This window comes from Comamonas testosteroni, assembly GCF_000761245.1.
Taxonomy (GTDB): Bacteria; Pseudomonadota; Gammaproteobacteria; order Burkholderiales; family Burkholderiaceae_C; genus Comamonas; species Comamonas testosteroni_C.
In genome coordinates, this window is record NZ_AWOR01000049.1 from 1 (window position 1) to 90,394 (window position 90,394).

Annotated in this window: 80 protein-coding genes and 10 pseudogenes; 37 read left to right on the forward strand and 53 right to left on the reverse strand. The window is 58.6% G+C overall.

Annotated elements, in window-relative coordinates:
- The first annotated feature begins 588 nt into the window (after positions 1–588).
- Positions 589–1,739 (forward strand): annotated as a pseudogene (locus P353_RS14415) (IS3 family transposase).
- Between the two features lie 44 nt (positions 1,740–1,783).
- Here P353_RS14415 and P353_RS14420 read toward each other — a convergent pair.
- Together P353_RS14420 and P353_RS14425 are read right to left on the reverse strand one after the other, a co-directional pair.
- Entirely contained in the window at positions 1,784–2,566 is a 783-nt protein-coding gene (locus P353_RS14420) for an SDR family oxidoreductase (protein ID WP_034370621.1), read from the reverse strand.
- Positions 2,563–2,892, reverse strand: a complete 330-nt coding sequence (locus P353_RS14425) for a nuclear transport factor 2 family protein (protein WP_034370624.1) — start codon at positions 2,890–2,892, stop codon at positions 2,563–2,565. Before P353_RS14425 ends, P353_RS14420 begins: the two co-directional genes overlap by 4 nt.
- A 100-nt stretch (positions 2,893–2,992) precedes the next feature.
- Here P353_RS14425 and P353_RS14430 point away from each other — a divergent pair, with 100 nt between their 5' ends.
- A complete protein-coding gene (locus P353_RS14430) occupies positions 2,993–3,922 on the forward strand; it encodes a LysR family transcriptional regulator (RefSeq protein ID WP_034370626.1) in 930 nt (309 codons plus the stop codon).
- Positions 3,923–4,167: 245 nt separating this feature from the next.
- Here P353_RS14430 and P353_RS14435 read toward each other — a convergent pair whose 3' ends face one another.
- From P353_RS14435 to P353_RS14470, 8 genes are all read right to left on the reverse strand, one after another.
- A complete protein-coding gene (locus P353_RS14435; RefSeq protein ID WP_034370630.1) occupies positions 4,168–5,223 on the reverse strand; it encodes an aldo/keto reductase in 1,056 nt (351 codons plus the stop codon).
- A 62-nt stretch (positions 5,224–5,285) separates the two neighbouring features.
- Positions 5,286–5,546, reverse strand: a complete 261-nt coding sequence (locus tag P353_RS14440; protein ID WP_034370632.1) for a DUF6506 family protein — start codon at positions 5,544–5,546, stop codon at positions 5,286–5,288.
- 99 nt (positions 5,547–5,645) lie between these two features.
- Positions 5,646–6,386, reverse strand: coding sequence for an SDR family oxidoreductase (locus P353_RS14445; protein ID WP_034370635.1), 741 nt, complete (start codon positions 6,384–6,386; stop codon positions 5,646–5,648).
- A gap of 217 nt (positions 6,387–6,603) precedes the next feature.
- On the reverse strand, positions 6,604–7,599 hold the full coding sequence (locus tag P353_RS14450; protein WP_034370810.1) for an aldo/keto reductase: 996 nt from the start codon (positions 7,597–7,599) through the stop codon (positions 6,604–6,606).
- Positions 7,600–7,619: 20 nt separating this feature from the next.
- Complete coding sequence (locus P353_RS14455) at positions 7,620–8,750, reverse strand: NADH:flavin oxidoreductase/NADH oxidase (RefSeq protein ID WP_034370638.1); 1,131 nt, start codon at positions 8,748–8,750, stop codon at positions 7,620–7,622.
- A gap of 125 nt (positions 8,751–8,875) precedes the next feature.
- A complete protein-coding gene (locus P353_RS14460) occupies positions 8,876–9,229 on the reverse strand; it encodes a putative quinol monooxygenase (RefSeq protein ID WP_198529073.1) in 354 nt (117 codons plus the stop codon).
- Positions 9,230–9,238: 9 nt separating this feature from the next.
- Complete coding sequence (locus P353_RS14465; RefSeq protein ID WP_034370640.1) at positions 9,239–9,700, reverse strand: putative quinol monooxygenase; 462 nt, start codon at positions 9,698–9,700, stop codon at positions 9,239–9,241.
- A gap of 107 nt (positions 9,701–9,807) precedes the next feature.
- A complete protein-coding gene (locus tag P353_RS14470; protein WP_034370642.1) occupies positions 9,808–10,581 on the reverse strand; it encodes an SDR family NAD(P)-dependent oxidoreductase in 774 nt (257 codons plus the stop codon).
- 143 nt (positions 10,582–10,724) lie between these two features.
- Here P353_RS14470 and P353_RS14475 point away from each other — a divergent pair, with 143 nt between their 5' ends.
- Positions 10,725–11,609, forward strand: coding sequence for a LysR family transcriptional regulator (locus P353_RS14475; RefSeq protein WP_034370645.1), 885 nt, complete (start codon positions 10,725–10,727; stop codon positions 11,607–11,609).
- Between the two features lie 61 nt (positions 11,610–11,670).
- On the opposite strand, the pseudogene P353_RS14480 reads toward P353_RS14475, so the two are convergent.
- Positions 11,671–12,194: pseudogene (locus P353_RS14480) on the reverse strand (DDE-type integrase/transposase/recombinase); the annotation flags it as partial.
- Between the two features lie 83 nt (positions 12,195–12,277).
- Complete coding sequence (locus P353_RS14485) at positions 12,278–13,183, reverse strand: LysR family transcriptional regulator (protein ID WP_034370815.1); 906 nt, start codon at positions 13,181–13,183, stop codon at positions 12,278–12,280.
- Between the two features lie 182 nt (positions 13,184–13,365).
- Here P353_RS14485 and P353_RS14490 point away from each other — a divergent pair, with 182 nt between their 5' ends.
- Both P353_RS14490 and P353_RS14495 read left to right on the forward strand, forming a co-directional pair.
- Positions 13,366–14,529: an iron-containing alcohol dehydrogenase gene (locus P353_RS14490; protein ID WP_232776523.1), complete on the forward strand. Its 1,164-nt coding sequence runs from the start codon at positions 13,366–13,368 to the stop codon at positions 14,527–14,529.
- A 25-nt stretch (positions 14,530–14,554) separates the two neighbouring features.
- Positions 14,555–15,403, forward strand: a complete 849-nt coding sequence (locus P353_RS14495) for an oxidoreductase (RefSeq protein ID WP_034370648.1) — start codon at positions 14,555–14,557, stop codon at positions 15,401–15,403.
- A 92-nt stretch (positions 15,404–15,495) separates the two neighbouring features.
- Here the strand turns inward: P353_RS14495 and P353_RS14500 are convergent.
- Positions 15,496–15,726, reverse strand: a pseudogene (locus tag P353_RS14500) (fumarylacetoacetate hydrolase family protein); the annotation flags it as partial.
- Positions 15,727–15,729: 3 nt separating this feature from the next.
- On the opposite strand from P353_RS14500, the pseudogene P353_RS29555 reads away from it, so the two are divergent.
- Positions 15,730–16,088, forward strand: a pseudogene (locus P353_RS29555) (IS3 family transposase); the annotation flags it as partial.
- Here P353_RS29555 and dmpG read toward each other — a convergent pair.
- From dmpG to P353_RS14540, 8 genes are all read right to left on the reverse strand, one after another.
- Positions 16,051–17,076 carry a 4-hydroxy-2-oxovalerate aldolase gene (dmpG, locus tag P353_RS14505; RefSeq protein ID WP_034370654.1) on the reverse strand — a complete coding sequence of 342 codons (1,026 nt, stop codon included), beginning with the start codon at positions 17,074–17,076 and terminating at the stop codon, positions 16,051–16,053. The pseudogene P353_RS29555 and the gene dmpG sit on opposite strands and share 38 nt — an antisense overlap.
- 14 nt (positions 17,077–17,090) lie before the next feature.
- Positions 17,091–18,035: an acetaldehyde dehydrogenase (acetylating) gene (locus P353_RS14510; protein ID WP_034370657.1), complete on the reverse strand. Its 945-nt coding sequence runs from the start codon at positions 18,033–18,035 to the stop codon at positions 17,091–17,093.
- Between the two features lie 72 nt (positions 18,036–18,107).
- On the reverse strand, positions 18,108–18,872 hold the full coding sequence (locus P353_RS14515) for a 2-keto-4-pentenoate hydratase (protein ID WP_034370661.1): 765 nt from the start codon (positions 18,870–18,872) through the stop codon (positions 18,108–18,110).
- Positions 18,869–19,687 carry a 2-keto-4-pentenoate hydratase gene (gene mhpD, locus P353_RS14520; RefSeq protein ID WP_034370663.1) on the reverse strand — a complete coding sequence of 273 codons (819 nt, stop codon included), beginning with the start codon at positions 19,685–19,687 and terminating at the stop codon, positions 18,869–18,871. Before mhpD ends, P353_RS14515 begins: the two co-directional genes overlap by 4 nt.
- Positions 19,684–19,911, reverse strand: coding sequence for a tautomerase family protein (locus P353_RS14525; protein ID WP_034370665.1), 228 nt, complete (start codon positions 19,909–19,911; stop codon positions 19,684–19,686). Before P353_RS14525 ends, mhpD begins: the two co-directional genes overlap by 4 nt.
- 39 nt (positions 19,912–19,950) lie before the next feature.
- Positions 19,951–20,922, reverse strand: coding sequence for a Bug family tripartite tricarboxylate transporter substrate binding protein (locus P353_RS14530; protein ID WP_034370667.1), 972 nt, complete (start codon positions 20,920–20,922; stop codon positions 19,951–19,953).
- Positions 20,923–20,992: 70 nt separating this feature from the next.
- Positions 20,993–21,898 carry an amidohydrolase family protein gene (locus tag P353_RS14535; RefSeq protein ID WP_052084867.1) on the reverse strand — a complete coding sequence of 302 codons (906 nt, stop codon included), beginning with the start codon at positions 21,896–21,898 and terminating at the stop codon, positions 20,993–20,995.
- Complete coding sequence (locus tag P353_RS14540; protein WP_080750544.1) at positions 21,895–22,356, reverse strand: carboxymuconolactone decarboxylase family protein; 462 nt, start codon at positions 22,354–22,356, stop codon at positions 21,895–21,897. Before P353_RS14540 ends, P353_RS14535 begins: the two co-directional genes overlap by 4 nt.
- Positions 22,357–22,538: 182 nt before the next feature.
- On the opposite strand from P353_RS14540, the gene P353_RS14545 reads away from it, so the two are divergent.
- From P353_RS14545 to P353_RS14560, 4 genes are all read left to right on the forward strand, one after another.
- The gene (locus P353_RS14545; RefSeq protein ID WP_034370670.1) at positions 22,539–23,423 is read left to right on the forward strand and encodes a LysR family transcriptional regulator; all 885 of its coding nucleotides are present in this window, start codon (positions 22,539–22,541) and stop codon (positions 23,421–23,423) included.
- A 492-nt stretch (positions 23,424–23,915) separates the two neighbouring features.
- Positions 23,916–24,443, forward strand: coding sequence for a sigma-70 family RNA polymerase sigma factor (locus P353_RS14550; protein ID WP_034370673.1), 528 nt, complete (start codon positions 23,916–23,918; stop codon positions 24,441–24,443).
- Positions 24,440–25,420: a FecR domain-containing protein gene (locus tag P353_RS14555; protein WP_052084868.1), complete on the forward strand. Its 981-nt coding sequence runs from the start codon at positions 24,440–24,442 to the stop codon at positions 25,418–25,420. Before P353_RS14550 ends, P353_RS14555 begins: the two co-directional genes overlap by 4 nt.
- 105 nt (positions 25,421–25,525) lie before the next feature.
- Positions 25,526–28,024: a TonB-dependent siderophore receptor gene (locus P353_RS14560; RefSeq protein WP_080750545.1), complete on the forward strand. Its 2,499-nt coding sequence runs from the start codon at positions 25,526–25,528 to the stop codon at positions 28,022–28,024.
- A 132-nt stretch (positions 28,025–28,156) separates the two neighbouring features.
- On the opposite strand, the pseudogene P353_RS29560 reads toward P353_RS14560, so the two are convergent.
- Positions 28,157–28,273: pseudogene (locus P353_RS29560) on the reverse strand (IS5/IS1182 family transposase); the annotation flags it as partial.
- A gap of 135 nt (positions 28,274–28,408) precedes the next feature.
- Between P353_RS29560 and P353_RS28145 the strand changes: the two are divergent.
- A pseudogene (locus P353_RS28145) lies at positions 28,409–28,726 on the forward strand (DUF3363 domain-containing protein); the annotation flags it as partial.
- A gap of 10 nt (positions 28,727–28,736) precedes the next feature.
- On the opposite strand, the gene P353_RS14570 reads toward P353_RS28145, so the two are convergent.
- Complete coding sequence (locus P353_RS14570) at positions 28,737–29,633, reverse strand: AraC family transcriptional regulator (RefSeq protein WP_034370685.1); 897 nt, start codon at positions 29,631–29,633, stop codon at positions 28,737–28,739.
- Positions 29,634–29,730: 97 nt separating this feature from the next.
- Here P353_RS14570 and P353_RS14575 point away from each other — a divergent pair, with 97 nt between their 5' ends.
- From P353_RS14575 to P353_RS14625, 10 genes are all read left to right on the forward strand, one after another.
- The gene (locus P353_RS14575; protein ID WP_034370687.1) at positions 29,731–30,474 is read left to right on the forward strand and encodes an SDR family oxidoreductase; all 744 of its coding nucleotides are present in this window, start codon (positions 29,731–29,733) and stop codon (positions 30,472–30,474) included.
- A 549-nt stretch (positions 30,475–31,023) separates the two neighbouring features.
- Positions 31,024–32,727 (forward strand): methyl-accepting chemotaxis protein, encoded by a 1,704-nt coding sequence (locus P353_RS14580; RefSeq protein ID WP_034370690.1) that lies wholly within the window; start codon positions 31,024–31,026, stop codon positions 32,725–32,727.
- A 146-nt stretch (positions 32,728–32,873) separates the two neighbouring features.
- Positions 32,874–34,382, forward strand: a complete 1,509-nt coding sequence (locus P353_RS14585) for a hypothetical protein (protein WP_157839596.1) — start codon at positions 32,874–32,876, stop codon at positions 34,380–34,382.
- Positions 34,383–35,099: 717 nt separating this feature from the next.
- Positions 35,100–36,551: an FAD-dependent oxidoreductase gene (locus P353_RS14595; RefSeq protein ID WP_034370698.1), complete on the forward strand. Its 1,452-nt coding sequence runs from the start codon at positions 35,100–35,102 to the stop codon at positions 36,549–36,551.
- A gap of 125 nt (positions 36,552–36,676) precedes the next feature.
- Positions 36,677–37,537: an IclR family transcriptional regulator gene (locus P353_RS14600; protein WP_034370701.1), complete on the forward strand. Its 861-nt coding sequence runs from the start codon at positions 36,677–36,679 to the stop codon at positions 37,535–37,537.
- The gene (locus P353_RS14605; RefSeq protein ID WP_034370705.1) at positions 37,534–38,817 is read left to right on the forward strand and encodes an aconitase X; all 1,284 of its coding nucleotides are present in this window, start codon (positions 37,534–37,536) and stop codon (positions 38,815–38,817) included. Before P353_RS14600 ends, P353_RS14605 begins: the two co-directional genes overlap by 4 nt.
- A gap of 14 nt (positions 38,818–38,831) precedes the next feature.
- Positions 38,832–39,269, forward strand: a complete 438-nt coding sequence (locus P353_RS14610; protein WP_232776525.1) for an aconitase X swivel domain-containing protein — start codon at positions 38,832–38,834, stop codon at positions 39,267–39,269.
- A 186-nt stretch (positions 39,270–39,455) separates the two neighbouring features.
- Positions 39,456–40,442: a Bug family tripartite tricarboxylate transporter substrate binding protein gene (locus tag P353_RS14615; protein ID WP_034370711.1), complete on the forward strand. Its 987-nt coding sequence runs from the start codon at positions 39,456–39,458 to the stop codon at positions 40,440–40,442.
- A 245-nt stretch (positions 40,443–40,687) separates the two neighbouring features.
- A complete protein-coding gene (locus tag P353_RS14620) occupies positions 40,688–41,827 on the forward strand; it encodes a porin (RefSeq protein ID WP_034370714.1) in 1,140 nt (379 codons plus the stop codon).
- Between the two features lie 97 nt (positions 41,828–41,924).
- Positions 41,925–42,905, forward strand: coding sequence for a tripartite tricarboxylate transporter substrate binding protein (locus P353_RS14625; protein ID WP_034370717.1), 981 nt, complete (start codon positions 41,925–41,927; stop codon positions 42,903–42,905).
- A gap of 59 nt (positions 42,906–42,964) precedes the next feature.
- Here the strand turns inward: P353_RS14625 and P353_RS14630 are convergent, their stop codons facing one another.
- The 3 genes and pseudogenes from P353_RS14630 to P353_RS14640 form a co-directional block, all read right to left on the reverse strand.
- Positions 42,965–43,984 (reverse strand): Bug family tripartite tricarboxylate transporter substrate binding protein, encoded by a 1,020-nt coding sequence (locus P353_RS14630; protein ID WP_080750546.1) that lies wholly within the window; start codon positions 43,982–43,984, stop codon positions 42,965–42,967.
- A gap of 125 nt (positions 43,985–44,109) precedes the next feature.
- Positions 44,110–45,807 carry a dihydroxy-acid dehydratase gene (locus tag P353_RS14635; protein WP_034370720.1) on the reverse strand — a complete coding sequence of 566 codons (1,698 nt, stop codon included), beginning with the start codon at positions 45,805–45,807 and terminating at the stop codon, positions 44,110–44,112.
- A gap of 119 nt (positions 45,808–45,926) precedes the next feature.
- Positions 45,927–46,319: pseudogene (locus P353_RS14640) on the reverse strand (IS481 family transposase); the annotation flags it as partial.
- Between P353_RS14640 and P353_RS28150 the strand changes: the two are divergent.
- Positions 46,315–46,628: pseudogene (locus P353_RS28150) on the forward strand (IS3 family transposase); the annotation flags it as partial. The pseudogenes P353_RS14640 and P353_RS28150 sit on opposite strands and share 5 nt — an antisense overlap.
- Positions 46,629–46,671: 43 nt before the next feature.
- Here the strand turns inward: P353_RS28150 and P353_RS14645 are convergent.
- On the reverse strand, positions 46,672–47,439 hold the full coding sequence (locus P353_RS14645; RefSeq protein ID WP_034370723.1) for an IclR family transcriptional regulator domain-containing protein: 768 nt from the start codon (positions 47,437–47,439) through the stop codon (positions 46,672–46,674).
- 109 nt (positions 47,440–47,548) lie between these two features.
- Between P353_RS14645 and P353_RS14650 the strand changes: the two genes are divergently transcribed.
- Genes P353_RS14650 through P353_RS14670 form a run of 5 tightly spaced genes read left to right on the forward strand, consistent with a single transcriptional unit; the run spans position 47,549 to position 52,199 of the window.
- Positions 47,549–48,517, forward strand: coding sequence for a Bug family tripartite tricarboxylate transporter substrate binding protein (locus P353_RS14650; protein WP_034370726.1), 969 nt, complete (start codon positions 47,549–47,551; stop codon positions 48,515–48,517).
- A 15-nt stretch (positions 48,518–48,532) separates the two neighbouring features.
- Positions 48,533–49,774, forward strand: coding sequence for an aromatic ring-hydroxylating dioxygenase subunit alpha (locus P353_RS14655; protein ID WP_034370732.1), 1,242 nt, complete (start codon positions 48,533–48,535; stop codon positions 49,772–49,774).
- A complete protein-coding gene (locus P353_RS14660) occupies positions 49,771–50,235 on the forward strand; it encodes an aromatic-ring-hydroxylating dioxygenase subunit beta (RefSeq protein ID WP_034369201.1) in 465 nt (154 codons plus the stop codon). Before P353_RS14655 ends, P353_RS14660 begins: the two co-directional genes overlap by 4 nt.
- The gene (locus tag P353_RS14665) at positions 50,232–51,179 is read left to right on the forward strand and encodes a PdxA family dehydrogenase (RefSeq protein ID WP_034370737.1); all 948 of its coding nucleotides are present in this window, start codon (positions 50,232–50,234) and stop codon (positions 51,177–51,179) included. The genes P353_RS14660 and P353_RS14665 overlap by 4 nt, the downstream gene beginning before the upstream one ends.
- Positions 51,180–51,188: 9 nt before the next feature.
- Entirely contained in the window at positions 51,189–52,199 is a 1,011-nt protein-coding gene (locus P353_RS14670; protein ID WP_034370740.1) for an FAD-binding oxidoreductase, read from the forward strand.
- 295 nt (positions 52,200–52,494) lie between these two features.
- Here P353_RS14670 and P353_RS29565 read toward each other — a convergent pair.
- Positions 52,495–52,632: pseudogene (locus tag P353_RS29565) on the reverse strand (phage capsid protein); the annotation flags it as partial.
- Between the two features lie 325 nt (positions 52,633–52,957).
- Positions 52,958–53,299 (reverse strand): hypothetical protein, encoded by a 342-nt coding sequence (locus tag P353_RS14675; protein ID WP_157839598.1) that lies wholly within the window; start codon positions 53,297–53,299, stop codon positions 52,958–52,960.
- Between the two features lie 231 nt (positions 53,300–53,530).
- On the opposite strand from P353_RS14675, the gene P353_RS14680 reads away from it, so the two are divergent.
- Positions 53,531–54,115, forward strand: a complete 585-nt coding sequence (locus tag P353_RS14680; protein WP_034370745.1) for a TetR/AcrR family transcriptional regulator — start codon at positions 53,531–53,533, stop codon at positions 54,113–54,115.
- Between the two features lie 80 nt (positions 54,116–54,195).
- Positions 54,196–54,696, forward strand: a complete 501-nt coding sequence (locus tag P353_RS14685) for a hypothetical protein (RefSeq protein WP_034370748.1) — start codon at positions 54,196–54,198, stop codon at positions 54,694–54,696.
- Positions 54,697–54,716: 20 nt separating this feature from the next.
- On the opposite strand, the gene P353_RS14690 is transcribed toward P353_RS14685, so the two are convergent.
- Positions 54,717–55,451, reverse strand: coding sequence for an SDR family oxidoreductase (locus P353_RS14690; RefSeq protein ID WP_198529074.1), 735 nt, complete (start codon positions 55,449–55,451; stop codon positions 54,717–54,719).
- Positions 55,452–55,575: 124 nt separating this feature from the next.
- Between P353_RS14690 and P353_RS14695 the strand changes: the two genes are divergently transcribed.
- From P353_RS14695 to P353_RS14705, 3 genes are all read left to right on the forward strand, one after another.
- Complete coding sequence (locus tag P353_RS14695) at positions 55,576–56,400, forward strand: LysR family transcriptional regulator (RefSeq protein ID WP_034370751.1); 825 nt, start codon at positions 55,576–55,578, stop codon at positions 56,398–56,400.
- Positions 56,401–56,834: 434 nt separating this feature from the next.
- The gene (locus tag P353_RS14700) at positions 56,835–56,981 is read left to right on the forward strand and encodes a transposase (RefSeq protein ID WP_157839599.1); all 147 of its coding nucleotides are present in this window, start codon (positions 56,835–56,837) and stop codon (positions 56,979–56,981) included.
- 260 nt (positions 56,982–57,241) lie between these two features.
- Positions 57,242–59,839, forward strand: a complete 2,598-nt coding sequence (locus tag P353_RS14705; protein WP_052084870.1) for an EAL domain-containing protein — start codon at positions 57,242–57,244, stop codon at positions 59,837–59,839.
- Positions 59,840–60,554: 715 nt separating this feature from the next.
- On the opposite strand, the gene P353_RS14715 is transcribed toward P353_RS14705, so the two are convergent.
- The 15 genes from P353_RS14715 to P353_RS14785 all read right to left on the reverse strand — a co-directional run bounded on the left by P353_RS14715 (position 60,555) and on the right by P353_RS14785 (position 78,054).
- On the reverse strand, positions 60,555–61,478 hold the full coding sequence (locus P353_RS14715) for a tripartite tricarboxylate transporter substrate-binding protein (protein WP_232776530.1): 924 nt from the start codon (positions 61,476–61,478) through the stop codon (positions 60,555–60,557).
- A gap of 63 nt (positions 61,479–61,541) precedes the next feature.
- Complete coding sequence (locus P353_RS14720) at positions 61,542–62,741, reverse strand: M20 aminoacylase family protein (RefSeq protein WP_034370757.1); 1,200 nt, start codon at positions 62,739–62,741, stop codon at positions 61,542–61,544.
- A gap of 419 nt (positions 62,742–63,160) precedes the next feature.
- Positions 63,161–64,369 (reverse strand): cystathionine beta-lyase, encoded by a 1,209-nt coding sequence (gene metC, locus P353_RS14725; protein WP_034370760.1) that lies wholly within the window; start codon positions 64,367–64,369, stop codon positions 63,161–63,163.
- On the reverse strand, positions 64,366–64,995 hold the full coding sequence (locus tag P353_RS14730; RefSeq protein WP_034370763.1) for a cysteine dioxygenase family protein: 630 nt from the start codon (positions 64,993–64,995) through the stop codon (positions 64,366–64,368). Before P353_RS14730 ends, metC begins: the two co-directional genes overlap by 4 nt.
- A gap of 34 nt (positions 64,996–65,029) precedes the next feature.
- Entirely contained in the window at positions 65,030–65,902 is an 873-nt protein-coding gene (locus tag P353_RS14735; protein ID WP_034370765.1) for an amino acid ABC transporter ATP-binding protein, read from the reverse strand.
- Positions 65,889–66,701, reverse strand: coding sequence for an amino acid ABC transporter permease (locus tag P353_RS14740; protein WP_034370769.1), 813 nt, complete (start codon positions 66,699–66,701; stop codon positions 65,889–65,891). The genes P353_RS14735 and P353_RS14740 overlap by 14 nt, the downstream gene beginning before the upstream one ends.
- Entirely contained in the window at positions 66,691–67,440 is a 750-nt protein-coding gene (locus P353_RS14745; RefSeq protein WP_034370773.1) for an amino acid ABC transporter permease, read from the reverse strand. Before P353_RS14745 ends, P353_RS14740 begins: the two co-directional genes overlap by 11 nt.
- Positions 67,437–68,702, reverse strand: a complete 1,266-nt coding sequence (locus P353_RS14750; protein WP_034370775.1) for an aminotransferase class I/II-fold pyridoxal phosphate-dependent enzyme — start codon at positions 68,700–68,702, stop codon at positions 67,437–67,439. The genes P353_RS14745 and P353_RS14750 overlap by 4 nt, the downstream gene beginning before the upstream one ends.
- Positions 68,699–70,186 (reverse strand): FAD-binding oxidoreductase, encoded by a 1,488-nt coding sequence (locus tag P353_RS14755; protein WP_052084871.1) that lies wholly within the window; start codon positions 70,184–70,186, stop codon positions 68,699–68,701. The genes P353_RS14750 and P353_RS14755 overlap by 4 nt, the downstream gene beginning before the upstream one ends.
- Positions 70,187–70,190: 4 nt before the next feature.
- The gene (locus P353_RS14760; protein ID WP_034370778.1) at positions 70,191–71,318 is read right to left on the reverse strand and encodes an Ldh family oxidoreductase; all 1,128 of its coding nucleotides are present in this window, start codon (positions 71,316–71,318) and stop codon (positions 70,191–70,193) included.
- Between the two features lie 8 nt (positions 71,319–71,326).
- Positions 71,327–72,160 (reverse strand): transporter substrate-binding domain-containing protein, encoded by an 834-nt coding sequence (locus P353_RS14765; protein ID WP_198529075.1) that lies wholly within the window; start codon positions 72,158–72,160, stop codon positions 71,327–71,329.
- The gene (locus tag P353_RS14770; RefSeq protein ID WP_034370781.1) at positions 72,157–73,059 is read right to left on the reverse strand and encodes a transporter substrate-binding domain-containing protein; all 903 of its coding nucleotides are present in this window, start codon (positions 73,057–73,059) and stop codon (positions 72,157–72,159) included. Before P353_RS14770 ends, P353_RS14765 begins: the two co-directional genes overlap by 4 nt.
- Before the next feature lie 96 nt (positions 73,060–73,155).
- Complete coding sequence (locus tag P353_RS14775; RefSeq protein WP_034370784.1) at positions 73,156–74,007, reverse strand: transporter substrate-binding domain-containing protein; 852 nt, start codon at positions 74,005–74,007, stop codon at positions 73,156–73,158.
- A gap of 75 nt (positions 74,008–74,082) precedes the next feature.
- On the reverse strand, positions 74,083–75,660 hold the full coding sequence (locus tag P353_RS14780) for a rhodanese-like domain-containing protein (protein WP_034370787.1): 1,578 nt from the start codon (positions 75,658–75,660) through the stop codon (positions 74,083–74,085).
- Positions 75,661–75,828: 168 nt separating this feature from the next.
- Positions 75,829–78,054: a rhodanese-like domain-containing protein gene (locus P353_RS14785; protein ID WP_080750548.1), complete on the reverse strand. Its 2,226-nt coding sequence runs from the start codon at positions 78,052–78,054 to the stop codon at positions 75,829–75,831.
- A 175-nt stretch (positions 78,055–78,229) separates the two neighbouring features.
- On the opposite strand from P353_RS14785, the gene P353_RS14790 reads away from it, so the two are divergent.
- A complete protein-coding gene (locus P353_RS14790; RefSeq protein WP_034370791.1) occupies positions 78,230–79,234 on the forward strand; it encodes a Bug family tripartite tricarboxylate transporter substrate binding protein in 1,005 nt (334 codons plus the stop codon).
- A 36-nt stretch (positions 79,235–79,270) separates the two neighbouring features.
- Positions 79,271–79,726: pseudogene (locus P353_RS14795) on the forward strand (restriction endonuclease subunit R); the annotation flags it as partial.
- Between the two features lie 319 nt (positions 79,727–80,045).
- On the opposite strand, the gene P353_RS14800 reads toward P353_RS14795, so the two are convergent.
- The 6 genes from P353_RS14800 to P353_RS28155 all read right to left on the reverse strand — a co-directional run bounded on the left by P353_RS14800 (position 80,046) and on the right by P353_RS28155 (position 85,498).
- Complete coding sequence (locus tag P353_RS14800; RefSeq protein ID WP_034370798.1) at positions 80,046–80,867, reverse strand: hypothetical protein; 822 nt, start codon at positions 80,865–80,867, stop codon at positions 80,046–80,048.
- 181 nt (positions 80,868–81,048) lie between these two features.
- The gene (locus tag P353_RS14805) at positions 81,049–81,399 is read right to left on the reverse strand and encodes a helix-turn-helix domain-containing protein (protein WP_080750549.1); all 351 of its coding nucleotides are present in this window, start codon (positions 81,397–81,399) and stop codon (positions 81,049–81,051) included.
- An 87-nt stretch (positions 81,400–81,486) separates the two neighbouring features.
- Positions 81,487–82,641, reverse strand: a complete 1,155-nt coding sequence (locus P353_RS29945; RefSeq protein WP_232776528.1) for a phage capsid protein — start codon at positions 82,639–82,641, stop codon at positions 81,487–81,489.
- Positions 82,642–82,945: 304 nt separating this feature from the next.
- Positions 82,946–84,001, reverse strand: coding sequence for a YqaJ viral recombinase family protein (locus P353_RS14815; RefSeq protein ID WP_034370801.1), 1,056 nt, complete (start codon positions 83,999–84,001; stop codon positions 82,946–82,948).
- A gap of 144 nt (positions 84,002–84,145) precedes the next feature.
- Positions 84,146–85,129, reverse strand: coding sequence for a DUF932 domain-containing protein (locus P353_RS14820; RefSeq protein WP_034370804.1), 984 nt, complete (start codon positions 85,127–85,129; stop codon positions 84,146–84,148).
- Between the two features lie 30 nt (positions 85,130–85,159).
- Positions 85,160–85,498 (reverse strand): hypothetical protein, encoded by a 339-nt coding sequence (locus P353_RS28155; RefSeq protein WP_080750550.1) that lies wholly within the window; start codon positions 85,496–85,498, stop codon positions 85,160–85,162.
- A 492-nt stretch (positions 85,499–85,990) separates the two neighbouring features.
- Between P353_RS28155 and P353_RS14825 the strand changes: the two genes are divergently transcribed.
- The 3 genes from P353_RS14825 to P353_RS28160 all read left to right on the forward strand — a co-directional run bounded on the left by P353_RS14825 (position 85,991) and on the right by P353_RS28160 (position 88,923).
- Complete coding sequence (locus P353_RS14825) at positions 85,991–86,263, forward strand: helix-turn-helix transcriptional regulator (protein WP_052084872.1); 273 nt, start codon at positions 85,991–85,993, stop codon at positions 86,261–86,263.
- A 153-nt stretch (positions 86,264–86,416) separates the two neighbouring features.
- Positions 86,417–87,580 (forward strand): YagK/YfjJ domain-containing protein, encoded by a 1,164-nt coding sequence (locus P353_RS27555; RefSeq protein ID WP_052084873.1) that lies wholly within the window; start codon positions 86,417–86,419, stop codon positions 87,578–87,580.
- 2 nt (positions 87,581–87,582) lie between these two features.
- Positions 87,583–88,923 carry a DUF3987 domain-containing protein gene (locus P353_RS28160; protein WP_080750551.1) on the forward strand — a complete coding sequence of 447 codons (1,341 nt, stop codon included), beginning with the start codon at positions 87,583–87,585 and terminating at the stop codon, positions 88,921–88,923.
- Between the two features lie 45 nt (positions 88,924–88,968).
- Here the strand turns inward: P353_RS28160 and P353_RS29235 are convergent, their stop codons facing one another.
- Entirely contained in the window at positions 88,969–89,613 is a 645-nt protein-coding gene (locus tag P353_RS29235) for a hypothetical protein (RefSeq protein WP_157839600.1), read from the reverse strand.
- Between the two features lie 210 nt (positions 89,614–89,823).
- Positions 89,824–90,336 (reverse strand): transposase, encoded by a 513-nt coding sequence (locus P353_RS28165; protein WP_420093389.1) that lies wholly within the window; start codon positions 90,334–90,336, stop codon positions 89,824–89,826.
- Between the last annotated feature and the right edge of the window lie 58 nt (positions 90,337–90,394).

A 90,394-nucleotide genomic window follows, 5' to 3' on the forward strand; every position in this document is an offset into this window, starting at 1 on the left:
GATTTCTCGGCTGGCGTCGTAGCGGGGGTCTCGTGTAGGAGCTTGGAAAAGGGGCGTTTGAGCATTCATTGTGAATTTGTCCTTTTCATAAATGGATCCGTATCTGGATCTACTTCATTTCTGTACATTCAACTTTCGTTTTTTAAGTTGAAGTTGTATGTACCAATGCTAAATTTGAAGTATCTGGCGCGTCAATTGTCTATACAGCTATTTCCCTTGGAGCAAACCCTATGAGTGATTCTCCGCACGAGATCACAGCTGCTCCATACGTTCCTGCTTTCCAGGACGTTGATGCATTACAGGGACTTCCCGTCAATGCAAGCGCTGATCAGTAACTTTTGAGTGACCTGTCTGCTAAGACGATCCAGGTGCTTGAAACGACGTACAGACTGCACATCTACAGACGGGGTTAGGTACGAGGTGTGCGCCCCCCAGAAACAAACTGCGCAGCAGGGCTCCATTCAAATCTCGTGACGTCTTGCGACTCACAATGCAACAACCGAGCTTGCCTGCTGCCGGTCTGACTGAATCGCCCCGGCTGTACTAGACGCCTTCGAGCCTCAAATCTGAGGCCCAATAGGAGGTGCCATGACAAAGCAGCCATATCCCGAAGAATTCAAGATCGAAGCGGTCAAGCAGATCACGGAGCGAGGCCATCGGGTGGCCGATGTATCTGCCCGGATCGGCGTGAGCCAGCACAGCCTATACAAGTGGATCAAGACCTATGCGGTGCCTGCGCCAGAGCAGCAGATGCGGACGTCCCAGGCCGAGGAGCTGCGGCGCCTGAAGGCTGAACTCAAGCGCGTAACCGAGGAGCGTGACATCCTAAAAAAAGCCGCCGCGTACTTTGCCAGGCAGTCCGGGTGAGGTACGAATTCATCAGGCAGCATGAGCAGGAACACTGCGTGCGGCGCATGTGCAAGGTGATGCAGCTGCACCCCAGCTGCTACTACGCGTGGAAGGCTGCGCCGCAGAGTCCGTGAGCCAAGGACGACCAAAGGCTGCTGGGCTTGCTCAAGCAGGCATGGCTCGAGAGCGGTGGTGTATATGGCTACCGCAAGCTGACGCTGGATATACGCGACCTTGGAGAGCGCTGCGGCAAGCATCGCGTGGCACGGTTGCTCAAGCTGGAAGGCTTGCGTTCGCAGACGGGCTATGGCCGAAGACCAGGAGTGCGTGGTGGAAAGCCAGCCTTGGTTGCCCCCAACCACTTGCAGCGCCAATTTAAGGTGGCTCAACCCAATCATTCCTGGGTCACAGACATAACCTACATCCGAACCCACGAAGGCTGGCTGTACCTGGCGGTTGTGGTCGATCTGTTCTCGCGCCAAGTAGTGGGCTGGTCCATGGGCAGCCGCATTGACACGAGCTTGGTCCTCGATGCACTGCTGATGGCGCTATGGCGCCGCCAGCCGCAAGCACCTGTCATGGTTCATTCCGATCAAGGCTGTCAGTTCACCGGCCACGAGTGGCAGTCCTTCCTGCGCGACCATAACCTAGTCAGCAGCATGAGCCGACGCGGCAACTGTCATGACAATGCTGTGGCGGAGAGCTTCTTCCAACTACTCAAACGCGAACGCATCCGACGCCGTATCTATACGACCCGCAGCGACGCGCGAGCGGATATCTTTAACTACATCGAAATGTTCTACAACTCGCAGCGCCGTCATTCGTCGGCAGCGGGGCTATCGCCCATCGAGTTTGAACAGCGCTATTCCCAACGGCTCAAGAGTGTCTAGCCAAGCCGGGGCGATTCACTTTGAGCACGAGTTCATAACGCGCTCTAGACAGTCGGCACCGTGCCCCCATCTATCAGGTGCTCTGAACCCGAAATCGAGCCCGCACGCGGTGATACGAGGAACGTAATCAGGTCGGCTACTTCCTGTGGCCTGGCTGGCCGCCCGAGTGGAATCCCCCCCAGCGATTGCATGATGATCCGCTTGCCACCCTCGTAGTCAGTGCCAGCCTGGGCTGCCAAGCGTTCGGCCAACGCCACGGCGGCCTCAGTCTCGATCCAACCCGGTGAGACGCTCAACACGCGAACGCCTTTTGGTGTCACTTCCTTTGACAAGGCTTTGCTGTAGGTGGACAAGGCCGCTTTCGCTGCCGCATAGGCAGTCGTCGATTCCGGCAGCGGCATCAAGCGTTGAATTGAGCTGACGTGAACGATAACGCCTGCGCCTTGGGCCAACATGGCCGGTAGCAGCGCTCGGTCAAGACGCACGGCGGGCATCAGGTTGAGGTTCAGCTCATTGAGCCATTGCGCATCGTCCAATGCGGCAAAGCCGCCGCCAGGTGCGCTGGAGCCACCAAGCACATTGACCAAAATGTCGAGGCCACCCCACTGCTGGAGTACAGCCTGCGCCACCGCGGTCGCACCATCGGCGGTCGAGAGGTCGGCCGCGATGTAGTGAATACCTTCGGTTGGATGCTCTGGCACGGAACGCGCTGTGGTTGCGACTTGCACACCTGCATCGCGCAGACCCTTCACGACCGCTGCGCCCACACCCTTGGTGCCGCCAGTGACCAGGGCCCGCTGGCCCGCCAGTTGAAGGTCAAAGCTCATGCGGTGACCTCCAAGGATACGATCAGGCCGCCCTCGAGCCGGAAGTCGTACCGGAGATCGACCGGACTGCCGGGGAAGTCGCCGGCGACTCGGCTGGTGACAAGATAACGTCCGTCCTTCTGCTCAAGCGCAAACGGCTCACTCGTGTATGTGTACTTGCTTGATGCCCCCATCTTCCACGCCCTGATGGCGTCAACACCAACGTAGGAGTGCCCTTCATCTTTCACGATGGCTTGTGCCGTGAAGCACCGAACGACTGCCTCAGGGTTTTGTTTGTCGGCAGCGAAGTAGGCTGCAATGGGTTGAGGAAGGATCAGGCCGGTCATGGTGACGAACTCCGTAGTAATGAAGTCGTTAGGATGCGATCGATGGATAATTTAGTAAATAACCTAAAATCCGAATAACCTATGTAGAAATTAATACAGAATGCGCGGGTCCGATTTTGCCGAACTGAAGGCTTTTGCTGCCGTGGTCGAGCGGGCAAGCTTTGCGCGCGCGGCGGAGCATTTGGGCCTTTCACCATCGGCGTTGAGTCAGACCATCCGCCAGCTCGAAGCCCGGCTTGACGTTAGGTTGCTGAACCGCAGCACCCGCAGCGTGGCACCAACGGCCGCTGGCGATCAGTTATATAGCCGCATCGCACCGTTGTTCCGCGAGATGGCCGATGCGGTAGCCGAGGTCAGCGCAGCTGCCGGCCAGACTAGCGGAACGCTGCGCATCAATACGCTGGGAATGGCTGCGCTGCAGATCATCTCGCCTCGGCTTGGCCGATTCCATCATGCGCATCCCGATGTGGCACTGGACATCGTGGTCGATGATGGACTGAGCGATATCGTTGCGGGTCGCTTTGACGCCGGTATCCGCGTGGGCGGGCGGCTGGAGAAGGACATGATCGCCGTGCGCCTAACGCCGGACGTGAAAATGATCGCGGTAGCTTCGCCGCAATACTTGGCGCATCGCGGCATTCCGCGCTTACCAGCCGACCTGCACAGCCACGCCTGTATCAACTGGCGCCTTCAGGTTGACGGTAGAGCCTACCGCTGGGAGTTCGAGAGGAAGGGCAAACGGCTCGAGATTGCAGTTGAAGGCCCGCTGGTGACCAACAGCTCGGATGTTGGCGTCGAAGCGGCGCTGCAAGGACTGGGCATCGCCTACGCCTTCGACCGTGAGCGCGTCGATGAGTATCTTGCCCAAGGACAGCTGGTACAGGTCTTGGCTGATTGGTCAGTCGTGCGCCCGGGGCTGTTCATTTACTACTCCAATCGGCGTCATTTGCAGCCTGCGCTGAGCGCCTTTATCGACTGCCTGTTGGACCGTGATTTGATAGCCTCTGAGTCAGGTTGCGCTGAGAGATAGCTCCATCTTCCGGCTGTAGAGCAAAGCCAGGCGTGCTTCGCAGATAGCCGGCCAGATACCGTGGGCCATTTGCAATGCGACCCAAATCGGAAGTCTGCCAGTTTTACATGATGGTCAGAAATATCTGCAGTTATTGTCGGTGAGGGACGAGACTGCCTTTCGTAACAGCTAGCGGCCGATGCGCTGTTGAGGAAGGGCGGCAATCCCGTCGCTCTGCACATTTGCTCGCGGCGAGGGCGGTGGAGTTATGACCCGGAAGCCTTAGACCACAGATCGACGGGGCCGAGGCGATCCGCACCCTGGGTTGCAAGCATCCAGCCCGGGTATTCGGGCGGCAGCGCACTGACTTCGTCGAGTTTGCGAATCTCCTCATCTGTCAACTGCAGATCCACGGCGGCAAGGTTGTCTTCGAGCTGGTCGATGCGCTTGGCACCCATGATCACCGAGGTGACGACCGGCTTGGAAAGCAGCCAAGCCAGCGCAATACGCGCCGGACTGCAGCCATGCGCTTCGGCGATCGGAGCCAGGACATCGATAATGTCCCAGGCACGTTCCATATCCACAATGGGGAAATTGAACTCGGAACGGCGCGAGTCTTCAGGCTTCTGATTATGCCGATTGAACTTGCCGGACATCAGGCCACCGGCCAGCGGACTCCAGACGAGCAGCCCCATCTTCTCCGCCTCAAGCAATGGGGCCAGTTCGCGTTCGAGATCGCGGCCTGCGATCGAATAGTAGGCTTGTAGGGTCTCGAAGCGCGCCAGGTCCTTGCGCTCGGAGATGCCTAGGGAGCGCGCAATCTTCCAGGCTTGCCAGTTGGAGACGCCGATGTAGCGAACCTTGCCTTGGGTGACCAGATCATCGAGCGCGCGCAGCGTCTCTTCAACCGGCGTGATCGCATCGTTGGCGTGGATCTGGTACAGGTCGATATGGTCAGTCTGAAGGCGCTTCAGGCTGGCTTCGACTGCATCCATGATATGGCCGCGCGATGCGCCCACATCATTGCGCCCATCGCCCATGCGGCTGTAAACCTTGGTCGCAAGCACGAAGTCGTTGCGCGCAATGCCGAGATTCTTGAAGGACTGTCCGAGCACCTCCTCGCTGACGCCGCCAGAGTAGACGTCGGCGGTGTCGAAGAAATTAACGCCCGCATCCAGCGCTGCCTTGACCAGTTCATCGGCATCCTTTTGGCCGGAGCTTCCAATATGCTTATAGATGCCGCTGCCGTCGCCGAATGTCATGGTGCCCAGGCACAGGCGAGAAACGAGGAGGCCGGTGTTGCCCAAAGTTTTGTATTTCATTATCTATATCCAAATTCGATTGAGGTTGAAGGAAAAATGCGATCCAGCAAGGCTGATTGCCCTTAGGGATAAGTCACGCGCCCAATGTCGCAGTCCGCAAATCGGCGTCGCAATTTCGTTGCCTCCTGCGCTGAGAAGGCCCCGCACAACTCAATGATCTGAGTGCCCGCGGCGACGAGTACTTCTGCTGCGGCCAGCGCTTCGTCAAAGTCCTCCACACCGATAAAATCAGCGTTGAAGGCGGAGGACTCCATGTGCGCCGCGTGCGTGGCACGGCGATAGCCTGGCGCCTTGATGATGAATGCGTATCTGGTCTGGTTCATGTCCAATCTCCAAGGGCGATCACTTCAGCGCACGTGACAAAAATGATCTTGCGCATGACACTTCTCCTGTGGTTTTTGCTGTGGGCCGGCCCGTAGGGCTCAGACCATGCCGCCGTTGGCGCGCAGTACTTGGCCGTTGACCCAGCCTCCATCGGTGCCGACGAGGAAGGCCACAGCTGCGGCGATGTCTTCCGGCGTTCCCAGTCGTTCGAGCGGGTTCATCTTCGACATGCGCTCGATCAGCTCGGGTGACTTGCCGTTGAGGAACAACGCCGTGGCAGTGGGGCCGGGGGCGATGGCGTTGACGGTGATTGAACGGCCGCGCAGCTCCTTGGCCAAGATCGCGGTCAGCGTCTCGACCGCCGCCTTGGTTGCGGCGTAGACGCCGTAGGTCTCGAGGCGCAGCCCGACCACGCTGGTCGAGCAGTTGACGATGCGGCCACCGTCGCGCAGGCGGCGGGAAGCCTGACGCAGGGTGTTGAAAGTCCCCTTTAGATTGATCGCGACCTGGCTGTCAAATAGTGCGTCGTCGCTCTCTGCGATGCTTGCGAGCTTCATGATGCCGGCGTTGTTGACTAGAACGTCGATGCCACCGTAGGCGGCCTCCGCTGCGTCGAACATCTGCGCAACGGCACCTGCGTCGCTGATGTCCGCCTTTGCGGTGACCGCGCGGCCACCAGCCTTTTCGATCTCCGTGACGAGAGCTTCGGCTTCGGCCGTGCTGCCCGCGTAATTGACGACTAAGTTGAAGCCGTCTGCGGCCAAGCGACGGGCGATGGCTGCACCGATGCCACGCGAGGCGCCCGTAACCAGGGCGACTTTTCTGTCGATATTGCTCATGTGCTTCTCCGGTGGATGACTGCCAAATGCAGCGGGTGGATGAACCATGCGCAATGGCAAAGAATAGATAGTCCCCCTAAGTTGGCTATCGCTGTTCCGTGATAGCTAACAAGGGGAACGACGGTGAGTCGATTGGATGTCATGCAACGCTTCATAGGAAACCCCGCCTTTAGACTCTTGACAGTTATCGATTGAGGCAGGGAGCCGCTGCAGGCGTTCAAAGATTAGTCATCGTCAGGTCGCTGTCGCTGTACCGCTTGCCTTCGATGGCGTTCTCTGGCACGGCACTTTCGATCGCCAAGATGTCGGCGGGCGTCAGTGATATCTCGGCAGAGGCGATGTTCTCCTCCAGTCGCGTGCGTCTGCGAGTGCCTGGAATCGGAACAATCCAAGGCTTCTTCGCCAAGAGCCACGCGAGTGCCAGTTGCCCAGGCGTCGCGTTTTTGCTTGCAGCGATCTCTTTGAGTGCGTCCAGCAGAGAAAGATTTTTCTCCAAGGCCATTGCCTGAAAGCGCGGGTTGCTGCTGCGGAAGTCACCATCAGTGAACGTACTGTCAGCTGTAAAAGCACCGGCGAGAAAACCACGGCCGAGCGGACTGTAAGGAACAAATCCGATTCCCAGTTCCTCCAGAACGGGCAGGACTTCCACTTCTGGGTCACGGGACCATAGCGAGTATTCGCTTTGAACGGCCTCAACCGGGTGTACGGCATGTGCCTTGCGGATAGTGGAAGCGCTAGCCTCGGACAGGCCGAAATGCTTGACTTTGCCAGCCTTGACGAGATCGGCAACGGCGCCTGCAACGTCTTCGATCGGAACCGAAGGATCGACGCGGTGCTGGTAGAACAGGTCGATGTGATCGGTCCGCAGCCGCTTGAGGGATGCATCGGCAACCGCCTTGATGTGATCGGGACGGCTATTCACACCGATGGGCCACGTGCCGCCGTTCGGGTCGAGCTCAAAACCGAACTTGGTCGCGATCACCACCTTGTCGCGCAACGGCGCCAGCGCCTCGCCCACGAGTTCTTCATTGACCCAAGGGCCATAGACTTCGGCGGTGTCGAAGAAGGTGACACCAAGCTCCACAGCATCACGAAGGAGCCGAATCATTTCGGTGCGATCACCCGCTGCGCCATAGGCCCAGCTCATCCCCATGCAGCCAAGTCCGAGGCTTGAAACTTCGAGTCCGCCGTTTCCAAGTTTGCGTGTTTTCATGTCATTTTCTCCTAGGTAGTTCAAATGGTTTCCATCTGTTTGATCTGCGTAGCGCGGCCTTGTAGCCACCAGCCCACCTGCAGCGGCCACGATGCGAAGAGATTTTTCGGATCAGCTGCGCCCAGTTGCGCTTCAGCGTGCAGGGGGAAGTTGGGATCGACAAGCGCTTCGCGGCCGATTGCCACAAGGTCTGCTTGGCCGTTCACGACGATCGCTTCGGCCTGTTGGCCGTTAACAATCAGGCCAACCGCTGCGGTGCCGACACCCGCTTCGCTGCGCACCTTTTGGGCGTACGGAACCTGATAGCCATAGCTCGATGGATACTCGTAGCGAGGCGCGATGCCACCTGACGAGCAATCAACGATATCCACCCCGAGCGCCTTGAGATGGCGAGCAAAGACGACTGTGTCATCGATCGACATGCCTTCGCGAAGGCCATCGACCGCAGAGACACGCACGAACAGCGGCTTGTCTTCGGGCCACACCGCTCTCACGGCTTTCACGACCTCCAGAGGAAAACGCATCCGTCCCTCAAGGTCGCCGCCAAACTCGTCGGTCCGATCATTCGTTACCGGCGACAGGAAGCTGTTCAGTAGGAAGCCATGCGCACAGTGCACTTCGACTACGTCAAAGCCAGCCACGTCCGCGCGCCGCGCTGCGTTGACGAAGGCATCCTTGACTTCTGCCATGGCCTCGCGCGTCAGCGCTGTAGGGTGGAGCCATCCGTCGGCATAGGGCTTGTCCGAGGCGGATACCACAGGCCAAGGCTTATCGCCACGTAGAAAGTCGGCGTCAACCAGCGCTCCATTGCCTTCCCAAGGCCGCTGCATGGAAGCTCTGGACCCAGCATGGCCAATCTGAATGCCCGCGGCGGCGCCGTACATCTTGAGAGCGCTGGCGACCCGCGCGAGTCCGGGAATTTGGTCATCCGACCAGATCCCTAGGTCTCCGTGGGTGATACGGCCCTCGGGCACCACGCCAGACGCCTCGACGATGACAAGGCCAAAGCCCCCCATTGCGAATCGGCCAAGGTGGATCAGGTGATGATCGTTGACATACCCATCCCGCGCCGAATATTGGCACATGGGCGCAACGACCAGCCGGTTGCGCAGCGTGACGCCACGTAACGCAACAGGTTCAAAAAGCTTCATTTCTTATCCTTTCAGTTGATAAGGCCTACGCGGAGGCTCCCACTCATGGCAGCCCGCATCGAATTACCTAGTTCTTGCAGGCGGCCCGCAGTTCGCGCCGCCAGTAACGTCACCGGTGGAGTTTTCTAGGGCTTGGTAGAGACCGTCGAAACCATGGCGCAACGGCGCAGGTCCATTTCGCCTTCAAGCACTTCGGGAAGCGCAGCGACGAATGCTTTCATGTAGGGCAGCTCAAAATGGGCCGCGAGATCGGCCGGGCCCTTCCAGTTTTCGTAGAGGACCCAGACATCTGCATCGTCGTTCGAGCGGTGCAGGTCGTAGTTGATGTTGCCCGGTTCAGCGCGGGCGGGCTCGACAAGATTGCCGAGACGACGCCCCAATTCGTCGCCAAGACCAGGCTTGGCGCGGATGAAGGCAAGGAGGGTTAGTTGCATGCCGTTCACAGGACGCGGCGTGGAGGAAGAAGTTTGTGTGCTCATGTTGTTTGCTCAACGGCACTCTGCGACCGAAGTGGGATCGGTGTTCGCCGGGGCCATGCGGGCCTGCGGCAGAAGGTCGCGCACGAAGCGCAGGCCGCCTTCGGACAGAGGACGGGCCAGGTTGCGGTCGAACATCGAGAAGAGAGCGACGGTGTACGGGCGGGCAAAGTGACTGTTCACAGCCGCCTCGTTGCGCCAGACCTCGTAGAGGACGTAGTTCCGCTCGGTGCCGAGGATCTTATGGACGTTGAAGGTGATGTTGCCGGGTTCGAGGCGCGAGCAGGTCACCGAACGGTGGAAGACCTTCTCGAATTCGGCTTCAGCGCCGGGCTTCACTTCGAAATTGACGACGAGCGCAACTTCACCGTTCGGGCTCGGCTGAAGTGCGATTTGCGCCATCGCCGCTTGCGAGGAGATGAAGGCGGTAACGGCAATCAGCGTACCGAATGCATATTTTTTGAGACTACTCATGATGCTTCTCCAAAACAAATTGAATGGACGGGCGTAAGTGAGCCCATCGCAGTGGACAGAGGTCCACCGCAACGAAAGTTCTGATAGTTGGGATGCGCTCGGCGCGGTCAGGCGATCGAATAGCCGCCGTCGATGAGCAGGCCGTGGCCCGAGACGAATGAAGCGTCATCGGAGGCAAGAAAGGCGACGACATTGGCGATCTCTGAGGGCGAGCCCGCCCGGCCGGGAACAGTCGACGCGGCAAAGGCGTCCTTCGCCTCGGTACTTGGCCAGATGCGGTCCTGGAACGGCGTGTCGATGATGCCGGGGTTGACGGCGTTGACGCGCACGCCTTGCTTGAACAGTTCAATGGAGGCCGTCTTGGTCAGACCGAGAACGGCGTGCTTGCTGGCGATGTAGAGGCCTGCATTCGCGAAGCCAATCAAGCCACCCATCGATGCGTTATTGATGATCGTGCCGCCGCCTTGCGCCAGCATGGCCTTGGCCTCGTGCTTCATCGACCAGAAAACGCCGCGCACGTTCGCATTGAAGATCGTGTCGTAGGTCTCGTTGGTTTGCTCAACGAAGGGCGAGAACGCACCCTCGGTGCCGGCATTGTTGAACGCAATGTCGATGCGGCCATAGGTCGAGATCGTCTTTGCAACCAGATCGATCACATCCTGTTCGACGTTGATGTCGGCAACGGCGGCGGTTGCTTCGAATCCGTCTTTCACGATCTCGGCGACAAGCGCCTCGATTTCAGGCCGGCGGCGTGCGCTTGCGACCACTTTGGCTCCGCGACGGGCGAGTTCGAGTGCCGCCGCACGGCCAATTCCAGAGCTTGCGCCGGTCACCAGTGCGACCTTGCCGGTGAGCGTTTGGGGAGGTACGAAAGTGCTCATTCTATTTCTCCAGATCAAAGAGTTGGACCTTGTGAAAAGGGGGAGAGAAGGCGTCCCTCTCATTCCTTGGTCGCTATTCTGGAGTTCATCATTGATATGATAAAGTGGTCAATATTGCATGCTGTACTGAATGAGGCTCATTAATGGAGAGTGCTGAACTGGCTGAACTGGCTGCATTTGCTGCGGTGGCAAGGCACCTGAGCTTCCGGCATGCAGCTACCGAACGAGGCACTTCTTCCTCTGCGATGAGCCATTCGATACGCAGCCTCGAAACCCGGGTGGGTGTTCGGCTCTTTCATCGCACCACGCGCAGCGTTTCGCTCACTGAAGCCGGTGAAATGTTGTTTGCACGGCTGGGCCCGGCACTCACGGATATGCGGGCTGCGGTAGATGAGCTGAACTCATTTCGCGCCACACCGTTCGGTACTGTCAGGATCAATATTCCCAACTCGATTGCTCCCTACGTACTGGGCGACCCAATGGAAAGGCTGCTCAAGAGTAATCCTGGATTGAAGCTGGACGTGGTTGCTACCGACACGCTGGTCGACATCGTGGAAGAGGGTTTTGATGCGGGAATTCGCTTCGGTGAACGTCTTTCGCAAGACATGATTGCGGTTCGAATCAAGTCGAAGCTTCGCTTTACCGTCGTCGGTTCACCGGCCTATTTCGCAGACAAGCAGGTTCCCAAAGTGCCGCATGACCTGCAAGATCACACGTGCATCCGATACGCTTTCCCCAGCGGAAATCTCTTCAATTGGGAGTTCTCCAAGAAAGGAAAAAGCGTTCAAGTCGAAGTCAACGGCCCATTGACTGTGGACAGCCAAGAATTGATGGCGGATGCCGCAGCACGGGGCCTAGGCTTGGCGTATGTCTGGGAGGATCGAGCCGCGCCTTACTTACAGGATGGTCGACTCAAATCCTGCCTCGAAGACTGGTGTTCCGTCGAAGAGGGCCTCTTTCTCTATTTCCCCAGTCGCCGGCATCAGTCAGCTGGACTTAGAGCTCTGATTGAGGCGATGAAGGCATAAGCATCGAATCGCCAGACGGAGTGAATCGCCCCAGGGTTTTGAGGAGGCTGTTTGGTTTAAGTCAGACCACAATCGCTGTGGCTTGACTGGCTGGTTTCCAGCAGTAGTTAGCCGCAGCCTCTACAGGCGGGATGTACCCGATGGGTTCGAGTAGGCGTTGGTGATTGAACCAGGACACCCATTCGAGCGTCGCGAACTCCACCGATTCCTTTGTCTTCCAAGGCACCCAACGCAATTGGAACCGAGTGTCGTAGCTGTCAACCTTGCTTCCCAAGACGGCTCGATGCCGGCTTCAGCCCGTCGCTCGGAATACCGGATGCTGATGTATTGAGCGTCTCTGTCGCTGTGGCAGATAAGGCTTCCATCGCACTAGGGCTGCCAGGCATGCAGGGCCCGCTCCAGCGCATCGAGTACGAAGTCCGTCCGCATGGAACTACTCACGCGCCAGCCCACGATGCGACGCGCGAACACGTCGATGATGAAGGCCACGTACAGCCAGCCCTGCTAGGTCGAGACGTACTTGAAGTCAGAGACCCACAACTGATGCAGTCGCTCGGCTCGGAATTGCCGATTGACTTGGTCTACCACGTAGCATCACGTCAGCATGAATGCATGTACAAAATGCGGCTCTTGTGGACATGGCAGGTAACTGCCTCGAAAATGTTGCGTCACTTCGGATTTGAGGCCACTGCAATATTCAAATAGTCGATGAGTGCGCGTAGCTTTGCCGGCACACGTCTGCTCGGGTAATACAGGTGCAGATGGGGAAGTGCTGGGCTCCAGTCTTCAAGGATGCGAACCAGACGTCCTCGCGCCAGCAGTGGCTCGATATAGCCGTTGATCATGTTGGCGATGCCCAGGCCATCAAGCGCAGAGCGGACGAGCACGCTGGCATCATTCACGATGAGCCGACCTTTGACTAGCAACTGAAATGATTCGTCGCCCCGAGCAAACTCCCAGCGCTCGATCTGGCCGGTGGTGGGGAAGCGGAAGTTGATGCACTCGTGGTCCATCAAATCATGAGGGTGTCTGGGCACACCGCGGTGCTCCAGATATTTGGGCGATGCAATGATGTGCGTGCTCAGCGGCGGCCCCACGCGGAGGGCCACCATGTCCTTCTCCACTAGATGACCAAACCGGATGCCAGCGTCATAGCCTTGCGCCACGATATCCACCAGATGGCTTTCGACCTGCATCTCTACCGTGATGTCCGGATAGGCTTCCATGAAGCGACGAAGGATGGGGCGAAGCACGATGAGGTATGCCGCTCGGGGGACGTTGATGCGCAGCAGTCCGCCTGGCTGGCCTGAATCGCGCACCAGCGCTTGCGATGCATCCGTCAGTAGTTCGAGGGCCGGTTGCACACGCTCGTAATACCGCTGCCCCGCTTCGGTGAGATTGACACTTCGCGTAGTTCGGTTGAATAGCACAGCGCCCAATCGCTGTTCCAGCGTTCGCACCGTTTGACTCACCGCAGAGGCGGACACGCCCAGTCGCACCGCGGCTGCAGAAAAGCCTTTTTCTTCCGCCACGGTCACAAAGGCCACCAATCCGTCCAACTGATCCTGTTGCATAGCGTCTTTCAGCAGACCGTAGGCGCCCAACTGTTTGCTGGCAAGACGTCTGCGGTGAGAGGTGATTATGAAGTTTTACTTCAAAGGTCATGCTGACTCAATGGAATTATCAAATGAATCATGCCCTCCTAGACTTGCGGCCATGGGTAGGGTGCCCTCGCAGCACCGACTTCTTGGAAGGAATGATCTTGGATAACTTTGTTTTGTACCGTCCCACGCGGATTCTTTTCGGCGAGGGGCAGATTGCTGCCATCGGGCAGCAGATACCTGCGAATGCACGGCTGATGATCACCTATGGCGGTGGCAGCATCATGCGCAACGGCGTCTTCGAACAGGTGCGCAAGGCTTTGGCCGGGCGCATCTGGGTGGAATTTGGCGGCATTCAGCCCAATCCCGCATTCGGCACTTTGATGCAGGCGGTTGAAGTGGCTCGCCGTGAGCGCATTGACTTCATCCTGGCCATCGGGGGAGGGTCTGTCATTGATGGCACCAAGTTCATTGCTGCAGCCATTCCCTATGGCGGAGATCCCTGGGAAATTCTGGCTGCTCGCCGGTCAGTGGTGAATGAGGCCGTGCCCTTTGGCTGCATTCTCACGCTGCCAGCCACTGGCTCGGAATACAACGCGGGAGCGGTGATCAGCCGGCCGGAAACCGGCGACAAGCTGGACTTCCACTCCGAGCATGTGCTGCCACGCTTTTCAGTGCTGGATCCGACCACTACTTTCACTTTGCCGGATCGCCAGATTGCCAATGGCGTCGTTGACGCTTTTGTGCATACCACCGAGCAGTACCTGACCTACTCGGTGGACGCCAAAGTGCAGGACCGTATCGCCGAAGGTCTGCTGCTCACGTTGGTGGAAGAAGGCCGACGTGTATGGAGCGAGCCAGATAACCCCGCTGTGCGCGCCAACATCATGTGGGCAGCCACGGTGGCATTGAGCGGGCAGGTCGGCGCAGGCGTGCCGCAGGACTGGGCCACGCATATGTTGGGCCATGAACTGACCGCCATGTACGGCATGGACCATGCACAAAGCCTGGCCATTGTCTTGCCAGCCCTGCTGGATCACCAGCGCGAAGGTAAACGCTCCAAGTTGCTGCAGTACGCAGAACGTGTTTGGGGCATAAGCCAGGGCAATGAAGAGCAGCGTATTGATGCTGCCATTGCGGCCACTCGCGCATTTTTCGAAGAAATGGGCATGCCCACGCATCTATCGGGTTATGGCATCGACGACTCGGGCCTGGATGACGTCACCGCCAAGCTTGATGAACATGGCATGCAGCTATTGGGTGAGCGCAGAAACATCACCTTGCACGACAGCCGCCAGATTTTGCAGGCGGCACTCTGAACTCTTCACACTTTGAAAGCTTGATATGAAAAACTGGTTAATCACTGGCGTAAGCAGCGGCTTTGGCCGCGCTTTGGCCGAAAAATTGATTCAGCGCGGCGATACCGTGGTGGGGACTGTGCGCAACGAAAAAGCCCGTCTGGACTTTGAAGCACTTGGCCACAATGGTCACACCGGTCAGGTCATGGGCGTGCTGCTGGATGTGACTGAGCATGATGCGATTGCCCCGGTCATTCAAAAGGTGCAAGAGCGCATTGGGCATATCGATGTGCTGGTCAATAACGCTGGCTATGGCGTGGAAGGCGCTATCGAAGAAACCCCCATGGATGTGGTGCGCCAGCAATACGAGGTCAATGTGTTCGGGGCCATCGCCATGATCCAGGCAGTATTGCCGGGTATGCGAAACAGACGCAGCGGACATGTCGTCAACATCACCTCGGTGGGAGGGCTCCTGACCTTCCCAGGCGTAGGGGTCTACAACTCCAGCAAGTTTGCACTGGAGGGTATTTCAGAGGCCTTGCTCAAGGAAGTCGGCCATCTGGGCATTCGGGTAACGGCGGTGGAGCCCGGAGCGTTCCGCACCGACTGGGCCGGACGCTCCATGCACCACATCGAAAGCACGATTGCGGACTATGAAGACAGCGTAGGCGCTTTTCGTGCTGCTTTGGCACAGCGCAATGGCCGCCAGCCTGGCGATCCGCGCAAGGCAGCCGATGCCATCATGTTGGCTGTAGATGCACAGAATCCGCCTCTGCACTTGGTATTGGGTCCCACCGCCTTTGCACAGGTTGGCCAGAAATTGGGGGCTATGCAGGCGGAGTTGATGCAATGGGCTTCGGTATCGGTCAATACCGATTTCCCGGCAGAGGCCTGATTCATGCAAACGTCGAACATCGGCGTTTGCATGCTTGGCCCATCACTTGCCGTACGGTGGTGTGGTGTGCAGCATCCGATACAAGGCCGGCATCAGCTTGGCTGATGTTCATACGGAATGACTACGTGGTGCTGTACTCCCAGTCCCTCAATGGATAGAGTGACTTCGTCACCCGGCTTAAGCCATTGGGGTTCTGGCTTCATTCCCATGGATACCCCAGGCGGCGTCCCTGTAATGATCACATCACCTGCATCCAGGGTCATGTAGCGGCTGCAGTAGGAGACAATTTCAGCGACACTGAAAATCATAGTGCGACTGTTTCCTAGCTAGGCAAGCGAGTCGCGGCAACCATTTTGCAATTGGGCTATCCCACTAAGAATCCGCTCAAGAGCGGGCACCGGGAGTTCGAGCAGGATTGAGTCTTGAAGACAGCGGTTGCTTGCCCGCCGAGGTTCACCGCTGAGCAAAAGGCTCGGGCCATCTGATGCACTGGCGCTGCGTGGCTTTCACGATAAGGGCTCTTGGGTATCCTGGGAGGGTCTCACTTCACGCTTGGGTTCGGGAGCTCAATCCCCGAATTTGGACATTCCTGCTCGGAGCTTCGTCGAAACGGCACAAGCACACTGCGGTGCTTGTGCTTTTGGATGTCAAGCAACGACGTCGCCGCACTTACGCTTTAGCAGATCCAGGGCCACATCCACAATCATGTCCTCCTGGCCTCCCACCATGCGGCGCTTGCCCAGCTCCACCAGAATGTCCACCGCCTTGAGGCCGTACTTCTGCGCTGCTGCCTCCGAATGGCGCAGGAAAGAGCTGTACACGCCTGCATAGCCCAGGGCCAGCGTTTCGCGGTCCACCCGCACCGGCCTGTCCTGTAGTGGGCGCACGATGTCGTCGGCCGCATCCATCAACGTGTACAGGTTGGTGCCATGCGACCAGCCAAGGCGCTCTGCAGCTGCGATGAACACTTCCAGCGGCGCATTGCCTGCGCCCGCACCCATGCCTGCCAGGCTGGCATCGATGCGAATGGCTCCGGCCTCCACCGCAGCGATGGAGTTGGCCACCCCCAGGCTCAGATTGTGGTGGGCATGGATGCCGATGGTGGTTTCGGGCTGGAGCGTCTCGCGCAACGCCGTGACACGCTCCTTGACGTCGTTCATGTTCATGGCACCGCCCGAGTCCACCACGTAGCAGGTAGTGGCGCCGTAGCTTTCCATGAGCTTGGCCTGCTGGGCAAGGGCGTGCGGGCTGGTCATATGGCTCATCATCAGAAAGCCCACGGTATCCATGCCCAGGTGGCGTGCGTACTCGATGTGTTGGCGAGACACGTCCGCCTCGGTGCAATGAGTGGCTACGCGCACGATGCGGGCACCGGCGCTGTAGGCGGCCTTGAGGTCATGCACGGTGCCGATGCCCGGCAGCAGCAAGGTGGCGATCTGGGCATGCTGTACCACATCGGCCACAGCTTCTATCCATTCCAGGTCGGTGTGGGCACCAAAGCCATAGTTGAAACTGGAGCCTTGCAGGCCATCACCGTGTGCGACTTCAATGGAGTCCACCCTGGCGTTGTCCAGGGCCTTGGCGATCTGCCGGACCTGGGCGATCGAGTACTGGTGGCGGATGGCGTGGCAGCCATCGCGCAGCGTGACATCGGAGATATAGAGTTTGCTCATGGTCTGTTCTCTCTTCAAGCGGTCACGGTCTGGGCTGCGGCCATGCGGGCGGCCATCTGCTCGGCTGTGCGTAGGCCTGCGCTGGTCATGATGTCGAGATTGCCTGCGTAGGCGGGCAGGTAGTGGGCTGCGCCTTCGACTTCCAGCAGCACCGTGGTCTTGAGGCCGGAGATGTGGCCCACGCCCGGCACGTTCAGGTCTTGCACACGGTCGAACTGCACGGACTGTTTGAGGCGGTAGCCCGGCACATAGCTTTGCACGTCGGCGGCCATGCGGGCCACGGAGTCGGCAATGGCGGCCTCGTCGGCCAGATCGCTCAGGGTGTAGACCGTGTCACGCATGATCAGCGGCGGCTCGGCAGGGTTCATGATGATGATGGCCTTGCCCTTGGTGGCGCCGCCCACTACCTCGATGGCCTTGGATGTGGTCTCGGTGAACTCGTCGATATTGGCCCGGGTGCCGGGGCCTGCGCTCTTGCTGGCGATGCTGGCGACGATCTCGCCATAGTGCACCTTGGCCACACGTGAGACGGCGGCCACCATGGGGATGGTGGCCTGGCCGCCGCAGGTGACCATGTTCACGTTCACCGCATCGAGGTGCTGGCTGCCGTTGACCACGGGAATGCAGTAAGGGCCGATGGCCGCCGGGGTCAGATCGATCATGCGGATGCCGCGCTTGTGCTGACGCAGCAGGGCATCGTTCTTGACGTGGGCACCGGCGCTGGTGGCATCGAAGACGAAGTCGATGTCCTCGAACACGGGCAGGCGGGTGAGACCTTCGGCGCCTTCGTGCGTGGTGGCCACGCCCAGTCGCGCTGCGCGCGCCAGGCCGTCGGAGGTGGGGTCGATGCCGACCATGGCAGCCATCTCGATGTGCTGGCCGTGGCGCATGATCTTGATCATGAGGTCTGTGCCGATGTTGCCGCTGCCGATGATGGCAGCTTTGTACTTGTGGGTCATTGAAGGCTCCAGGAATTCGCGACCTCTGCCTGAAAGGCGAGGGCTGCTATCCAAACAAAGCAAAGTTGAAAATCAGCTCAGGTGGAAGGCTGCGCCGCCCAGGCCCTGCATTTCCACGGCCACATGCTGGCCGGGGTGTATCCATTCGGCGGGGGTGGCGCCACCAGCCAGCACCGTCCAGCCCGCCTGCAGCGGCTCGCCGGCAGCGGCGGACAGGCGTGCGGCGGCCACCAGCGAGCGCAGCGGATCGCCCAGCAACGCAGCGGTGGAGCCGATCTGCACGGGGCGGCCATCGATGCTCATCACCAGGCCCAGGTTTCGGAAGTCGGTGCGCGGGTCGTGCCAGCCGCCCACCACGAAACCGCTGGAGGATGCGTTGTCGGCAATCACTTCGGGCAGGGTGAACTTGAAGTCCTGGTAGCGCGAGTCGATGATTTCCAGTGCGGGCGCGATGGCTTCGACGGCGGCCAGTGCCTCGACGGTGGTGACATTGCCCGCCAGCGGCTTCTTGAGCAGAAAGGCCAGCTCGGGCTCTACGCGGGGATGGACGAAGCGCGAACGCTGCACGCTGGCGCCTTCCTCGATCTGCATGGCGTCGGTTAGCCGCCCCCAGATCACATCGGACAGGCCCATCTGCGCCATCTTGGCGCGGCTGGTGAATCCCATCTTCACGCCCACACGGCGCTCGCCACGCGCGACGCGGCGGGCGATGGAGGCGCTTTGGATGGTGTAGGCCTCTGGCAGGCTCAGGCAATTGTCGGTATCGAACTGCGGAACGGCGCGTGCCAGGCGGGCTGCATCATCCAGCAGGGTCACAATGGAATCATGGGGGCTCATGCGGCTTCTCCGTTGACAGGGGCTTGGAACACAGCGCGCACACTGCCCACACCGTGGATGCGACAGTCAAAGACATCACCAGCCTGAACCGGGACCATGGGTCCCAGCGCGCCGGACAGGATCACATCACCGGCACGCAGCGGAGCGTCCAGGCGGACCATGGTGCGGGCCAGCCAGGTGACAGCGTTGAGCGGGTGGCCCAGGCAGGCTGCGCCAGCGCCGGTGGATACGGGCTCGCCACGGCGTGACAGGCTCATGCCGGCCAGCCGCAGATCCAGCCCGTGCGGCAGCTGGGGCGTGGCACCCAGCACATAGACCCCGGCGGAAGCGTTGTCAGCTACGGTGTCGACAAAGCGAATGTTCCAGTCGGCGATACGGCTGCCGACGATCTCCAGCGCGGGCAGTACATGGTCCACGGCCTGCAGCACCTCATGGTGCGTGGGCTGCTCCATGTCCAGATCGCGGCCCAGGACGAATGCGATCTCGGCTTCGATCTTGGGCTGATGCAGACCGGCCATGGCGATGGACTCACCGTCGCCGAAAGCCATGTCGTCAAACAGAGCGCCAAAGTCCGGCTGGTTCACGCCCAGCTGCTGCTGCACGACCAGCGAGGTGAGACCGATCTTGCGGCCCACCACGCGGCGGCCCTGGGTCAGGCGCTGCGTGGTGTTCAGCTCCTGAATGGCATAGGCGTCTGCAGCTGTCATGCCGGGGAACTGCTCGCGCAGCGGGGCGATGAAGCTGCCGGAATCAGTGGCTTCGCGCAGGGCCTTGGCCGCGGCTTCGTGCTGCGCCCGGGTCAGTGCGGTGCTCATGGCTGGCCTCCTGCCGAGGCATTGGCGGCGCGGGTATCGTCCAGCTCCTGGCGGGTCTGTGCGCCGATGGCCCAGTGCGTGCGCGGCACTTCGTGCACCAGCACGCGTATGGTGTCCAGTGGCGCGCCCAGCGTGTGGTGCACGGTCTGTGCCACCTGGCGCGCGCACTCGCTGACCAGGGCGGCATCGCGTCCTTCGAGCAAATTAATCTGAATGATGGGCATTTGGAAATTCAGCCTGTGGGAGAAAAGAAATCGTGGCGCTTAGTCCAGCTTGACCTTGGCGGTCTGAATGACGCGCGCCCACTTGTCGCTCTCAGCGCGGATGAAGCTGGCAAGCGCCTGGGGAGTGCCGCCAGTCAGGCGCACGCCCTGGGCGGCAAAGCGCTGCTGTAGCTCGGGCTTGGTCAGCACCTGGTTGATGGCGGTGTTGAGCTTGGCCTGCAGCTCGGGAGCCATGCCTGCGGGGCCGACCAGGGCGAACCAGGCATCAGACTCGAAGCTAGGCAGGGTCTCTGCAATCGCAGGCTGGTCCTTGAGGCCAGCCACGCGCTGGGCGCTGGCAACCCCCAGGGAGCGCATGCGGCCTGCTTGCACAAAGGGCAGGGTGGAGGGCGAGTTGTCAAAGGCGATCTGCACCGTTCCGGCCATCAGGTCATTGGCTGCAGGCGCACTGCCGCGATAGGGAATGTGGGCAATGTTCAGGCCCGCCTGGCTCTTGAACAGCTCCATGGTCAGGTGACTGGTCGTTCCGTTGCCCTGCGATGCATAGGAAAGCTCGCCAGGATGTGCCTTGGCATAGGCAATCAGCTCGGCCACGGTCTTGAAGGGCTGGCCCGGATGCGCCACCAGCATGATGGGCACGGAGGCCAGCTGGCTGATGGGCGTTAGATCCTTGAGCGGGTTGAAGCCCATGCGCGGATACAGGTGCTGGTTGATGCTCAGTGGACCCGCCGTGGTCACCAGCAGCGTTGCACCATCGGGCTTGGCTCGAGCCACCAGTTCGGCGCCCAGATTGCCGCCAGCGCCTGGGCGGTTGTCCACCACCACGGTCTGCTGCAGGGCATTACCCAGGCTTTCGGCCACGGCGCGCGCCAGGATGTCGGTCGTGCCGCCCGGGGGGAAAGGCACGACGATGGTGGTTATGCGCTGGGCCTGCACAGCAAAAACCGTTGTGGTCAATGCAGCAGCCACCAGCAGCCGCAAGGCGCGGCGCTTGGAAGAGGTGTGGAACATGATGTCTCCTTGGTTTTTTATGGAACGGAAGCAGGGCAGTGGTTCCGGCACTGCCCTGCGGGGGAGTCCGTCAGCTCAGCGGGCCGAAGCCGTATAGATGCGCCGGGTTGTCGACCAGCATCCGCTGCTGCACAGCAGGGTCGGGTACCCACAGCGGTATCAGGTCCACCAAGTCGGCGTCATGCGGCATGGGGCCGCGGTAGATGGGGTGGGGCCAGTTGCTGCCCCACAGCAGACGGTCAGGATAGGCGCGTGCCACGGCGTGCACCATGGGCAGCATGTCCTCGTGCGGATAGGGCTGCTGCGACGAGCGGTACAGGCTGGCCAGCTTGACCCAGCACCGGCCGGTCTCCAGCAGGCGCAGCAAGGCAGCAAAGCCGGGGCTGTCCAAGCCTTCGTTGCCCAGCACATGGCCCAGATGGTCGATGACCAGATCGCAGTCCAGTGCCAGCAAGCGGGGCAGCAGGTCCGCAAGCTCATGTGACTGGTGCAAATGCAGCAGCAGATGCCAGCCCAAGGGGGCTACCTCGGCATCCAGCGCTTCCAAATGCTCGAAGCGTGCACCGCCACGCACCACACTGGAAATGCGGCAGCCGCGCATGCCGCCGTCGTACAGGGCCTGCAATTCAGAGGAGGCAAGGCCGGGGCGGATCACCGCCACGCCGCGGGCGCGTGGGCCCAGCTCGGCAATTGCATCCAGAGTGACGCAGTTGTCCGTGCCATGTGCACCACCCTGCACGATCACACAGCGGTCTATGCCCAGTTGTGCCAGCAGTGCGCTGTACTGCGCCACCGTGCAATCTTCGGGCGTATAGCTGCGCTCGGGCGAGAAGTCAAATCGGGCTCGCGGCCCGAAGACATGGGCATGCGTGTCCACCGCGCCGCGCGGCATGGCAAAGCGCGGGCTGCGCAGCGTGCGGTCCGGCCCGGCGCAGGAGGGCGCTTCTGTTGTGGCGGTAGCGGTGGCAATGTTCACGCGCCTTCTCCTTGCGCGGCCTGGTATTCGCGTTTGGCGAGATCGGCAAGAATGTCGGCGCCTCGATTGGCCGCAGGCAGGCCACGGAACAGGAAGCACAGGCTGATGACGGCCTGCAGCTCGTCCCAGCTAGCACCGGAGCGGCGCGCGGCAATGCCGTGGGTGGTGGCGGCATCGTTGCGGTCCATCAGCAGCATGCCGAACAGCATCAATTGCACGGTCTTCTGATCAAAGCAGTCGGGGTGCAGTGCATGGGTACGGGCCTGCTCCTGCAGGTCCAGCATCTTCGGGTCCAGCGCGCCGGTGATTTGAAAGCGCGAACGGATGCGTGGTGGCACAAAGCCCAGCATCTCGCGATAGACCTCGCCGCGCTGCTCGATGCTGTCCTGGCCTTCCTGATAGGTGCCGATCACAGCTTGCAGGGCTGCGGAATCCTGGGCGGAGGAAGAAGAAGTCATAGTGAACCTTGTCTCTGTTTTTGTGTGGAAAGGGTCCGATCATGTGCCGGAACCTGCCGCTCCCCAGTGAACGGCTTGATAGGAATCATGGTCGGTATGGAGATACGTGTCCAATACTGTTTAAGGCGATTTGAATACCTTTTAGGTATCAAGATTGGTTCGGGCTGCTAGTATCTTTGCCCATGGACCTCAGACAGATGCGCTACTTCCTGGCCCTGGCCCAGGAACTTCATTTCGGACGTGCGGCAGAGCGGCTTCACATGTCCCAGCCGCCGCTCACGCGCCAGATCCGAGCTCTGGAAGAGCAACTGGGCACACTGCTTTTTCTGCGCACACCCAAGGGTGTAGAGCTGACCGAGGCAGGCCAAGCCTTGCTGGAGGAGGTGCCCAATGTGCTGCTGCTGGCCGAGCGTGCGCAGGAGCGCACGCGGCTGGCTGGCCAGGGGATGGAAGGGCGGCTGGAGGTGGGCTTGTTTACCTCTAGCGTGCTGGACGTGATTCCGCGCATTCTGGCGGGATTTCATGCCGAGCGTCCGCAAGTACGCATCGGCCTGCACACTATGTCCAAGGTCCAGCAGATCGATGCCTTGTTAGAGCGGCGCATTGCCATCGGCTTTAACCGGCTGGTGCCAGAGACCCCGGGCATCACCGTGGAAACCGTGCTGCAGCAGCCCGTGGTAGTGGGCCTGCATGACAGCCACCCGTTGTGTGCACGCGAGGAGATCACGCTGCGCGACTTGGAGGATCAGCCAATGATCCTTTACCCCAATCTACCGATTGCTGGCCTGGCCCAGGAGGTTGACGGCGCGTTCCGTCGCGAGGGGCGACGTCTACAGGTCGTGCAAGAGGTGGAGGATGTGCTGACTTGCATCGCTTTGGTGTCCGCAGGCTTTGGGCTATGTATCACCATTGCTCCGGCGGCCAACCTTGGACTTCCAAATGTTGTCTTTAGACCTCTTCGCTCACGCTGGCTGCAAAGTGTCGAACTACAGTGCATTTACCGCAGTGATGACCGCTCTGCTCTGCTGCGGGCATTTCTAGCCCATGTGAGGGCTTCAGCGGCGTAGTGTGTCGTGGTAATGCACTAGAAGAAGGTGCCGCATCAATCCGGTCGGACAGGGTTGGACTGCCCCTAGGATGAGGTGATTGACTTATACATTTCTATTATTGAAATTTTCGACAATTGTCTTTTCTTAGAGCTCGGCATGCTGAAAGGTATGTATGCGTACTTGCTTTGAACGCGCACCTTCGAGCGCTTTTCTTGTGCAACCAAATGGCCTATACGCTGTTCCTGCGCTGCACTTCTCATCGACTGTTGGAAACTGGCCGCTTACCGGTAACTGGCCACCTACCACCAAAAGGTTGACGACATTCCAAAAGTCCTAGTGGTTCGAGTTGTTTCCACAACTCTTTGCTAAATGGCTGACGAGACATACGCAGGCAAAGCAAAGTTGTGTTGGCCGCTCTAAGAACATTCTGCAGGTACAATTGAACGGGAATCATTCTTGTTTAAGTGCAGGTATTCCGCAGTCAGCCGAGCCCTGTCTATAAATGTCCTCATGTCTTCTGTTGAGAGCCCAGACCAGGCCCCTATTGCGACTCTCTACACTGAGCACCATGGTTGGCTGCAGGGCTGGCTGCGCCGCAAACTAGGCAATGGCTGCGATGCAGCCGATCTGGCGCAGGACACTTTTGTGCGGTTGCTGGATGCGCCGGACACCTCGGTCGTTAAGCAGAAAGACTGGCAGTTGCGTGAGCCGCGTGCCTATCTGACTTTGATTGCCAAGCGGCTGGTAGCCAACCTGTATCGTCGCCGTGCGCTGGAGCAGGCCTATCTGGATGCCTTAGCCCTGATGCCCGAGCCGGTGGCGCCGTCGCCCGAGGAGCGAGCCATCATCCTGGAAGCCCTGCAGGAGGTGGATGCGATGCTGGACGGCCTCAAACCCGCCGTGCGCACGGCTTTTTTGCTGTCCCAACTGGAGGGCCTGGGCTATGCCGAGATCGCCGTGCGGCTGAATCTGAGCGAGCGCACCGTCAAGCGGTATATGGTCCAGGCCATGGCCCGCTGCATTTTGCTTGCACCATGAGCAGGTCGTCATCTTCTGCAGATGCCGCCGTCAGCGAGCAGGTCGCGCTGCAGGCCGCCGAGTGGTTTTTCCTGCTACAGACCGGCGCTGCTAGCGTGCAGGAGCGGCAGCGCTGGCAACAGTGGCACGCCTCCCATCCCGCACATGCTGCTGCATGGGAACGTGCACAGCGCGTGGGCCAGACATTCCATTGTCTACCGTCAGCGCTGGCCCTGCCGGTGCTGAACCGCGATCCAGACCAGCGCCGCAAAGCCGTCAAGATGCTGGCCGTGCTACTGGTTGCCGCGCCTGCTGGTTGGCTGGCATGGAGGCATGGCGGTGAAGAGTTGTTGGCTGACCAGCGCACTGCGACAGGCGAGCGCCGCGAGGTGTTGCTGGCCGATGGCAGCCGCCTGCAGCTGGATACAGCAAGCTCTGTGAACATCAAGTTTGATAGCGGTGTTCGCTTGGTGCACCTGCTGGAGGGCGCGATGCATATTCAGACAGCACCGGATATGCAGCCCCTACCACGCCCTTTTATCGTGACCACGGAACAAGGGCGGATGCGTGCCCTGGGCACGCGTTTCACGGTGCGCAAGGAAGCAGAGTTCACGCGTGTGGCCGTGCTGGAAGGCGCTGTGGAACTGAGTCCCCACGCAGCGCAGGATCGGATGCGGGTGCTACTGGCAGGCCAACAGGCACGGATGACGGCCCGGGGTGTCGGCAACGTCGATCTGGTCATGTCGGATGCCGACGGCTGGACCCGTGGTGTGCTGCATGTACGCAACATGCGGCTAGAGGAATTTGCGCGGGAGCTGGGCCGCTACCGCCCTGGTGTGCTGCGCTGCGACCCTGCGGTGGCAGAGTTGCGCATCTCCGGTGTCTTTCAGTTGCAGGGCGATACCACGGCGGTCCTGGACAGTCTGCCGCGGGCGCTGCCGGTGAGCGTGCTTTATCGCACGCGTTACTGGGTCACGCTGGTATCTCCACAGCGCTGATGCGGTTCTGTTCAGAATTTTTCTGCAGGTCTGTCCCTTTTGAGGTTCTGGCGTGTGAAGCCTAGGAGAACTTTGCATCACACCGCTTCAGGAGCCCGATTCTTCATGGAACATCCGACCCCTTCTCCTTCCGCCGCAGACGTTGCAGACTTACAGGCGCCCGTGCGGCACAGCCTGCCGACGACCCTGTGCTGTGCGCTGATGGTCACGGCCTGCGCGGCCGCCACCAGCCAGGCACAGACTGCTCCGGCCACAGGCGCCATCCCGCATGAAGTCGTGCAGACCTACCAGCTAGCTCCAGGTGCGCTGGATGCGGCACTGTCCGAGTTTGCTGCGCGAGCTGGCGTCAGCATTACCATTGCACTAGGCCTAGTGCAGGGCAAGACATCGCCAGGTCTGCAAGGCCGGCATGGCGTGCGCGACGGCTTTGCCCGCCTGCTGTCTGGCACGGGGCTGGAGGCGGTCGCAGGCAGCGGCGGCATCTACACCTTGCGCGTCTTGCCGGTGGTGGTGCCGGGTGCTGCCGCTGGCGAAGGAGGCGCATTGGGCGAGGTGCGGGTGACTGCGCAAAAAGAGAGGCCGGGCACCACGGAAGGAACAGGCTCTTACACGGCCACCGGCCCCAGCACCACAGCCACGCGCTTGACGCTGACCCAGCGGGAGACGCCGCAATCGGTGAGCGTGGTTACGCGTGCACAAATGGACGATCGCGGCTTTCAGTCGCTGGAAGAGGTAGCGTTGGACGCAACCGGCTTGAGCACGCGCAAGCTCGGCGGCGGCGAGCGCACGCAGTTCTATATGCGCGGCTTCGCGGTCAATTCATTCCTGGCTGATGGCGTGCCCATCGACTTCGACTCCGATACCCAGGGCACTGCATCCATGGCGATGTATGACCGCATCGAGATTCTGCGTGGCTCAGCCGGGCTGATGACGGGCACGGGTAACCCCTCCGGCACCATCAACCTGCTGCGCAAGCGCCCCACGGATGTGCCCCAGGTTTCGCTGTCGGGCAGTCTAGGCTCCTGGAGCAATCGCCGAGGCGAGCTGGATGCCGCCGGGCCGCTGAACGAGGCAGGCAGCTTGCGTGGTCGTGCGGTGGTGGCGCAGCAGGATACGAACACCTTCAAGAAAGCCTATCGCCACGAGCGCCAGTTGGTGTACGGCACGCTTGAGGCCGATATTGCACCGCGCACCTTGCTTAGTGTGGGCGGCTACTTCAACAAGGAAGACAATCCCGGCGCGGACTGGAATGGCCTGCCCACGCGGCGTGACGGCAGCTTCTACCCGTTCGACCGCTCCACCCGCATGACACCTGACTGGGCCTATTGGAACAAGCGTAACGCCAGCGTCTTTGCGGAGCTGGAGCATGAGTTCGACAACGGCTGGAGGAGCCAGCTTACGGCCCGCGTGCTGAAATCCAAGATGGACATGCTGGGCACCTACCTTTATCCGCTGGAAGATTCCGATCTGTTCGGCCAGGGCGCAGGTGCCTATACCTACAACCGCACGCAATACAGCCTGGATGCCTTTGCCAAAGGCCCGCTGCAGGCGTTTGGCCGCAAGCATGAGCTGGTCTTTGGTGCCAGCCTGCGACAGAACAGCGATGACGACGGCCCCGGTGGCTGGCCTTTGGACTATGCGCCGGTGGTCGACCCCATGAACTGGGATTCAAGCGCCGTGCCGCGTCCGGCGTTTTCGTCGGCCTGGTCCCGCCGTGGTCACCAGCGGCAACTGGGCGCGTACAGCACCATGCGCCTGAGTCTTGCGGATTCGCTGTCGGCCATTATCGGCGCGCGTTTAGATTCCTATCGCTACGATATGCACACGGTGTCAGGCGAATGGTCGGAAAAGAGCCTGTATCGCGTGAGCGACCGTGTCACGCCTTACTTTGGCCTGGTCTACGAACTCGATTCCATGCATTCGCTGTATGGCAGCTGGGCCGGCGTATTCCAGCCACAGAACTACCAGGCAGCCAGCGGCGCGATGCTCGACCCCGTCGTGGGCCGCAATCTGGAGGCCGGCATCAAGGGCTCGTACATGGGGGGCCGCCTGCAGGCAAGCGCCGCGGTCTTCCAGATCAACCAGTCCAATCTGCCCCTGCAACTGCCTGGCAACGAATGCCGCACCCAGGCCGTGGTCTGTTATGCCCAGACCGGCGAGGTGCGCAGCCGTGGCCTGGAGCTTGAAGTGGTGGGGGCCATCACTCCGAGCTGGAAAATCATGACGGGTTATACCTTCAACCGAGCCAAGCACGTCAAGGATTCGGATGTTGCAAAAGCAGGTACTCCCTATGACCAGCAAACGCCGCGCCACCTCTTCAAGCTGACCACGAGTTACCAACTGCCGGGTGCCATGAGCAAATGGGGCATTGGCGGCTCACTGCGCACACGAAGCGAAACCAGCTCTTGGCACAACGTGCGCCAAGGTGGCTACACGATTGTCGATCTGATGTTGTCCTATCAGGTAAGCCCGCAACTGGACATCCGTCTCAACATCAACAATGTGGCGGACCGCTATTACTACGAAGCGACAGGAAGCACCCAGGACAACAACCACTTTGGCGCACCGCGCAACTTTCTGCTGACGGCAAACTACCGCTTCTGAAGGGCGGGTAGGGGTGAGCAAACCTGTGAATGAACCGAGAAAATTGGTTTATATGAGATTCTTCTTTGCAAGATTATCATTCGCAGCCTATGTAACTGTCTGGCAACTTCACCGGCGCACTGTTGAGAGCGGTTAGTACAACCAGTCAACGAAGCGTGCACAGGTGATTGCTGTCGTTAATTTGAGTAATGCGAGATGTATGTCCAGCCGTCTCTCAAAGCTTTTGCGCAGCTTCCCAAACACTGCAAATCATTGTGGATTCAACAGGTCGATGCCACACATGCGCTGAACATCTCAGCGGGTGTATGGAAGCGAAGCGTCTTGCTATGGCGCAGTTTGACAGCGTCAGTGTGCTGCGCCGGGCCGACGGTCTGTTCGGCGCGGCAGCGTGTGATCCTCGCCCGGAACCTGCTGGGCACGCTGCGCAACCGGGAACTGATGCAGGCCGCGAAAGACATTGCCGCCGACACCGGCCTGGAGCATCGCCCGGTGACAGACGGGCAGCGCGTGGCCGGTATCTACCGGCGCTCGGTCATGCTGGCGAGCGGGCGTTATGCCATGCTCGACGACGGCATGGGCTTTGCGCTCGTGCCGTGGCGACCTGTGATCGAGCAGCGGCTGCGACAGCAGCTCGCCGCGATGATGCATGATGGCGGGGCGACATGGGAGATTGGACGAACGCGCAGCCCTTCCATTCCTTGATCGGAGGGAGTTACTGCACTACACGCGCATAGTGGCTGGGTGGCTTCCCAATGTGCCTAGTGAAGGCCACGCTGAACGCGCTGGTTGAGCCGTAGCCAACGTGTTCAGCTATCTCCGAGACGGACAGTTCACCACGACGCAGGAGTTCCTTCGCAATTTCCATTCGCCACGAGAGAAGGTATTCCATAGGCGCGACCCCGACCGTCCGCGTGAAGCGTTCAAAAAAGCTAGATCGCGATAGCGCAGCGATCTTGGCAAGGTGCGCAATCGACCAACGCCGGTCAAGGTTCGCATGCATCTGCTTCAACGCGGCTGCCAATCGCTCATCGCCCAATCCACGAAGTAAGCCAGGCGGTGCGCTTCCTGAGGTAGTTGAACGCATGGCCTCGACGAGCATCATTTCGGCCAGCCGGGTGCGCATGAACTCGTTACCCGGCTTTTCATCCGCACATTCCTCGCCCATCATCTGTACAAGCTGCGATAGGCGCATCGAACCTTGCACATGCACCACTTTAGGTAGCAGCGACACCAACAAGCCCGGATCGGCGCAGTCAAACACGAACGAGCCTCCTAACGAGCGCATGTCGGGTTTACCGGTCTGCTCGCCATAACGCAACTCCGGCCCCACCGGTACTTTGTTGGGGTCCATGTAGATCGGCGGCGCAGGAACGAAGCTGGATATCGTGAAGCTAGGTGTGGTGGGGAGCAGCACGAAGTCGCCAGCGCTGATTATCGTCGGCTCGTGTCCATCCACGGCCAGCCGATAACTGCCTTCCAGCATGATGCAGAAGCTGGGCTTGCCGAACTCGGAGTAGCGCACAGCCCAATTGCCCTTGCCGCTGATCACGTTGGCGAACACGGCCTGCGGGTGCAGCAGTCGGACGATTTCGGATAGAGGGTCACTCATTTTGGACTCTCGCAAAAATAGAGTGGACTATATAGTATCGTTAATCCTTAAATAGTTCTCTATCGTTGTGTCTGAGTCAACCACCTCGGAGCACAAAATGAAGACTGTACTGATCACCGGCTGTTCGTCCGGCTATGGCCTGGAAACCGCCCGTCACTTCCTGGCAAACGGCTGGAATGTCATCGCGACCATGCGGACGCCCCGCTCGGACCTGCTTCCCGCCTCGAACAACCTGCGCATCCTGCCGCTCGATGTCACCCAGCCCGAGAGCATCGACCGGGCCTTGGAGGCCGCTGGCCCCATCAATGTGCTTGTGAATAACGCCGGCATCGGCCTGTTCGGGGCATTCGAGGTCACCCCGATATCCACGGTGCGGGAGATCTTCGAGACCAACACGTTCGGCGTCATGGCAATGTGCCAGGCGGTGATCCCGCAGTTCCGCGAACGCGGAGCCGGCACGATCGTCAACGTCACGTCCAGCGCGACGCTGGCCCCGTTCCCGCTGGTGGCCGCCTACACGGCCAGCAAGACCGCCATTGAAGGCTTCACCGCATCGCTGGAGCATGAACTCAAGGCGGTGGGCGTCCGGGTCAAACTGGTCGAGCCGGGCTACGGCCCCTCCACGAGCTTCGCCGCCAACGGCCAGCAGCGCATGCAGGGCCTGATCCCGAAGCCTTACGAGTCCTTCGCGCATGAAGTATTTGCAGGATTTGGCCAGCAATCTGCGGTAACAGTCGCGTCGGATGTCGCCGAAGGCATCTGGAATGCCGCTAACGACACCTCAAGTCGGTTGCAATTCCCGGCAGGTGCCGACGCCATTGCGCTGGCGCGGGCAGCCTGACGGCGAGCGCCGCCGCGACTCGCCCACTTACGAGGATCTTTCATGATCATGCAAATCCGCTCCCGCAACTTTTCGCGATCAACATCGGTCCTCGGCAGTGCGAACGTGCTCGCCTTGAGCCTGGCCGTATTGGCCGGCTGCAGCGGCCACGCCGCAGAGAACGCTGCACCGCCCCCGACGGGTATCAGCGTGGCGCTCGTGCCGGTTAGGACCAATTAGTCAGTGGGACGAGTTCAGTGGCCGCGTCGAGGCCATCAAGCGCGTCGATCAGGGGCTGCAGCTGTCGCCACAGCTCTTTGCTAACGGGTTGTCTTGCCATGAGGGCATGAAGCATAAATGCTTCATGCCGGTCTCAAAGGGAAGTAGTGTTAGCGGCTCTAAGTAGGCGGCTTAGCGCGAGGACTTGATGGCGAGATAGTTCATGCAAATGATCATGTTGGGTGTCGCGTATGAGAACGCGAAATGTGACTGATGGTGGTCGGTGCGTGATACATTTATTTGCAAATTGCCCCCAGCTTCGCGCCTCTCGTATTCTTCTCACGAACTCCCATGAACAACCTCAAAATCGGCACTCGCTTGGGTGGCGGCTTCGCTATCCTGCTTCTGATCATGCTTATCACGGGGGTGTTCAGCCTTATAAGCATGAACCATGTCGTGCAAGGCACAACTGACATCACGGAGCAGTCGCTAGCCAAGGAGCGCATGATCAGCGATTGGTCTCGTAACCTTCGCTCTGGGGTATTGCGCACGACCGCTATAGCCAAGAGCAGCGACTCTTCGCTTCCAGCCTTCTTTGCTGAAGACGCTGCGACCTCTTCGCGTGAGTCTGCCTCGTTGCTCAAAGCCATTGAGCCATTGCTGCAAAGTCCGCAGGAAAAGGAGCTATGGAGCGCCATCCAGAAGGCGCGAACTGACTATTTGGCAGGGCGTGATGCGGTCTCCAAGGCCAAGGCCGCAGGTAACACCGACGAAGCCGAACAGCGGTTCACTCAGAGCTATCAACCTGCGGCGCAGCGCTATATCGATAGCGTGCAGGGCTTGTTGGCTTTGCAGCGTGCCAGTATTGATAGTGCCGCACAGGCTATCGAGGCAGAATTTCAGTCCACGCGCCTGCTTATCATCGCCGCACTAGCTGGTGCACTCGTATTGGGTGCGCTCGGTGCATGGTGGCTCACGCGAGGCATCACACATCCACTGGCCGAGGCTGTGCGGGTGGCTCGGACCGTGGCGGCGAACGACCTTACCAGTTCGATCACAGTGAACTCTCGCGATGAAACCGGCCTATTGCTGGAAGCGCTACGCCACATGAATGACAACTTGGCCCGGGTGGTGAGTGATGTTCGATCCGGCGCTGAGGGCATCGCCACTGCGTCAAGCGAGATCGACACTGGCAACCAGGACTTGTCCTCTCGCACTGAACAGCAGGCCAGCTCGCTTGAACAAACTGCCGCCGCAATGGAGGAGTTGAGCAGTACCGTGCGGCAAAACGCCGATAACGCGCGCCAAGCCAATCAGCTTGCGGCATCCGCCTCCCAGGTGGCACAACAAGGTGGCCGTGTGGTGACGGGGGTGGTGAGCACCATGGACACGATCAATACATCCAGTCGCAAGATTGCCGACATCATCAGCGTGATTGACGGAATTGCTTTCCAAACCAATATCCTTGCCCTGAATGCTGCGGTGGAGGCTGCCAGAGCAGGCGAGCAAGGCAGAGGCTTTGCTGTCGTTGCGAGCGAAGTGCGCAACTTGGCACAACGCAGCGCTGAAGCGGCTAAGGACATCAAGACGTTGATCAACGACTCGGTCAGCAAGGTGGAAGAAGGATCCCGTCAAGTAGCCGAGGCAGGACGCACAATGGACCAGATCGTTGAGAGCGTCAAACGTGTGACTGACATCATGGCTGAAATCACCGCAGCCACTTCAGAACAAAGTACCGGTATCGATCAGGTGCACCAAGCCATCACTCTGATGGACCAGGCCACCCAGCAGAATGCAGCGCTGGTAGAAGAGGCCGCAGCAGCCACTGGCTCGCTCAAAGCCCAGGCGAGTGAGCTCACTGCTGCCGTGAGCGTGTTCCGCATTGCTGGAGGACATCCTGTACGCGTGGCGGCACAGGTCAATGTGCCACGGTCTACGCCTGCCGTAGCGTTGCCGCAAGCTGCCGTTGCTAAAGCTGCTCTCCAATCACGCACCAACGCCATCGTCGCCGCACCTGCGGCTCGAGAATCAGAAGATGGCTGGGTCACCTTTTGAGGCTGTACGCCAATAGATAAAGGCTTTGTCGCAGCGGCCCTGGGCTTCACGTTTGTCCGCTAAGTGCTGTGAAGACGATTCAATGGCGTATGACCAGTGATTCAGGTGCTGCGTCAATCTGATAAAGACCAAAAGATATAAAAATCATGGCTGAAGAAGCACCAGAGCCCTCCGTAAATAATCCACCTTCCACTCAGTCAGAAAAGCCATCCGAGGCCTGGTGGCTGAAGCAGCTAAAAGGGCATCCGTTCAAAGCTCTTAGCTTGGCCATATTGGTCTATGGCGGGCTGATCTTGTTAGCGTTTTTTGTTCAGCTTGGTTCGATGCCGGATCTCGATCTAGCAGGTGCGACAGCCACATTCGCAGCCGTTGCGGTGATCGGCTTACTAGTGGTCACAGTGTTGGGTATCTCTACGATTGTTGCTGGACTTGCGACACGCTCACTGACACCAGATGTGCCCAATCTGGCGAATGGGTGGAGCCTAGGGTTTCTCGCCGCGCCGGGAGGGGTCTTCATCATTGGTACAGCGGTCAATGTGAGCTTTGACACCAAAGGTTTTGAGCCTGCCTTTTGGCTGGGGTTGGCATTGCTTTTAGTTCTTCCTGCGTCTTTCTTTAGTTGGTTGATTCCATTTGCGCAGCAAAAAACCAGGGCGCTCCGGGCTGATCCGGCATCTAAAAATGTTTGCTGGATTCAGTTGTTACTGACAACGCGAAGTGTCCCGCAGGTAAGTGTTGTCTCCGAAAACTCCGTGCCAGACACAGCGTCAAACGTTGCTTCAACAGAAAGCAGCAATTCCACAACCCGGACCCAGATCCTCTCATTGGGTGGAGACTATCTTGTATACCTCATGTGCTGCTTCATGTGGTTTGTGTCGTCGGCCTTTACAGCATTCATAACCTATGACTCCTGGGCGCGACAGGGTAGCGCGGGCGTGAGAGAGGGTGGTGCATTAGCTATGTGGGGTATAGCCAGCATTCTCTTGAACATACTGCTCGTAAAGGTTGTTAAAAAAATGCTGGTGCTCGCGTGTATTGCGCTAGGCGGTGCAGCTGTTCTGATTCTGACAATACTCACTGCCTCCTGGTTTGCCATTCCAGTTTCGGTGGTGCGCAACTTGGGACTTGGAGAAATTCCTGTCGGCGTGGTGGTGACGGCCGAGGGGTGTGACACGTTCAACAAAGCTGCACGTGGGCAGAAGGTGTGTCAAATGAGTGCCGATGAGAAGTTGGGATGGGTGTGTCCGGTGGTTCTGAAGTCCCGCATTGGCGCTCCGATGGTATTTGAGCTAGCGTCATTTGGGGATGATGGGAATTGGCCTATTCAGCCTTTCGAGATCGATAAAAAGGCACCAGGCGGTGGTAGCAAGAGAGACCTGTACTACCCACGTATTCAGGTAGCTAAGTCTGAAGTGAAGTCCTGGCCATCCATCACTTCGTTCAAACCCGATCCAAATAAAAAAACCGGTGCAACCTCTGCCCAAGACAACAGCAAGAACTCCAATCCCAGGCCCCTTGTCAGTTACCTCAATAGAAGTGCTGCAGCAGAGACCGATGCTCAACGGCAATGGCTACTGACGCAATGCGGAGCAGCCACCAAAGCAGATGTTCCTAAATCTGAGGCATCCAAAAAGCCCAAAACCACTCAAAGATAGCTCTAGGATTTCTGCTCTACCGAGAGCAGTCTAGGCTACTCACCTTGGCCATCGTTGAAGCTCTCAATTCCAGCAGAAACCAATAGCCGGCGATAGAGCTCGTAGCACCGCAGCGCCTTCATGAACTCGCCCATGTTTGCCAAGCGAGCATCCTCGGAGCTGAGTGGGGAAATCCCGCCAAACCCATATGACACCCGCATTTGGCCCTGCACTTCGACCTCATCCAACGTACCTTGACTGTTCTTAATCAGTTGCGTTGCAGGTGCAACCTTCCGGGTGATTGCCTCGACCTGCTTGAGCTCGATTCGAGGGCCAAGTGCATGGCTGCTACGGTTCCGGTAGTCGGACGTACGTTCGTGTAATCCTCATCATCAAGTGACCTCAGCGTCGCCATGTAGGCAGCTGCATCTGGAAAGTCTGCGATCAAATTCTGGCACTGGGTTCCTTTTCTGGTCTTGTGAGGAAACGCTGCCTTGGCTTTGTGGCTGTCGGATCGCCCGGGTCGATTCAGTGGAGCCTTGCTCATCTCGAGTCTAGCGAGCGTCATACCTGAGGAAGCTCAGCTCCTTCGGGCTTGAAAAGGCCTTCGTGCCTGTCGCAGATAGCAACAAAGCCTTGACGGTCCGGCCTTCCGTGCAAACCCTTGGTCATGCAAATGTGTATTGATTATTTTGAAATTCAATTTCAAAATAATCAAATCAACAAGGGACACAGCATATGAAGACCATTGAGCGCTCGGATGAGCGTATTCTTTCCTCGGACATCTTTGAAAGCGAGCGCAGCTATGTGGGGCAGCGGTCTGCCCAGTGCTACGAAGAGCCAGGCAGAAGCATTCCGGTACACCACGATTGCGATGTACTGGTCGTCGGAGGAGGTCCTGCAGGAACGGCAGCGGCCGTATCCGCTGCGCGTCAGGGCGCACGCGTCACGCTGCTGGAGCGCTACAACCATCTGGGAGGCTTGTCCACGGGCGGACTCGTGATCTGGATAGATCGCATGACTGATTGGGCAGGGGTTCCAACCATCCGCGGCTTTGCGGAGGATGTTCTGGGGCGTCTGCCATCTGATGCCATCGCCGGACCAATGCCGGAAGAGTGGGGCATCCAGGATCCCACCCGGGCTGCTTATTGGGCCCAGCGGACGGCCGCCTATCACGGAATCGTCACTTGGTCTCCCACCATCGACCCAGAGCGGCTGAAGCTGGCATGCCAAGAAATGGTGCTGGAGAGCAAGGTGCGCCTGTTGTTCCACGGCTGGGGTTCGGTGCCCATTGTTCAGGACGGAGCAGTGCGTGGAATGGTCTTCGAGAGCAAGGAAGGGCGCATGGCGATACGCGCCCGGGTGGTTGTCGACTGCACGGGAGATGGGGATGTGTTCGCCCGTGCGGGCCAGCAGTTCGAAACCGATATCGAAGCCAACGATGTGCACCATTGCATGAACACCTCGTGGTTGTTTGGCGGTGTGGACATGACGCGTTGGATCGAGTTCAAGGCGGGCCAGCCCGAACAGTTCACGGAATTCATGCGTCGGGGCAGGGAGAGCGTGGGCTTGTTTGAACGCCCGTTTGTCTCATGGCGAAACGATGTGGCCCTCTTCATGGGGCCGAGACAGTCGGGTTACTCGGCCTTGAATGTGGATGACCTCACTGAGGTGGAGATTCGCTCACATCGACTCATGGCCGCGCATCTGGAGTTCTTCCGCAACAATGCGCCAGGCTTTGAACTTGCCTACATGCTGACCAGCGCACCTCAGATCGGTGTAAGGCATACACGGCGTCTGGTTGGGGTCGGCAAGATGCTCCGCAGCCAATGGGATTCCGGTCAGCCTCTGCCCGATGAGGTGGGTGTCACGCCGGCCGTCTCGCCCAAGTTTCCCAACATCTCCATCCCGTATGGCTCCCTGGTACCACAGGCGCTCAATGGCTTGCTCGTTGCTGGGCGTCATCTTTCCTGCGATGCCAACTCCCACGGCTTCATGCGAGAAATTCCCCAATGCTGGACGACCGGGCAGGCTGCAGGAACGGCTGCAGCATTGGCGGTCAGCGCCCAGGTCGAGCCGCGTCAGGTGGATATTGCGAAGCTGCAGACAGCGCTGCTGCGCCAGAACGTGTTCTTGAGACCCGGCGCACATGAGCTGGTAGGTCAAGCCGACGTCACAGCCTTGGCCTGAATGTGACAGGCTTCGGCATGCAAGGACTGGACGCCATCGCGGAGAGCCGCAGTGCCAGGTCCTCGCTACGTCGGGGCCGGGAACTGCCACACTGTGCATCTTCAATTGACTATCTACGAGCACACATGAGCCGACCTTCCAAAGCCTCCTCTTTCATGCATGCCGGCGACCTGGGCCAGACCGCCTTGAGCAAGGGCGATACGGTCAGTGCCCTGGAGCGCGGAATTGCCGTGCTGCGCTGCTTCAGCCGTACGGACAGAGTGCTCAGCAACACCGAGTTGTCGGAGCGCACCGGCATACCCAAGCCCACGGTCACGCGCCTGGCAGCCACACTGGTTTCGCTGGGACTGCTGCGTCAGAACGCCGCCACTGAGAGCTTTGAACTGGCGGCTGGAGTGGTTTCAATGGCCCAGGCCTTTCTCTCGGGACTGGACGTGCGTGCGCGTGCCCGGCCCCATATGCAGACGTTGGCAGACCTTACGGGAGGAACCGTGCTGCTGGCGGTGCGTGATGGTCTGGAGATGGTGCTCATCGAGGTCAGCCGACCGCGCATGTCCATGATATCCAGCACGCTGGATGTGGGTTCGCGGGTGCCGCTGCCCAATTCGGCACTGGGCCGAGCCTATCTGGCCGGCGTCGATGAACGTGAGCGTGCGCAGCTGATCGAGACCCTGCATCTGTCGCGCGGTTCCGAATGGCCGCGCCTGCTGCCGGGGTTGGACAGCGCACTGGCCGAAGCCGGCCGGTGCGGCTACGCGGGCTCTTTCGGCGAGTGGCACCGTGAGATTGGCTCCCTGGCCACGCCCATACAGGGCCCGAACGGGGAAGTGATGGCATTGAACTGCGGAGGTCCGGCCTTTGCCTTCAATGCCGAGAAGCTGCACGGCGAGGTGGCAAAGCCGCTGCTGGCCACGGCAGCCAGCATTGCCCAGGACATAGGAGGCGGTTTGCCCTTGTCCCAATCATTACAAAGAAGGACCCCATGAGATTGACCGACCAAGAGAAGGCCATGTACGACGGCCATGAAGGCGCAGCAGTGCAGCGCGCCATGGACTTGCTGGTGCGCTACGGTGAAGCACTGGGCGCGGAGCGCCTAGTGGATACACGCAATGTCTGTGGCACCGTCAGTGCCTCCACGCCTTTTATGAGGGACTATGCGCGGCAAAAAGGCGGGATGGATGCGGTGTTTTCCGAGTTCAACCTCGACAGCGACGACGTGGTCAGCATTCCGCCCGTCAAGGCCTTCACTAGCCATCTGCAACTGGGCTTCGATCCGCAACAGCCACAGCGCATGGGACTGAGCGAGGAAATCGTCCACTTCTACAAGCAGGGGGAGCGCTATACGGCAGAGCACGGCATACAACTGCTCAACACTTGCACGCCCTACCAGGTCGGCAACATTCCCACGCGCGGTGAGCACTGTGCCTGGATGGAGTCCTCGGCGGTCGTCTATTGCAACTCGGTGTTGGGCGCGCGCACGAACACTGAAGGGCGTGAAAGCACTGGAGCTGCTTCGCTGACCGGAAAAATCCCTTACTGGGGCTTTCATCTTGACCAGCATCGATTGGCCACCCACCACATCCAGCTTGAGGTGCCCGTGGAAACCACTGCCGACTGGGGCTTGCTGGGCTATCACATCGGCGAGTTGGTGCAGGAAAGCGTTCCCGTGGTCAGCGGCCTGAGGTCAACGCCCGACCTGGCCCGGCTCAAGCATTTCGGTGCTGCCGCAGCTTCTTCGGGAGGCGTGGAGATGTATCACCTGGTGGGCACGACGCCTGAGGCCAATACGCTGGAGCAGGCTCTGGGAGGCAGGTCGGCGCGACATGTGATGCGCTATGGCGAGGCAGAACGCCGCCAGGCCTATGAAAAACTCAATCACACGGCCCGCGACAGCCATGTGGACTATGTGATGCTGGGATGTCCCCACTACACGATAGAGCAGATCTGGGAAGCCGCCATGCTACTGAAAGGGCGCAAGGTGCATGAAAACAGCGCATTGTGGATCTTCACGCCGAGGGCCATCAAGGCGCTGGCCGACCAAAATGGCTACACCCGCATCATCGAGGAGGCGGGCGGCGTGCTCATGTCCGACAGTTGCTCAGCCATGAGCCGGGCCACGCCTCAAGGCACCAAGGTCGTGGCGCTGGACTCGGCCAAGCAGGCGCATTACCTGCCTGCCATCCTGGGCGTGCAAGCATGGTTTGGAACAACGGCCGAATGCATCGATGCCGCATGCACGGGCCAGTGGAAGGGGGCTTACGCATGACGACGGTGGACACCATGGATCAACAGGTCCTACGCGGGCGCAAGGTGGTGGGCGGCTGCGTGGAAGGCGAGGTGCTGTGCACCGAGGCCCATATCTCAGGTTGGGGCGGCATCGATTCACGCACCGGCACCATCGTGGAAACCCGCCACCCGCTGAGGGGGCAGAGCTTTGCGGGCAAGGTGTTGGTGTTTCCCGGCGCCAAGGGCTCTTCGGGCTGGTCGAATGCCTTTCACCTGACGCGCTCCATGGGCGTGGCTCCGGCCGCCATGCTGTTCACGGAGATGAGCACCAAGATCGCTCTAGGGGCGGTGGTCACACGGGCGCCGGCAATGACCGACTTCGATGCCGATCCGCTGGCGGTGCTGCGCACTGGTGACTGGGTTCGCGTGGATGCGGACAAGGGCATCGTGCAGTTGCTCAGGCGAGCGCAAGAGCAGCCGACAGTCCCGTAGCCACCAGGCCCGACACTGGGCCGCAGACGACCGGGGCGAGCGGGCAAGACAGTCATTAGGCTGTACCGGCCAGGCCCCGATTCCAATCCATCACAGATGAATGCGTGCCACGACACGCAGGGATGATGCATGCCGCTCGATCTTGACGAGCCATGCCGCCCCTAGAACAAAGACAAGGAGACAAAAATGACACGCTGGAACAGACGCGCTTTTTCCCTGACCGCCCTGACCATGGCTTTAGGCTGTGGCAGCCTGGCCGCAGCCCCTGCCTTCCCTGAAGCTCAGCGCCCTATAAGGGTAGTTGTGCCTTTCTCTCCAGGCGGCGGCGTTGATGGCCAGGCCCGAGTGGTGGCCCAGAAGTTGGGAGAGATCCTCGGTACCACCGTGGTTGTCGACAACCGCCCAGGTGCCGGAACGCTGGTGGCCGCACAGGAGGTGATCAAGGCCGCTCCCAACGGCTACACCCTGTTCTACGCAGCCTCATCCACGTTCGCGCAGAACCCGCACACCATGAAGGCTGCCACCTACGATCCGCAGAAGGACTTCACGCCGCTGTCGCTGGGCGGAGCGGGGCCGCTGGTGCTGGTGGTCAACGCGACTCTGCCCGTGCACAGCGTCAAGGAGCTGGTGCGCTACGCCAAGAGCCAGCCGGGCGGAATCAGCTATGCGTCATTCGGAACGGGCACTTCTGCCCATGTGTTTGGTCAGGTGTTCGCCCAGCAGCAGGGCCTGGACCTTGTGCACATTCCTTACCGCGGCGGTGCGGACATGGCGGCAGATCTCATGACCGGCCGTGTGCAGATGGCCTTCGATGCGGCTCCAGCGGCATTGCAGAACGCGGCCACCGGCAAGGTGCGCATCATTGGCGTGGCGGCGCCGCAGCGCACGGCGCTGCTCCCTGGCGTGCCAACCCTGGCCGAACAAGGCCTCAAGAACATGGATCTGACCAGCTGGCTCGGTTGGTTCGGCCCCGCCAAGCTGCCTCCTGAAATTGTCAAGGCTTTGAATTCCGCACTCGTCAAGGCCATTGCCGACGGCAAGGTGCAGGAGTTCTACCGTAACGGAGCCTACACCGCAGAAAGCTCTACACCTGAGCATCTTGCTTCCATGGTACGCGACAGCTATGAGCGCTGGGGCAGTCTCGTCAAGCAAGCCGGTATTCCCAAGCAGTAGGTTTCCCCCCTGAGCCCCAAGCTCTGCTCAGGGCGCAATCTCTCTATTTCAAGCCATGCACTACTCAGGCCCGCCTCAGGCAGCGGGTCGGGCTGCCGCATGGCCTGGTGTGCCGTGAGGGTAGGGGCATTGCAAGCGTATCAGGACCGTTGCCAGGCCCTTGCCGGCTTTCAGCGGGACTGCAACAGCCACACCCGTGGCACATCCAGCCATCACGGCGGATTTTTGGAACCTGGAGGAGACATATGAAGAACGGATCATGGAAATGGGCGTGTGCGCTGGCCTGCGCCGGTGCACTGCCGCAACTGGCTGAGGCACAAAGCAGCAGCGTCACACTGTATGGCATCATGGATGTCGGGCTGCAGCGCACCAGTGCAGGCGGCGTAGGCAGCGTGACTGGTGTCTCCAACGGCGGCTACGCCACGAGCCGCCTGGGCTTTCGAGGGCGCGAGGACCTGGGCAGCGGCTGGAGTGCGGGCTTTGTGCTCGAAGGCAGCCTCAACCCTGATACTGGCACGGGCCGCGCCAGCAATACCAACAACCAAGCCAGCGGCGCTCAGTCGACCACCAGCCTGACCTTCGACCGCCAGTCCTATGTGAGCCTTGCCGGTCCCATGGGCGAAGTGAGACTCGGGCATGACTTCGCGCCTACGCACTGGAACAATATCTATTTCGACCCCTTCAACCAGAATGGAGTGGCCAGAGCCGGCAATCTGACTTTCGCGGCGGTGGGCAGCGGATCGCTCTACACCACCACCGTGGTGAGCAATGCCGTCAGCTACTGGCTACCCAAGGATCTGGGCGGTTGGTACGGCATGGCCATGGTGGGTTTTGGTGAGAACGGCTCCGGTTCGCCACAGAAGAACGACGGCAACTTTGCTGGCGGCCGCCTGGGATATGCCCAGGGCGCGCTAGATGTGGCCGCAGGCATCAGCCGCACCCGCTACGCGCGTACTGCAACTATCGGTGACTACACCCATGCCAATATTGGTGCCAGCTACAACCTCGGCGTTGCCAAGTTGTTCGCCCTATACAACCAAGTGGACGTGGATTTGTCAGGCGGCAAGGTTCGAAAGCGCAGCTATGAGTTGGGCGCGCACATCCCCGTTTCCACGCAGGGCAAGGTGCGCCTGAGCTATGCCATGCTGAATGACGGCAGCTCTGGCGGCTTGCTCAATACGGATGGTTCGGCCCGCAGCGCCAACGATGCTCGTCAAGTTGGTATCGGTTACGTGCACGATCTGTCCAAGCGCACGGCGCTGTATGGCACCTATGCTCATATCCGCAACCGCGGGCAGGCAAGCTATGCCGTCAGCGGCGGTCGTTCGCCGTTGGCCGGCCGCAACTCCTCAGGCCTTGAAATAGGCCTGCGCCACATGTTCTAACCACAAACTCCATCCGTAAGGGCGTCGCATGAATGCGACGCCCAAGCGGAGGCGGCGGTGCCGGCTTCCGCTAATGGATTCATACAGGGTCAACATCATGACAATGCCACGTCGTCACTTGCTAGCGGCCATGGGCAGCGCGCTTGCTGCGTTTGCCGCGCCTTCCGCAGTACAAGCCGCTACCGCGTTTCCCAGCAAACCTATCACACTCATCGTACCGAATGCACCGGGTGGTGCCGTGGATCTGCTGGCGCGCTTGCTGGAGAAGCCTCTGCAACAAGCGTTGGGGCAGCCCATTCTGGTGGTTTACAAGCCCGGAGCCGGAACGGTGATGGGCACGGACTTCGTCGCCAAGTCGGCGCCCGATGGACATACGCTGGGAATGGTGGTCACTTCGCATGTCATCAATCCCGGACTACGTCCACAGATGCCGTTCGATACCACGCGGGACCTCACTGGTGTGAGCCTGCTGGCGACGTCTCCAATTGCGATTTCGGCCAGGGCTGACCTGCCGGTCGCAAATCTCAAGCAGCTGATCGACTATGCGCGCCAGCAGCCGGGCAAACTCAGCTACGCTTCGCCGGGCGCCGGCAGTTCCATGCACCTGGCGGCCGAGCTGCTCAAGCTCACGGCAGGGATCGACATGCTGCACACGCCCTACAAGGGAAATGGAGGGGCCTATCAGGACGTGTTTGGCGGGCGTGTGGACCTGATATTCGACCCCTTGTTCTCGTCACTGCCCCACATCCGGTCGGGACGCATGAAGGCCATCGCAGTCATCGGTCCTGGGCGCTCACCGATTGCCCCCGACCTGGCTGCCGCCAACGAAACCCTGGCCGGCTTTTCGGTGGAAAGCCTGTTTGGCCTGGTTGCTCCTGCCGCCACGCCGGCACCCGTGGTGGACAGGGTCAGTTCCGAGATTGCCCGCATTCTTGCCACACCCGAGATGAAGCGGCGCATGGCTGAGGCCGGTCTGACTCCGGTGGGCTCAACGTCCAGGGAGTTCAATGACCTGATCCGAAAGGAAATGCTCCGCTGGTCACAGGTGATCAAGCAGGCCGGTGTCAAGCTGGACTGAGCGCGTGAAGGGCGGTCCGCGAGACGGCAATCTGGCCGTCCGCGGGCCTGCCCAGTACCTCACTCGAACTTCACATTGAATTCGCGCACCATTTTGTCGAAGGTGTCGTACTGGCTGCGGAAAAAGGCCATGAAGCGTTCTGGCGCCATGCCGTAACCGTCAAAGCCTTGCTGGGCAAGCTGTTGCTTGATAGCGGGCTGCTGCAGCACTTTCTGCAAAGCCTGTGACAGACTGTCGGTGACGGCAGTCGGCATGCGGGCCGGGCCGAAGAAGCCCGCCCAGGGAAGAATGGTCAGCGCTCCGAGCCCGGCCTCGCGCGCAGTGGGAACCTCCGGCAGCAGCACGCTGCGCTCGTTCTGCAGGGTCAGCAGCGCGCGGGCGCGTCCATCCTTGACAAAGCCTGGGGCCGTGGTGCCGGTGGTGAACAGCATTTGTATCTGTCCCCCCACCAGATCGGTCATGGCGGGAACATCGCCCTTGTAGCGCACATTGGTCACTTGGCGCTCTTTGCCCAGCAACTGGAGCATGGCCAACTCCGATGCACTGTTGCTTGAGGCCGAGTTGTATTGACCCGGCTTGCGGCTTATCTCGGCGAGGAATTCCTTGATATTGCGGGCCGCAAAGCTGGACGATACCAGCAGGAACATGGAGAACTGCCCGGCCGTGCTGATCGGCGTGAATTGCTTGAATGGATCATATGGCGCAGAAGGTCTGAGCAAGGGTACGGACACCATGGCGGTATTGGTGCCCAGCATCAGTGTGTGCCCATCGGCTGGCGCGGCCAGCAATGTCTGCGCAGCGAGTATGCCTTCGGCGCCAGGCTTGTTGTCTACGATAACCTGCTGGCGTAACTCGGAGGACAGTCCCTGGGCGATGATGCGCGCCAAGGCGTCTGCTGCGCCACCGGGCGCAAAGCCAACGATCATGCGCAGCGGCCGTGATGGAAACGCTGCGGAGGGTTGGCCCCAGGCCGAACCGCAGGCAGCGACTGTCGCGCCGCCTAGCCATTGCAGCAGTGTTCGGCGCGGCAGATATGCGCCCGATTCGCGGACGGGATTCAGTTCTGATCTTGTCTCCATGGCCTTCCTTTTTTTGTGAGCGGATTCGAGAGAGCGACAGGTGGCAGGCGGTGCTTTCCAAGGTCGCGCCTGCGACCCTGTGAGGCCGGGTCGGAGTCGGAGTTCGCGGCCCCGGCACTGACTAACTATTTGTCCTGGGCGGCGAGCACTGCGCCCTGAGTGACCGGCGCCACATTGCTGCGGTAGAGTCTGAGCCAGCCGCTGTCGAACAAGGGCGCAGCCGGCTGCCAGCGTGCACGGCGGGCGGCCATCTCGGCGTCGTCCACATGCAGGTCGCAGCGCAGGCTGTCCAGGTCCACGGTGATGGTGTCGCCGTCCTCCACTAGAGCGAGGGGACCTCCGGTTGCAGCTTCGGGGGAAACCTCGGCCACTACCAGACCCTTGCACACCAGGCCGGACAGATGGCCGTCGGTCAGCAGCGCGACATGCTCTCCCAGTCCCGCTCCATCGATGCCGAAGACCACGCGCGAAGCACCGCCGCCCATGCCCGGCCCGCCCTTGACGCCTGCGCCACGCATCACCACCACATGGCCGGCACGTATGCTGCCGTTCTTCAGGGCCGCCACAGCGGCGTCCGAAGTTTCGAAGCAGATGGCCGGGCCGGTGAAGCGACGCGACTTGCGTTCGTGAATTCCGGTTTTGACAATGCCTGTGTCCGGGCAGAGGTTGCCGCGCAGCATGGTGATGGCGGGTAGGGTGGCGACAGGGCGGGCCAGAGGGCGTATGACTTCCTCATCGGCGACTACAACCTCTTGCAAATTGTGCTCAAGCGTGTGGCCGGTTACGGTCAGAGCATCGAGTCGCAGCAGAGGCCGCAACTGCGCCAACAGGCCACGTGCCGCACCCGCGGCCTCGAATTCCTCAATCAGGCGCTCGCCCACGGGACGAAGAGCTGCCAGCACTGGCACCTGATGCTGGAAACGCTCGAACATGGCATAGATGTCGACATGGCTCTGCGCTTCGCGAGCCACTGCCTGCAGATGCTTGATGCAATTGACCGAGCCCCCCACGGCCAGCACGGCCTTGGCGGCATTCTCGAAAGCCTGCTCGGTGAGGATCTCCCGCGGGCGCAGATCATCCCAGACCATTTGCACGATGCGCGTACCTGCGGCGCGGACATCGTCCATCATCTTGGCGCTCAGCGCTGCCACTGGAGCGCTGCCGGGCAGGGCCATGCCTAGCGCCTCGCAGACGATGTGCATGGAGTTGGCGGTACCCAGGCCGGAGCAGACGCCCGGCGAGCGTATGGCCTCGCGACTCATGCATACCAACTCCTGTACTGGCATGTTTCCTGTGACTGCATGCATCGCGCCGATGAATACATCCTCAATGTCGGTATGCCTGCCTTGGTACTCGCCGCTGGCCTGGTAGCCGCAGGGAACCATAAGCGTCGGAATATTGAGCCGCGCGGCCGCCATGAGCTGGCCAGGCACCGTCTTGTCACAGGAGGTCAGGCACACCATACCGTCGAGTTGTGCACCTTCAATGGCCACCTCAATGTCATTGGTAACCAGGTCTCGTGCGGCCAGCATGTAGGCGCCCCGAGCGCCCGCGCCGGTGATGAAGTCGCTGGGTGCTGCCGTGCGTATCTCGAAGGGCACTGCGCCCGCGTCGCGTATGGCCTGCTTGATGACCGCAGCGACTTGGTCCAGATGGCTGAAGCAGGCAGCGAGCTCCGAGCTGCTGTTGACTATGGCGATTTTCGGCTTCTCGCAATCCTCCTCGGGTATCCCTAGAGCACGCCAGTGCGCGTTGCGCACCGACCAAAGATAGGAGCCGCGAGGGAAGTTGCTACGTAGCTGGGTGACTTTGGGACGATTCATGGAGTCTTTCTGAAATGGGAGTCGGCGCTGTGAGCTGCAGCAAGGCTAGACACAGTTGCATTTGAGCTGCCAATCAAAATTATGAAATTAAATTTCAAAAAAACTCACGGTAGTAGCACCTAGATGTGAACCGTCAATACGTTATGTGCAAATTTGAGCCCGGACATCGGAGCGATGTGACTGATACTGCTGCGCGGCCTGAGCCAGTTGTAGTAGTGCTGCCAGCTCACCAGGGCATGGGGTCGCTCAGCTGAGTTCTGGTATGTCCAGCCATAGGCCCACTCGCGGAGCACTGACTGGATGAACCGCTCGGCCCTTGCCGTTGGTCTGGTGAACTTGTGCTGCACGCCCAAGGCTTTGCAGGCAGCAGCAAATTCCTTGGAACGGAAGGCTGCACCGTTGTTAGTCAGCAGGCGTTTGATGCGAACGCCAAGCCCCGCGCAGTACGCCACCGCGCTTTGCACAAACGTGACGGCTTCGTGCATCTTCTCATCGCGATACATGGCGGTGTACAACTGGAAGAGCCAGCTTCTGGGACGTGAGGCAGCCGCTTCCATGAAACACACCCATCGATCCTGCAGGGGCGAGAGCTCAAAGAGCTTGAACTCCCGGTTGACATACTGCGCCGCGAAGTTCGGCAACTGCGGTTTGAGCAGGATCTCTTGAGCAAGGCCATTGAGCTGCTAAAAAAGGCCTGTGCGTCAATATGCAACTCCTGTTTAACCGGGAGAAGTCACTGCTGAGTGACGCCATCAAGGCGCACTATGGTACTGCCAGAACTCCTTGCTCAGTTGGCTCTTGCGCGTAGTTCCTACTTCTACCGTTGAGCTCGCGCTGCGGTAGCAGCAAGGACATCGTGGAGCACTACAACCCCTGCGGATATAGCTTCTTTTCCAACTCATTGCGAGCGCGCTTCAGCGGCATCAAAAAAGTCTCTTTGAACTCACTCATGCTGAGTCTCTCTGCCCTAACTGCAATGCTCATAGCAGCAATTGTGTTGCCTTGAGGGTCGCGCACTGGCGCCGCCATGGAGCGCACCCCCAGCTCCAACTCTCCATCGCTGCATGACCATCCGGATTGTCGGCAAGTTTCAAGCAGACCTAGCAGCTCCTCCAAGTCAGTCACCGTCTGAGGGGTCAGAGCCACCCGCTCGATCATCGCCAGCCTTGCACGCGCCTCATGTTGAGGCAGTCCTGACAACAGCATCCGACCAATCGCAGAACAGTACACCGGCAACCTGGATCCTATGCCTAGACCCGTGCTCAAGCTGCGCCGAGCGGTCGAGCGGCCAATGATGATGGCATCGTCCTCCAGCAAAGTGCCAAGCGAAGCGGACTCTCTGGTGCGCTCCGACAGTGCATCCAGTAGCGGCTGGGCCAACGCAGGCATGGGGCGCGATGACAGAAATGAATAGGCGATCAGCAGTGACTTGGGCTGCATCCAAAACAGCTTTCCGTCACTCTCTAAATAACCGAGCTGAACCAGTGTGCTGAGCGAACGTCTGGCTGATGCTGGCGTGGACTGAGTGAGCCTGGCCACTTCCGACAGCGTGAGCCGGGTATGCCGACGGTCAAAGCAAGTCAGTACGCCCAATCCCTTGCGCAGCGATTCCACAAAGTTCTTGTCCTGCATAGCGACCAAATCAAGGTGTTTTCAACATTTTTGCGCATAGCGCAAAAACAGGTTTAACACAAAGTACGACATCCCCATACTGCAGTTCCCCACACAAGAAGGAGACAAGATGCGCAACGCATCCATTCGCAGACGCGAAGCATTGATCGGCATTGCCGCTGCGGTCGCTGCAACAGGTAGCCTGGCTCAGTCAAATCAACCTCTCAAGATCGTCGTGCCTTTCTCAGCGGGAGGTACCGCCGATGTACTGCCGCGCCTAGTAGCCGAAAAAATCCGCGCGGACTACGCAGGTGGCGTGATCATTGAAAATAAGCCCGGGGCTGGTGGAAACATCGGTGCCGATCTAGTGTTCCGGGCACCGCCGGACGGAATGACTGTGCTGGCCTCCCCTCCGGGGCCCATCGCCATCAACCACAACCTCTATCAAAAGCTCAGCTTCGACCCGACTCGCTGGGTACCGGTGACGATTTTGGCCACAGTGCCCAACGTCCTGGTCATCAACCCGAAGCTGCCTGTTAAGTCACTTGGCGAGTTCATCGCATACGCCAAAGCCAATCCCAAAAAAGTGACTGTGGCGACGCAAGGCGACGGCTCCACATCCCACCTGACTGCTGCCATGTTTATGCAGCTGACTGGCACTGAACTGACTGTCATCCCTTACAAGGGAACAGCCCCGGCACTGATTGACCTGATCGGCGGCAATGTGGATGTGTTTTTCGACAACATCAGCTCGTCGGCCACCTACCACCAGGCCGGCAAGGTGCGCATTCTGGCCGTTGCCGACGAGCAGCGCTCTCAAATATTGCCCCAGGTCCCCACCTTCGCCGAGCAGCAATGGCCCGCCATGCAAGCCGTGACTTTCTTTTCTGTTGTGGCTCCCCCAGGCACGAGTGCAGAAATCGCTCAGAAGCTTCAGAAGCAGATGGCCCTGGCTCTGTCATCGAACGACATCCGCAAGCACTTTCAGGAACAAGGTGCCGTGCCTTGTGGTTGGGACCCATCCAAGACTGCTCAGTTCATCCGCCAGGAAACCGAGAAGTGGAAGAAGGTGCTGAAGGCCGCCAACGTCAAGCTCTAACTCTTAGGAACCAACATGCAAGAATCCATCATCCAGTGGCATGGGGCCACTAATACGCGCGTGCCTTTTGGTATCTATACCGACACAGCCAATGCTGATCAGGAACAGCAGCGCATCTATCGCGGCGAGGTCTGGAACTACTTGTGCCTGGAATCTGAAATTCCCGGGGCTGGTGATTTCCGCACTACTTTTGCCGGTGAAACACCGATAGTTGTCGTACGGGATGCCGACCAGGAAATCTACGCCTTCGAGAACCGCTGCGCGCATCGCGGCGCTCTCATCGCTCTGGAGAAATCGGGCCGTACGGATAGTTTCCAGTGCGTCTATCACGCCTGGAGCTACAACCGACAGGGAGATCTGACCGGCGTTGCCTTCGAGAAAGGTGTCAAGGGCCAGGGTGGCATGCCGGCCTCGTTCTGCAAAGAAGAGCATGGCCCGCGCAAGCTCCGCGTGGCTGTCTTTTGCGGTTTGGTCTTTGGCAGTTTTTCCGAGGACGTACCCAGCATTGAGGATTACCTTGGCCCTGAGATTTGCGAGCGCATAGAGCGCGTGCTGCACAAGCCCGTAGAAGTCATCGGTCGCTTCACGCAAAAGCTGCCTAACAACTGGAAGCTCTACTTCGAGAACGTGAAGGACAGCTATCACGCCAGCCTCCTGCATATGTTCTTCACCACCTTCGAGCTGAATCGCCTCTCACAAAAAGGCGGTGTCATCGTCGACGAGTCGGGTGGCCACCATGTGAGCTATTCCATGATCGATCGTAGCGCCAAAGACGACTCGTACAAGGACCAGGCCATCCGCTCCGACAACGAGCGTTACCGGCTCAAAGATCCCAGCCTTCTAGAGGGCTTCGAGGAGTTCGAGGACGGCGTGACCCTGCAGATCCTTTCTGTGTTCCCTGGCTTTGTGCTGCAGCAGATTCAGAACAGCATCGCCGTGCGTCAGTTGTTGCCCAAGAGCATCTCCAGCTCGGAACTCAACTGGACCTATCTTGGCTATGCAGATGACAGTACAGAGCAGCGCAAGGTCAGACTCAAACAGGCCAACCTCATCGGCCCTGCAGGATTTATTTCCATGGAAGACGGAGCTGTCGGTGGATTCGTGCAGCGTGGCATCGCAGGCGCTGCCAACCTTGATGCGGTCATCGAGATGGGCGGAGACCACGAAGGCTCTAGCGAGGGCCGCGCCACAGAAACCTCGGTACGCGGCTTTTGGAAGGCCTACCGCAAGCATATGGGACAGGAGATGCAAGCATGATCAATGAAATTCAAATCGCGGCCTTCAATGCCGCTTACGCGAAGACCATAGACAGTGACGCCATGGAGCAATGGCCAACCTTCTTCACGAAGGATTGCCACTATCGCGTCACCAATGTCGACAATCATGCTGAAGGGCTTGCTGCCGGCATTGTCTGGGCGGATTCACAGGACATGCTCACCGACCGAATTTCCGCGCTGCGCGAAGCCAATATCTACGAGCGCCATCGCTATCGCCATATTCTGGGTCTGCCTTCGATCCAGTCAGGCGATGCAACACAGGCCAGTGCTTCCACGCCGTTCATGGTGCTGCGCATCATGCATACAGGGGAAACAGAGGTCTTTGCCAGCGGTGAGTACCTCGACAAATTCACCACGATTGATGGCAAGTTACGTCTGCAAGAACGCATCGCGGTTTGCGACAGCACGGTGACGGACACACTGATGGCATTGCCGCTATGACAATAGTGCACCGTAGATTGGCTTTGGCCATCGGCGATCCCCACGGTATTGGCCCTGAAATCGCACTGAAAGCTCTTCAGCAGTTGTCTGCCATCGAAAGATCCCTGATCAAGGTCTATGGACCGTGGAGCGCTCTTGAACAAGCAGCGCAGATCTGCCAAATGGAGTCCCTTCTTCAAGACCTCATTCATGAGGAAGCCGGCTCGCTTGCACAACCAGTGCAATGGGGGGAGATCACCCCGCAGGCAGGCCTATCCACGGTGCAATCTGCAACAGCAGCCATCCGGGCGTGCGAAAACGGCGAGGTCGACGCCGTAATCGCCTGCCCCCACCATGAAACGGCCATTCACCGCGCAGGCATAGCGTTCAGCGGCTACCCATCTTTGCTCGCCAATGTTCTTGGCATGAACGAAGACCAGGTATTCCTGATGCTGGTGGGTGCAGGCCTGCGCATAGTGCATGTCACTTTGCATGAAAGCGTGCGCAGCGCATTGGAGCGGCTCTCTCCTCAGTTGGTGGTCAACGCGGTGCAGGCTGCCGTGCAGACATGCACCTTACTCGGAGTGCCTAAACCACAAGTCGCTGTATTCGGGATCAACCCTCATGCATCTGAAGGACAGTTGTTCGGCCTGGAGGACTCCCAGATCACCGCTCCTGCCGTCGAGACACTGCGCAAGTGCGGCCTGGCGGTAGATGGTCCCATGGGAGCCGACATGGTTCTGGCACAGCGCAAGCACGACCTGTATGTGGCCATTCTGCATGACCAAGGGCACATCCCCATCAAGCTGCTGGCTCCTAACGGAGCCAGCGCGCTCTCCATCGGCGGCAGGGTGGTGCTTTCCAGCGTGGGGCATGGCAGCGCCATGGACATTGCCGGCCGTGGCGTGGCCGACTCCACGGCCCTCCTACGCACGATCGCCCTGCTCGGAGCCCAACCGGGCTGAGGACCCTCCATGAACCACCAGATCCATATCCACGACTCTGACATCGCGTTCACCTGCGCGCCCGGGCAATCCGTACTGGATGCAGCCCTGCAGGCAGGCATCGAGCTGCCTTATTCCTGTCGCAAAGGTAGCTGTGGTAACTGTGCGAGCGCCTTGCTCGACGGAAATATTACTTCCTTCAATGGCATGGCCGTGCGCAGCGAACTCTGCACCTCGGAGCAGGTATTGCTGTGCGGCTGCACCGCCGCCAGCGATATACGTATCCAGCCGAGCTCCTTTCGCCGCCTTGACCCGGAAGCCCGAAAACGTTTTACGGCCAAGGTGTACAGCAATACACTGGCGGCACCCGATGTCTCGCTGCTGCGCCTGCGCCTGCCTGTGGGCAAGCGCGCCAAATTTGAAGCCGGCCAATACCTGCTGATTCACCTCGACGACGGGGAAAGCCGCAGCTACTCTATGGCCAATCCACCCCATGAGAGCGATGGCATCACATTGCATGTGAGGCATGTACCGGGTGGTCGCTTCAGCACTATCGTTCAGCAGTTGAAGTCTGGTGACACATTGGAGATCGAACTGCCATTCGGTAGCATCGCGCTGAAGCCTGACGACACAAGGCCCCTGATTTGCGTTGCAGGTGGCACGGGATTTGCGCCCATTAAATCCGTTCTTGATGACTTAGCCAAACGCAAGGTTCAGCGCGACATAACGCTGATCTGGGGGGCTCGCAACCCCTCGGGCCTGTATCTTCCTAGCGCCATCGACAAGTGGCGCAAAATCTGGCCACAGTTTCGCTACATTGCAGCCATCACCGACCTAGGCGATATGCCTGCGGATGCTCACGCAGGTCGGGTGGATGACGCGCTACGCACACACTTTGGCAACCTGCACGATTATGTGGTGCACTGCTGTGGCTCACCAGCTCTGGTTCAATCAGTACGCACAGCTGCTTCCGGTATGGGCCTGCTTGCACAGGACTTCCACGCGGATGTTTTTGCGACAGGCCCGACTGGTCACCACTAGAAGTAGCTATCCATGCGATATCAACACGGCGGGCTTGAGACGGGCATAAAGCATTCGTGCCAATGCCTGTGTTGACGCTGGTACCGATATTGGTCATTGTTTGCTTCAATCATCCTTCACGCAGTGCTCGCCAGTTATTCTCGGTCTTGCGCATGGTGATCTTGCCTTTCATCTGAAGCTGCTGCTCTTGCAGCCAGTACAAGACGCCCAAGGAAGGCTTCGCGCCTTCCTTTATGCCGCCGTGTTGTTGGCTCGCTGCCTGGCGCAGTGCTTCATCGAGAGGATACGAGATCTACTGCCTGCGGGCCTGTACCTGAGTGGTGATGGTGAATTTGTTGTCTTTCTCGGGCAGGCGCTTGCCGTTGCGCTCCACCACCTTGCCGATAGCAATGCTGCCGATCACCGGGGGCGTGATCATCAAACCTTTGATCATGGAATGCTCCAATAAAAAAGTCCTCCAGGGCCAGGCCAAGGAGGACAGGGAGAGGTAAAAGAAAAGGGGGAAAGGGAGGAGGGGAGGGATATCCGAGGGCGGACCGCGATGTCACAAACTCCCTGGTCTTTGCTGCTAGATTGGGTACGCCGGAAACTCCCCCAATCGAGATGCAACCCAGGATCAACTTCATTGAGAGAGGGCGCCTTTTCAGGCGCGAACTCAAGCGACGCCGAGTCAGGTTCCTGCCGATGCAGGTCTTGCGCCGGATATTTGAAAAAGCTGGCGTCTAAACCCTCCACGCTGAGCGAGAGCCTTTCCCGGCTCAAGCCTCGGCTTCCGGCTCATAGGCGCAAATCCGCCGAGATCCTGCCCGCGAACTCAGATAGTGTTGCGCCAGCGTCGGATACTCCTGCACGAACTGGCAGTTGTTGAACACCTGATCGCCGACATCGATGGGATACAGACAGCGCAAGGCTTGCTCGGCACTGTCCGAGCCGTCGCCGGCTGGAGCGATACCGCTTTGGACCAACTCCCAGAACACCTTCTCCAGGGTAATCAGCCGCGCAATCAGCGCTTCGTCCCGCTCGATGCGAAAGATGCGCAACTCCTGCTCGCCCACCAGCACCACCACATTGGCGGCGCGCTGTCCTTGTCCCTGGAGCAAGTTCTTTCCCGATACGGCCCCGCCATCAGCAAAGGTGCTCCGCTGCTGTGGGAGCTGAGCGAGCAGTGGGTGACCGCGCATTTTCTGGATCAGTCTTCCACAAGGTAAGAGTCTTTGATCGGGCAAGGCTGCTTGGACACACACGCGATGGAGTCCACACTAACATTTCATTCCTGGCCGGTACACAGAGCACGCTCTTGACTTCAATCTACTAGTTGGTAGACTGCGTGCATGGATATTGATCTCTCCCCTAGAGCCACCGAGATCGCGGCCTGCGCGCGCGCGCTGCTGGTCAGTGGTGGATACAACAGCTTCAGCTATGCCGACATCTCGGAGGCCGTGCATATCAGCAAGGCCAGCATCCACCATCACTTTCCGAACAAGGCCGAATTGGTACGCACGGTTCTGGTACTGTATCGCGAAGAAGCGCGTGCTGGACTGACGGCCCTGGCGCAACGGATTCCTGACCCAGTCGCCCAGCTTGAGGCCTACATAGGGTACTGGGCGACATGCATGCGTGATGTCACTTCGGCCTTTTGCATCTGCGCCATGCTGGCAGCTGAACTACCTACCATACCACCCGAAGTCGCTGCCGAAGTCAGTGGGCACTTCTTGGATCTGACTGTATGGCTCTCCTCTCTATTGGCTAAAGGGGCTGCAGAGGGAGTGTTTTTTCTTAGCACGAGCCCAGAAGGCGAGGCAATGACAGTCGTGGCGACGGTGCATGGTGCCATGCTGTCAGCGCGTGCCTATGGCGACCCGGATGCTTTTGCAGCAATCGTTCAGCCGCTTATACGACGGCTGACATCCCAGTAGCCGGCTTACAACTCCTTGTGCAGAGATTTGAAGCTTTCATTTATTCAGATTACCTACCAACTAATAGATAGATAATTTCCATGACATCTCCGCTATCACTCCTAGGCTTGATCCACACCTGCGTCAGCTTGATCCCAGTCGTTGCTGGCCTATACAGCTTCGTCCGTCACCAGTCCATTGAGCCAGCAAGCCGCTCCGGCAGGATCTACCTCGCAGGGCTGATGGTCTCGGTGCTCACAGCTTTCGGCCTGTCGAGCACGGGGGGCTTCAATCCGGGCCACGCCGTGGGCATCTTGGCCCTTCTTGCCGCTTTCGGGAGCCTACTTATACGACGCCTGTCCATACTGGGAAGGCTGCGGCCGTACCTGGCGACATTCGGTCAAAGCTTCAGCTTCTTCCTGCTACTGGTTCCAGGGATTGCCGAAACCCTGACACGCCTGCCAGTTGCACATCCTTTGGCCGAAGGGCCACAGTCGGCATTGGTGCGTGCCACGCTGCTCGCGTGGTTTGTCATCTTCATCGTTGGGTTTGCCTTGCAGGCCTGGGCCATCCGCTCAGGTCGTACCAGCGCTGCCCGGTAGCAGCGGCGGCCACATGCAGACTAGGCTTGCTGACGCGTGGCAGCGAGGACAATTTCACGCACGCAAACGCCCTCCGGCTGCGAATAGGCGTAGTAAATCGCATTAGCCACGTCTTGCGCGGAGAGCACCTTGCCGCCCATATCGGCTTTCCAGGCCTCATAACCCGTCTTGATGTCTTCGTCGGTGGTGTGGCCCAGCAGCTCGGTTTCCACGGCGCCCGGCGCGATCGTGGTCACGCGTACGTTGTGTGCCGAGAGTTCCTCGCGAAGGTTCTCCGACAGCCCATGGACGGCGAACTTCGTGCCCACATAGGCAACGTGGTTGGGGAAAGTCTTGCGGCCCGCCACCGAGCTGATGTTGATGATGTTGCCGCGCTTGCGCTCGACCATGCCCGCTGCGACGGCATGCACGCCGTTCAGCACACCCTTGACATTCACGTCCAGCATGCGTTCCCACTGGTCCGGATCCTGGCGCGTGATCTCGCCCAGCAGCATGACACCGGCATTGTTGATGATTGCATCGACCGGGCCAAAGCGCTTTTCACCCTCCTGCACGGCAGCGCCCAGCGCGGCGCGATCGGTCACATCCACGGACAGCGCCAACGCTTTAGGCAGGTTCAAGGCCTGCATCTTGTCGAGCCGGCGAGCCAGCAGTAGCAGGGGATAGCCTAGCGAGGAAAACAGGCGGGCTGTGGCCAGGCCAATCCCAGAGCTCGCGCCCGTGATGACGATCAGTGGTTTAGGGATATCGCTCATGGCAACTCCTTCAAGGAATAGGTTTTACAGATGGGTTGTTTTCCTGGAAGTCTATTTCATGGACGGTTCATCTGAATAATGGTTTATTCTTCTCTCATCCATACGATTTACTTATGACTTCAGCATGGACTATCGCCAACTTCGTGCCTTTGTTGCCGTCTTCGAGAAGCGCAACATCACAGCCGCTGCACAGCAGATCCACCTAACCCAACCAGCTCTGTCTGGCAGCATCAAGCTACTAGAAGAGTCTTTGGGTACGACCTTGTTCATCCGCAGAGCCCGCGGCGTGGACGTCACCGACGATGCACGGTCCTTGTATCCACAGGCTCGTCGAATGATCGCTGAGGCGGACAATTTGGCGCTGCGCTTTCGCAAGCGCGGTGAGCGCGAGCGCCTGACGATCGGTATCGAGCAGGATGTCGCCCGAAAGACGGTGCAGAGCCTCGTCGCAACTGCCAATGCCTGCGTGCCAGACCTGCAGTTGCATATGTTGACAGGATGCGAGGGAGATGCTCGACTGGCCAGTGAAGATCTGCGTTGCGAAGACGAGTTGTTTCTCCCTGTCTTGAGCGAGCGCTTTGTGGTCGCGTTGGCTGCAGGGCAGCCTGCGCCAGAAACCGCTTGGACGCCTGCCTCCGAACCTGACGGAAAAATGTCGTGGGTGATTTGTCCAACCCACTCCAGCCATCAACGGCTTATGTCCATCTATGGCCCCGCAGCAAACTCTCCGGCAGCCCATGCAAGCAATTTTTTGCTAGCTCTTGACCTTGTTGCTGCAGGTATCGGGGCGGCCATCGTGCCGGAGTCTTTGGCTCAAGAGACTCTTGGAGTCCATGCCCGTCAACTGCAGGGAGTGGATCTGAGGCGCCGAATTGGTCTGTGCTACCCCGCACAGTCACTGGACATTGGCTCTTTGACATTGCTTCGCAACGCGCTGGACTCTGACTAAACAAGAACTCTCACGCGATACGAAATTCACCTAAAAATCGTGAAGTGCGGGCCAAAGAAACCATCATCAAATTCATGGCTCAAAAGCCTTTGTTTGCCCGAAATTTTTCCGTGCAAAGCGGTCCACAGGACCCCCCAGTCTTCACTTAAGCCATAAAAAGAGACGTCAAGGCATATGCTAAGGCCTGATGAGATTTGATTGACAGGCCTCAGAAGGCACCACAATCGCGCCGTGATTCGGTATGTTTTGGCAGATGAACAATGGGCTCGAATCCTCCAGGACGTGGATGAACGGTTTGAGGGCGTTGATTTGCAGGCGCTTCTGGCCGACAAAGCGTTTGACGCAGACTGGCGGAAGCAACGTTTGCTGGCATAGGGCGTGGCCAAGTCGTGATCGCGCAGAAGTCCAATTGACAGGCTCCCATGGCGATCGATATGGAGATCTATAAGTGGAGGCACTTGATCGAGAACTTCTTTTGCAAGCTCAAGGAGTTCCAGCGCATTGCAATGCGCAGCGACAAGACAGTCAGTAACTTCGCTGCTGTCACCACGCTGGCGTCCGCCGTGATCAATTCACGCTAAATCTCAACAGACCCTAGTATCTTTCTAAAGGCTATTGGCGCTGGGGATGCGTGACCTGAACAGGATATGGCTGGTTTTGCCGCACAGGTGCTCTGTTGCACAAAGGCGGCATGACCCTAACCCCAGACCCAGTTGCGCCATGGCGTGAACGGCCATAGTTGTCGGACGGCCGACCTGCGTGAAGCGATTGAGCAATGCCATGCGCGCGTGCTACACGCGTGCTACAAATGACACTGAATATGTACTCATAAGGCCAAGTCATGAGGAATCATCCAGCAGACATTGAAAACACGGCTGCCTTCCGTGCCACTTGGAATGCGATGGATCGTTCAATGGTGGTCGCGGAGTTCAGCATCGACCGGCGCCTGCAGCATGCGAACCGAAACTTCCTGGATCTTCTCGGCTATTCGGAGCATGCCGCGCAAGGCCAGCTTCACCAGGATTTCTGCCTGGCTCAGGAGGTTGCAAGCGCCGACTATGAGTTGTTCTGGCAAAGCTTGCAGAATGGAGAGCCGCTGTCGAAGCAGTGTGCCCGGCGGCATCAGGATGGCAGCGTCCGCTGGCTCGAAGCCAACTATTCGCCCGTGCTGGACGATGCCAAACATGTCGTTGGCGTGGTCAAGGTGGCAATCGATGTGACCGAACGGGTCCGACGTGAACACCTCCTGCAGGCACGCAACGAGCGCCTAGCCCTGGTGGCTGACGCCACAGACAACGCGGTTCTCCTGCTGGACGATGCCTGGAAGATCAGCAACGTGAATACGGGCTTCACCCGTATGCTTGGATGGTCCCGGGAGGAAGTTCTGGGCCGCAACTCCATCGACCTGCTGTGTATTTCCATGGAGACGGACCTCAAGGCACTGTACAGCCAGCAGTTGATGACCGGACAAGTCGTGCGGCGAGAGGAACTCGTCCATGGCCGTGATGGCCAGCGCTATTGGGTACGTGTCGCCTCTCACCCGGTCATGAATGCCGAGGGGGTGATCGAACAGGTGGTGACCGTTCTCGGCGACATCACTGGTAAAAAGCTTTACGCGGAGTTCCAGCGCAAGGTGCTGGAGGCCATGGTGCGGGAGCAACCGCTGTGCGACGTGCTGGACATGGTCTGCCGCGAGGTGGAGCGCATCGCACCGGATGTCTGCAGTTCCATTCTGGCCGTGGACGAGGACAGAACTCTGAGGCCCCTCGCTGCTCCGCACCTGCCCAAGAGTTTTTCCGATGCCCTCAATGGTTCGCCGATTGGGCCTATGGCGGGGTCTTGCGGTACTGCGGCCTTTCGAAACGAAGCCGTGTTCGTCGACGACATCGAAACCGATCCGCTGTGGACCGAACCCTTTAAATCGATGGCGCTGTCGCTGGGGCTCAAAGCCTGCTGGTCCGCGCCCATCCACGCGACCGATGGCAAGGTCATCGGGACGTTCGCCTTCTATTTCCGGAGGAGGGTAGTTGCTACGGCCTTCCATCAGAAGTTGGTGAATGTGTGCATCCATCTGTGCGTAATGGCCATGGAGCGCGAGCAGTCCCGCTCAATGATCCGCCAATTGGCGTTCTACGATGGACTGACCGGCCTGCCCAATCGCAGCCTGCTGCTCGCAAAAGCCGACCATGTGCTTACAGATGCCTCTCGGGAGGCGACATCCTTCGCGGTACTGTTCATCGACCTGGACCGGTTCAAGCAGGTGAACGACTCACTGGGCCATCCCGCTGGCGACACATTGTTGCGCGACGTTGCCCTGAGCATTCGACAGGGGCTCCGGGGGATGGACATCCTCGGTCGCCTTTCCGGGGACGAGTTTGTCGTCGTCGTTCCCCAGGTGGACGTGCCTCAAATCACCGACCGGGTGGAGAAGTTGCAAGTGCTGCTGTCTTCGTCCAAGACCCTGGACGGCGTGACCGTGTCGCCTTCGGCCAGCATTGGCATTGCCATGTTCCCGAGCGACGGGCGTGACATGGAGACGCTGATCCAGCGTGCCGACATGGCCATGGAGCAGGCCAAGGCCAGTGGTCGTGGACGTTTCCGGTTCTTCAGCCTGGAGATGAATGAGTTGGTGCAGCAGCGCCTGCTCATGGAAAGCCTGCTGCACGACGCGTTGAAGCACAAGCGCCTGCGCTTGGCCTTCCAGCCTCAGGTCGACATCACCACCGGCCATCTGTCGGGAGTGGAGGCCCTGGCGCGCTGGAGCGACCCTGTCCTCGGTGAAGTCTCACCAGCCCGCTTCATTCCCTTGGCGGAGGAATGCGGGCTGATCGGGGAACTGGGAGCCTGGGCATTGCAGGAAGCCTGCCGTTGGCTGGGACGCTGGAGAGAGGAGGGTCTGCGGATTCCTTCAGTCTCGGTCAATCTCTCACCGTCGAGTTTCCACAACCTCGCGTTGCCCGACCTGATCGCCAGGACATTGGATGAGCACCATCTCGAACCGAAAGACCTGACCCTGGAGATTACGGAGAGCATGCTGCTGGACAGCAATCCGTCAACACTGAAGACTCTCGCCGAAGTGCACTGCCTTGGCATCAAAATTTCGATGGATGACTTCGGGACCGGTTACTCCTGTCTCAGCTATCTGCGCCGCCTGCCGGTGAGCGAGTTGAAGCTGGACAAGAGCTTCGTGGCGGACCTCGAGGGCGATGCAGCGGCTCGGGCACTGAGCCACGCCATCTTGCGCATGGGCGAAAGTCTGCAACTCACGGTGGTGGCAGAAGGCGTGGAGACCGAATTTCAATACCGCTTGCTTAAGGAGCAGGGTTACCACGTGGCTCAGGGCTATCTGATTTCAAAGCCGTTGGCCCCTGAAGACTTCGGGCAATGGCTGTCCGCTAATGGCCGAAATGATGAATTCACGGCTACGCCAGGAAGCTGACAGTCATAAGGCTGTGGGAACTGAGCATCGCTAGTCGCTCAGGTGAGTCGAAGTTTGCTCGCTCAGGGCCCCGACGATATGCGCAGGTGTCGATGGACTTGGCCCGTACCTCATCATTTCCTTCTCGCTCCGAGGCTGAACACCCCTGCTCAAAGGCCTGCAGCAAGCTTTCGATGCTCCTCTTTACCTCTTGCGTCTGATGCGCTGCATCCGAGCCGAGGGCGGCCATAGTGCAGCCTGCCGCCCGATTGTCACGATGCTCGCGAGACAGATAGCTGCGCACAAAAGTAGGCAGGTCAATACCTTTCGTTAACTCTACGGTCTGCTCTATCCCGCAAGCGGAAGATTCCGCCATCAAGTCCGTCTCGGAGCGGAATTGCTTGTAGAAGCCGCCTTGCGTGATCCCCTTGCCGCCATCAAGTCGACCACGCCTACGCCATCGTATCCACGCTCGCGAAACAGCGCTGACGCCGTTTTCACGACATGTGCACGGCTGGCCTGTGCTTTGTTGAGCTGCCGCAGTTACGGTAGCGCCATTCGTACCTGAGGCTTGGACTGTTCGGCCGATCTGATCAGCGATGGCGTGGACTGCGTTATACGTGGAGGAGGCCTGCCAGACTCGGCCCTGGTGGCTCGGCGCTTGCCGGACCTAGAGTGGGTGACATGTGCGCTGAAAGATAAATTGGACGGCCACGGACAGCTCCAGCAATCAGGCTTATTCAATACGAATATCTGCAGCCTTGACGACTTGCTCCGATGCAATCCAATCGGCGTTCAGGAGCTTTTGAAAATCCTGAGTTGGCAGGGATCCCGCTTCCACGCCGACTCGAGCTAGGCGCTCTTGCACCTGGGGGTCTGCCAGCACTTTGGCCATGGCCTTGTTGATGCGTTCAATCTCTGCGCGTGGCGTGGCCGCAGGTGCTAGCAGACCCAACCAGGAATCAAAGGCGTAGCCCTGTACGCCACTTTCTGCGACCGTGGGCAGCTCCGGCAAAAAGCGCGAGCGATTTTTGCCCGTGTAGGCCAGCAGCTTGATACGTGGATCAGCTTTGAAGCTGAGCATGCCGATACTCGCGCCTGTGACTACTTGAACACGCGCTGCCAGGAGCTCGGTGGTTGCATCTCCGGTCGATTTGGTGGGGATGTGCTGCAGCTTCACGCCCGCCTTGGACCCCAGTGCCGCAGTGGCGAGATGCGAGGCACTGCCGTTGCCCGCGGAGGCATAGAACAGCGCATTTGGCTCCTTGTGAGCGCGGTCAATGAGGTCCTTGATCGACGTGATTCCAGATTGAGCGGACACGCCAACAATGTATCCGGTGCGGCCGACATAGGAAACGCCGACGAAATCCTTGTTCGGATCGTAGGAGAGCTTGTTGTACAGATAGCCTGTCAGATGGTGACTGGCGGCCGCCATGACCAGCGTTGTGCCATCCGCCGGGGACTTGGCCACTTGAGCCGTCGCAACCGTTCCTCCGGCTCCGGCCTTGTTCTCCACAATCACGGACGCACCAAGCTCCTTGCCCAGCTCGTTGCTGAAGGTTCTTGCCACGGTGTCCTGAACTGCGCCTGCGCCGAAGGGAACGACGATACGTATCAGCTTTTCTGCATGTACCTGGTTCAGCGATGCGATGGCCAGCATCGTCACCAGAACGTTTCGGCGTGAAGGGAATTTGAATCTAGAAATTGTCATTTGTTTGGTCTTTCACGCGGCCAGCCAGGTTTCGGCAAGGCGCACAAAGTAGGAGGCGCCAATGGGGATGATTTGGTCGTTGAAGTCGTAGGAACGGTTGTGAAGCAGGCAGGGGCCATTTCCATGCCCTGGCAATCGGTGATCGCCAGCTCCATTGCCTAGAAATGCATAGCAACCAGGACGTACACGCAACATGTGCGCAAAATCTTCGGCTGCAAGCACGCCGGGGTACTGGGTATCTACGGCCTCATCACCGACAATTTCTCTCATGACCTCAGCAGCAAAGGCTGCCTCTTTCTCATGGTTGATGACGGGAGGGGATGCTCTCCTGAACTGGACGTCAGCAGTGCAACCATGTGCCAAGGCGATATGCTCTGCCGTTCTCCTCAGGGCCGTTTCCAGCTTGTCTAAAGCCTCCAGGGAAAAGGTGCGTACAGTGCCGCCGAGCCATGCACTATCGGGGATCACGTTGGGGGCGTCGGAGCCCTGAATTTGCGTGACGGCCAATAGCGCACGCTCCAGGGAATTGATGTTTTTGGCCACCAGTGTTTGCAGCTGCTGCCCCAAATCGATCACTGCTGCCACTGGATCAATGCCAGTGTGGGGCAGGGAGGCATGTGTTCCGCTGCCATGAAGCGTAATGCGGAAGGTGTTGCTGGAGGCCATGAGCGCCGATGCGTTGAGCGCAAACGCACCCACCTGGTCCAACGCAAAGTTGTGAAGCGCAAACACGGCATCACATGGAAATCGTTCAAAGAGACCTTCTTCGATCATCTTCAAGGCGCCGGCTTTGCCCATTTCCTCAGCGGGCTGAAAGATCAAGTGCACCGTACCGGCAAAGTTGCGAGTTCTGGCCAGGTGCTTTGCCGCCGCAAGCAGCATGGTGGTGTGCCCATCGTGACCACAGGCATGCATTCGGCCTGCATGCTGAGATCGGTGCTCAAAGTCGTTTTCCTCCTCTAGAGGAAGTGCATCCATATCAGCGCGAAGGCCTATGGTTTTCGCTCCTGAAAGCTTGCCTTCGATCACTCCAACCACACCTGTGCCCGCAATTCCCGTATGAACGTCGATACCCCAGGATTGCAGCGTCTCAGCGACGAGCGCAGCCGTACGGACTTCTTCAAAACCCAATTCAGGATGCGCGTGAAGATCGCGGCGCAATGACACAAACTCCGAAAAATCGGAAAAACCATCTATCAATCTTGGTGACATATCTCAATTCAGTGACAACAAGCGTAGGAGGCTTGTTGCTCGGAATTGTGTACATATTTCATATGGTTTTATTAAACTAATTTGCTATATGTAAAAAGCATAAAGATAGAAGGGGCCGGTGCGTTCGGGTTCACTGGCTGATGTCGCCACGGTACCGCGCTGTAGCGCAACTAGCATCTGCGTCGTAGCTCAAACGCAACCCGTCCAGCGTTGTAGAAGCGGCCGTTCCTAGCTTGGGGGGCACAGGTGCAGGCACGGATTTTTGTGCAGGCTGAGCCGACTCAGGACCCTCTGCGCGGACATTTCTGCCAGGTACTGGCCAACTTTCGGTGACCAAGTTGACCGCTTCAGTCTTGAACTCTTCTTTCGTAATGGAACCTACAACGGGGTCTCAGTTTTGAGGCGATATGGCGTCCAGTTCAGTCGGGTCGGTTTACATTGGCCATGGCTTGCTGCAAGTCATCAATCAGATCATCTGGATTTTCTAAGCCAACATGTAGGCGCACCACGGAATGTGTGCCTGACCAGGCGCTATGTTCACGCAGACGCTCAGGGGCCGCGATCAAGGCAAGGCTCTCATATCCCCCCCAGGATGCGCCAATGGCAAACCAGCGCAGTGCGTTGACAAAGGCCTCGGCACCGGCGGCATGCACTCCGTCGACAAAGGCGAACGAAACCAGACCGTTGGCACCATGAAAGTCGCGTTTCCAGAGTGCATGACCGGGGTCACTGGGCAAGGCCGGGTAGAAGACGCGCTCCACCAGAGGTTGGGATTGCAGCCACTGTGCAACTTCGGTCGCGTGGCGTTGGTGTTGGGCCAAACGCACGGGCAAGGTGCGAATGCCGCGCAGAGCCAGATACGCGTCGTCGGCACCGATGGTCAGGCCTAGAGCTTCATACGCGGTGGCTATCTTCTCGGACAACGCCGCGCTGTCGGTAACAACTACACCTTGCATCACGTCGGAATGTCCGCCGATGTACTTGGTGGCGGCCTGGATGGAGATATTGGCGCCCAAAGCCAAAGGCTGGTACAGCCAGCCTGCGCCCCAGGTATTGTCGGTGGCCAGAGGAACACCATGGGCTTGTGCGATGGCCGCCAGGGCTGGCAGATCCAGAATTTCGTACAACAGGGAACTGGGGGACTCGACGTAGATAAGCTTGGTATTGGGTCGAATTTTGGCTGCGAGATCGTCCTGGGAGGGAGAGAAATACTCGAGCGTAATGCCCAGGCGTTGCAGCAGGGTGGCGTCAACACGGCGTACAGGGGAGTACACACTGTCGGCCACCAGTGCATGGTCACCAGGGGAGAGCAGCGCCACAAGCACCAAGCTGATGGCTGCCAGGCCCGAGGGGGCGAGGAAAGCGCGATGGCCTCCCTCCAGGCCTAGTAGTGCATCTTCGAGCGCGCGGTGTGTGTCAAGACCGTGGCGGCCATAGGAAGCGACCCGCTCGCCAGCCACCCGTCGGTGGTGGTGATCGGCATAGGCCGCAGTATTGGCAAAACGCACGGTGCTGGTGCGCACCACAGGAACGTTCACGGGGCCGGAGCCACCGCGCAGCGTGGGGCTACCTGCGTGTAGCAGGCGCGTGGCGGAGCCGATGGCGGATGGTGAAGAGGTGCTGCTCATGCCACGGCCTCGCTGGGGCGGAAGTAGGCGGCGTTGTAGTTCTTGACTTCGCCGGTCTCGGGGTCGATGGCCACACGGCCTGTCAGTGTCTCCAACGGCTGACCGTAAAGGTGAAAGTGCAGCGTGGGTTCATTGCCGACCACGGCGATTGCGTGGATATCGTCGGGTAAGAAGGCGATGGAGGCACCGGGCTGCACGGTAAATTCGCGCGCCAGATGTATTTGGGCATGGGCAGGGTTGGAGCGGTCGTCGGTGCGCTCGTACAGGCGGTTGATTTCCTGACCTTCGACGGCCACGATCACGGCCCAGGTCGTGTGGTTGTGCGGTGCCGTGGTCTTGCCGGGGTTGATGGAGTTCAGATAAAGGGCCAGGTCTGCATCGCCGTCTGCGGGATTGAGTCGGTACCGCGTGGAGGCACCCACGCCATCAGTCTGGGCAGGCGGGGGAAAGTCTGCGCGACTGAACAATGCCTTGTGGGCGGCCAGTTGCTCCAGCCTCTCGGTGATGGCGGCCAGGGTTTTGCGGTCGGGAGCGCCGGTTTTAATCAAGCGGCGCACGTCGGCCAGCGCCGAGTCCACGGCCTGGCGACGTTGATCGGCGATAGGGGTAGAGGAAGAAATTGTCATAGCGAGGCTCCTAGTGGGTATGGTTTTCAACGTGTCAGAGCGCGAAGCGTAGGCTGTTGAAGGCCAGCGGGGATGGGGGAGGCAGCGGTCTGGCGCGTGCGCCGTCGCCCAGAGCCCGTTGTAGGAACTCTCGCGTGCGTTCGCTGCGCGGGCTGCCGAAGATCTGGGAAGAGGGACCGTGCTCGACGATACGGCCGGCCTCGGTGAAATAGACCTGGTCGCTGACCTCTTCGGCAAAGCGCATCTCGTGCGTGACCAGCACGCAGGTCATGCCGTCCCTGACGAGGTCTCGAATCACGGTCAGAACTTCGCCCACGGTTTCGGGGTCCAGAGCCGAGGTCACTTCATCGAACAAGATGAGTTCGGGCCGCATGGCCAGGGCGCGCGCTATGGCTACGCGCTGCTGCTGGCCGCCTGACAGCTCGCCTGGATAGGCGTTTTCCTTGTGGTCCAGACGCACCTTCTGCAGCAAAGCACGGGCCTCGCGCTCGGCCGTCGCTCGGTCACGTCCGACCACACGGGTGGGGGCAATTACCAGGTTCTCCAGTACCGACAGGTGGGGGAAAAGGTTGTATTGCTGGAACACAAAGCCCACGCGCTTGCGCAGTGCTATCAGCTCGGCCTCGGTGCGCAGCTGGTCTACGCGCGTGCCGGCCACGGTGATGCTGCCCTGCTGAGGCCTCAGCAGGCCCGTGATGCAACGCAGGATGGTGGACTTACCTGAGCCCGAAGGGCCGATGATGGTTACGGCCTCGCCGCGCCGCACTTGCACGTCGATGCCGCGCAGCACATGGTTGTCGCCGAAGGACAGGTGCACGCCGTGCAGGTCGACCAGGGGTGGTGTCGCTTCTGTCGTGATTGCCTTGTTGCTGGCGATCTGGGTGATAAAGGAGTCAGTGGCGTTCATGGCGGCGCTCCAGGTTGCGCGTGGCGCGGGCTATCGGATAGCAGTAGGCAAAAAACAAGGCGAGCAGCGCGAAATACACGAGGATGGTGAAGTCCGTGCGGGCTACGGTGTTGCTGGCGATCTGTGCAGTGTCGACCACGTCGTGTACGCCCACCAAGGAGGCCAATGAGGTACTCATGGTGATGCTGGCGTAGAGGTTCATCCAGGGTGGAAGCATGCGACGCACGCACTGGGGCAGGACGATGAGGCGGAAGATCTCGCGGCGGCGAAAGGCCAGGGACTGGGCAGCCTCCCACTGAGCGCTGGGAATGGACTGGATCGCGCCACGGAAGATCTCGGCCACGTTGGCGCTGGTGGGCAGGGCCAGACCCAGAACGACCTTGATCCAGTCGGGGAACGGAAAGGACCAGCTCACCAGCTTCACCTCGAAGGGGAACACGTAGGTAGTGAAGTAGATGAGCACCAGGATGGGCGCGTTGCGGAACAGTTGCACATACCAGCGCACGATGGTGCGCAGGCCTGGCGTGGGCGAGAGCGACAGCGCACCCAGCATCAGACCGACCACGGTGCCCAGAGCCACGGCCAGCACGCTGATCTCGATGTTGACCCACAGGCCGCGCAGCAAGGCGGGCAGCCAGTTCCAGAGATGGACGAAGGCGGGTGGCGTGCTGCCGCTAGTGGTCCAGTACAGGACGAGTACCAGCAGGGCGGTGGCGGCGGTCAGCCAGGGGTTGCGCAGCGCACGGCCCCATGCGGGATGCGCCGGCGCCACGGGACGAGAAAGGGCTTCACTGGCCATAGCCGGGCATCCTCCAATGGTGTTCCAGCCAGCGGCCCGCCAGGCTGACCAGCCAGGTAAGGAGGCCGAACCATAGCAGGATAAGCAGCAGCAGCTCCAGCACGTTGTCGCGCTGGGACCAGATCATGATGGACTCATAAGTCACGTCACCCACAGCGATGGCCGAGGCCACGGCAGTCATCTTCACCAGGTCTACCAGGTTGTTGACGAGGGAGGGAAGGGCAAAGCGTATGGCTAGCGGCAACTGAACACGCGCCAGCAGTTGGCGCTGCGAAAAGCCTAACGAGCGCGCGGCCTCCAGCGTGGTGGCAGGCACGGCTTCGATGCCGGCGCGCAGCGCCTCGGCATGAAACACCCCCTTGTGCAGCGAGACCACGATCACGACCCAGACGAAGGGCGTGAGCGGGTTATTGCCCGCTCCCCAGTCGCGCAGTTGCTGGGTGATGAGCATGTTGAGTACCAGAAAGGCGCAGTACAGCTGGACCAAGGTGGGTGTATTGCGCGTGACTTCGACAAAGGCGCGGGCGGTGCGCTCCAGCGAGGGCCGACCCGAGGTCAGGGCCGCTGCAAGGGCTACGCCGGCGGCCAGGCTACCGGGAATGGTCAGCAGGGCCAGTTGCAGGGTCACGATCATGCCGCGCACGAAGGCCTGGCGCTCGGAGGTGTCCAGCACAAAGGCATAGTTGAGCCCCAGGGGCCGCAGGGCATCGACTGCCTGGTGTAACCAGTCGGTGCTCATGCGCTGGCCTCCAGGGTTCGGGCTGGGTCTGCCACAACCGGAGCCGGGCGCAGCGCGGCAACGGCGCGTGCGATGCGCTGCACAGCGTCGGCCAGTACGGCATCGCTGGCTGCTGTAGAGAGGCGGAAATAGGGCGAAAGGCCGTAGGCCCCGCCGTCCACGGCGGCCACCCCTTCGGCTTCTAGCAGCCATTCGGTCAGGTCGCTGTCCGAGGCGATGGGCGTGCCGTCCGGGCGCAGGCGGCCCAGCACGCCGGCGCAGTGCACAAAGGCGAAGAACGAGCCCTCGATGGGCCGCAGAGCCAGTCCGGGCACCTCACTCAGGCCCGCGACCACGGCTGCGGCACGGCGTGCGTAGGCATGGCGGGCCGCTGTCACAAAGGACTGGTCGGACGATTCCAGGGCGGCGGTGACGGCGGACTGGCCCACGGAGTTGGGGCCCGACGAGGCCTGGGACTGGATGACCACCATGGCTTGTATGAGTGCGGAAGGGCCCGCCCCCCAGCCGATGCGCCAGCCCGTCATGGCATAAGTCTTGGAGGCGCCGTTGACTAGCAGGGTGCGCTCCCTGAAATCTGGCGCCACATGCAGCCAGTGCACGGGCGCTTCCGGGGTGAACCAGATGTGTTCGTACAGCTCGTCCAGAAGTATCAGCACCTGGGTGTGACGGCGCAGTACGGCGGCCAGGGCCGCAAGCTCGTCGGCGCTGTAGATCGCGCCCGAAGGGTTGCCCGGGGTGTTGAGCACCAGCCAGCGGGTGCGCGGCGTGATCGCCGCCTCCAGCGCTGCGGGCGTGAGCTTGAAGCCCGTGTCGATGCCACAGGGCACGAGCACGGGTGTGCCGTCGTTGACCAGCACGATGTCGGGAAAGGAGGGCCAGTAGGGCGTAGGGATGATGACCTCGTCGCCGGCATTGAGCGTCGCGGCCATGGCGTTGTAGATCACCTGCTTGCCGCCGTTGCTCACGATGATCTGGGAGGACGGATAGTCCAGGGCGCGCTCTCGGCGGTACTTGGCCTGGATGGCCTGGCGCAACGCGGTCGTGCCGGCCGTGGGCGTGTACTTGGTCTCGCCGCGCGCCAGGGCGGCGATGGCGGCCTGCTTGATGGAGTCGGGCGTATCGAAGTCGGGCTCACCCGTGGTAAGCGAGATCACGTCGCGGCCTTGGGCGGCCAGGGCAGTGGCGCGTGCACTGGCCGCCGCATTGGGCGAGAGCTTGACGCGGCGCACACGCTCGGAGAGCGGGAAGTTGGAAGCGGTCATGGCAGGGAGCGTTCGGCAGCGGAGCATACGGGTGCCGCAGGCGCTGCAAGGGATGGGAAGGAAGAGGGGATGGTGTTGGCCAGGACCTTGCCCGGGTTGAGCAGGCCAAGCGGGTCGAAGGCGGCCTTGAGGCGGCGCATCAGCTCCAGCTCGACCGTGCTCTTGTAGAGTGGCAGCAGGTCGCGTTTGGTCTGGCCCACACCGTGCTCGGCGCTGATGGAGCCACTGTGGGCGTGAACGCAGTCGTGCACCACGGCGTGGATGGCGTCCTCCTGCGCAAACAGCGCGGCCACTGTGTTGTCGGGGGAGTGCGAGACGTTGTAGTGCAGGTTGCCGTCGCCCAGGTGGCCGAAGGCCACGGGGCGCACGCCTGGGAACTGTGCCTGCAGAGCAGCGGCCGTGGCCGCCAGGAAGTCTGGGATGCGCGAGATGGGCACGGAGACGTCGTGCTTGATGTTGCCGCCGTCGCGTTTCTGGGCCAGGCCGAGGGCCTCGTCGCGCAGCCGCCACAGGGCCTGACTTTGTTGCAGGCTTTCGGCGATCGCCGCATCGTGTACCAGGCCGTCCTCGAAGGCCTGGCTGACTACGGCCTCGAAGCGCTGGCGAGCATGGGCTTCCCCTTCGCTATCAGACAGTTCGACCAGAGCGTACCAGGGGGTGCCCGGGGCCAGTGGCAGTGGCTGCTCGGGCACATGGCGCGCGATCAGGCCCACGGCCGTGTCCGACAGCAGCTCGAAGGCCGTAAGGCTGGCGCCGAAGCCCGCGCGGGCAGCTGATAGGAAGGCCACAGCGTTTCGAATGCAGCCAAAGGCCAGCAAGGCAGTGTGCTGCGCCTGTGGCAAGGGGTGGAGCTTGAGCGTGGCGGCCGTGATAATGCCCAGCGTGCCTTCGCTGCCCACGTACAGGTCGCGCAGCGCATAGCCCGTGTTGTCCTTGCGCAAGCCGCGCAGACCATGCCAGATTTCGCCTTCGGCGGTGACCACTTCCAGACCCAGCACCAGCTCGCGCGTGTTGCCGTAGCGCAGCACCTGGGTGCCGCCAGCATTGGTGGAGAGGTTGCCGCCGATGGTGCAGCTGCCTTCAGATCCCAGGCTCAGCGGGAACAGCCGGCCCGCGTCGCGTGCAGCCTGTTGCACCTGGGCAAGCACGGCGCCAGCTTCCACGGTCAGGGTGTCATTGTCGGTGTCGATGGCGCGCACGCGGTTGAGGCGGCCCAGGGACAGCAGCACAGCCTGGCCGCTGGCATCGGGTGTGGCGCCGCCCATGAGGCCGGTATTGCCTCCCTGGGGCACGATGGGGGTACGTTGGGCGCGGCACAGGCGCACGACCTCAGCCACCTGAGCTGTGTCGGCCGGACGAACAACGGCCAGGGCCCGGCCTGTTAGGCGGCCGTGCTGATCTGTTAGATACCCTGCCGCGTCCGTGCCGGTCAGCACCTGGTCGGTGCCCAGGGCAGCCCGCAGTTGGTCTATAAGCGTGCTCATATGGTTAATTCCTCCCAAACGGGGCCGCGGGCTCTAGCAGCTCGTCCACGCCGGCTGCGGCCGCCAGACCGCGGATCTGTAAAAGCAGGGCCGGCGGCAGTGGGATTCCGTGCTGCCCGCGTTCGGCCTGTTGGCGTGCTTCGGGGTCGCCAGGCACCAGAACAGGACGTGACGGGTCGGCTGGGCGTGTGGCGTGCAACACGTCGAGGATGGCGTCCAGTTCGTGGGCAAAGTCACCGGGTTCGCCAAAGAAGGATGGATCAATGGCGATGAAGCTGTGGCCCACATTGGCCGGAGCGCTGGGGCCATGGCTGCGGCGGTGCAAGGGCGCAAAGGCGCCACCGTTCAAGGTGCCGCCCAGCACCTGGGCCAGCAGGGACAGGCCGTAGCCCTTGTGGCTGCCGCCGTCCTCGCTGCCGCCCAGGGGCGTGAGGCCCCCGTCCGGCGCGTCGAAAACCTGGGTGCGTGCGGCCTGGGGCGCTGTCACGGGCGCGCCCTGGCCGTCCACCACCCAGCCGCTGGGCACGGCTTCACCGCGCAAGGCCTTGACCTTGACGCGGTTGGCCGCAGCCGTGGTGGTGGCGATGTCCAGCACAAAAGCCGTGTTGTGTGAATCCGCAGGCACGGGGGCGGCGAAGGCAATGGGGTTGGTGCCCAGCACGGGTTCGGCTGCCCGTGTAGGTACCAGTAGCACGCCCTGAGCCGAACTGGTGACCAAGCCGATCAGGCCCTGGCGCTGGGCGATGCGTGCATAGACGCCAGCGGCGCCGAAATGGTGGGAGTTGCGCACGCCTACCAGGGCGATGCCCAAGTTGCACGCCTTGTCCACGGCCAGCTGCATGGCCTGGGCAGAGACCGCATGGCCCAGGCCGGCGCCGCCGTCAAGTAGGGCCGTGGCCGGGCCGTCGCGCAGCACCTGGGGCTGGGCCGTCAGCTGCAAGCGGCCGCTGGCGCGCAAGGTGTCGTACTGGGGCAGCATGGACACGCCGTGCGATTCCACACCCAGCAGGTCGGTCTCGACCATGAGTGCGGCCGTGGTGCGGGCCGTGGGTTCGGCCATGCCCCAGGCGCGCAGGATGGCCTCGGTCTGGCGGCGCAGGCTGTCGGCGGTGAAACGGGTTTCCTCGAACATGGCCTGGCTCAGGGTTTGCGGTACTTGGCCTGCAGTTGGTGCAACAGGGGCGTGGGGGTCATGCCGTGGCGTTTTTCCACCGCGATCAGCCAGCCGCTGCCATGCCAGTCCTGCACCACTTTGTCGATGGCTGCCTGGGTGTCGGCTTCGCCCTTGCGCAGCCAGATCACCGAGGGCGAAGGGATGAGATCGCTGGGCGAGACGATCTCGTAGTCCTTCCAGTCGGGGTTGCTGGCCACCAGCTCGCGCAGCGTGGGGCTCACGTGCACGGCGGCGGCGCAGTTCCCACCCTTCAGGGCCAGCAGGGATTCGGGCTGGCCGCGGAAGGCCTTGATCTGGGCGCCGTGCTGCTCAGCCAGGGGTTTGGTGAAGTTGCTGCCCTGGGACACGCACACGGGCTTGCCGCGCAGGTCGTCCCACCGGGCGACGCCGCTGCCCTTCTTGGCAATCGCCGCGCCGCCCACTTCCTCAAAGGGTGTGGGCACGAAGCTCAAAATCTCGCTGCGTTCCTGGGTCCACTGCATGTTGGCGATCAGGATGTCGACCTTACCCTGTTGCAGGAACTGCACGCGGTTGGACGGCTGGACCTGCACGGTCTCGGCGACCACACCTAGCCCTTTGGCCACGCCTTCGGCTAGTTCCACGTTGTAGCCTACGTGCTTCTGTGTGACGGGGTCGATGCTGCCGAAGGGTGGGCCCGAGAGCATCACCCCTACGACCAGCTTGCCGCGCTGTTTGACCTTGTCCAGCGTGGCATCTGCCTGGGCAGGGAGGGCTGCGGCCAGCGTGGCTAGTGCAGCGGCTGCCATTAAGCTGTGCCGCAGGAAATGGCTCCGGTTCATTGCTTGGCTCCTTCCTTCTTGGCGGCGGCCTGGGCTTCAGCGTAGACGGCGAAGTCGTAGGGAGCGCGGTCGAACTGGCCCTTTAGGGCGCGCTGGTGGCGTTCGGCAATCCAAGTGTCGGGCACGCCGTTCTTGCGCGCCACCTGCAGCAGGAAACCCGTGCGGTGCCAGTCCTGGATGGTCTTGTCCACCAGGTTCTGTGTATCGGCTTCGCCCTTGCGGGTCCAGACCACGGTGGGCGAGGGGATCAACTGGTCCTGTGTGCCCAGTTCGAAGTCTTTCCATTCCTCCTTACTTGGGCCGGTTAGTTTCTCGTACAGGGCTGGCTGGATATGAACCGATGCCGCGCAGGTACCGCCCTTCAAGGCCAGCAGGGATTCGGGGATGCCGCGTAGGCCCTTGACCACGGCGCCGTAGGTCTCCGCCAGGGGCTTGGCGAAGTTGCTGCCCTGGGACACGCAAGCCACCTTGCCGTGAAGGTCTTCCCAGCGCTTGATATTGGCGGACTTGGCCACCAGGGCGCCGCCGCCGATGAGGTCGTAAGGCGTGGGGGCGAAGGACAGGATTTCGCTGCGCTCCTGTGTCCACTGGATGTTGGCGATCAGCAGGTCGACCTTGCCAGACTGCAGGAACTGCACCCGTGTCGACGCGGTCACCGGCACTGTTTCGAGCTTCACGCCCAGGCGTTTGGCAATGTCGGCTGCCAGTTCAGTTTGGTAGCCACCAGTCTTGCCCGTGGCGGGATCGAGTTTGCCAAATGGCGGGCTGGCACCATCGATACCAACGGACAGTTTTCCGCGTTGCTGGATCTTGTCGAGGGTGGCGTCGGCATGGGCGGGGGAAGCAATGGCAAGCAGGGCACTCAGGCTGGCCAGGGCAAAGGGAATGCGAAGGAGCATGGGAAATCCAGGAAAAAAAAGGCAACAGGCCACCCGTCCTCCGACATGTGGAGGAAAAGCAGGGGCGAGAAGCAAGCGCGGCCGCAGCCGGGCGGTTTAGCGAGTGACTGCAGCCTTGAACTTGGCCTGCAGCTCCGGCAGCAATGGGTTGGCGGGCGAGATGCCCACACGTTTTTCGGTGGCGATCAGCCAGCCCGTGCGGTGCCAGTCCTGTACAACCTTGTCGACGGCGGCGATGGTGTCGGCCTCGCCCTTACGAGTCCATACCACGGACAAGGCAGGCAGCACTTCGCTGGCGATCGGGGCCGTGTACTGTGCCCACTCGGGATTACTGCGCAACAGGGGATGAATGAGGGTGCTGTCATGGACGGCGGCCACGCAGTTGCCACCCTTTAGGGCCAATAGAGAGTCAGAAGAGCTCTTGTAGCCCTGGATCTGGGCGCCGTAGTCTTGAGCGAGGGGCTTAGAAAAGCTGCTGCCCTGGGATACACACACGGGCTTGCCACGGAGGTCTTCCCATTTGCTGATGCCGCTATCTTTGCGCACGGCCGCCGCGCCGCCAACGCGGTAGAAAGGTGTGGGTGCATAACCCAGCACCTCGGCGCGGTCGGGGTTGAGCTCCATGGACGCAATCAGCAGATCCACCTTACCCGCCTGAAGAAACTGCACTCGCGTAGCAGTCTGGACCTGGACCAGGTCTGCTTCCACGCCCAGGCCCTTTGCCACGGCGCGCGCAAGTTCGGGGTTCCAGCCAATGAGCTGCTGGGAGGCGGGGTCGATGGAGCCGAAGGGGCCGCCATTGACTAGCACCCCGATGCTGACCTTGCCGCGCTGCTTGATCTTGTCCAGTGTGGCGTCTGCGTGTGCTGCATGGCAGGTAAGTGCGGCAACGAGCGCTGCCGTGGCGGGGACGATGCGAGAAATCTTGGTGGGGTGGGTGGGATACATGGGGTGCCGAAAAGAAATCAGGCGCTCATCTTGCGATGGCGCCTCTGCTGTAGCAACGAAGTTTTCCGCGCTTGCTTATGCGTTTCTTGAAGGCAGTTGGAACACGCCCAGCTCATCGGGCGCGGCCTGCGCGATCAGGCCTGTTTCCCATTCCAGGTACTGGCGTGCAGCGTCTAGGTTGCCGTCGTGGCGGTCGTGCACGAAGAACAGGTAGTCGATGCGTTCGCTGTCAGCCAGCGGTGTGTTGCACTCCACTTGGAGCCCGGCGTCGGCCCAGTCCTGTGCTAAAGCCCAGGCGATATCGCTGTGCCCGGCCTCGCGAAGGTCGATTGCGGCTAGCTGTGCCGTGGCGGCATCAGGTGTCAATAGAAGGATCGGGCGGTTAGCGGAGAAACTGAGCTGCCCAAGGCGTGGACGGATTCCCCAAACCGCCCCTGCAGCATGCTCCTGTTGCCAGGCTGCTGAGCTTTGCAGGTCGACGAGTTGCGGCACTTGCTCGCGGCTCCAGGTAGGCAGCGCTTGCGTGGCGATGCGGGGCAGCGGGTGCGTCTCAGCTGGTGCAGGCCTATGCGACAGGCTTAATGATGCGTCGATGCCACCTTCTACTGTGGCGACCTGCCAGCCCAGTCGGGTCAGCCACACTGCTGTGACTGGCGCGCGCACGCCGTCATCGTCCAGAAGAATCACCCGGGCCTTGCGCGTCCCCAGTGTTTGGTCGGTGGCTTGCAGCAATTGGCCGCCGGGTGCGTGCGTGGCGCCAGGCAGAGTACGAGCTGCGAATTCTTCGGCGCTACGCACGTCCAGTACGTAGGTGGTGAGGGCGTCCTGGTCAATCCATTGCTGGGCCTGCGTGGGGCTCAGTTCCGGCACGGCCGCGCTACGCGCGAATCTAACGGCGGCTTCGCGCTCGCTAGCGTATGGCCGTGCAGGCCGTTGGCGCTCCTGGCTGTCGCCATGGGCCAGCTGTAGGCCGGCCAGCGCCCAGCCCTGGGTGCCGTTTTCCAGTGCGAACACGGGGTTATGCAGGCCTAGATTGCGCAGGATTTCTGCGCCGATGATGCTGCGCGTACGACCAGCACAGTGAATGACGATGGGGGTGGTTGGGTCGCTGGCCAGTGCGTGCAAGTGTCGCGGTAGTTCCCCGTTGGGTGCGGAGACTGAGCCTGGAATGCTCATCTTGCGGTGCTCGGCGGGCGTGCGCCCGTCCAGTAATACGAAGTGCTTGTTCTGTCGCTGCCAGCGGACCAGCTCCTGCGCGCCGATGTGCGGGGTGTCGAAGGCGTGCTCTGCCAGCTCGCCAAAGGTCTTGGAGGGCAGGTTCACGCCTTGGAACAGTGTGTAACCTGCGGCAGCCCAGCTCGGCGCACCGCCTTCGAGCACATGGACATGTATGTAGCCCAACGCATGCATGCGGCGTACGGCGCGCTCGGAAACACCGTCGCCCGCGTCGAGTAACACGATGCGCGTGGTCCTGCGCGGCACGAGTTGAGTGACGAGTGGCTCTAGTTGGCTGTAGGGAGTATTGACAGCGAAGAACGGATGGCCTTCTCCGAACTGTCCTGACTCGCGCACATCTAGCAGGGCGATTTCGTCACTGTCGTTCAGCCATTGGCGCGCAGTCTGCGCAGAAATGTAGGAGGTAGATACGGACATGGGTTAATAAAACAATAGCTGTTTGCGCTTTGTTGGGTGCGGCTCAGGTGGCAATGCACTTGAAATGCTTGCCAATGAGCGTTTTAAGCTCAATTCTTAAAGGACCAACCTATATGCATGAACTGCCCCCGGAGGGGCAGCAAAGCAAACCGAGCGGTGGTCTTTCTTTCAGTCGATCAACTGGATGCCGGTGTGTCCCTCGCGTTCCAGCTGAGCCACTAGGCCCAGCTCCCAGTCCAAGTAGTCGGTGAAGCCAGCGTTACGCAGTGTTAGATCGCGGTGCAGGTAGGGGCTATAGCTGCGGTCGTCGTCGCCGGTGAGTACGCTTTCACCGCCTTGAGCTATGGGCAGGCCCGCAGCGGCCCAGGCGCGGGTGCCACCGCTAATGGCACGGATATCGCGCGAAGGAGTCTTGCTATTGCGTCTCGCGTGCGCCAGGCCAGATGCCACGCTTTGGGCCAGTACGCCGTCGGACGAGGTAAGCAGCACAGCCTGTCCTAGTGGCAGTGCGTCGATAAATTCAGCCAGCCTGCCGGGAGCGGCGAAGCGTGCGCCGGCGATGTGGCGTTTTTCGAAGGCGACACGGCTGTCCACATCGAAGACCGCTGCGCCGTCAGCATCGGTCAGTGCTGCGGCCTGCGGTGGTGCGATGTACGGGGCCGGCGGATTGGGTGCCAGCAATCGCACTGGCTCGGGGCCGGTCACGCAGGAGGCGCCTGGGCCATAGTGGGGCGGTGTGTACACAGCCACCTCCCAACCAAGTTGCGCCAGCCAGGCCGCAGTGGTCAGCGCACGTACGCCGTCCCAGTCTGCCAGCACGATGCGCGCGCCGCGTGTGGCTGCGTATTCGTCGGTAGCCTGCACCAGTTGCCCACCAGGGGCCCAGCGCCAACCTTCCAAATGCCCGGCCTCGTACTCGGCTTGGGTGCGAACGTCGAAGCGGTAGAGGGTGCGTTCGTGGGCTTCGTTCAACCAGCGTACCAGCGTGGCTGCATCGATGCGCTGGACGCCGGCGCGTTGAGCGACGCTGTCGGCTCGATTACGAGCGGCAGCCAAGGTGGAGGGTGCCGGTTCGGGTAGCGGTGTGTGGCGGCCCTGGGCCAGCTCGCGCCCTGTCAGCAGCCAATCCATGGTGCCATTGCGCAGCGAGGCCACGCGGTTGGGTATGCCTGCGTCAATGAGTGTCTGCGCGCCTACGATGCTGCGTGTGCGCCCGGCGCAATTTACGACGACAAAGGTGTCCGGGTCCGGCGCGATCTCTCCGATGCGGTAGACAAGCTCTGCGCCTGGCAGGCTGTGTGCGAATGGCAGGCTGAAGTCTGCGAACTCCTCGGGCGTCCGGCTGTCCACGACGATGAGGTTGTCACCGCGTTTGACGCGTTCTTCGAGCTCCTCCGAGGAGATCCAGGGCGTGAGCTTCTCATGCTCGATCACCTCGCCGAAGGCTTTGCTGGGCACGTTGGTACCGCTGAAGATCTCGTACCCGGCAGCGGCCCAGCCGTCCACGCCGCCGGCCAGCACTGATACGTTAGTCCAGCCAAGGCGGATGAGCTGGTGCGCAGCAGTGTGCGCGAGGGTTTCGTCGCCATCCGTCACCACGACACGTGTGCCGCGGCGTGGCACGAGGCGGTCGATTTCGAGTGGAAGCCGCCACAGTGGTGCGCTTGCGGCAAACAGGATGTGGCTGCGGGCGAAGACGCCGGCATCACGCACGTCGAGCACGGCAAGCTCTTGACCGTCTGCGAGCGCCGCTTTTAGCGATTCTGGCGTTATGACGGCTTGACGAATGCCTGCGGGTGGGGCGAAGGTGCGGAAACTGCCGCCGCTGAGGCCTTCGAACACTACGCGCTCGGGCATGTGGTCCAGTCCTCGGCCGTAGAAGTGCAGATGCAAGCTCGTCTCCTCGCCGACGAGTTCGATGGTGTGCACATCGGTGGGACTGAGGGTCACCGAGCTACCGCGAATTACATCTACCGTGCGTTCGGGCGCAAGTGTGTCTTGTGCCGGGTCGGCGGTCTTGTCCCGGCGATAAAACACATTGCGTTCTACGCCATGCACGCCGGCAATGATGGCCCAAGTAGTGTGGTCGTGCGGAGGCACTGCCTTGCCCGGTAGCCCGACGGAGGCATACAGCGCGTAATGCCCGTCGGCGTCCTCGCTCAAGCGGTAGACCACGGCGGGGTTGTCGTTTGTGACGGGGAAATCCTCAAGCGGGAACAGCGCAGTTTGCTGGCCCAGTGCCTCCAGGTGTTGCGCCACCGCCTGTAATTGGTCGGGTGTTGTGTTTTTTGGATCTGGCGCGAGTTGTTGTGCGATGGCGATGAAGTGCGCCACGGCAGCGGAACGGCGGCTGCCGGTGTCGCTGAAGTCGGTAGGGCGGTGGATCTGGGTCATGGTTGCGGGTGTGGCCTGATGCGACGGTGTTCTAGAAGAAATACGCCACGGTAGGCTTGAAGCCGCGTGCCAGCAACGAAGAAATCCGTAGATCGATATGCGCAGAACTTCGTTCCATTGCGGGTTTGAGCTATCTAGATTGGTGGGTAGTCATAGCTCTTTTTGAATGCCCTGAATGCCTGTTTCCCGAAGAATCCTGCTGCGCGTTGCCACGAAGCTTTCCTTGACCCTGATTGCCGCGACTACTGTTGCTGCGTATGCTGAATCGGATCCACCGGGTAATCATTGGCCGGCCAAGCCAGTGCGCATCATCGTGCCGGTAGCGCCCGGTGGTAGCGCCGATAAACTCACGCGTACGCTGGCCGATAAGCTGGCGTTGCTTTGGGGACAGTCGGTGTTGGTCGAGAATGTGCCGGGCGCCAGCGGCACCATCGGAGCGGCCAAGGTCGCCAAAGCTGCGCCCGATGGTTACACCCTGTTGCAGCAAGGGGAGGGAATCACGCTCAACAGCCTTTTGTTCGCCAAGCTGCCGTACGACTCGCAAAAGAGCTTCAGTCCCATAATCAAGGCTGTCGTCAATCCTCAGATACTTGTGGTCAATCCATCCACGGGCCTGCACACTCTGAACCAATATATCTCGCGAGCCAAGTCAAGGTCTCAGAGCATTAGCCTCGCATTGCCCGGCAATGGCGGCATTGCCCATGTGGCGCATGAAATTCTCTCTCAAAGGACTGGTGCACAAGTCAACTACATTCCTTACTCTGGTGGAGGCCCCGCTACGCTCGACGTCCTTGGAGGCCATGCCGACGCTACCCTGATCACGCTTGCTGCAGTCACTGAATACGTGCGTGCCGGGAAATTGCGTGCTTTGGCAGTCACCACGCCTTACCGCTCGGATGCCCTGCCCGATGTGCCAACCGTGGCCGAGGCTGGCGTGCCTGGCTTTGCAGTCGAAAGCTGGCAGGGATACTTCGCACCGGCGGGTACGCCTCAGCAAGTGATCGAGAAGATCAACAACGACATGCGCGCTGTGTTGCAGACACCGGATGTTCGCGAGCAGCTAGAAAAGCTCGGCTTCAAAGTTGCAGGAGGTAGTTCAAAGGATCTTGCTCAAAGCTTGCGTGTTGAGCGTCCGTTTTATGCGAAGGCAATCAATGCAGCGGGACTGACGCTGCGTTGACGAAGTGCAAACCGATAAGTCACTTGAATGACGACTCAGCGACTAGGCGACGATGATTACTACGCCCAGGAGTTGTTTGAAACCGAAGAGTTGACGGGCTACCTGAAGAACTTGGTGCAGAACACGCAGAAGTCTGTGTACCAGCACGTGGTCTACGACTCTGCCGTTGAACGTGACTTTGCTGAAGCCTTAGAGAAAAATGAGGCTGCGAGGGTTTACGCGAAACTGCCGGGCTGGTTCAAGGTGCCCACGCCCTTAGGAACTTACAACCCTGACTGGGCCGTGCTGATCGAACGCGATGGCCAAGAGCGTTTGTACTTTGTGGTTGAGACGAAAAGCAGCCTGTTTGAAGAAGATCTGCGTGCTCGCGAGGGCAGCAAGATCAAGTGCGGGGCTGCACACTTTGCAGCCTTGGCTGCGGGTGAAAACCCAGCAATTTACGGAAAATTCAAAGATGTTAATGGCTTGATGGAAAAGGTGTTAGAGCACTAATTTATTATTGTTAGTTTTATTTGTTGATTAAATAAATAATAAAAATCCCGAACTGAGAGAACTCAATTCGGGATTTTTATTCTGCTGTTGCCCAGAATTTTTCATTTCTTCTCATCGCAGTGGTTGCTTGATTTCCTAAGGTATCTTCTTGAAGTCACAGTTCGGGTGCCGTTTTCACACAAAACTGATCCTGTCTGTGGCCAGTCGGCTATGCCGCGTTGTCGCTGTGATGGCATTCTTAAAAAGAAAAAACTATATGACATACAGCCCTGCGCATCATGCACGGGCTGTATGTCTTGCTTTTTGAAGATCAGCTGCTTCAGAGAGATCGCCAACCATTATCAGTTTTTTGCATATAAATGCTACTGGCCATGTTTATCTCCTGAGGCTCGAACCACCGAATGTCATCTTTTTCGAAACCAAAGTCCATTACGACAATCATGCGACCAAGACCTCCAGAAATAAGGCTGCTGGTTGTAATAGGAATGTATTTTTTCATCTCCGTAGAACTACCACAGCCTTTGGTGTAATAGTCAGAAACCACCGCATCGATCTTGCCATAGACTTTGGCATTGCGCATATCATCATCGTAATGAGCATAGAGAATTTTTAACTCTGCTTTCGCATCATTAAGAAATTCTTCATGTTCTTTCATCGCTCTGTATTCGGGAGCTGTCGCTTTCCATTGCTCTAGGGCAGTACGATAATTATTTTCTTGTTCGGCGTTGGCTCCCCATTCAGGCGATCGCGGCTTTGTTTTGGAGTTCGTCACTGCTGCAGTGTATTGATGGTGTTCATTTTCGGTTTGTTTTACGAGTTCCGTAGATGATTTAATTTGTCGCTCAGACTCGCCAATAGTAACACTTTCTTTATTATATAAATTTTTCAATTTTTCGAGATGGCTGTAATTTTTTAGCTTGACAGTGTATTCGAGATCTACCTTGTAGTATTTTTCATCTTGGTGGCCATTAGTTTTCTTAATATTTGTGATGAGCATGTTTTCACAAGAAGAAAACTTGGCTTCGATGTAGTCTTCAATATCGCCAGTGCTAGGAGTGCTAGAGCCGCAGGCGGTTATGAAGACCCCAATGAATGTACTTATAGCGATCTGAATAATGCCTTTATTCGAAATAATTTTCATGAATTCCCTCGTTGGTTTTGTATTGACTATGAATACCCGTTTTCAGCGGGTAATGAACTTGAAGTCGGTCTGGTTCGTTGGTTGTTTTTTCCCATTCAGCAAGCCCACAGGAATTGCTTGAGGCGGCTCCTGTGGGCTGCTAAGAGCTAATGCGAAGAGATGGGCGGCACTGTGCCAGTCACTACAACTGCTTTCCCTTTTTACGAAGGGCGCGAGCTTTGGATGCAAAGGCCTGAAACGGAATCACTCGACTTGGTTGAGCCAGGTTCGCAAAGTCCGCATCCAGTGCTGCAAAGAATTCAGATGGCTTCAGATGGAGGGCGCGGATGATGCGCTCCATGCTCGTCAGTGTGACGTTGCGCTCGCCACGCTCCACGCCGCCCAGATAGCTGCGGTCCAGGCCGCAGTACTGTGCAAAGGTCTCCTGCGAGAACCCTTGCTCCCTGCGTAAATGCCGAACGACTTTCCCGAATGCCTGCAGCACGGGGAGCCTGGGCGGTTCGGAGTTCGGCGGAGATGCTTTTTTATCCATAGGCGCTATGGTTACAAGAGCACACGAACTTGGCTACAGACCATAAATCCACGGTTTTATGGGCCACGGCTGATAAGTTCACGGCCTTTACGCATACGGCCTATGAGTACCATGTGCGCCATGGGCTCTCTGATGACGCATTCCTTGGGGCCTGGCCTCGGTGTCCGTGGTCGGCCCTGCAGGTGTGTCAGCTTCTTCTGGCATAGGGTTATAGGGATAGAACTCCTCCACGATGTCTGCAACCTCATCAGGCGAGTCTTCAAAGCTGCCATTGGCATAGCCCAGGCGGGCCGCTTCATCCAAAGCCGTCTGATCAAACCCTGCCGTCTGGCGCTGAGCCGTCAGCTCTTGGGCCTGAGCAATCGCAGCATTCAGAGACAGGCCACTGCGCACGATCAGATCGGCGTAGAAGATGGCTGAACGATGAGACTGTGTGGTGGACTTGCCTCGCAGCTTGAGCTCCAGTGACATGGAGGCCAGATGCCCCCCAGACACGGCCGCGAAGTACTGCAGCCGGGCTGCCAAAGTCCGGATGCTGTTGAACCCTGTGGTCCTGAACACAAAGCTGCCCAGTTCATCGCTGTCACCGATGAGCAGATTCAAACGCCCATAGGGCTTGCATCCCTCCTTGCCAAACAAGCAGATATCGGGCCCAGGGCAGGGCATGGACTCCAGCCCCTTGCTGGTCACGCGTTTGCAGCTCTCCCCATCTCCCACACAGACAGGCCTGGCCGTTGTGCGATCAAACAAGGTGTAGTTGGCGCGCAGATTCAGATCGGGGTCATTGAACAGCACTCGCACTGGAATACTGCGCAGCTTGCGCCGTGCAGAGACGGGAGTTACGGGCAATGATGCGGAAGATGCTGGCTCCATCGCCTGATCTGCATTGGCATCCGCGGCAACTCCCATCTTCTCCTTGAGCGACCGCTTGCCGGAGCGAACAGGCCGAGTGGTCGGAATGGGCTGGGTGGCTTGCTCCACATCTGCGGTGCTGCGATCGCCATTACCCCCGTCAGACAAGGAAGGCTGCGAGCCTTCATTTATGCCGCCGTGTGCCTTGTCGGTAGCCAGACGCAGTGCTTCATTGAGCGGATGCAAGACCCACTGCCCACGAGACTGCACCTGTGTGGTGATGGTGAATTCATCATCTTTCTCGGGCAGACGCTTGCCATTGCGCTCCACCACCTTGCCAATGGCAATCCGGCCAATCACCGGAGGCGTAATCATCAAACCTTTGATCATGAGGATCTCCAAAGAAAAAGCCCTCCAAGGTGAAACCAAGGAGGGCGGAGGGAAAGGGGGATGAATGGGATCGTTGGGTGAATCGCGATGTTGTGAGCAGTACTTTTGCTGCTAAATTGGGTGCGCTAGCAACTCACTGAATCGAGATGAAACCCAAGATCAACTTCATTGAGAGGGAGCGCCTTTTCAGGCGCGAGCTCAAGCGACGTCAAGTCAGGTTCTTGCCGACGCAGGTTTTGCGCCGGATATTCGAAGAGGCCGGCGTCTAGGCTCTCTACGCTGGATAAGGGCCGTCTCCAAGATTTCAAGCCTCGACCGGCTCATGGACACAGAAGCGTCGTGAACCGGGCTTGGGACTCATAAAGCGCTGAGCCAATGTGGGATGTGCCTGGACAAACTCACTGGTGTTGAAAGCCTGCCCGTCCTTGCTGCGCTTCCAGGTCACGGAGCCGCCAGAGGCAAACAAGGCCTTGCTGGCTTCTCCCATGTGCATCTGAATGCGCTGGCGCAAACTGGCTTCGTGCTTTTGCACGGCATCGAGAGCGGTGCGGACTTGCAGCAGTTCGTCGAACGTCGCGTTGAGCTCCTGGTCCTCGCTGAGATCCACTTGATCACCCACATCGGCAGGGAACAGGCAGCGTAAAGCCTTATTACTGCTGTCTGAGCCATCGCCGGCAGGCGCAATGCCTTGCTGAACCATGTCCCAGAACTGCTTTTCCAAAGCGATCAGGCGAGCGATCAAAGCCTCATCCCTTTCGATGCGAAAAATTCGCAACTCCTGTCCACCGACCAACACGGCGACATCAGCGGCACGATGGCCTGTCACGGCCAACTGGTGCATCACTTGCAACTGGACATACTCCGGAACACCATCACTCCACAGACGCGCCCCTTGGATACCTGCGGTCTTGCACTCCAGAATTTGAACATCCGAAGCGCCGACCACTTCGCGATCTACGTTAGCCAGCATCCAAGGGTGTTCAGGGTGCTGCAGCACCGCATTCACTTTGCGCACCTTGTTGCCTGTGCGCTTGGTGTAGTGCGCAGCCACGATGGGTTCGAGTAAAGTGCCCCAGAACATGGGGCTGGTGTCGTCCGAGTGATCTACAGCCGGCAATAGCGCTCCCTTGCCGGTCTTTTGCATCCACAACTCCAGTTGCGACTGATAGGGGTTGAGGCCAATAGCCGCTGCGGCATCCGAGCTGCCAATACCGGTACGGCGAATCTCCAGCCAGTCATCACGCTCCATATCCTTAGTCGACACCAAGCGCAGGGCCACTCCTTTGCGGGGCGAACGGGCAGGGGGCGAGTGTGCTGCAGGAGCAGCATGCCCCGAAGGGCTCACCAAGTGCAAGGACATACAAAACTCCTTCGCCCGTAAATTGCGGGCATAAAAGAGCCACCTCAAAAGGTGGCTTGGGTTGGAGGAAAGCAAAGAAGGTCAAAGAGGTGTGAATCGCCCGAAGACGACCAACAACATCTGCAGTCAGCCATAGCCGCTCAGTCAGGCCACCAGTTGCAGCGCATGGTCGAGCGCACGCTGCTTGATCACAGAGCCTTGGCCGAACCAGGCGCTGTCCAGGCGGTTGTCCTGGCTGCGAGCTTGCTTCTCATGGTCCACAAACTCCGTGACGGAGCAGAGCAGACCCCAGGCCGTGTCCTTGGCTGCATGCATCTCAGCACCACGACCATGACCTTCGTAGAGCATCTGCACCTTTTTGAGCGCACGCTCATTGGTCAGACCTACCGTGGGATCGGAATGCTGATCCGTATTGCAGATCACCTTGAGAAAATAGTTCATCGCCTCATGGGTCTTGATCTTGCGCTCGGCCAGCGTCTTCATGCGGTACATAAAGCTATCCCATTGGCCCACGGCGACACCCAACTGACGCTTGACCGCCTGGGCATCAAAAGCCGTGCTGTGGGGGACTTTGACGGCACTGGCCCCATCACGCAGCGCAATGGTCAGCGTGTTATTGCAGACCACACGCACTGTCGTCGGCATCGCCACTGTGGCCAGAGTCCCATCGCAGGAGGTGGCCAGCAGCAAATAGCCATTGACGACATCTTTGCCCTTGAGAGCTGCCGACTTCCCGGTACGAGCTAAAGCCCAGAATTTGCGTCCAGCTTTGAGCACGCCTGCCGTTTCCAATTCATAACCGGCCACTTCCGTCAGATCCCTATAAAACTCCAAGACCTGCTGGGGCTGAACCACTTGGTAACGGCTGCCCACGACAGATAAAGGAGCTTGGGTATCGCTGCGGTACAAAACCTTTTGTTCAGGAAACTCCTTGGGCTCCCCATATATGCCGGATAGACCTGAGTTTCCATCCGTGGCCAGATAACGAACCGGCGCTTCCTGAATACGCCAGTCCATACCTGCAGCTTGTGCCCAGGCATCAATGCTCTGTTTGGCGGGTAGGGCGTGGCCGAGTTCATGCCAAGGAGTTTGGCCGACATAAGCCATGGTTTCTACGAGATGTGCCATGTTGATTAATTTCGATAAATAAGGAAGTAATTAAGCAGAAGCTTCAGAAAATGAATTTCCGCAGGATGCACAAACTAAGTTATCAAGCATGTGTTGGTCGATTTTTTTACCGACGGTTGTGCCTAATTCGCAGCCAATTGCACTACCTGCAATTCCGCCTAAAACAGCACCGGCAAGACCACCAGCGGTTGTTCCTGCAGGGCCTACCGTGGATCCTGCGGTCATACCGATTTGGGCGCCTCTGATCGTTCCGGCAAAGCCACCGGTGGCACCCGCCGCAGTGCCCAAGACACCAAAAAGCTTCTTAGCCCAATTGCGTTGAGCGACCTTGCGACTTCCACAGACAGGGCAAGTTGCATCGTTATTCATAGATTTCCTCTGTGACTACATTTTGGTGGATAAGCCAATGAATTCATTGGCTTAATCGGATGAAGCACATCACCAAGTGTGCTCGCTGTAGTCATATGTGATTGAGGAATTTTTGAGTTCAGTTTTCTTGTTCCGGAGCTTCTCTGAAGCCCATTTCTGGGTCACAGAAGAGGAAAATTTTTTATAAAACCTAGCAAAAAATACAGGTAATGAAGCGATTCCTGAGTGGGCGAATGATGGTCTTCGCCCTGAGGTCTCCGAGGAGGGGAACTAAATCTCTGCTCAATTCGCCTGATCTCGAAAATTCCAGAAAGCACAAGCGGTCATCATGGAAAATTCAATAAAAACAATAAGTTGCATAAATTTTTTCTGGGCCTGGTGCTTTTTCCAAAAGTCAATCTGCTTGGGACAGTAAATTTTAACTTGGTCACGTCGATCGCCAGTGGCCGAGATAGACGATGAAATTCACCTCACTGAAAACAGAGGTGACAAATGACTGAACTCGCAAAGCATGACGACCGAAGCCTGGCGCCTGTAGCAGACGCTATCAGCCCGAATATGAGTGTGATCCGCTTGCCCAAGCTGCTTCAAATTCTGGGCATCTCACGCTCGATGGTGTATTTGAAGATCAACAAGTGCTCGAAGTACTACGACAAAGACTTTCCCTTGCCGATCAAGCTGGGGCAGAAGGCTGTGGGATGGGTGCTTCAGGATGTTTTCAACTACATAGAGTTGATCAAACAGGGTACTAAATCGTTGAATTAAATTCTTATAAATATTAAATTCTATTCTGATAAAAATCCGGTAAATTACCGTGATTTATCTTATATCTACCATGCGAAATTAATTAATTCAAATAGGTTTTATAGATACATATATGTATCTATAAAACCTATTTATTAAACTAAGGAAGTCCTTATGTCCGTAAGAGATAAGTTCATTGATCTGCAAAGATTTGTTTTTAAAAAAAGAGAGGACTCTTTCTTTACTATTAATTACGAAGAAAGAAGAAAGCATTACGATCAGCTAATGTATTACTATATTGGAGTCGATATAGCTTCATTGGATGAAAAAAGAATGCCATTCTTTAAGATGAAGAGTGGAATGACGTATAAGGCTCGTGCTTCAGGTCTGGGATATCAGATATTAAGCCTTCTGAGCCATGCAGGTCAGTCTAGAGTCCTGGGATGGGATGAGGAGTACGCATCCATCATTAATTACAGTCCTTTAATGAAGTTGAATTACAACGCTTTCGCTGCTGCAACATCTTCTAGTGGTGAGAGTGTTGAGGGCATTGGTTTCATTGAGCCTGTAATTTATGGTGAACATAAATTCAAAATGGCTTTTGGTAAGCGTACGGATGAAATTGTTGATGGCTTGAATAAATTTGTTTTGCAACTAAAAGAAGCTTTAAATAAAGATAACTTGCATGAGGAAATAAAGAGCTTTTATAGAAATTCAAAAGAGCGTTACTGCCATTTGATGAAGGTTGCTCTTCAAGCTTGGGAAATTAACTGTAAAAATATTTTGCTAAGAATCGATTGGGGTTTCCATGCAGAGAACCCACGTATGCCGTTTCGTCTAAAAACCGATCAAGAGATCAATGAAGACTTTACAGCGGTAGATATGAAAAGAAATCTCATGCTGAAAAGACTGCAAAAGATGTTCGGTAAGGATCTATCTTTCTATGCATGGAAGATTGAGTGTGGATTTAATAAGGGGTTGCATATCCATTGGCTAATCGCTCTTAATGGATCAAAGTATCTGAATCCTTATTTTCATTCAAAAGCTATCACTGACGATTGGAACCAGTGTGTGTGCGGTGATGATAGCTACGCGTGGAATGTATTGGGTATGTGCCAAAGGGATAGCAAATATTTGCGTAATATAGATTACCACGATGAAGATTTGGTGAAAATATTAAGTACATATTCTAACTATCTTACAAAGCTTGATGTCACGATGAAATTAAGAGCTCCGGAAGGGTTCAGAACATTTGGCTGCTCAAAGCTCAAAAAACTCGATAAAAATAAGCCAGGGCCCAAGAGATCATCATCAATCAGCTTGAATAGAGGATTTTAAAAATGAACTATTTTATCCAAAGAGCACTTTATCCTAAAGATGTACTGCCGCCAATGTTGCGAGATTTTGCAGACAGAGTGGTGGCAACTACGCAGTCTTCACACGAGATGGTTGTACCAGTGATGCTAGCGGGGATGTCTGCGGCTGTGCAAGGAGTGGTTGACGTAAAAACACCCTATGGTGAAATTATGCCAACTAGCCTCTTTACTTTCGTGATTGCGAAGTCTGGAGACAGGAAGTCTAGCGTCCTTAAAAAGGTGATGGCAGGATTCGAGGAGTTTGAGCAGGGTAGATTAACTGCCGATGTTGTGCCAGGGCGGGGTGATCACGAGATATTAACACACCATCCATTTTTGATTGAGGATGCAACCAGTAAGGGAGTTATTGATATTTATAAAGATGGTGCATCTTCCATCTTTTATTCTCTGGATGAAGCTGCGCTTATTTTTAATAAACTGGACATGCCCTATTTTTGCAAACGCTTTGATGGCTCTGCAATTAATGAAGTTAGTAGAACTCAAGGTGCAACAAGATTGCTCAATAGGCGAGTTGCTTTATGCCTGCTGACGCAGGATGTTACTTTTGAGCGATTTTTCAGTAAAAAAGGTGATTTACTTGTCGAGTCTGGACTAATGCCGCGAATGCTGGTTTCGCAAGCTGGAGTGCAATCTGATACTAATAGATGGAACTCCATGCCTGTCAGAGATGAATCCTTGGGAGCACATACCTTCCACCAAATAGTTAAAGATTTAATGCGAATTTACGCAAAAAATTTAGAAAATAGTGAAATTACTCGAGAAGTAATTGAATTCGATGAAAATTCATATGGGTTTTGGGAAAAGTATATTCAAAATGTCGATTTCACATTAGAAAATTTTGGGGAATGGGAGGAGATTAGAGCGTTTATGCGTAGAAGTGGTGAATTAGTTATACGCATCGCAGCCGTCCTTCAATATTTTACCGATCCAATAAATAAAATACAGCCATGGGCAGTTCAATCATCCATTGAAATTGTTAGATGGCATTTGCATGAAGCTAAAAGAATTTTTGGTGAAGGGTCATTGGAAATTAGACTGCAAAAAGATGTGGATTTACTATTTAAATATATTGTTGATAGATATAAAAGGACAGGGGAAAGGTTTTTCCCAAAAAGCGAATTACTTAGGTACGGCCCGAAACCCTTGAGGAAAGCTGATATTTTAGATATTTCAGTACGGCATCTTTTTAGTTTGGGGAAATTACAAATTTTTAAGGATGGAAAAAAAGAATTTATATGCCTTAATGAAAACTACTATGGTTTTATTGGAAATAATTTCCAAGCTAATTTTAAAGTAGCATGGTAGTAAATTAATTCAATGCTCTTTGAAGGAATATTTAAAATAATTGATTTAATTGATACTTAAATTATTTTTGAATAATTCATTTAGTTTTTTATCTTCTTTGAGTAATTTATGAATTCTCTTTTTTATTGCTCCGTCTGTGTGTGAGGCGTGAGAATTCGAAGCTTTTATTAGTTCTCGTATATCCTCTTTGGTTTCATTCATTAGAATTGAAATATCAATCCAACCTAAATTTGGCTTTCGTTTTGGGTCTGGAATTATTGCTTGCAATAGCTTGGAAATTTTCAAGTCCAAAACATCTAACTTTTTTGCGGAATCTTTTTTAAATTCTTTAAGAGATTCAAGTATTTCTTTTTGTTTTGAAACTTCATCCCAAGAATCACGCATACCCTTAAAGTATTTTGCTTGTGAAAAATAATACCATGCGGAATTGGTTAAATTTTTATCTGAATAATAAAAACAAAGTCCCATGAGGCCTAAATAGGTTCTGTGAACATTGGAAATTCCTTTATGCAAGTTCTCTCGGTAATTGCTAATGATTGATTTTTCTCCATTTAATCCATTGCAAGCATAGATATCCTTATTTTGAAGTATCTCTTCGAGATCGTCAGGAGAGCATTCATTTTTAAATGCCTTGAGAATCTCATCCAATTGCTCTGGCTCTTCATTCAAGATTCTAAAATTAATTTTCATTTTTGCTTCTATAAAAATATTTGATGATTTTTTGTTGTTGGCATCATGCTGCTGATCGGCAATCTTCGTGGGGATCCATTGCTAACGCAGAGTGAAATCATGACCTACGCGAAGTATTATGGGCTGCAAAACACTATCGGATACTGTTGGTTTTTTGTGCAGCGAATGCGGCCGCTCATCCCTGCTGAACGTACTGAATCCTAAGAGTGGCTAACACCACCAATCTACGAAGCGCGCACAGATGATCGCCGCTGCCAGTTTTAGTTGCGCTTCGTGGATATCCAGTCGTCTTTCAAGGCAGATTCGCAGTTTGCCAAAGCTTGCAAACCAGTTGTGCATCCGCTCCACCACCCAGCGATGCATGCCCAGTCGCTCGCTACTCTCAACGCCTCGCCTGGCAATGCGACTGGCGATGCCCCGTTGTCCCAAGTGCGCACGGCAACGTTTGTAGTCATAGCCCTTGTCGGCGTGCAACTTCGATGGTCTTTTGCGGGGCGCCCTCCCAAGCCTGCAATCGCAGGAATCGCGTCCAGGCACCTCTCGAACATCTTGGAGTCGTGCCGCTGACCAAGATACCAGCGGGATGCCTCTGGCATCTACAACGATGTGTCGTTTGGAGCCGAGTTTGCCTCTGTCCATGGGGTTAGGGCCCGTTTCCTGGCCCCCGGGGGCTTGGTACCGAGGCGCCATCAATGCTGGCCCGGCTCCAATCGATCTGGTCATGTTCACACAAATGAGTCAGCATGGCTGGGTGCGACTGCTCCCAGACGTCAGCGGCATT

Coding starts and splice junctions, on each gene's coding strand:
- P353_RS14420 (WP_034370621.1), bottom strand. CDS start 2,566: ATGAGCTTTGACCTTCAACTGGCGGGCCAGCGGGCCCTGGTCACTGGC.
- P353_RS14425 (WP_034370624.1), bottom strand. CDS start 2,892: ATGACCGGCCTGATCCTTCCTCAACCCATTGCAGCCTACTTCGCTGCC.
- P353_RS14430 (WP_034370626.1), top strand. CDS start 2,993: ATGCGCGGGTCCGATTTTGCCGAACTGAAGGCTTTTGCTGCCGTGGTC.
- P353_RS14435 (WP_034370630.1), bottom strand. CDS start 5,223: ATGAAATACAAAACTTTGGGCAACACCGGCCTCCTCGTTTCTCGCCTG.
- P353_RS14440 (WP_034370632.1), bottom strand. CDS start 5,546: ATGAACCAGACCAGATACGCATTCATCATCAAGGCGCCAGGCTATCGC.
- P353_RS14445 (WP_034370635.1), bottom strand. CDS start 6,386: ATGAGCAATATCGACAGAAAAGTCGCCCTGGTTACGGGCGCCTCGCGT.
- P353_RS14450 (WP_034370810.1), bottom strand. CDS start 7,599: ATGAAAACACGCAAACTTGGAAACGGCGGACTCGAAGTTTCAAGCCTC.
- P353_RS14455 (WP_034370638.1), bottom strand. CDS start 8,750: ATGAAGCTTTTTGAACCTGTTGCGTTACGTGGCGTCACGCTGCGCAAC.
- P353_RS14460 (WP_198529073.1), bottom strand. CDS start 9,229: ATGAGCACACAAACTTCTTCCTCCACGCCGCGTCCTGTGAACGGCATG.
- P353_RS14465 (WP_034370640.1), bottom strand. CDS start 9,700: ATGAGTAGTCTCAAAAAATATGCATTCGGTACGCTGATTGCCGTTACC.
- P353_RS14470 (WP_034370642.1), bottom strand. CDS start 10,581: ATGAGCACTTTCGTACCTCCCCAAACGCTCACCGGCAAGGTCGCACTG.
- P353_RS14475 (WP_034370645.1), top strand. CDS start 10,725: ATGGAGAGTGCTGAACTGGCTGAACTGGCTGCATTTGCTGCGGTGGCA.
- P353_RS14485 (WP_034370815.1), bottom strand. CDS start 13,183: ATGCAACAGGATCAGTTGGACGGATTGGTGGCCTTTGTGACCGTGGCG.
- P353_RS14490 (WP_232776523.1), top strand. CDS start 13,366: ATGATCTTGGATAACTTTGTTTTGTACCGTCCCACGCGGATTCTTTTC.
- P353_RS14495 (WP_034370648.1), top strand. CDS start 14,555: ATGAAAAACTGGTTAATCACTGGCGTAAGCAGCGGCTTTGGCCGCGCT.
- dmpG (WP_034370654.1), bottom strand. CDS start 17,076: ATGAGCAAACTCTATATCTCCGATGTCACGCTGCGCGATGGCTGCCAC.
- P353_RS14510 (WP_034370657.1), bottom strand. CDS start 18,035: ATGACCCACAAGTACAAAGCTGCCATCATCGGCAGCGGCAACATCGGC.
- P353_RS14515 (WP_034370661.1), bottom strand. CDS start 18,872: ATGAGCCCCCATGATTCCATTGTGACCCTGCTGGATGATGCAGCCCGC.
- mhpD (WP_034370663.1), bottom strand. CDS start 19,687: ATGAGCACCGCACTGACCCGGGCGCAGCACGAAGCCGCGGCCAAGGCC.
- P353_RS14525 (WP_034370665.1), bottom strand. CDS start 19,911: ATGCCCATCATTCAGATTAATTTGCTCGAAGGACGCGATGCCGCCCTG.
- P353_RS14530 (WP_034370667.1), bottom strand. CDS start 20,922: ATGTTCCACACCTCTTCCAAGCGCCGCGCCTTGCGGCTGCTGGTGGCT.
- P353_RS14540 (WP_080750544.1), bottom strand. CDS start 22,356: ATGACTTCTTCTTCCTCCGCCCAGGATTCCGCAGCCCTGCAAGCTGTG.
- P353_RS14545 (WP_034370670.1), top strand. CDS start 22,539: ATGGACCTCAGACAGATGCGCTACTTCCTGGCCCTGGCCCAGGAACTT.
- P353_RS14550 (WP_034370673.1), top strand. CDS start 23,916: ATGTCTTCTGTTGAGAGCCCAGACCAGGCCCCTATTGCGACTCTCTAC.
- P353_RS14555 (WP_052084868.1), top strand. CDS start 24,440: ATGAGCAGGTCGTCATCTTCTGCAGATGCCGCCGTCAGCGAGCAGGTC.
- P353_RS14560 (WP_080750545.1), top strand. CDS start 25,526: ATGGAACATCCGACCCCTTCTCCTTCCGCCGCAGACGTTGCAGACTTA.
- P353_RS14570 (WP_034370685.1), bottom strand. CDS start 29,633: ATGAGTGACCCTCTATCCGAAATCGTCCGACTGCTGCACCCGCAGGCC.
- P353_RS14575 (WP_034370687.1), top strand. CDS start 29,731: ATGAAGACTGTACTGATCACCGGCTGTTCGTCCGGCTATGGCCTGGAA.
- P353_RS14580 (WP_034370690.1), top strand. CDS start 31,024: ATGAACAACCTCAAAATCGGCACTCGCTTGGGTGGCGGCTTCGCTATC.
- P353_RS14585 (WP_157839596.1), top strand. CDS start 32,874: ATGGCTGAAGAAGCACCAGAGCCCTCCGTAAATAATCCACCTTCCACT.
- P353_RS14595 (WP_034370698.1), top strand. CDS start 35,100: ATGAAGACCATTGAGCGCTCGGATGAGCGTATTCTTTCCTCGGACATC.
- P353_RS14600 (WP_034370701.1), top strand. CDS start 36,677: ATGAGCCGACCTTCCAAAGCCTCCTCTTTCATGCATGCCGGCGACCTG.
- P353_RS14605 (WP_034370705.1), top strand. CDS start 37,534: ATGAGATTGACCGACCAAGAGAAGGCCATGTACGACGGCCATGAAGGC.
- P353_RS14610 (WP_232776525.1), top strand. CDS start 38,832: ATGGATCAACAGGTCCTACGCGGGCGCAAGGTGGTGGGCGGCTGCGTG.
- P353_RS14615 (WP_034370711.1), top strand. CDS start 39,456: ATGACACGCTGGAACAGACGCGCTTTTTCCCTGACCGCCCTGACCATG.
- P353_RS14620 (WP_034370714.1), top strand. CDS start 40,688: ATGAAGAACGGATCATGGAAATGGGCGTGTGCGCTGGCCTGCGCCGGT.
- P353_RS14625 (WP_034370717.1), top strand. CDS start 41,925: ATGACAATGCCACGTCGTCACTTGCTAGCGGCCATGGGCAGCGCGCTT.
- P353_RS14630 (WP_080750546.1), bottom strand. CDS start 43,984: ATGGAGACAAGATCAGAACTGAATCCCGTCCGCGAATCGGGCGCATAT.
- P353_RS14635 (WP_034370720.1), bottom strand. CDS start 45,807: ATGAATCGTCCCAAAGTCACCCAGCTACGTAGCAACTTCCCTCGCGGC.
- P353_RS14645 (WP_034370723.1), bottom strand. CDS start 47,439: ATGCAGGACAAGAACTTTGTGGAATCGCTGCGCAAGGGATTGGGCGTA.
- P353_RS14650 (WP_034370726.1), top strand. CDS start 47,549: ATGCGCAACGCATCCATTCGCAGACGCGAAGCATTGATCGGCATTGCC.
- P353_RS14655 (WP_034370732.1), top strand. CDS start 48,533: ATGCAAGAATCCATCATCCAGTGGCATGGGGCCACTAATACGCGCGTG.
- P353_RS14660 (WP_034369201.1), top strand. CDS start 49,771: ATGATCAATGAAATTCAAATCGCGGCCTTCAATGCCGCTTACGCGAAG.
- P353_RS14665 (WP_034370737.1), top strand. CDS start 50,232: ATGACAATAGTGCACCGTAGATTGGCTTTGGCCATCGGCGATCCCCAC.
- P353_RS14670 (WP_034370740.1), top strand. CDS start 51,189: ATGAACCACCAGATCCATATCCACGACTCTGACATCGCGTTCACCTGC.
- P353_RS14680 (WP_034370745.1), top strand. CDS start 53,531: ATGGATATTGATCTCTCCCCTAGAGCCACCGAGATCGCGGCCTGCGCG.
- P353_RS14685 (WP_034370748.1), top strand. CDS start 54,196: ATGACATCTCCGCTATCACTCCTAGGCTTGATCCACACCTGCGTCAGC.
- P353_RS14690 (WP_198529074.1), bottom strand. CDS start 55,451: ATGAGCGATATCCCTAAACCACTGATCGTCATCACGGGCGCGAGCTCT.
- P353_RS14695 (WP_034370751.1), top strand. CDS start 55,576: ATGGACTATCGCCAACTTCGTGCCTTTGTTGCCGTCTTCGAGAAGCGC.
- P353_RS14700 (WP_157839599.1), top strand. CDS start 56,835: ATGGAGATCTATAAGTGGAGGCACTTGATCGAGAACTTCTTTTGCAAG.
- P353_RS14705 (WP_052084870.1), top strand. CDS start 57,242: ATGAGGAATCATCCAGCAGACATTGAAAACACGGCTGCCTTCCGTGCC.
- P353_RS14715 (WP_232776530.1), bottom strand. CDS start 61,478: ATGCTGGCCATCGCATCGCTGAACCAGGTACATGCAGAAAAGCTGATA.
- P353_RS14720 (WP_034370757.1), bottom strand. CDS start 62,741: ATGTCACCAAGATTGATAGATGGTTTTTCCGATTTTTCGGAGTTTGTG.
- metC (WP_034370760.1), bottom strand. CDS start 64,369: ATGAGCAGCACCTCTTCACCATCCGCCATCGGCTCCGCCACGCGCCTG.
- P353_RS14730 (WP_034370763.1), bottom strand. CDS start 64,995: ATGACAATTTCTTCCTCTACCCCTATCGCCGATCAACGTCGCCAGGCC.
- P353_RS14735 (WP_034370765.1), bottom strand. CDS start 65,902: ATGAACGCCACTGACTCCTTTATCACCCAGATCGCCAGCAACAAGGCA.
- P353_RS14740 (WP_034370769.1), bottom strand. CDS start 66,701: ATGGCCAGTGAAGCCCTTTCTCGTCCCGTGGCGCCGGCGCATCCCGCA.
- P353_RS14745 (WP_034370773.1), bottom strand. CDS start 67,440: ATGAGCACCGACTGGTTACACCAGGCAGTCGATGCCCTGCGGCCCCTG.
- P353_RS14750 (WP_034370775.1), bottom strand. CDS start 68,702: ATGACCGCTTCCAACTTCCCGCTCTCCGAGCGTGTGCGCCGCGTCAAG.
- P353_RS14755 (WP_052084871.1), bottom strand. CDS start 70,186: ATGAGCACGCTTATAGACCAACTGCGGGCTGCCCTGGGCACCGACCAG.
- P353_RS14760 (WP_034370778.1), bottom strand. CDS start 71,318: ATGTTCGAGGAAACCCGTTTCACCGCCGACAGCCTGCGCCGCCAGACC.
- P353_RS14765 (WP_198529075.1), bottom strand. CDS start 72,160: ATGAACCGGAGCCATTTCCTGCGGCACAGCTTAATGGCAGCCGCTGCA.
- P353_RS14770 (WP_034370781.1), bottom strand. CDS start 73,059: ATGCTCCTTCGCATTCCCTTTGCCCTGGCCAGCCTGAGTGCCCTGCTT.
- P353_RS14775 (WP_034370784.1), bottom strand. CDS start 74,007: ATGTATCCCACCCACCCCACCAAGATTTCTCGCATCGTCCCCGCCACG.
- P353_RS14780 (WP_034370787.1), bottom strand. CDS start 75,660: ATGTCCGTATCTACCTCCTACATTTCTGCGCAGACTGCGCGCCAATGG.
- P353_RS14785 (WP_080750548.1), bottom strand. CDS start 78,054: ATGACCCAGATCCACCGCCCTACCGACTTCAGCGACACCGGCAGCCGC.
- P353_RS14790 (WP_034370791.1), top strand. CDS start 78,230: ATGCCTGTTTCCCGAAGAATCCTGCTGCGCGTTGCCACGAAGCTTTCC.
- P353_RS14800 (WP_034370798.1), bottom strand. CDS start 80,867: ATGAAAATTATTTCGAATAAAGGCATTATTCAGATCGCTATAAGTACA.
- P353_RS14805 (WP_080750549.1), bottom strand. CDS start 81,399: ATGGATAAAAAAGCATCTCCGCCGAACTCCGAACCGCCCAGGCTCCCC.
- P353_RS29945 (WP_232776528.1), bottom strand. CDS start 82,641: ATGATCAAAGGTTTGATGATTACGCCTCCGGTGATTGGCCGGATTGCC.
- P353_RS14815 (WP_034370801.1), bottom strand. CDS start 84,001: ATGTCCTTGCACTTGGTGAGCCCTTCGGGGCATGCTGCTCCTGCAGCA.
- P353_RS14820 (WP_034370804.1), bottom strand. CDS start 85,129: ATGGCACATCTCGTAGAAACCATGGCTTATGTCGGCCAAACTCCTTGG.
- P353_RS28155 (WP_080750550.1), bottom strand. CDS start 85,498: ATGAATAACGATGCAACTTGCCCTGTCTGTGGAAGTCGCAAGGTCGCT.
- P353_RS14825 (WP_052084872.1), top strand. CDS start 85,991: ATGACTGAACTCGCAAAGCATGACGACCGAAGCCTGGCGCCTGTAGCA.
- P353_RS27555 (WP_052084873.1), top strand. CDS start 86,417: ATGTCCGTAAGAGATAAGTTCATTGATCTGCAAAGATTTGTTTTTAAA.
- P353_RS28160 (WP_080750551.1), top strand. CDS start 87,583: ATGAACTATTTTATCCAAAGAGCACTTTATCCTAAAGATGTACTGCCG.
- P353_RS29235 (WP_157839600.1), bottom strand. CDS start 89,613: ATGAAAATTAATTTTAGAATCTTGAATGAAGAGCCAGAGCAATTGGAT.
- P353_RS28165 (WP_420093389.1), bottom strand. CDS start 90,336: ATGACCAGATCGATTGGAGCCGGGCCAGCATTGATGGCGCCTCGGTAC.